Origin of the sequence: Microbacterium testaceum StLB037 (assembly GCF_008763945.1) — a bacterium.
Taxonomy (GTDB): Bacteria; Actinomycetota; Actinomycetes; order Actinomycetales; family Microbacteriaceae; genus Microbacterium; species Microbacterium testaceum_G.
This window is the reverse complement of the sequence record NZ_VTQH01000003.1, coordinates 445,207-558,296: the sequence shown is the minus strand read 5'-3', so window position 1 is coordinate 558,296 and position 113,090 is coordinate 445,207. Positions and strand designations below refer to the sequence as shown.

The following is a 113,090-nucleotide window of genomic DNA, read 5'->3' as shown; positions in this document are numbered from 1 at the left end:
CTCGGCCCCGCCCTCGGCGGCGCGCGCCTGTGGACCTACCCCTCCTGGACCGATGCCCTCGGCGACGCCCTCCGCCTCTCGGCGGCGATGACGCTGAAGAACGCCGCCGCCGGCCTCGACGCGGGAGGCGGGAAGTCGGTGATCGGCCTCCCCGAGGGCACCGTGCTCGACGCCGACCGCCGCCGCGCGGCCTTCCTCGACCTCGGCGACGCCGTCGAGAGCCTCGGCGGCCTGTACCGCACCGCCGAAGACGTGGGCTCGACGACCGAGGACATGCTCGTCGTCAGCGAGCGCACCGCCCACGTGGTGGGTCTGCCCGACACCGTCGGCGGCTCCGGCGAGCCCGCGGGCCCCACGAGCCTCGGTGTCTACGCCTCCCTCGTCGCCACCCTCGAGCGCGCGGTCGGCACCGGCGACGTCGCCGGTCGTCGCATCACGATCGCGGGCCTCGGGCAGGTCGGCAGCCGACTGGCCGAACGGCTCGCCGCCGAGCAGGCGGTGCTCACCGTGACCGACGTGAATCCCGCCAAGCGCGCCCTCGCGGCCGAGCTCGGCGCCGCCTGGGTCGAGCCCAGCGAGGCGCACCTGATCCCGGCCGACGTCTTCGTGCCCGCGGGGATCGGCGGTGTGCTCACCGACGACGTGATCGACTCCCTCGACGCCCGCGCCGTCTGCGGCCCCGCCAACAACCCGCTGGCCGACCGATCCGGCGCCGACCGCCTCGCGAGCCGCGGCATCCTCTACGCCCCCGACTTCGTCGTCAACGCGGGCGGGGTGATCTACCTCGATCTGGTGGCCAAGGAGCGCGGCAGTCTCGACGACATCATGGGTCGGGTCGCCGACATCGGCGACACCGTGCGCCGCGTCTTCGATGAGGCCGCGAGCCGAGGGGTGACGCCGCTGGCCGCCGCAGAGGGCCTGGCCGCCGAGCGCCTCGCCGCGGGCGCCGGTCGCAGCGCCCTCGTCTGATCGCTGGGGAGATGAAAAAGAACCGGATGCCGCCTTCTCGGGGCATCCGGTTCTTTCATGTCGATAATGCTCAATGCGCGGCGTCGTACGCCGCGAGAATGGTGCCGGAGATGCGGCCCCGGTCATTGATCGCGAATCCGTTGTTCTGCGCCCAGGAGCGCACGTCGACGAGATCCCGGGTGGGAATGGCGCGACCGCGCGGAGTGCGTCGGGGAATACCCGACGGCGAGCCGATCGAACGCCCCGCCGCGATATAGGGCTGAAATGCCTCACGCAGCTTGTCGGCATTACGGGGTGACAGGTCGATTTCATACGACCGACCTTCGAGAGAGAAGGTCAGGGTCGTTCCGTCGTCAATGATCGATCCGTCGAGATCGTCGATCGTCTGCGTGATGTGCTTTTTCGCCATACCGCGACAGTAGGGTGACCCACCCGCGCATTCTGCGACTCGCTTTCGGATTTCACCCGTCGGCTAGCCCGCTTTCACCGGGTCCACTCCCGGCGACCAGAGCCGCGATTCTGCGCGGTTCCGCGTCGGTGCAGAGGGAACGCCCCACACAACAGCAACCCCTCGACCGCGGCTTTTGCGCGCGGTCGAGGGGAAAGCCGAGGGAGTTCAGGAATTCGCTTCGGCGTACGCGTCGAGAATCGTGGCGGGAACACGGCCGCGGTCGCTCACGGTGTGTCCGTTGGCGCGCGCCCATTCCCGAACGGCGCCCAGATCGACATCGCTCGAGCGTCGAGCTCCGCGCGGCCGACGCGACGCCGCACCGCCCCCGCGCGACACCGAACGAGCGGCATCCACGAAAGGCGCGATCGCCGAATAGAACTTGTCGGCATTGCGATCGGAGAGGTCGATCTCGTAAGCGCGACCTTCGACGGAGAAGGTGATCTGCTTTCCCTGCCCGTCTTCGAGAACGGAGCCGTCGAGATCGTCGACGAGGTGCGTGATGTGCTTCATGGCCATAATACGGAAAACCTTACACCTGCATTCGATGAATTTCCCGCATAACTTTCTTCTGCTATTAGCGCGTTGTCCAGCCCGACCCCGGGATAGGCAGGGGGGCCACGGGGGGACTATCCTCCGTGGGTGGTGTTCGCTCCCGGAACATCACTCGAGACAGAGGAAGCGTCGCGTGAGCCTTTTCCGTACCAAGTCGGTGGAACAATCCATCGCCGACACCGATGAGCCGGAGTTCCGTCTCAAGAAGTCCCTCAGCGCCGTCGATCTGACCGTCTTCGGTGTCGGCGTCGTGATCGGCGCGGGCATCTTCACCCTGACCGGTCGCGCCGCCCACGACGTCGCGGGTCCCGCCGTCGTGATCAGCTTCATCATCGCCGCCATCGCGTGCGGGCTCGCGGCCATGTGCTACGCGGAATTCGCCTCGACCGTCCCCGTCTCGGGCTCCGCGTACACCTTCTCTTATGCCTCGCTCGGCGAGCTGTTCGCGTGGATCATCGGGTGGGACCTCATTCTCGAGATGTTCCTCGGCGCCAGCGTCGTGGCCCAGGGGTGGAGCGCGTACCTCGGCACCTTCCTGCAGCAGCTCGGCGTCACCCTCCCCGCAGAGATCTCGTACGGCGGCGTCGTCGACCTCCCCGCGATCCTCCTCGTCCTAGTGCTCGGCGGTCTGATGACCCTCGGCATCAAGGAGTCGCTGCGGGTGAACCTCGTGCTCGTGGCGGTGAAGCTCTTCATCGTGCTGTTCGTGATCATCGCGGGCATCATGTTCATCAACCCGGCCAACTACAGCCCCTTCGTCCCCGAGTCGGTGCCCACCGAGTCGGCGTCGGGCCTCACCCAGCCGCTCCTGCAGTTCCTCTCGGGCCTGCAACCGGCGACCTTCGGCGTCGGCGGGATCCTGGCCGGTGCGGCGCTGGTGTTCTTCGCCTACATCGGCTTCGACGTCGTGGCGACGACGGCGGAAGAGACCAAGCGCCCGCAGCGCGACCTGCCCATCGGCATCATCGCCTCGCTCGTCATCTGCACGATCCTCTACTGCGCCGTCGCCATCGTCGTCACCGGGATGGTGCCCTACTCGGAGCTCAACCCCTCGGCGGCCCTCGCGAACGCCTTCGCCTTCCACGGCCAGACGTGGATGGCCACGGTCATCGCCGCCGGCGCCGTGGCCGGTCTCACCACCGTGGTGCTGACGCTCATGATCGGTGCGACGCGTATCATCTTCGCGATGTCGCGCGACCGCCTGCTTCCCGGCGCCCTCGCGAAGGTGCACCCGCGCTTCCGCACGCCCTGGGTCATCTCGATCATGGTGACCCTCATCGTCGCCGTCGTCGCGGGCCTCACCCCGATCGGCGTGCTCGAAGAGATGGTGAACATCGGAACGCTGTCCGCCTTCGTGCTCGTCTCGATCGGCGTGATCGTGCTCCGTCGCAAGCGCCCCGACCTCAAGCGCGGCTTCCGCGTGCCCCTGAGCCCGGTGCTGCCGGTCCTCTCGGCGCTCATCTGCACCTACCTCATGCTCAACCTCTCGGTCGAGACGTGGCTGCGGTTCCTCATCTGGCTCGCCCTCGGCTTCGCGATCTACTTCGCGTACTCGCGCAGCCACGCGCGACTCGAAACGGGAGCCCCGCTCGACCCGACGAAGCCCCGCGTGGTCTCCCCACCCAAGGAGTAACCCGAGCAGACACCGGATGCCACGCCCCCGTCGTTCTCAGAACGCTCGGGGTCGTGGCATCCGTCGTCCGTCCCAGGGGCCGACGCGCCGTCCATGCGGGTGAAATCGCGCGCGGTTCGATCCGGCCCATACATCGGCGATACCTCCCTCCCCCTAAGGTGAGGACGTTCGACGACGGTTCTGTCCCGGGGGGTTTTCATGGGGATCGCACGTACGTGGGTCTTTCCGATTCTGCGTCTTCTTCTGGTCGCCCTGGTGGCGGCGGCGCTGATCAAACTGGCGTTCTTCCCGGATCGGCCGGCCGACGCCGCCCCCGCGCAACCCACCGGGGCGATCGTCGAGCCGCGCACGGTCGCGGCCCTGGGCACGATCACGAACGACGTCGTCATCAAGGCGACGGTCACGGCCGACCCGGCGGTGACGATGAAGTCGACCGCCGCGGGAACCGTGAACAAGATCTTCATCGCCGAGGGGGCGAGCGTCGCCGAGGGCGACATCGTCTTCAACGTCAAGGTGCCGATCGAAAGGGATCCCGCCGACAGCGTGGATGCCGAGGGCAAGGCCAAGCCGGCCGTCTTCCGGTACGTCGACGTCACCGCTCCCGCCGCGGGCACCCTGAGCTCGCTCGCCGTGATCGCGGGGCAGGACGTCACGATCGGCGCGGCCGCCGGAACGGTCGCCCCGCCGACGTTCTCCGTGAGCGGCACCCTCGAGCCGTCTCAGCAGTATCGTCTTCTGAACCGTCCCACCGAGGCCTCGGTCACCATCACGGGCGGACCCGCGGCGTTCACCTGCGGCGATCTCCGCATCACGACGCCCCTCGCGGGAAGCACCGGCAGTGAGTCAGCGGCATCCGGTGGCACCTCGACGGGCGGCACGGGTTCGGCGGGCTCCGGCACGACCGCGACCTGCACGGTTCCCGGCGATGTCACCGTATTCTCGGGTCTCGCGGCCGAGATGACCCTCGCGGGCGGTCGAGCGGAGGGCGTGCTCCTGGTTCCGACCACCTCCGTGCGGGGTGCCGCGCAGAGCGGGACGGTCTGGGTGTCGAGCCCCGACGGCACCACCGCCGAGCGCGCCGTCGCCCTCGGCCTCACCGACGGCACACAGGTGCAGATCACCGAGGGTCTCGCCGAGGGAGAAGAGATCCTCGAGTTCGCGCCCGGGGCCATGGCACCGGTCGACGACGGGTGCACCGTCTATCCCGACGGCTCGATGTACTGCCAATCGGTCGCCGCCTCGTGAGCCTGCTCGCCCTTCGCGACGTCACCCGGACGGTGATCCCCCAGGATCAGCCCGCGCTGACGATCCTCAACGGCGTGGACCTCGTGATCGAGCCCGGCGACCACGTCTCGATCGTCGGTCGGTCGGGTTCGGGCAAGTCGACGCTGCTGAACATGCTCGGCCTCCTCGATACGCCCACGAGCGGCGAAATCACCTTCGACGACCGCCCGGTGAAGCAGTACTCCGCGGCGCAGCGCGACCGCCTGCGCGGGGCGGCGATCGGTTTCGTCTTCCAGCAGTTCAACCTGCTGCCCGGTCGCACCGCGCTCGAGAACGTCACGATGCCCCTGCTGTACTCCACCGGCCGCACGTTCTGGCGTCGGAAGAAGATGGCCGCCGACATGCTCGCCCTCGTCGGACTCGAGCACCGGTTGAACAGCATGCCCGACCGCCTCTCCGGCGGCGAGCAGCAGCGCGTGGCGATCGCCCGCTCCCTGGTCCGCGGCCCGCGTCTGATCCTCGCCGACGAGCCCACCGGCGCGCTCGACCTCGACACCGGCCAGAGCGTCATGGAGCTCATCGACGAGGTCGCCGAGCGCACGGGCGCCGCCCAGGTGATCATCACGCACGACCCGACGATCGCCCGCCGCGCGCGCCGGCACTTCCGTCTCGATCGCGGGGTGCTGACGGCCGTCGACGATCCGACGCTCGAACCGCTCACGCGCCGCGACCGCCGCGAGGCGGCTGCGCCGGACGAGCAACCGGCTGACGCGCTGGTCGCGCTGGGGCTCGCCGACACCGAACGGGGTGACGCCTGATGCGCGCGCTCACGGCGCTCGTCGGCGCACTGCTCGAGGCCTGGCAAGAGGTCCGCGTCCATCGCACCCGCGTGCTGCTCTCGCTCGTGGGCGTCGCGGTGGCGGTGTGCTCGCTGACCACGGTGGTCGCCCTCGGCGCCATCGTGCAGCAGGCGAACCAGGAACTCAGCGAGCGCTCGTCGGGGCGCCCCGCGACGCTGCTCGTCTCGGCCTTCCGCACCGACGGGGTCGCCCTCGACGCGAAGAAGATGGATGCCGCCTGGGCCGAGGTCATCGACCGGTACGACGTGTCGTACGCCACGCGCGTGCAGAACGTGTCGCAGCGGGTGCCGTTCCCCGACGGAGCGGTCGAGGTCGTCACACAGGCGGTGGATCAGCCGTACGGCGAGATGCACCGGGTGCAGATGGCCGAGGGCGAGTGGTTCACGCCCCTCGACGCCCAGCAGCTCGCTCCGCAGCTCATCGTGAACAGCGTCTTCTGGGACCGGATGGGCAACCCGCCTCTCTCCAGCCACCCGGTGGTGGCGCTGGCCGGGCAGGGCGTGCCGAACGCGGCATCCGGAATCCCGGCGGGCGGCACGACGGCCGTCGTGGTCGGGGTGGTTCGCGCGGCGGCGTGGGAGACCCAGCCGACGATGATCATGCTCGCCGATCACCTCGCCGCGATGCAGGAAGCCGCCACCGGCGAGCGCGGCGCGGGAGCCGCGGCCACCGATCCCTACGGTCAGGGTGCTCCCCAGAGCCAGTACGAGATGTGGGTGCCGCCCGAGATCTCCGAGCAGCTGACGACGGTCATCAAGCGCGATCTGGCTGGAGCCCTCGGTGAGAACGTCTCGGTCGACGCCTCGCGCAACGACTGGGCGACCTACGGCGACGACCCGTTCCTGGTGACCAAGCTCGTCGTGATCGGCATCGCGGTGCTCGTTCTGCTCCTGGGGGCCCTGGGTCTGGTGAACATCGCGCTGGTCACCGTGAAGCAGCGCGTGCGCGAGATCGGCATCCGTCGCAGCTTCGGTGCCACCGCCGGCCGCGTGTTCTTCGCCGTGATGATGGAGAGCGTCGTCGCCACCGTCGTGGCGGGAGCGGTGGGGGTGATCGTGTCGATCCTCGTCGTGCAGTCCCCGGCGATGCGCGACCTCATCGGACAGGGCATGGTGAGCGACTTCCCGCCCTTCCCCGTCGACGCCGCGATCACCGGGCTCGTCGCCGCGACCGTGGTCGGCGCGATCGCGGGGCTTCTCCCCGCCCTCGTCGCCGTGCGGGTGAAGGTCATCGACGCCATTCGATACTGAGAACGCAGAGTTGCGCGGCGGGGCTGGGAATGCCCCGCCGCGCGCCGATAGGTTCGAGGCGTGACCGACATTCCCCGTGACGTCCCGCCGCCGTCCGCCCTGCCCGAGGCGGTCGCACCGCCCACCTCGAGCGACTCGCTCCCGGCGATGCAGCTGGCGGGCCTGGCGAAGCACTTCGGCCAGAAGGTCGCGGTCGAAGGCCTCGACCTCGTCGTCCCCTCCGGCTCCTTCTACGGCCTCGTCGGGCCGAACGGCGCGGGGAAGACGACGACGCTGTCGATGGCGACCGGACTCCTGAGACCGGATGCCGGCACCGCGCGCATCCACGGAGTGGACGTCTGGACGCAACCGGTCGAGGCGAAGAGACTCATCGGCAACCTCGCCGACGGCGTGCGCCTCTTCGATCGGCTAACCGGCGAACAGCTCGTGACGTACACGGGCATGATGTTCGGGCTCTCCCGCGACGAGGTGAGCGCGCGCGCCGCTGATCTGCTGCGCATCATGGACCTCACCGACGCGGCCGGCACCCCCGTCGTGGATTACTCCGCGGGCATGACCAAGAAGGTCGCGCTCGCGTGCGCTCTCGTGCACGCCCCGCGCCTTCTCGTGCTCGACGAGCCCTTCGAGTCCGTCGACCCGGTGTCGGCGGCCAACATCGAGGACATCCTGCGCGGCTACACCGCCACGGGCGGCACGGTGATCGTCTCGAGCCACTCGATGGACCTCGTGCAGCGCATGTGCGACCACGTCGCCGTCATCGCGCAGGGCCGCCTGCTGGCATCCGGGACGGTGGACGAGGTGCGCGGCGCGCAGACGCTGCAGGACCGCTTCGTCGAGCTGGTCGGCGGGCGCCACCACGCGGAGGGGCCGCAGTGGTTGCGACAGTCCTGAAGATCCGGTTCCGCGTGCTGGGGAACACCCTGTCGCGGAGCCCCCTGCAGTTGGTCGGCTTCATCTTCGGGGTCATCGGTGCGCTGTGGATGCTGCTGCTCGTCGGCGTCGGACTCTTCTTCGTCGGCACGCACGACCTCGCCCTCGCGCGGTCCGTCGTCACGGTCGCCGGCGCGGTCCTGACCCTCGGGTGGGTGGTGGGTCCGATCTTCGCCGCGGGCCTCGACACCACCCTCGATCCCGCGAAGCTCGCGCCGTTCCCGATGACGACCCGCCAGATGATGGTCGCGATCACCGCCGGCGGCCTCACAGGGGTTCCGGGGATCGCCACGGCGATCGGTTCACTGGCCGTGTTCCTGGTCTGGGTTCGCTACCCGGTCGCCGCCGTCGCCGCGGTGGTGTGCGTGCCGCTCGGCGTGGTGACCTGCGTGGTGGCCTCGCGCGCGGTGGCCGCCCTCGCGGCGGGGATCGGCGGGGGTCGCCGCACCCGCGAGATCATCGGACTGGTCGGTTTCGCCCTCCTCATCTTCGCAAGCCCGATCTTCATCGGCATCGCCGACGGCCTCGTCGCGGCGAGCGAGCGGGGCGTGCAGCTGCAGGCGATCGTCTCGGCGTTGTCGTGGACGCCGATCGCGGCCGCCTGGGCCGTGCCCGGAGACGTCGCCGCGGGAGCGTGGATCACCGGAATCCTCAAGCTCGCGATCGCCGTCGCCACCCTCACGGTGCTGTGGCTGCTCTGGCGGCGGAGCCTGTCGGCATCCGTCGTCGCTCCCCCCGCGCGCACGGCCTCGCGCCGTCGCTCCGGGTCTCTCGGGTGGTTCGGCGTCATGCCCTCGAACCCGGTCGGCGCCACGTGGGCGCGCTCGCTCACGTCGTGGACGCGTGACTTCCGGTACCTGCGGCAGCTGCTGCTGATCCCGTTCGCCCCCATCCTGGTGCTGGTCTACTCGTTCGGCGACCTCCACGGACCGTTCTTCGCGGCGTCCGGTCTGCTGGTCGGGTTCTTCGCGGGAATCCTGGCGTACACCGACGTCTCGTACGACGGCACCGCCTTCGCGACCGTGATGCAGACCGGGATCCGCGGGCGCGACGATCGCCTGGGCCGCATGCTCGGCGCGGCGACCGTGAGCATCCCCCTCGTGCTGCTCGCCGACGTCGTGACGCTGGCGATCGCCGGCAGATGGGAGCTGCTCCCCGCGATCATCGGCGGCTCGCTGGGGCTCACGCTGGTCGGGCTCGGCGTGAGTGCCGTCAGCTCGGCGCTGCTCGTCGTGCCCACTCCCGCGCCCGGCGATTCCCCCTTCAAGCGCGTGCCCGGCTCGACGTTCACGATGTTCTTGGCGTTCTTCCTCTGCTGGGCTCTCGTCGCCGTGCTCGCCCTGCCCGCCGTGATCCCCGCCGCGATGGCCGTCTTCTTCGACGTGACGGGCGCCGGATGGGTCTCGCTCGCGATCGGACTGGTCTGGGGCGCGATCGTCTTCGCGGGCGGCGTGCTCATCGGCGGTGCGCGCTTCGACGCGAGCGCGCCGAGGCTGCTCGCCCAGTTGCGGACGTTCAAGGGCGCCTGACACGACCCGAACACAGCGCTGACGCAACGGCCACGAGCGCGAGGGAGAGTGCCCTCATGAGAACCTCTTCGCTCCTCACCCCGCTCGCCGTCGCCGCTCTCACCGTGGGTGCGGTGGTCGCCGCTCCCCTGGCCGCGTCCGCGGCGACACCCGCACCGTCGGCCTCGGCGCACGCACCCGCCAGTCTCAGCGACGTCCAGGCGCGAGCCACTGCGGCCGCGGGAAAGCAGATCGACGCCCTCACCGCGCAGATCACCCGCCTCACCGCGAACACCGGCCTGACCGACGATGACCGCACGAAGGCGCTGGCGATCCTGAACGACGACCTCGACGGCATCCACGCTTTGCAATCCGACATCGCCGCGGCGACGACGGTGAAGAAGGTGCGCACCGAGGTGCGGACCGCCGCGACGACGTATGCCGTGCGCAAGCTCGCTCTGCCCGAGACCCGATGGGCTGCTCGCGTCGACGATGTGACCGCACGGGCACTCCCGCGGCTGCAAGCCGAACAGCAGAAGCTGAGCGCCGCTCTCGCTGCCCACCCCGACAAGAGCACGAGTGCCCTCACCGACGCCCTCTCCGACCTGTCGACCCAGATCTCGACCGCCCAGACCGACGCGAACGGCCTGTCGGCGAGCGCCCTGGCCCTCTCTCCCGCCACCGTCGCCGGCGATGCCGGCTCTCTCTCGCACGTCCGCGACCAGGTGAAGGCCCTCGACACCGCCGTGCACACCGCGAACCAGGATGCCAAGACCGTCCGCACCGGCGTGAAGTGAGGTGAACGCGCTCACAGCCCGTTCTTGCGAGCCGGACCTACCGTGTGCCCATGACGGATGGTGCCCGTGACCGTTGAACGTGGGCTCGTCGTGGTCGTCGAGGACGAACACGCGATCGCCGACGTGGCCCGCCTCTACCTCGCGGAGGCGGGCTTCGGCGTGCACCTGGCACGCGACGGTGACTCCGGCCTCGCCGATATCCGCCGCCTGCGCCCGGTCGCTGCGGTCGTCGACATCGGCCTGCCGGGTATCGATGGCATCGAGCTGGTGAGCCGTCTGCGGAGGGAGAACGACTGGACGCCCGTGATCTTCTCCACCGCGCGCGACGCGGAGGTGGATCGCCTTCTCGGCCTCGAGCTCGGCGCCGACGATTACCTCGCCAAACCGGCTTCTCCGCGCGAACTCGTGGCCCGGGTCAAGGCTCTCGTGCGTCGTTCGCAGGTGAGCGCTGCGACCGAGGTCCTGCGCGTCGGAGAGTGGGAGGTGGATGCCGCGCGCCGCACAGTCCGCGTCGAGGGGCGCCCCGTCGAGCTCACGGCGACGGAGTTCGACCTCCTCGTGCAGCTCATGCGGCGCCCCGGCCAGGTGTTCTCGCGATCCCAACTGCTGGCTGAGGTGTGGGGCATCGCCGACTACTCGGGCACGCGGACCGTCGACACCCACATCGCGCAGGTGCGGGCGAAGATGGGCTCCCCCGATCGCATCCGCACGATCCGCAGCGTCGGGTACGCGGTGCAGGCGTGAGCAGGTCGCTGCAGCGGACGGTCACCTGGGCGACCGTGATGGTGGCGGCCGTCGCGGTCGGGGTGACGGCTCTCGCTGCTCTCCCCCTCTTGCGCGCCGTCGACGAGGCTTCGGCCCGGGCTGCCCTCGTCACTCAGGTCGACCGCCTCGCCGCGGCGACCCCCGCCGAGCGGGAAGCCGCGCTCTCGGACTCGTCCTCCCTGAGCGACCCCGACGCGTTGATCGCCGTCATCGACGCCGACGGCACGGTGACAGGACCCGCCGCCGATGTGGTCGGCTCGCGCATCGCTCACGACCTCGCCACATCTGCGGCGGTGTCGACGACCGCACGGCACGACCGTGCCACCTTCGCGGTCGAGGCACGCCCCCTCGCCGGTGGTGGGGGTGTCGTGGCCGCTCAAGACCTCAGCCGCGTCCGCGCGCTGGGCGCCGACGTCTTCGCCCGGATCGCCCTCGCGCTCGGCATCGGCTTCGTCGCCGCTCTCGCCGTCGCGATCCTCGTGAGCCGCAGACTGACCCGCCCTCTCGCGGGTCTCGCGGGCGCGGCGCGGCGCATCGCCGCGGGAGACCGCTCCGTCGACCTCGCGCCCAGCGCGATCGACGAGGTGCGCGACGTCGAAGCCGCCTTAGGCTCCATCCGTTCGGCCCTCGCCCACTCGGAGGGGCGTCAGCGAGACTTCCTGCTCTCCGTCTCGCACGAGCTGCGCACTCCCCTCGCCGCCATCCGCGGGTACTCCTCGGCGCTGCGCGACGGCTTGGTGCCGCCGGACAACCTCGGTCAGATCGGAGAGACTCTGGATGCCGAGGCCGCCCGCCTCGCGACCTTCACCGACGACCTGCTGGCCCTGGCCCGCCTCGAAGCCGACGATTTCCCGATCCGACTCGCCCCGACGCCCGTCGCACCGCTCATTCAGCAGACCGTGTCCGCCTGGGGCGGTGCCGCGGCCACTGCGGGCGTGGATCTGATCGCCGAGGTGGTCGTGGCATCCGGAAGCTTCGTCCTCACCGACCCCCTGCGCCTGCGCCAGGTCCTCGACGGGCTGATCGAGAACGCTCTGCGCGTCAGCGCCGCCTCGACCGCGATCACCGTGCGGGCGGCGGCGGGGCCCGACGGGGCACCGCTGTTCGAGGTGGCCGACACCGGTCCCGGGATCTCGGACGACGATGCGGCGCACGCCTTCGAACGCGGAGTGCTCCGCGACCGCTATCAAGACGTGCGCCGGGTGGGCTCTGGCCTCGGTCTGTCGATCGCGGCGCGCCTGGTCGAACGCCTCGGTGGGCGGATCTCAGCTCACCGCCGCGCGGGAGGAGGGACGGTGTTCCGCATCGAGCTCGAGGCGACCCCCGTCCCCGACTGACTCACTGGTCGTAGGGATAGTCGAAGATGAACCCCGGAACCGCCGCGGGATCCAGCACGAGCACCTGGCCGGGCTGGATGGCCGTGCTACCCGGCATGCCGTTGAGCGTGGTGATCGAGAGACCGTTGTAGATGCAGAACCGGTCACCGATCGCGGCGGGAGCGTCGCCCGGGGCGACGGTGTAGGTGGCGATGCGCCCGTCATCGGTGGAAGCGGGGGTTCCCGCCGCGAACTCGCGAACGCCCGTGTCGACGAGCGTCCCGAAAAGGCTCGCGGTGGGGGCCTGTCCGTCCTGACTGCCCATGTGTATGTAGGCGGGTGCCGTGCAGTCGCCGAACCCTTCCCCGGGGATCCACGTGCCGTTGCCGACGTCGATGTAGCCCGCGGGGAGCCCGTTCGGATCGGCGGGAGCGACGGATGCCGAGGGAGTCGCCGCCACGTCGTCGGTCCCCGCGAGCGAGGACGTGAGACCGCCCGCCACCGAAGCCACGGCCCCGAGGGGCGCGAAGGCCGGCACGGTCATTGCGGCCAGCCCCACGACCACCGCGCCGCACACGACGCCGGCGATGATCTTGGCGGACGGCTTCATGGTGTCGAGCATGGCAGGTGGCGGCGTGGGGCGCTATCGCTTCGGGGCACGGTTCGTTCAGCGTGGGCACGGACGGCGTTGAACCCGCCACGGTTTCGCAGAAGACTCTCGACGTGATGGGAAATGGAGCGGCGGGGAATTCTGGTCTGACGCTCGAAGAGGTGTCGGGCCACCGTGTCGGCGGCTTCTCGATAGCCGACTGCCCCGACGAGGGTCTGACGTCTAGGGTGAGGGCCACCACCCGCGTCGGAAGGATGCCTCATGGCCACCTCGCTCGTCGTCTACATCTCGTTCGCCGGAGCCGCCCGCGAGGCGATGACCTTCTACGAATCGGTCTTCGGCGGTGAACTCGCCATCCACACGTTCGCCGACTTCGGCATGGCCGACGCTCCCGCGGACGGCGTGATGCACTCCGAACTGCGCGCGGACGGCTTCACCGTGATGGGCGCCGACGCCTTCGGCGAGCCCGAAGGCGGCTGGGGCGCGAACCGCGTGCACGCGGCCTTCATGAGCGACGAGCTCGATCGCGTGCGCGGCTTCTACGATCGCTTCGTCGAGCGCGGCTCCGGGGTCGTGCAGCCGCTCGAAAAGCAGGTGTGGGGCGACCTCTATGGCGAGGTGACCGACCCCTGGGGTGTGGCGTGGATGTTCAACATCGCCGCCCCCGGCGGATGGGCGGAGAGCAACTGACGCGATTACCACGCGAGCCACGCGTCCGTCCTCGAAGACCGATGTTCCCCCGCGACGACGTTCACCTCTTCGGGCACTCGAGGGTGATCGACTTCGACGCATCGCGTTCGGAGAAATGAAGAAGGCCCCCGCGTCGCGGGAGCCTTCTTCGTGGTGTTCTGGTGGACCTGAGGGGATTCGAACCCCTGACCTCCTCGATGCGAACGAGGCGCGCTACCAACTGCGCCACAGGCCCGGAAACCTCGTAAACACTATCACGTCATTCGTGCCCACCTCGACGCGAGCGGGCCGCGTCGGGCACGCGCCACACGGCGTATGCCGCTGACAGCATCGATCAAGGAAAGCTTCGACGGGCGAGTCCATCGGGCGCGGTCGAAGCCGGCGTCACTCCCCCGACGCGCGACGCCCTAGGAGCCGCTGTACGTGGCTTTCGATCTCGGAGTCATCCACGTACCCCATCGCGGCATACGGCGACACAGCGGGTGCGACAGCGGCCGGACGCGCGATCTCGATGGGGGTGGGCGCCTGTTCGGCGGCGAGCTCTCGCGCGGCCTCCTCCCGGGCGGCCGCACGCAGGGCCTCACGGGCGATCTGCTCGTCGACCACAGCGGCGGCGCGCGACCCGGCCGAGGCCACGAGCGGGCGCGGCAGCTCGCGGGGCGTCCACGTGGGGCGCGGCTCGGGCACGAGGGCGACGTCTTGCACCTCGGCGACGGCCGTGCGCTTCACCGCGGTCGCGACAGCAGTCGGCGACGCCGTGCGCGCCGCGACGACGGAGATACGACGCAGAACGAGGAGGGAAGCCAGAACCACGGCCACTCCGGCGAGGAGCAGCACGGGTGCTCCCCCGGCGATGACCGGTCCGAGGCCGACCACGACGGAAGCCAGGCCGGCCAACGCCACCGTGGTGACGCCGAGACGGAAGCGGCGACGGGCACGGGCACGACGCGCCTCGGGGCGGGCGACCGCGGCGGCGCGCTCGGCGTGCGCGCGCTCGACGGCGGCGGCCCGCTCGGCGCGGGTCTTCTCGAGGGCCGCAGCGCGCTCGGCGCGGGCGACCTCGACGGCGGCGGCGCGCTCAGCCCGAGCGAGGTCGACCGCGGCGGCACGCTGTTCTTTCACCACGTCACGGTCACGGGCGCTCTCGAGACGAGCGACCTCGAGCCGGGCCTTCGCCGCGGCCAGTTCGGTCTGCGCCTTCTCGGCCTGGATCTGACGCGCGAGCTTCTGCTGCTGGTGGGCGGTGCGAGCCGTCAGTTCGAGCCGCACCTCGCGAGGCGTCTCAGCCGTCTCGGCCAGCACCCGGAGTGCCTGGTTGAGGCGGACGGCGTTGCGCTCGGCCGAGGTGAACCGGTGACGGCTCTGCCACGACGGCAGCAGGTACACGAGCCAGAGCGCGACCGCGACGAAGACGATCACGCCGCCGCTGAGAACCTGCCCACCCATGCCATAAAGGTAGGTCACCGAGAGATCACACCTCGGCATCCCCCGGCGTGTCGCAACGAGACTTTCAGATCCGATCGGACGGCGGCACCCGCGCCGCGTCGGGCGGCACCTGACCGCGCACCCACCGGTCGAGAACCCCGTGCGGCACGTCCTCCCGCACGAGGGCGAACGAGTAGTGGTCGCGCCAGTCGCCGTCGATGTGGATGTACTTACGCCGCAACCCCTCGTACCGGAAGCCCAGCTTCTCGACGACACGCAGGCTCGCGTGATTCTCGGGGCGGATACAGATTTCGATGCGGTGCATGTTGAGCTCGCGCAGGCACAGGTCGGTCGCCATCGCCACACCGATGGTGGTGATGTTGCGCCCGGCGTACTCCTCGGCCACCCAATAGCCGATGGTCGCCGAGGCCAGAGATCCGCGCGAGACCCCCCACACGTTCAGCTGGCCCGCCACCTCGTCGTCCCAGAGCATGACGAGGGGCAGGCCGGAGCCGTCACGGAACTGCTGCAGCAGGCGACGGATGCCCAACCGCATGTCGAAGGAGACCGGCCCGTCGGGGCTGGTGGCCTCCCACCGCTTCAGCCACGCACGGTTGTCGATCAGCTGCTGCTGGAGGACTCGCGCATCGCGGTTGCGGATGAGACGTACCGACACGTCGCCGTGCCGCCGGGGGACGGACAGATCCATGACACCCTGCGGGGTCAGAGACCCTGCGCGAACTCCTTGAACCAGGGACGCAGCGCCGGGCCGAGGTCGTCGCGGTCGGCCGCGAGCTGCACGATGGCCTTGATGTAGTCGACACGGTCGCCGGTGTCGTACCGGCGTCCGCGGAAGACCACGCCGTAGACGCCGCCGCCGTCGCCGCCGCCGGTCGCGAGCTCTTCGAGGGCGTCGGTCAGCTGGATCTCGCCGCCCTTGCCGGGCTCGGTGCGCTCGAGGATGTCGAACACGTCGGGGCCGAGGACGTAGCGTCCGATGATCGCGAGGTTCGAGGGGGCGTCTTCGGCCTTCGGCTTTTCGACGAGCTGGGTGACCTTGACCACGTCGTCTTCGTCGGTGGCCTCGACGGCGGCCACTCCGTAGAGGTGGATGTGCGCGGGGTCGACCTCCATGAGCGCGATCACGGTGGCCCCGCCGCGCTTGTCGTACTCCTCCATCATCTTGGTGAGAAGCGCATCGCGCTCGTCGATGAGGTCGTCACCCAGGAGGACGGCGAAGGGGTGGTCGCCGACGTGGCTGCGCGCGCGGAGCACGGCGTGGCCGAGACCCTTGGGCTCGCCCTGACGGACCATGTGGATGTCGGCCAGGTCGGAGGAGTGCTCGACCTTGGCGAGCTTGTCGTCGTCGCCCTTCTCGCGCAGCTTCGCCTCGAGCTCGGGCATGGAGTCGAAGTGGTTGGCGATGTTGTTCTTGTTGCGGCCGATGATGATCAGCACGTCTTCGATGCCCGCAGCCGTCGCCTCTTCGACGACGTACTGGATGGCGGGCTTGTCGACGACGGGAAGCATCTCTTTCGGCATCGCCTTCGTGGCGGGCAGGAAGCGCGTACCGAGACCGGCGGCCGGGATGACGGCCTTGAAGGGCTTATGAGGCATGGGCATACCTTAGCGGGGTCCTGCGACACCGCCGGTAACGCGCCCGCCCGTAGACTTACCGCATGCCGGATCGCATCGAGCAGGCCAAGCGCGCACTGCGCGCCGATCTGCGCGAACGCCGCCAGACCGTCTCCGCCCACGCGCGCGAGGTGGCCGAGGCCGGCGTCACCGAACAACTCGACGCTCTCGTGTCCCGCCTGGGCGCGCGCAGCATCTCGTGCTTCCTGTCGACACCGACCGAGCCGGGCACCCACGCCTTCGTGCGCGCGGCGGTGGAGCGTGGCATCCGGGTGCTCCTTCCCGTCACCCGCGAAGACGGGCTGCTGGACTGGAGCGTCGCGACGCCCGAGACCGAGATCACCGAGGGCCTGTTCGGGCTGCCCGAGCCGGTCGGAGACGTGCTGGGGCCGATCGCGGTCAACGACGTCGACCTCTTGATCATCCCCGCGGCCGCCGTGGATCACCGGGGCATGCGCCTCGGGTGGGGGCGCGGCTACTTCGACAAGACCCTCGGCTCGATGGAGAAGTGCCCGCCGGTGTATGCGGTCATCTTCGACTCCGAACTCATCGACGACGTGCCGCGCGACGTACACGACCAGCCCGTCACGGGCGTAGTGACGCCGACCCGCACGCTGTCGCTGACCCCCTCCTCCTGACCCACCCGAAGGATCCGTCAATGCCCACCTACTCCTATGCCTGCAAGCAGTGCGGCCACCGCTTCGACGCCGTGCAGTCGTTCTCGGACGCCGCCCTCACCGAATGCCCCGAGTGCGGTGGCGAGGTGCGCAAGCAGTACGGATCGATCGGCGTGACCTTCAACGGCTCGGGGTTCTACCGCACGGACTCGCGTGGTTCGAGCTCGGGCGCGTCCTCTGGCGGCACGGCCGGTTCTTCGACATCATCGAAGTCGGAATCGACGTCGTCCGCCCCGTCCTCGGCTTCCTGAGCCCGGGTCGGCGCGGCCTGAGAGGAGCCAGCGCATGATCAAGGGATTCAAGGAGTTCATCCTCCGCGGGAACGTCATCGACCTCGCTGTCGCGGTGGTCATCGGCGCCGCTTTCACAGCCGTCGTCAACGCCATCGTCAACGCGGTCATCACCCCGTTGATCGAGGTGTTCTACAAGCCCGCCGAGAACGGCGAGGTCGGCCCGTCGATCACCGGCATCTACGGCCAGGAGGTGGTGTTCCCCCTTCCGACCCTGCTGTCGGCGATCATCAGCTTCTTCGCGGTCGCCCTGGTGGTCTACCTCGTGTTCGTCTACCCGATGAACCGGTGGAAGGCCATCGCCGCCGCCCGCGCCGGTGTGAATGAGCCCGCCTCCGACGAGCCCAAGCTGCCCACCGAGCAGGAGCTCCTCGTGCAGATCCGCGACCTGCTGGAGCGCCAGAACAAGCTCTGAACCGGCCATAGGCCCTCGGAACGGCGTCCGCGCCGGGACCACGCGTCCCGGATCGGGCGCCGTTTCGCGTACGCCGTGCGGGTCAGTAGTGCGGGGGGACGTCGCGCATCATGCGCTCGTCATTGGGGCCGGATGCCGCGGGCTTCGCGCCCGTGCCGCGCGAGGGGTCGTCCGCGGGCGCGGGCTCGGCCGTGGTGCCCGGGGCCGCGAGCAGGCGCGCGCGTCTCGACCCGCGCACGCGCACCACGGGCTGGCGCTCCGCGGGTGCGTCGGCGCTCGGCGCGGCATCCGGAGTCTCGCTCACCGCTCGCTCAGTCGGGCAAGTCGAGCGACTCGGTCGTCGCATCGGGTGCGGCCGCGTCGTCGGGTGCGATACCGAGGAGCTCCCCGATTCGGGAGGCCACGCCGGCGGGATCGCTGTACAGGTCGAAGGCGTGGACGCGCACGTAGTGCCACCCCAGGCGCCGCAGAATCTGCGGGCGCAGGCGCAGCGTCTCGCGCAGCGATTCGCCGATCGTCTCGGGATCGCTCTCGGCGACCACGGCCTTGCCCTTGTACCGCGCGACGATCGGCAGCAGTCCGCGGTAGTCGACGTCGACCTCGACGCCGAGGCGGCGCAGCTCGCGCGCCAGAGCGCGGGTCAGCGGATCGGCGAGGTCTTCGAGACGACTCTCGCGGCTGCGCGAGGCGACGTTGCCGAGGATTCCCATGAGGGTCGCGGCACCGTGCTCGAGACGGCCGTCGTCGAACGCCGAGGGGCGGATGGACGACACGATGACCATCGAGCGGCGCGCGCGCGTCATGCCGACCGTGAGCAGCCGCTCGCCGTCGGGCGTGGACAGGTCGCCGAAGTCGCTCAGCACGCGACCGTGGCGGGTGAGACCGAAACCGAGGGAGAACACCACGCGGTCGCGACTCTCGGCCACCGACTCCTCGAGGGTGAGCACGGCGAAGGGCTCGGCGGCATCCCTCGAGATGAACTCGGCGACATCGGACCGGCCGGCCAGCGCCGCCACCACCGAGGCCCGCACGCGTTCGGCGTGCTTGCGGCTGGCGGTGACGACCATGAGCGACTCGGAGGCGCGGTTGACGGCGTGCTCGACGACGAGGGTGACCACGCGGGCGACCTCGGCGTCGGGGCTCTCGACGGCGCCGCTGACGGGGTCGGGGGCGCCGACACCGCCCTCGACGTAGTCGACGCTCAGGCTGCCGCGGCCGAGGTACGAGCCGGCCCACGGCAGCGAGACGATCTCACCCCCGTAGAAGGCGTCGTTCACCAGCTGCGACAGGTCTTCGCCCCCGGCACGGTAACTGCGCGTCAGGGTCTCGACGGGCAGCAGCTCGGCGATGCGCTCGAACACGGACACCTCGTCGAACGGCACCTCGTCGGCCTCGTCGGGGGTCGCGGTGATCGACGCGCTGACGCGGAAGGGCGTCGGCTTCTGCACCACGGGGTCGCCGAACAGCACGACCTGGCGTGCGCGGCGGAGGGCCGGGGTCGCCTCCGCGAGGCACAGGGCCGCCGCGTCGGCGATGATCACGACATCGAACGCAAGGTCGGTGGGGACGTCGGGCACCTCGTACGGCGACGCCAGCCACACGGGCGCGAGCGTGCGCAGCAGGGTGGGCGCGGCATCCGACATCTCCTGCGCGGTGTGCAGGCCGTCCTTCAGCACGCGCTTGAGGGCGGCCGCTTCGTCGGAATGGTCGACGATGCCGATGCGCCATTGCGTCGCGAGCTGCGCGGCCAGCAGAGGACCCGCCGCGGCGGCGTGGGCCTCGTCGACGAGGCGGAAGTCGCGCTCGAGGCGGTCGACGACGCTCGTGTTGGCTCCGAGCAGGGCCCGGTCGGTGCGCAGCAGGTGCTCGAGAGCCGACTGCCACCACGCGAACTCGAGCTCGGCGCCGACCCGCTCTTCGGGCACGTGACGCACCGAGAGCTCGACCAGGAGCTGCTCGAGGCCCAGACGGGCGAGCTCGGAGCGGAGCTGCGCGCGCTCGACGAGATTGTCGAAGAACGTCGACTCGGCGGCGAGACCCGCGAGGGTGCGGATCAGACGCTGAACGGGGAGGGTGGCCAGGCGCTCGGAGCCCTGGCGGCCCAGGATCTGGTCGAGCTCCCCGAGGAGAGCGTCGGTGCGCTGCCACGCGACGTTCACATCGGCGAGGCCGAGGGGCACCTCGGGGGTGACGCCCGCCTCTACGACCCGCTGCCACTCCGTGCGCTGCTGCTGGATGCGCACGAGCGCCTCGTACATGTCGGGGACGTGCACGCCCGGGCGCACGTACTCCTTCGACAGGCGCTTGAGTCGGCGACGGTTGGGACCGCTCATCGCGGAGGCGTCGCGGCGCGGCGAGTGCGCGTCGATGAGCTCACCGAGCGGGCGCTCGAAGACGCTCGGGCTGAAGCGGTCGAGCGACTCGCGGATGCCCTGCAGCAGTTTCAGGTACGACCCGAGTTCCGACACCGTCTGGAACGGCCGCATACGCGTCTGCGCGATGAGCTCGTAGCCGCGCTCGAGCAGGCGCGGGACGTCGCTGGTGTGCAGCTTGCCGGCGAGGTCGTGCGCCGCACGGGCGTCCTCGGTGCGCGAGAAGCTCACGCCGTACCAGGGCGAGTCGTCCGGACCGAAACGGAACTCACCGAGGCGCGCGGCCATCGCGAGGGCCCGGGCCGCGGCATCCCGTCGTCCGGCCAGACGCTCGAGGGTCGCCAGATCGAACCGGGCCTCGGTCGAGGGAGCGGGAGAGGTGGATGCCAGGGACGTCAGCGCGCGGAGGATGTCGAGCGCCGAGACGCCCAGGGCCAGGTGCGGTTCGGTCACGGCCGAGCGGTAGTCGCGCAGGACCGTGCGCAGGCGCACGAGGGCGTCGTCGATCTCGGCGACCTTCGGCTGCTCGGCCTTCTCGTTCCGGCCGATAGCGCGGATGAGATCGCGCCGCACGTGGTTCGGCGAGACGGCGAGACCGGTGAGACCGACGCCGGCGAGGCGATGCCGGATGCCGTCGAGCGTCGAACGACGAGCGCTCACGACCAGCACGCGCTTGTTGTCGTGGACGAGCTGACCGATCGCGTTGATGACCGTCTGCGTGCCGCCCGTGCCGGGAAGGGTGTGCACGGCGAGCGAGTGCCCGGCCGCGATGCGGGCGAGGACGCGCTCCTGCTCGGCATCCGCGTCGAGGAGCAGGGTGTCGGCGGCGGGGGTGCGCTCGTCAGGGCTGACCACCTGCGGATCGTCGCGGCGGACGGTGATGCGGGCGCGGTCGTCGGGGTGTCCGGCGAGCGCGTTCAGCAGCGTGTGGTCGAGGTCGTGAGTGTCGCGCGCCATCCCCGAGCCGACGTCGGCGAACGACGAGATCACCAGACGCGGGTGCACGACGAAGGTCGGCACGTGCGAGGTGAGACGGCGGATGTGGTCGATGACGGGCTGCGGCTTGAACACGCCCTGGTCGTACGCGAGACCCGCGAGGGCCGCGGAGTCGATCTGGATGCCGAGATGCGTACGGAACGCGCGGGCGAGTTCGGGGTTCATCACGAACGCGCCGTGCAGCTTGAGCTCGAAGTCGCCGTGATGACGGCGGATCGCCAGCGGGCGGAGGAGGACCGGGGCGGACCACTCCACTCCCCCGATCTTCCAAGCCGACAGGCCCACCGCGAGATGCACCGGCTCGAGACCGCGGGCGGTGCGGAGTTCGACGTTCTTGGCCGTGATGCGCTCGGCGGCCATGCGCGCGGTGCGCAGAGCCACCTCGTCGCGGAAGAGGTTGGACAGCATGGTCGCGCGGCCCGTGATGAATTGCGGGAGCGACCCGGGGTGGGCCTTGGTGATGTCGATGCCGGCGTCGCGCGCGTCGTCGAAACGCAGCAGGGTCGAGCGCCCGCCGAGCGCCGCCGCTTCGGCGCGGATGCGGTCTCGTTCAGGGTCGGCTACGTGGCGAACCACGATGCCGGGTTCCGACAATCGCAGCTCGCCGGGATCGACGGACGACACCGTCTCGTCTCCGTCAGTGCCCATCACGGCACCGTCCTCAGCTCGCCACACACCTGTCAGACTAAGCCGGGCAGTGCTCGATCGCGCGCAGCGGGCGCGAGTTTCGCGGGAATAGGCGACACGCCGCACCATCGGCTGTTCCTCCCCAGGAGGGAAGTTCGCCGCACCCTCCCCATTCTCGTCCGCTCCCCCCACGCGGGCGCTGCACGATCACGAGGATGGGCGCATGAACAGAGTCACCAGCACCGAATACGACAGCCCCGTCGGGCCGATCCTGCTGACCTTCGTCGACGACGCCCTCGTCCGACTGCACGTGGCCCATGACGGTCTCGACGTCGCGCGGGCGGAGATCGCTCGGCGTCTGGGGGTCGTTCCCGAGCCGGTCGCCTCGGCCGGCCGGGGGCTCGTCGCTCAGCTCGACGAGTACTTCGACGGCGCGCGGCGGGAGTTCGACGTCCCCCTCGATTGGCGCTTCGTCCGCGGCTTCACCCGCCTGGCGCTCGAAGCCACCCTGCAGATCCCCTACGGGGAGGTGGCCTCGTACGGCGAGGTGTCGCTGATGGCCGGCGTCTCGCGGGCGGCGCGGGCGGTGGGGACGGCGTGCGCGTCGTCGCCGTTCTCGATCGTCGTGCCGGTGCACCGCGTCGTGCGGGCCGACGGGTCGATCGGCGAGTACGGCGGGCATCCCGAGGTGAAGGAGTACCTGCTCTCGCTCGAAAGCGACGTGGTGCTCGGCGAGGCTCTGCGCGCGTCGGCCTGAGCGGGCCCGGGCGCCGGGCACGACGATGCCCGGCCCCGACGGAGCGGGACCGGGCATCTGTCGGTCAGTGGTTCGACGCCTTCTCGGCGCCGTACCCGGTGAGGGAGCGGACGTCCATCTCCGCGGCCTTGCGCGGGTCTTCCGGTGTCCGCGAGGTGACGGACCCGAGCCAGCCGAGGAAGAACCCGAGCGGGATCGACACGATCCCGGGGTTGTTCAGCGGCCAGATCGCCACGCCCGTGTCGACGAACACGCTCGTGGGAGTCCCCCAGAACACCGGCGAGAGGAAGATCAGCACGAGAGCCGAGCCGAGACCGCCGTACATGCTCCAGACGGCGCCGCGGGTGGTGAAACGGCGCCAGAACAGCGAGAAGAGGATCGTCGGGAGGTTCGCCGAGGCCGCCACCGCGAAGGCGAGGGCGACGAGGAAGGCGACGTTCTGCCCCTGCACGCCGATGCCGCCGAGGATCGCGAGCACACCGATCACGATGACCGTGCGCCGCGCGACCTTGACCTCGCCGTCGGGCGGGACGTCGCCCTTCTTCACCACGTTCGCGTAGATGTCGTGAGCGAACGAGGCGGCTGCCGTGATCGTCAGACCCGCCACCACCGCGAGAATCGTCGCGAACGCCACCGCCGAGATGAAGCCGAGAAGGAGCGGTCCGCCGAGGGCGAGCGCGAGCAGCGGAGCTGCGGCGTTCACGCCGCCCGGGGCGCCCAGGATCGCCTCGGCCCCGACCATGGCGCCGGCACCGTAGCCCAGCACGAGGGTGAGGATGTAGAAGAGGCCGATCAGCCAGATGGCCCACACGACCGAGCGACGGGCTTCCTTCGCCGTCGGCACGGTGTAGAAGCGCATGAGCACGTGCGGCAGACCCGCGGTGCCGAGCACCAGGGCGAGGGCGAGGGAGATGAAGTCCCAGGGGTTCTTGCCGTACTGCAGGCCCGGCGCCAGCACGGCATCACCCTTGGGCGACGCCGCGACCGCGCTCTCGAGCAGCGTGTTGAGGTTGAACCCGTTGATCGCGAGCACCCACACCGTCATCACGATCGCACCGCCGATGAGCAGGAACGCCTTGACGATCTGCACCCAGGTGGTGCCCTTCATGCCGCCGATGAGCACGTAGACGATCATCAGGATGCCGACGACGGCGACCACGATCGACTGACCGACGCGCTCGGTGATGCCCAGAAGCAGCGAGACGAGACCACCGGCCCCGGCCATCTGCGCGAGGAGGTAGAAGAAGCAGACCGCGAGCGTGGTGATGGCCGCCGCCATGCGCACCGGGCGCTCCTTGAGGCGGAACGACAGCACGTCGGCCATCGTGAACTTACCGGTGTTGCGCATGAGCTCGGCGACCAGCAGCAGGGCCACGAGCCACGCCACGAGGAACCCGATGGAGTAGAGGAAGCCGTCGTAACCGTTGATGGCGATCGCACCGACGATGCCGAGGAACGACGCCGCCGATAGGTAGTCGCCGGCGATGGCGAAGCCGTTCTGCGGACCGGTGAACGAGCGTCCTGCGGCGTAGTAGTCCGCCGCGGTCTTGCTGTTGCGGCTGGCCCGGATGACGATGAACAGCGTCACGGCGACGAACGCGCCGAAGATCGAGATGTTCAGGACGGGGTTGTTCTCGACCGTCTGCACGGCCGCCTCGACGGATGCGAAGATCTCGTTCACGACCGGCCTCCGTCCGCGCGCTCGAGCTCGGCGCGCAGCGCTTCAGCGCCCGGGTCGAGACGCCGGTTGGCGTAGGCGACGTAGCCCATGGTGATGGCGAACGTCGTGACGAACTGCCCGAGGCCCAGTAGGAGCCCCACGGTGATGGCGCCCGAGACCGGCTGCGCCATGAACTCCGGTGCGAACGACGACAGCAGAACGTAGACGAAGTACCAGACGAGGAACGCCACCGCGAGCGGGAAGACGAAGCTGCGCTGGCGCTTCTTCAACTCCCGGAACGGGGCGGACTCCTCGACCGCGATGTAGTCGACGCCGCCCTTATGGGCTTCGTCGATTCGACGGTCCGTCATGTGGCCTCCTTGCCTCATGAGTTCGGCGCAACGCTGCGCCGCACGGCGGAAAAGTCCGGGTCGGCTGCTGCTTCCCCGGTGATAGGGTCGACGCTACGAAACGCGGCGACGAAGCCGTCACCCCCGGAAGTAGGTAGTGCATGGGCGCACCCTCCAGACTTCGAGACGATGCGACCCTCGTGTCGCACGCCGTGGCCGAGCTCGCCCGCCGCACCCATTTCCCCGTCGCGTTCGGCGGCCTCGAGCACGACGGCGCCGTCCACGTCACCACGATCGTCGGCGCCCGCACCCGCAGCATCGAGGGGCTCGTCGTGCACGCGTCGCGCGGCCTCGGCGGGCGCGCTCTGGTCGAGCGGCGCCCGCGCATGACCCTCGACTACCGCACCTCCCGCTCGATCACGCACGACTACGACCGCGCCATCCTCGGCGAGGGGATCGCGACCCTGTTCGCGGTTCCCGTGCTCGTCAGCGGGGCGGCTCGAGGGGTGCTCTACTGCGGTTCCTGGGCGCAGTCGCCCGTCGGCGACGTCGAGGCGCGCCCCGCGTTCGATGTGGCCGGCGAGCTCGGAACAGAACTGCGCGTGCGCGCCGAGGTCGACCGCCGCCTCGCGGCGGCCCCTCCCACCGAGGGCGGGCTCGGGGCAGGGGCGCGCGAAGAGATCCGCGAGAGCTACGCGCAGCTGCGCAGCATCGCGGCGACCATCTCCGACGACACGGTGCGGCGCCGCCTCGAGGAAGTCGAGGCCCGACTGGCCGCCCTGACCGGAGACGCCGGGGACACGGCATCCGATCCCGATATCCACCTCTCGCGACGCGAGATCGACGTGCTCGCCTGCGCCGCGGTGGGGTCGACGAACGGTGAGATCGCTGCCTCGCTGCACCTGCGTGAAACCACCGTCAAGTCGTACCTCGCCTCGGCGATGTCGAAGCTCGACGCCTCGACCCGGCACGCCGCGGTGACCCGGGCACGACGCGCGGGCCTGCTTCCCTGAGCCGGGGCGCGGCGCCGGTGGGAAAACCCTGGCAATGCCCGCGTGAGCTTGAGAGCGGGTCGGATTCTCGGCATCGTGGCTGACTCCTGTCGTCGATCAGAGAAGGAGAGTCACCATGCTGACGCTCACCGAAGAGGCCACGACCGCCGTGAAGACCATCACCGCCCAGTTCCCGGATGCCGCCCAGGGCGGCGTCCGCATCGAGGGAGCGGGCTCCCCCGAGTCGCAGTTCGCGCTGTCGGTCGTCGACGGCCCCCAGCCGAACGACGCCGTCGTCGAGAACGCCGGAGCGCGCGTCTTCCTCGACAGCGACGCCGCCGCCGTCCTTGACGACCGCGTGCTCGACGCGCAGATCGACCCGCAGGGGTCGGTGCAGTTCGCGGTGACCAGCGCCGCGTAACGCGCTTTCGTCGCGTGAACGATGCCCCGGCCGCGTGCCGGGGCATCGTCGTGCGCGGCGCGGGGGCCGCACGCGTGGCGCGCGTCTCACGCACGGCGCCCGGTCGCTCCAGCGCGCGGTCTCTACGGCGCGCGGTCGCTCCGGCGCGAGGTCACGGCGGCGCGCGGTCGTCGGGGGCTCGCGGTCGCTCGAGGTGCGCGAGACTGCATCTCGCTGACAACCTCGCGTCAGACTGAGTTCGATCAAGCGCCGGAGGGCTTCGGGGTCGTCGGCGATGTCGCCGCCCGGCGCATACGCCCGGCGGCGGAGGGCGGACAGCTCGTCATCATCGTCGATGCGGCGCATCTCCCGATTCAATCAAGGTCTGCCCCGAGGCCGCGGTTCACCGTCCCGTGAACTCCGGACGGCGCTTGGCCTGGAAGGCGGCGAAGCCCTCCCGGTAGTCGTCGGTGGCCGCCAGGGCCGCCTGCGCGCGGTTCTCGAGCGCCATGGCCTCCCACAGCCCCAGGCGCTCGTCGCGGATCGCGCCGACGATGCGCTTGCTGGCTCGGAAGGCCTGCGTGGGACCGGCGGCTGCCGTGCGGGCCGCCGAGGTCGCGGCATCCTGGACCTCTTCCGCCGGGAACGCACGCGAAAAAAGCCCGGCGCGGACGGCTTCGGCCCCCGACATCAGTCGGCCCGTGTAGATGAGGTCCAGCGTGGCGTGGGCGCCCAGGCGCTCGACGAACAGCGCGTGACCGCCCGAGTCGAGGGTGGCTCCCAGGGCGGCGAAGGGCGAGCCGATCTTCGCGGTGTCGGCCACGTAGACCACGTCGGTGGCGATCAACAGGCCGAGCCCGACACCGAGGCACGCCCCGTGGGCGACGGCGAGGGTGGGAGCGGGAAAGGACGCCATGCGGCGCAGCAACGGCGCGAGGGTGTCGTCGAGGTATCCCGCGACGTCGTCGGTGGCGGGATCGACGCCCGAGATGTCGCGGCCCGCGCAGAACGAGGGCCCCTCGCCGCGCAGCAGCACCGCGCGAGCCCCGTCGACCTCGGCCCGGTCGAACGCTTCGCCCAGCACGCGCAGGTCGTCGAGACCGAGGGCGTTGCGCCGGGCGGGGGCGTTCAGGACGATCTCGGCGACTCCCTCGTCGAGGCGGTAGTCGATCATCGCGCTCACCCGTCGTAGTCGACGCGGACGGCGTCGGTGCTCGGGTGCGACTGGCAGGTGAGGACGTATCCGCGCTCGATCTCGTCGGGTTCGAGGGCGTAGTTCTCGGTCATCGTCACGGAGCCCTCGATCACGCGCGCGCGGCAGGTTCCGCACACGCCTCCCGCGCACGCGAACGGCACGTCGGGGCGCACGCGGAGGGCTGCGGCGAGGATCGTCTCGTTCGCGGCGACCGGGCTCTCGACCGACGCGGACTGTCCATCGAGCGTGAAGTCGATGCGGCGGACCGGTTCGTCCGGGCGCACGCGCATCGGACGCGCTCCCCCGGTCTGCGCGGGGGCGTCGCCCTCGCCCGCGGTGAACAGCTCGAAGCGCACGCGCTCGCGCGGCACGCCGACCTCGGCCAGCGTCTCCCGGCAGAGCTCGACGAGCGCGAACGGTCCGCACAGGAACCACTCGTCGACGGATGCCGGATCGATGAGCCGCGAGAGGATCAGCCGCAGCCGCTCCTCGTCGATGCGCCCCGAGAACACCGGCGCCGCGCGCTGCTCGCGCGAGAGCACGTGGTGCAGGGTGAGGCGGGAGGGATAGCGGTCCTTCAGGTCGGCGAGCTCGTCGACGAACATGACGTCGGTCGAGGACCGGTTGGCGTAGACGATCGTCATCCGACTGTCGGCGGAGCGCTCCAGCACGTCGGTGGCGAGCGCCATGATCGGGGTGATTCCCGACCCCGCCGCGATCGCGACGACGTGGCCCGTCGCGGTCGAGGCCTTCGACACGAAGGTTCCCGCCGGGCTCATGACGTCGATCTCGTCGCCGGGGCGCAGGCCCTCGTGCGCCCAGGTCGAGAAGCGACCGTCGGGATCGCGCTTGATACCGACGCTGATCGAGCCGCGCGCGGGCGGGCGGCACAGCGAGTACGAGCGGCGCAGGTCCTCGCCGTCGACGCTTGCGCGAAGGGCCACGTACTGCCCCGGCGCGTAGTCGAAGGCATCGGCGAGCTCGTCGGGCACCGCGAATGTCACCTCGATCGCGGTCGGGGTGAGCGGGCGCACGTCGGCGACGCGCAGGGTGTGGAATCGGGCGCGGGCGCGGGGGCTCCCGGTCGCGTCGGCCGGGGTCGTGGCGTCCGTCGGCTCGGGGGCAGCGGCCCGCACGGCACCAGTCGAGGTGGCGTCGGCCGGGGTCCCGGCATCCGTCATCGTCATCAGAGGGCCTTGAAGTGGTCGAAGGGTTCGAGGCAGGCGCGGCACTCCCACAGCGACTTGCACGAGGTGGAGCCGAACCGCGAGACCTCGCGGGTGTCGAGGGAGCCGCAGCGCGGGCAGGCGACGCTGAGCTTGAGCCGGATGGGGCCGGCCGGCGCGCGCCCGGTGGGCGGGGCGATGCCGTACTCGCTGAGCTTGCGCTTGCCGTCGTCGCTCATCCAGTCGGTCGTCCACGCGGGGGTGAGTGTCGTCTGAACGACCGCGTGGTCGAATCCGGCCGAGGTGAGGGCGAGCACGATGTCGTCGCGGATCGCGTCGACCGCGGGGCACCCCGAGTAGGTCGGGGTGATCGTGACGGTGACGGTGTCGCCGTCGAGGCGCACGTCGCGGAGCACCCCGAGGTCGTCGATCGTGAGCACGGGCACCTCGGGGTCGACGACGGCCGCGACCACCTCGCGGGCGTGCTCGAGTGTCGCGGTCACCATGTCGCTCCCGGGTGGCGGCGGGCCAGCACCTGCATCTCGGCGAGCAGCGGCCCGAACGCGGGGTGGTGGGCGCTGCGGCGTCCGCCCGCCGAGGAGCCGGGCATCGAAGGGACGGGAACGTCTTCTTCGGCGAGGACGGCGGTGAGCACGTCGTCGACGCGACCGCGCAGCGTCGAGGGGCGCACGGCGATCCCCTCGAGCCGGTCGTGCAGGGGCTCGTCGCGGAACAGCTCGTCGAGGTACGGCCACGTGTCGTCGAGTCCGACGAGGAGGCGGCGACGCGACTCCTCTGTGCCGCCGGCCAGACGCAGCGTCCACTGCACGGCGTGATCGCGGTGGTAATCGACCTCTTTCTCGGCTTTGGCCGCGACGGCCGAAAGGACGGGATCGGTGGATGCCGTGAGCTCGCGGTACAGCTCGAGCAGATACGTGGATGCCAGCAGCTGACGGGCGATCGTGTGGGCGAAGTCGCCGTTGGGAAGCTCGAACAGCCACGCGCTGCGGAAGTCCTGCTCATCGCGCCAGTAGGCGAGGTCGTCTTCGCTGCGGTCGTCGTACGAACCCGCGTAGCGCAGGAGCGAGCGGGCGTGACCGAGCAGATCGAGGGCGATGTTGCCGAGGGCGACGTCTTCTTCGAGCTCGGGGGCGCGGGCGATCCACCCGCAGAGGTTCTGCGAGAGGATCAGGGCGTCGTCGCCCAGGCGCAGCGCGTACGCGGCCACGTCGGGGTCGGTGGCGCGGCCCTCTCCCCCGGCCAGCTCGGCGGAGAGTTCGCGCGCGTCGAGCGAGACGTCGCCGTGCGGGTCGTCGCCGTGCGGGTCGACGCCGTGCGGGTCGACGCCGTGCGGGTCGACGCCGTGCGGGTCGACGCTCTCGGCGGCGACGTGTTCAGTCGAGATGCTCACAGGTGCGGCACCCCCTCCGAAGCGGTGTAGTACACCGCGTGCCGGTAGTTCTTGCCGGCGGGCGACTCGAAGAACGCGCCCTTGGCTCCGGGGTCGCTCGTGGTCACGGCATCCGACGGCACGACCCACACCGACACGCCCTCGCCGCGACGCGTGTAGAGGTCACGGGCGTTGCGCACGGCGAGCTCGGCGTCGGGGGCGTGGAGCGAGCCGACGTGCACGTGGCTGAGGCCACGGTTCGCGCGCACGAACACCTCCCACAGGGGCCAGATCTCGGCGGGGCTGCCGCCGGGGGTGGCCATCAGGCGGCCGCCGTCTCGGTGCGGGCGACACTCTTCTTCGCGGCGTAGACCGCCGCGGCCTCGCGCACCCAGGCGCCCTCGTCGTGCGCCGCGCGGCGGTTCTGCAGGCGCTGGCGGTTGAGCGGCCCCCGGCCCGCGAGCACCTCGTGGAACTCGGTCCAATCGATCTCGCCCATGTCGTACTGTCCCGTTTCGTCGTTGAAACGCAGCTCGGGGTCGGGCAGGGTCACCCCCAGCACCGCGGCCTGCGGCACGAGCATCGAGACGAAGCGCTGACGCAGGACGTCGTTGCTGAACCGCTTGATGTTCCACGCCATCGACTGCGCCGAGTTGGGCGAGTCGTCATCGGGGGGTCCGAACATCATCAAGCTCGGCCAGTACCACCGGTCCACGGCATCCTGAGCCATCTGCCGCTGTTCGTCGGTGCCCCGCATGAGGGTGAGGAGGATCTCGAAGCCCTGGCGCTGGTGGAAGGACTCCTCTTTGCAGATGCGCACCATCGCGCGGCCGTAGGGTCCGTACGACGCGCGGCACAGCGGCACCTGGTTGCAGATCGCTGCCCCGTCGACGAGCCAGCCGATCGCGCCCATGTCTGCCCACGTCGGGGTGGGGTAGTTGAAGATCGACGAGTACCGCGCCTTGCCGTCGATGAGTTGCTGCGTCATCTCGTCGCGCGTGATGCCGAGGGTCTGCGCGGCGGAGTACAGGTAAAGACCGTGTCCGGCTTCGTCCTGCACCTTCGCCAGCAGGATCGACTTGCGCTTCAGGCTCGGGGCGCGGGTGATCCACGCCCCCTCGGGCTGCATGCCGATGATCTCGGAGTGTGCGTGCTGCGAAATCTGACGGATGAGCGTGCGCCGGTAGGCGTCGGGCATCCAATCGCGCGGCTCGATGCGACCGTCGGCCTCGATGAGGGCGTCGAACATCGCCTCGCCGTCATCCTGGGCGGGCGCGGCATCCGTGGTGGGGGCGGTTATCGTCATCGTCGACTCCTTTTACAGACCGATCGTTCAGTAAAACTGTACCGGAGGGTGTGCGGCACCGCAACGGGCGTGCCCGCTCGCCTCGGAACGTGTGTCGTGGGGCCATGGCCGACACCGCGATCTTCGACGTCGACGGCACCCTCGTCGACACCAATTACCAGCACGCCCTCGCGTGGTACCGCTCGTTCCTGCGGTTCGACATCGTGCTGCCCGTGTGGCGCATCCATCGGGCGATCGGCATGGGCGGCGATCAGCTCGTCGCATCGCTCACCGACGACGGCACCGAGAACGCCCACGGCGAGGCCCTTCGTGAGGCATGGACCGAGGAGTTCGAGTCCCTCATCGAGGAGGTGCACCCCTTCGACGGCGCGCACGACCTTCTCGTCGCGGTGAAGGAGCGCGGTTTCCAGGTCGTCCTCGCGAGCTCCGGCAAGAGCGATCACGTCGAGCGCTTCATCGACCTGGTCGACGCGCGCGGGATCGCCGACGCCTGGACCACCTCCGACGACGTGAAGGCGAGCAAGCCCGCCCCCGACCTCGTCGAGACGGCGCTCGGCCGCGTACCCGGAGCCGGCGGCATCATGATCGGAGACTCCCCCTGGGACGCCATCGCCGCGGCGAAGGCCGACATCGCCACGATCGCGGTGCGCACGGGTGGCTTCTCCCCGGAAGAGCTGCAGGATGCCGGCGCGGTCACCGTCTTCGACAGTCTCCGCGACCTGATCGTCGGCCTCGACGACACCCCCCTCGCCCGCCCGGGGGCCTGACGCGCCGCGCCCCCGCCGCAGCGCGAGACCGCCCACGCTCGTCGAGCCGCGCCGGGCACCCCGAATCGCGGGCTGGGCTACAACGCAGGAGAACCGGCGGCGCGGCACGCCCAACCCCCCGAATCCCGGGGCGACTCGGGCGCGGGCTCGCCGATCTCCTGCGTTGTGCACGAGAGACGCCGAGAATCCGGCCCGGCCCACCCGACCCGGCTCAGCGCAGGTCGTAGACGCGCTTGTACTTGCCCTCGCTGCGGGGCAGCACGCCCGGCTCTTCGACGCGCACGTCGACGGTCGTGCCGATCAGCACCTTGATGCGCTGCTGCAGCACCACACCGGCGGCCTCGCACACCTCGCGCTCGAGGGCCGGATGCCGCTCGATGCGCACGGTCATGGCATCCATTCGTCCTTCTCGACGAAGCTCGAGCACGAAGTGCGGGGTCAGCTTCTCGATGCCGAGCACGATCTCCTCGATCTGCGTCGGGAAGAGGTTCACGCCGCGCAGGATGATCATGTCGTCGTTGCGGCCGGTGATCTTCTCGATGCGCCGCATCGCCGGGAACGCCGTACCGGGCTGCAGCCGGGTGAGGTCGCGGGTGCGGTAGCGGATGACGGGGAACGCCTCCTTCGTGAGCGAGGTGAACACCAGCTCGCCGAGCTCGCCGTCGGCCACCGGGGCGCCGGTGTCGCCGTCGATCGTCTCGGGGAGGAAGTGGTCCTCCCAGATGTGCGGACCGTCTTTCGTCAGCGCGCTCTCGGATGCCACACCCGGGCCCATCACCTCGCTGAGGCCGTAGATGTCGACCGCGGTCAGGTCGAGGCGGCGCTCGATCTCGTGCCGCATCTCGTTCGTCCACGGCTCGGCTCCGAGCACCGCGACCTTCAACGAGGTCGAGCGCGGGTCGACGCCGGCGGCCTCGAGTGCGTCGGCGATCGTCAGGAGGTAGCTGGGCGTGCAGAGGATGGCATCCGGCTCGAAATCCCGGATGAGCTGCGCCTGCCGCGCGGTCTGCCCGCCCGACATCGGGATGACGGTCGCGCCGAGGCGCTCGATGCCCGCGTGGGCGCCGAGCCCGCCGGTGAACAGCCCGTATCCGTAGGCGTTGTGCACGCGATCGCCCGGGCGGATGCCGGCGGCGCTCAGCGAACGCGCCACGAGATCGGCCCACCGGTCGAGGTCGCCCGCGGTGTAGCCGACGACGGTGGGGCGCCCGGTCGTGCCGGACGACGCGTGGATGCGGCGGACGTCGGACATCGGCACCGCGAACATGCCGAAGGGGTAGGTCTCGCGCAGGTCGGCCTTGGTCGTGAAAGGCAGCAGGCGGATGTCGTCGAGGCTGCGGATGTCATCGGGGTGAACGCCGGCCTCGTCGAATTTGCGTCGGTAGAGCGGGACGTTGTCGTAGGCGTGGCGCACCGTCCACCGCAGGCGCTCGAGCTGCAGCGCGCGCAGGCTCTCGAGAGGAATGCCGGTCGGATCGACGGATGCCAGGAAGTCGGGGCGCGATGCGGCGGTCAGGGTCATCGGGACACCTCCGTGGTCGTGAGCGCGTCGTCGCGCTCGGGGGCGGGGTCGGTTGTGGAGGTCGCTGAGCCTGTCGAAGGGACCGGCGGCCGCCGGTCCGTCGTGATGCTGCGGCCGCGCACCTCGGCGACGAGGTCGCCCGTCTCATCGGTCACGCGGATGTCGTACAGGCCCGTGCGGCCACTGCGCGCCCGGCGGGCAGCGGTCGCGGTGAGCGTCTGCCCCGCGGTGGTCGACTTCAAGAACGTGATGTCGGCACCCCCGGCGACGGTGACTCGCTCATCCTCGTTGCACGCGATCGCGAAGGCCGTGTCGGCGAGGGTGAAGACGAGTCCGCCGTGGGTGATCGCGAAGCCGTTGAGCATGTCCTCGCGCACCGTCATCGACACGCGCGACTCGCCCGGGGCGTCGTGCTCGACGACCATGCCGAGCATCGCCGACGCCTGATCGCGCTGCATCATCGGCCGCAGGCTCATGCCGGCACCGCCACCGGCTGCGCGGCCGGCGCCCACGTCTTCGCCACGAGCGTGAGCACGTCGTACTGAGCGACGACCTCGTCGTCCTGGTTGCGGATCACGGCATCCCACCGCACCTCGCCGTACTCGTCGGTTTCGCGCGGGGTGATCTGCTTCGCCGTCAGGGCGACGCGGATGCGGTCGCCGGGCGACACCGGGGTGACGAAGCGCAGGTTCTCGAGCCCCGAGTTCGCCAGCACCGGGCCGGGCGCGGGGTCGACGAACAGGCCTGCCGCCCACGACACGAGCAGGTACCCGTGTGCGACACGGCCCGGGAAGAAGGGGTTCGCGGCCGCGGACTCCTCGTCCATGTGGGCGTAGAACGTATCGCCGGTGAAGTTCGCGAACACCTCGATGTCGTCGAGGGTGACTTCGCGTTCGGCCGATTCCACGGCATCCCCGATTCGAAGATCCGAGAGGGGCTTGCGGAAGGGGTGCGTCCCGGCGGAATCGGTTTCGGCTCCCGGATGCCATACCCCGGTCAACGCGGTCAGCATGCGGGGCGAGCCCTGGATCGCGGTGCGCTGCATGTAATGGAGCACCGAGCGGATGCCGCCGAGCTCCTCGCCGCCGCCGGCGCGGCCGGGTCCGCCGTGCACGAGGTGCGGCACGGGGGCGCCGTGTCCGGTCGAGGTGCGGGCGTCGTCGCGGTCGAGGAAGAGCACGCGGCCGTTCATCGCCCCCATGCGGGTGAGCAGCTCGGTCGCGACATCGGGGTCGTGGGTGGCGACGCTGGTCACGAGCGACCCTCCGCCGCGGCCCACGATGGTCGCCGCCTCGGCGACGTCGGCGTACTCGACGATGCTCGCGACCGGCCCGAATGCCTCGATGTCGTTGACGGCCGGGGTCGCGGCATCCGCGAAGGCGAGCAGCATCGGCTGCAGGAACGCCCCGTCCGCGGGGGCTGCCTCGGGCGCCTGGGTCGAACCCACGACGAATCGCCCACCGGCGTCCGTGAGGGCGCGAACCTGCCGCAGCACCTCGTCGCGCTGCTCGACCGAGACCACGGGTCCCATCGTCACGCCCTCGGCCCGCGGGTCGCCGATGACCACGCGTTCGGCGATCTTCTCGTTCAACGCCTGGGCCACGGCATCCGTCATGCCCTCCGGCACGATCGCGCGGCGGATCGCGGTGCACTTCTGACCCGCCTTCGTCGTGAGCTCGACAAGCAGCTGCGTGACGTAGGCGTCGAATTCGGGGGTTCCGGGCACCGCGTCGGGGCCGAGGATCGAGGCGTTGATCGAATCGGTCTCGCTCGTGAATCGCACGCCGGGCTTCGCCTGCGCGCGCAGGCGCTCGGCGGTCGAGGCGCTGCCGGTGAATCCGACCGTGTCGCCGAGGTCGAGCAGGTCGAACAGGCCCGGAACGCTCCCGCTCACCAGCTGCAGCGAGCCCTCGGGCAGAAGGCCGGTCTCGACGACCATGCGCACCCACGCCTCGGCGATGTACGCGGTGGGCGTCGCGGGCTTCACGATCGTGGGGAGACCGGCGAGGAAGGCCGGGGCGAACTTCTCGAGCGCGCCCCACATGGGGAAGTTGAAGGCGTTGATCTGCACCGCGACACCCGGGAGGCGCGTGTAGACGTGCCGGCCGAGGAACGAGCCGTCCTTCGACAGGGGTTCGATCGGTCCGTCGAGCACAACCTTCCCGGCGGGCAACTCGCGCCGTGCCTTCGACGAGAAGGTGAACAGCACGCCGATACCGCCGTCGACGTCGCTGAGCGAGTCGCGGCGGGTCGAGCCGGAACGCTCCGATAGGGAGTAGAGCTCTTCGCGGCGCTCGTTCAGCGCGATCGCGAGATTCTTCAGCACCATGGCGCGCTGGTGGAATGTGAGGGCACCGAGGCTCTTCTGTCCGGTCTCGCGCGCGAAGGCGACGGCTCCCGCGAGGTCGAGCCCGCGCGTGCTGACGCGCACGATCTTCTCGCCTGTCGAGGCGTCGCGCACGACCGCGGCGTCGGGGTCGCTCTCGGGCGCCCACCAGGCGCCGTTCACATAGCTGGGGAGAAACGTCATCATTCGCTCCATTCGTAGAATCCGCGGCCGGTCTTGCGGCCCAGGTGCCCCTGGGCGACGAGGTCGCGCAGCAAGGCGGGCGGGGTGAAGCGCGCACCAAACGCGCGCTCGAGTTCTTCCGCGATGCCCAGGCGCACATCCAGTCCGACGATGTCGGTGGTGCGGAGAGGGCCCACGGGATGCCGATAGCCCAGCTCCATCGCCGTGTCGATGTCGTGCGCGGTGGCGACGCCCTCTTCGAGCATGCGGATCGCCTCGAGCCCGAGCGCCACCCCCAGGCGGCTCGACGCGAACCCGGGCGCATCGCGCACGAGCACCGCGGTCTTGCCGATCGCCTCGACCCAGCGCGTCGCCTGATCGACCACCCCCGCGTCGGTCCGCTCGCCGACGACGACCTCGACCAGCGCCGACGCCGGCACGGGGTTGAAGAAGTGCAGACCGAGGAACCGGTCGGGCCGGGCGAGCGAGGCGCCGAGCGCGTCGATCGAGATGGAGGAGGTGTTGGATGCCACGACAGCGTCGCCCTGCACCGCTTCCTCGATCCGCGCGAGGGCGTCGAGCTTGAGGTCGCGATCCTCGGGCACGGCCTCGACCACGAGGCCCGCCTCGGCGAACGCTCCGGTGTCGGTGCCGGTCGCGAGGGTCCCGGCATCCGGGATCTCGATGCCCTTCTGCGCGGAACGCGCGAGGGCCGTCTCGATGCGCTCCCGAGCGGTGGTGGCGGCTTCGGCGTCGCGCTCGACGACGTGCACGCGGGCTCCGGCGAGCAGGAACGCGTGCGCGATTCCCGCTCCCATGCGGCCTCCGCCGAGAACGCCCACGACGGCGGGGACGGATGCCGGGACGCCGGCGTTCGCGGCGGCGGGCTCGGTCGTGGTCTCGGGGACGGTCATCTCGTCTTCCTCTCGAGGAACGCGGTCATGCGGGCGCGCTTGTCGGTGCTGTCGAACAGCTCGGCCTGGAGCTCGCCGTCGATCGCGGGGTGGGCGGCGCGGGGTGCGAGCAGCGCGCGCTTGGTGAGGATCGTGGCGCGCGCGGAGTTGGCGGCGATGCGGTCAGCGGTCGCGTGGGCCGCGGCGAGCAGATCGTCGGGCTCGTGAAGACTCGACACCAGTCCCCAGGCCAGCGCCTCGTCGGCGTCGATCACGCGGGCGGTGAGCAGCAGCTCGCTCGCGCGGGCATGGCCGACGATCTCGGGCAGACGCCAGGTGGCTCCGGCGGCGGCGATGATACCGAGGCCGGGTTCCGGGTTGCCGAAGCGCACGCGCGGGGTGCCGAGGCGGATGTCGGCGGCGTACGCGAGTTCGGCTCCCCCGCCCAGGGCGAAGCCGTCGACGGCGGCGATGACGGGCATCGGCAGGTGACGGATGCGGTCGAAGACGGTGGCGTTGATCCCCCGGCGCGCGTCGTCGCCCGTCCGGTCGCGGAGCTGCGCGATGTCGGCTCCCGCGGCGAAGATGCCGCCCGCACCGGTGAGGATGAGCGTGCGCGGGCGCTCCTCGAGCTCGGCGCACAGGGCGTGCAACTCGTCGACCATCGCCTGATCGATCGCGTTGCGGACCTCGGAACGGTCGAGGGTCGCGACGACCCGGTCGTCGGTGGCGTCGATGCGGATGCGCGGGGCACCCATGACTGCACGTGCCGGGGCGTCGCGGGTACCGGTCTCGTCGACGGGCGCAGGGACCTGCGTCGACTCAGCCATCGATCCGCTCCACGATCATCGCCGTGCCCTGGCCGACGCCGACGCACATCGTCGCCAGACCGTAGCGCGCGCCCTCGCGCTCGAGGCGTCCGAGCAGCGTCACGAGCAGGCGCGACCCGCTCGACCCCAGCGGGTGACCCAGGGCGATCGCCCCGCCGTCGGCGTTGACGATCTCGGGGTCGAGTCCCAGGCGCCGCATGCACGCCAGCGACTGCGAGGCGAACGCCTCGTTGAGTTCGACGGCGCCGAGGTCGGATGCCGAGAGCCCGGCCTTCGCGAGGGCCTTCTCGGTCGCCGGCACCGGGCCGAGCCCCATGATCTCGGGGGCGAGAGCCGCGGAGGCGTGTGCGACGATCCGCGCGCGGGGGCGCAGGCCGTAGCGCTCGACGGCCTCGGCGCTCGCAACCACGATGGCCGAGGCCCCGTCGTTGAGCGAGCTGGAGTTGCCCGCCGTCACGACCTCGCCGCCCTTCACGACGGACCGGAGCCCCGCGAGCGCGTCGATCGAGGTGTCGCGGCGCGGTCCCTCATCGGTGTCGATGAGGCCCCGTGCAGTCTCGACGGCGACGATCTCGTCGCGGAAGTGCCCGGCATCCTGTGCCCGAATCGCCCGCTCGTGGCTGCGGAGCGCGAAGGCATCGGCATCCGCCCTCGAGATCCCGTCGACCCGCGCGACCTCTTCGGCCGTCTCGGGCATGGCATAGGTGGCCTTGTCGCGAGCGGCGAGTCGCGGGTTGGTGAAGCGCCAGCCGATGGAGGTGTCGAACGTCGCACCGGGCTTCGCCCACGCCTTCTCGGGCTTCGCCTGCACCCAGGGCGCGCGGGTCATCGACTCGACGCCGCCGGCGACGATGACGTCGGCATCTCCCGCGCGGATCGCCTGAGCCGCGAGCGCGATCGCGCTCATGCCCGAGGCGCAGAGGCGGTTGACGGTGAGACCGGGGATGGTGTCGGGAAGCCCCGCGAGCAGCACCGCCATGCGCGCGACGTTGCGGTTGTCCTCACCGGCCTGGTTCGCGGCCCCGAGGATGACCTCGTCGATCGCCTCGGCCGGAACGCCCGCGCGTGCCACGGCTTCGCCGACGACCAGCGCCGCCAGATCATCGGGACGAACGGATGCCAGAGCCCCGCCGTACCGACCGACCGGGGTGCGCGCACCGCCAGTGAGAAACGCGTTCGCCATTGTCTTCCTCTCCCCCGCCGACTCTGGCGGGGCTGGTCCACCTCGACTCCGAGGTTTTCCGACCGATCGTTCAGTAATCATGCCACGGGCGGGGCGGCGGAGGCAACGGTCGCGGGGGCGGGGCTTCTGCGGAGACCGGACTGGCGCGCGGGAGCGGCGCGAGCGTGCCCCCGGGGGGCACCCCCGAAATCACACGTCCCGTCCGAGATCATGCGCAATCCGGGCGTGCGGCCACGTCATCTCGTGCGGATCATGTGATCTCGCGCGGCGGCAGCGGGGCGGGCCGCGCGACCGGGCGGGGCCGGGGCGGTATCGCGCGTTGAAACGCGCCGGGGCGCGGCTGCCCAGCGCAGAAGTCGGCACGCGCGCGATGGCGGAGGACACCGGCGGCACGCGGCTCGGCCGCACATCCGGCGATGACGCGAAAGGTGGTGCCCCCGACAGGATTCGAACCTGCGACGCCCGCGTTAGGAGTGCGGCGCTCTATCCCCTGAGCTACGGAGGCGGGATCACCACAGCCTACTGCGGCGCTCCGGTACGGGCGGCCTCGGTCGGAGGCGCGAGAGCGACGCGCTCACGCAGGCCCGCGACGAGGCCGTCATCCCACCGTCCCGGTTCGGCGAGCGTCGCCTCGCGCACGTCCACGCCGTCGGGCCCGATGCTCGCGACGCAGACCAGGAGCGACTCGAGCACGAGCCCATCGTGGGCGTCGCGGCGCAGAACAGACGCCTCGGGCTCGTGCGTCGCCTTCTCGATCACGCCGAGCCATGGCATCCACCAATCGGATCCGGCCGCCAGGCCCGCCTCACGGAACGCCCCGAGCCAGCGCGCGATGCGCGGGGTACCCGGGTCGTCGACCGCGTGATGCGCGACCATGTGGGTACCGGGGGTCAGCGGCGTGCGGCGGGACTCGAGGCCGTCCCACTCCACGAGGTGCGCCCCCGTGGCATCCACCTCCACGAGATTGAAGCCGCGGGTGGCAGGACGATTCGGGATGCCGGCACCCACCGCGTCGAGGGGAACACTGCCCCGGCTGACGACCTCGTCGTCGCGACGGTCGGAGAGGTCTTCGCGATTGAGCAGGACCGCGAGTCGGGGTCCGCTCGGGTCGATGGCGAGCCACGCTCCGCCCGCGCGGTCGTCGCGCACGCCGACGACCCCGTCGCGCTCGGGCCACCAGGGGCCGATGCCGCGCCACGGGCGGTCGCGGTCCTCGTCGCGGACGGCGAGCACCCGCACCGGTTCGCCGGGGGCGGCGGGGACGTCGATCACGACCGTGCACATTCCGACAACGCTACCCGCGCCGGGGACGGGCGGGGCGGGCGTCCGGGCGGGCGGGGGCGAGCGGCGCCCGTCGCGAGAACAGGAGGCGGCACCGAAACAGGCCGCTCGGCGTCATCATCCCCTGTCCTCGACGCGTCCCCCTGTTCTGGTCGCACCGCCCGCCCCGCCGCGGACACCGACCTGGAAGACTGGAGCGATGTTCGTCGTCGTGGGAGTGACCGGGGGCATCGCCGCCTACAAGACCGTGAGCCTCGTGCGCCTGCTGGTGAAGGCGGGGCACGACGTGCACGTCATCCCCACCGAGGACGCGCTGCGTTTCGTCGGCCTGCCGACGTGGGAGGCGCTCAGCCGCAACCCCGTGACGACCTCGGTGCACGACGACGTCGCGCGCGTCCGCCACGTCGCGCTCGGCCAGTCTGCCGACCTCGTCATCGTGGCTCCCGCGACCGCGAACACCCTCGCGTCGATGACGGCGGGGTTGGCATCCGATCTCCTGGGCACCACGCTGCTCGCGACGACCGCCCCGGTTGTCGTCGCCCCCGCGATGCACACCGAGATGTGGCGGCATCCGGCCACCGTTCACAACATGGACGTCCTGCGCGCCCGCGGCGTGCACGTCGTCGGACCGGCCGACGGCGTCCTGACCGGCGGAGACTCAGGGCCCGGGCGCATGTCGGAACCCGAGGAGATCGTCGCCGCCGCCCTCGCCCTGGTCGAACGGCCGCGCGACCTCGAGGGGCTGGCGATCGTCGTGAGCGCTGGCGGCACGCGCGAGCCGATCGACCCCGTGCGCTTCCTCGGCAACCGCTCGAGCGGCAGGCAGGGTGTGGCGATCGCCCGTGCAGCCGCCGATCGCGGCGCCCGCGTGACGCTCGTCGCCGCGCACCTCGACGCCGACGTCCGCCCCGATCCCCGTGTCGACCTCATCGTCGCCGGGACCGCCGACGAACTCGGAGGGGCGATGGATGCCGTCGCCCCCGACGCGGATGTCATCGTCATGGCAGCGGCGGTCGCCGATTACTCCGTGGCCGCGGTGTCGGAGGACAAGCTCCGCAAGCAGGACTCTCCCGGCGGTCTCACCCTCGAGCTCCGCGAGAACCGAGACATCGTCGCGGGGCTGGTGTCCGCCCGCCGCGAGGGGCAGACGATCGTCGCCTTCGCGGCCGAGACGGTCGCTGACGACGCCGAACTGCTCGAGCGCGCCCGCGCCAAAGCGGCCCGCAAGGGTGTCGATCTGCTCGCGGCCAACGCCGTGGGGTGGACCCGCGGTTTCGAGACCGCCGAGAACGCCCTCACGATCGTGGATGCCACGGGCGAGGTCGTCGCGACGACGACGGGGTCGAAGGACGACACCGCTCACGCCCTCCTCGACGCGGTGCGCGCGGTGCGTCGCCGCTGAGCCGGTCCCCGCTGCGCCAGCCCGCCGCCGCGCGCCCCGGGGGTGCCCGCGCGATGCTGAGCCGCCCGTCGCTGTACCGTTCCCCGCGCCGGGTCGTCTCGCGCCGGGCGGCTGGCGGGACGACGCGCGCCGGGGCGCCCTGAAGCTGGGGCGTCCCGGCGCCATCGCTTTTCGCGGCCCGCTCTTGCGCCGAGATTGCACCTCGCTCACAAAACCGCCGCAGCCTGCAACCGAGATGCAGTCTCGCGATTCTCGAGAGGGGGCACGGGCCAGCGGCGCCACCGGGCGCCACCGGGCGCCGCCGGGACGCGAGTCGACGTTGGCGCCGACGCGCGCGGGCGACCTCGGCGCCCGCCCGGTGCTCAGCTCTCGTCGAGGCGGTCGACGGCGGCGATGATATCGTCGACCTCGGTGCGCGAGGTGTAGTCGACGTGGATGTCCGCGAAGCGGATGCGTCCGTCCGGATCGATCACGTAGACCGACGGAAAGGGCACTCGAGCCGTGTCGTCGGCGTTGCTGTCCGAGACCGCGAAACCGAGCTCGGTGTGCGCGTCTTGCGCCTCCCCGCTCGGCTCGGTCACGATGCCGAACCCGTCAGCGAGGACGTTACCGGGATCGGAGAGGACCGTGAAGCCGAGCGCGCCGTTGTCCTGACTCTGCGCGGTGCCGTCGGCGGTCTGAGGGGAGATCGCGACGAGCTGCGCGCCCCGCTCCTCCAGCGCCGGCAGAAGGTCCTGCTGGTAGGTGCGCAGCGTGATGCTGCAGTACGGGCACCACGCGCCGCGGTAGAACACGACCACGGTCACGGCCTCGCCGAGAAGCGACCCGAACGTCAGCGTCCGACCGTCGGCGGTGCGGAGTTCCGCGTCGGGCGCGAGGTCGCCTTCGGCGAGCGCTCCGGTCGGCGTGCCGGCCGCGCGAAGGGTGCTCTGCTCCTCGGAGAACACGGCGGCCAGGCGGTCGCCGATCTGCGATTCGAAGCCGACGTTGAAGTCGTCGACCTGCTGAGCGATGGATGGTGTGGACATGCGTGGCCTCCCCGGCAGAACCGACATCGGGCGTCGGTCCGAGGAGCGTATGCCGGTCCACGGATGCCACGGCCCTCGCTGTCGCGGAACGGAACACGGCGTCACACGACGTCATGGAGAGCAGGAGGGGGCGCCGACGGACGGTCCGACGGCGCCCCCGCCGGGGTCAGTACCCGTACGTGCGGGAGAACTCGCTGACGAGATTCGCGACCTGCGCGATCAGCACCACGGCCCAGACGATCAGTGCGATGACCGCGACGACGTTGACCGCGATCGAGGCCCAGATCGGGGCGAGGCCCGAGCCGGTCCGGCGTCGCAGGATGACGCCGCGACCGATGATGTACACCAGTCCCGACCCGATCGCGAGCACGAAGAAGCTCCAGGCCCAGTGGAACGGACGATCGACGCCCCGTGCGCGCAGCTGACGCCAGTCGAGGAAGGCGAACAGCACCGTCAGGGCCGACACCACCAGCGACACCACGGACGACACCACGGTGATCAGCGTGGTCGCGGAGGTCGTCCCGGCCACCGACGTGTCGCCGGACTCGTAGGAGTACACCCCGGCGTAGAAGGAGTCGCGGATGTACGACGACCAGTCGAACATCACCACGCCGAGCACACTGAGCAGCGGCAGGAAGACCAGCAGCCACACCCAGACCGTGTTGGTCTTGATGTCGCGGCGAGGCTCAGCGTCGTACGAGACAGGAGACGCGCTCGGGTAGCCCGGCGCGGAGCCGTAGGCTGCGCCGGCCGCTGCCGCACCCGCGCCGTAGGCGGGGGCGGAGGGGTACGTCGGGTTGCTCGGGAAGGAAGGGGCCGAACTGTAGGCCGGGGCCGCGGGCGGAGCCGACGGCGCGGAGGGCGGCGTCACGGGCGGAACGGGAGGGATGCTCGCGCCCGCGGCCGTGCCTGCCCCGTCGCCCGGGGCCGGCGTCGCCGCGGAGTCGTGCGCCGCGTGAGCAGCGGGCTCGTGCGCGCCCCGCGAAGCCTCCGAGCCGTGCGCCGCGTGAGCCGCGGGCTCCTGCGCGCCGAGGGACGCCGCGGGCTCGTGCGCCGCGGGCTCCGACGCGGTGAGCGACGAGGCGGGGTCGGCGGAGCCGTCACGGCCGGTCGAGTCGTGGCGATGGGCGTCGCTCACCTCGGGCGACGGCACGACGTGCTCGGTCGACTCGTGGTCACGCCGGGGCTCTGATGCGACCTCGGACGCCGCCGAACCGCCCGCGACGTGAGCCTCCGCCCCGGCGGAAGAATCCTCGGCACCGGAATCCCCGGCATCGTGGTGCGGCACGCTCGGGACGACCGGCTCACCGGACGCTGAGCGCACCTCATCGGTCCAGCCGGTGCCGTTCCATCGGCGCAGACCGCCGCCACCGGCGGGGTCGGGGTACCAGCCGTCGGGCGGGGTGGGAGTGTCGGTCATGTCGTTTCCCCTGTCAGGTGCGAAACCGGGCGAGATGGCCCGAGTCTAGTGAGGGCGTACGACATCACCGGAAGTCCCGCGACGCGTGGGCGACACCCACGCGCAGATCGGTGAACCCGTCGGCGACCACGTTGGTCACTCCCTCGACCGATCGCTCGAGCATCCCCCGCACGATGAGCGCGGGCGATTCGCGGGCGACCCTGCGGTATCTGTTCCACACCCCTACCGAGCAGATGATGTTCATCAGGCCGTGTTCGTCTTCGAGGTTGAGGAACGTGATTCCCGATGCCGTGGCCGGCCGCTGGCGATGCGTGACGAGCCCCGCGACCTCGATGCGCCTGTCGGTCTCGAAGGTGCGGAGCTCTCGCGAGGTCAGCACCCCGCGGGCATCGAGCGCGGAGCGGAAGTGGGTGAGCGGGTGGTCGTCGGCCGAGAGGCCCGTCGCCCACAGGTCGGAGGCGAGGATCTCGTAGCTCGACGGGTCGGTGAACAACGGCGGCTGCACCGCGACGAGGGAGTCGGGGAGGAATTCGGGGCGGTCCAGCGCGGCCGACCCCGACAACCAGATCGCCTCGCGCCGCGTATGCCCGAGACAGTCGAAGGCTCCGGCCGTGGCGAGGGCCTCGAGTTGCGCCGTCACCAGGCCGGTGCGCCGTACGAGGTCGCGCAGATCGCGATAGTCCCCGTTGGCGTCCCGCTCGGCGACGATGCGCTCCGCGACCTTGGCGCCGATGCCGGTGATGCCGGCCAACCCGAGACGCACGGCGAACCCCCCGTCGCGGCGATGAGCCAGGGTCTCATCGGGCTCCGAGGGATCGAACTCCCCCGTCGGCGGCTGCACCGCGTGCGCGCACGCGTCGAGCCCGGTCGGAGAGCACGCGCCTCGTCGCGGCGCCGATCCCGTCGACGCCGCCGGCCCCGCGGCATCCGTCGCCGTCTTCTCCGACGTGCCCGCGCCGTCGTCGACCTCTTCGAGGGTCGCCTCGACCTTCGAGCGCAGCAGATCGGGCCGGCGCACCTGCACCCCGTGCCGACGGGCGTCGGCGGTGAGGGTGGCGGGCGAGTAGAAACCCATGGGCTGCGCGCGAAGGAGACCGGCGAGGAACGCAGCCGGGTAGTGCAGTTTGATCCAGGAGCTGGCGTAGACCAGGAGCGCGAACGACAGCGAGTGCGATTCGGCGAAGCCGAAGTTCGCGAACGCCTGGATCTTGGCGTACAGCTCGTCGGCGACCTGCCCGACGAGGCCGTTCTCGGCCATTCCCGCGTACAGCGTCTCGCGCAACGAGTCGATGCGTTCGAGCCCGCGTTTGGAGCCCATGGCGCGGCGCAGCAGATCGGCGTCCTCGGCGGAGCAGTTGCCGATGGCGACGGCCATCTGCATGAGTTGCTCCTGGAACACGGGCACCCCCATCGTGCGCTCGAGCACCGGTTCGAGCTTGGGATGCACGTAGGTGATCTCTTCCTGCCCGAGTTTGCGGCGCACGAACGGGTGTACGGCACCGCCCTGGATGGGCCCGGGGCGGATGAGGGCGATCTGCACGACCAGGTCGTAGAACTTGCGCGGCTGCAGGCGAGGCAGCAGCCCCATCTGCGCGCGCGACTCCACCTGGAACACCCCGATCGAGTCGGCGCGGCACAGCATGTCGTAGACCGCCTTCTCTTCCTTCGGCAGGGTCGACAGCTCCCACTCCTCGCCCGTGGCATCGCGGATCAGGTCGAAGCAGTACTGCAGCGCCGCGAGCATGCCGAGGCCCAGCAGATCGAACTTGACCAGCCCCATCCAGGCGGCGTCGTCTTTGTCCCACTGGATGACCGTGCGGTTCTCCATGCGCGCGTGCTCGATGGGAACCACCTCGCCCACCGGACGATCGGTGAGCACCATCCCCCCGGAGTGGATGCCGAGGTGTCGCGGCGCCTTCAGCAGCTCCGACGCGAACTCGATGACCTGGTCGGGGATGTCATGGTCCGCGCCCGTCTCGAGCGTCGCGCCCCACCGCTCGACCTGCTTCGACCAGGCGTCCTGCTGGCCCGGGGAGTGCCCGAGCGCGCGGGCCATGTCGCGTACGGCGTTCTTCGGGCGGTACTGGATGACGTTCGCCACCTGCGCCGCCCGCTCGCGCCCGTACTCCTGGTAGACCCACTGGATGATCTCTTCGCGGCGGTCGGAGTCGAAATCGACGTCGATGTCGGGCTCTTCGTCGCGCAGGCTCGAGAGGAACCGCTCGAACGGGAGTTTGTAGAAGATCGAGTCGACGGCGGTGATGTCGAGCAGATAGCAGACCGCGCTGTTCGCCGCCGAACCGCGACCCTGGCACAGGATGCCGCGCCGACGCGCCTCGGCGACGATGCCGTAGACGATGAGGAAGTACCCCGGGAAGTCCTTCATCTCGATGACACCCAGTTCGCGCTCGATGCGCCGCCGGTCGTCGTCGGACAGGTTCGGGTACTTCCGCGGAACGGCCTCCCACACCAGGTGCCGCAGCCATGACATGGGCGTGTGCCCCTCGGGCACCTTCTGCTTCGGCAGGGCGGGCTTCGCCCGACGCAGCGGGAAGGCGATCTCGTCGGCGAGCTCGACCGTCCGCGCCACCGCCCCGGGATACCGCCGGAATCGCGCCGCCATCTCGACCCCCGACCGCAGATGCGCTCCGGCGTGGGCGGGAAGCCAGCCGTCGAGCTCGTCGAGGCCGCGGTTCGCCCGTACCGCGGCGACGGCGGCCGCGAGCAGCTCTTTCTGCGGAGCGGCGTAGTGCACGTTGTTGGTGGCGAGGATCGGCAGGCCCCGCTCGGCGGCGAGACCGGCGAGCACGTCATTGCGGCGGGAATCGAGCGGGTCGCCCTGGTCCATCAGTTCGACGTAGACGGCCTCGGCCCCGAACAGGTCGACCAGGGTGTCGAGCTCCCGCGCGGCTCCGGCCGGGCCCTCGAAGGCGAGGGCCTGACGCACCGCCCCCTTGCGGCATCCGGTGAGCACCGCCCACTGCGAGTCACTCGGGCCTCCGGCGCGCTCGGCGAGGTCTTCGAGGTCGTAGACCGGCCGCCCCTTCTCGGCCCCGGTGAGCTGGGCGTGGGTGATGGCGGCGGCGAGGCGGTGATACCCCTCTTCTTCACGGGCCAGGACCAGCAGGTGCGAACCCACCGGGTCGGCCTCCCCGTTCTGGGGACCGGGGAGGCCGAGAGACAGCTCCGCTCCGAAGACGGTCTTCACGGCCCGCTGCTCGGCTGCCTCCGCGAATCGCACGATGCCGTAGAAACCGTCGTGATCGGTGAGGGCGAGAGCGTGCAGTCCCAGGCGTTCGGCCTCTTCGACGAGCTCTTCGGGAGAAGACGCCCCGTCGAGGAACGAATAGGACGAGTGCGCGTGCAGCTCGGCGTAGGGCACGGTGTCGGCCGGCCGCTCGATCGTTGCCGGGACGTAGGCGCCGCGCTTGTGCGACCACGCCGGGCTGTCGCCGCCGTCGCCGTTCGGCGGGGCGCCGGTCGGGCGCCGGGCGTCGCTGAGCAGGCGCTCAAGCTCCGACCACTTCACGGGAGGGTTGGTCCAGCCCATCAGCGCGCCCCCGCACCGGGAGCGGACTCGGATCGTGTCTCAGTCATAACGCCCCTCCGCTCGCCATTCGCCCTCTTCGACCACGAGAAGCCACGCGCCCCCCTCTGCGTCGACCACCTGGAACCGGTGCGCTCTGCGCGCGCGCAAGGCGTCCCACCCCCGCTCGCTGATCGGCCACGGTCCCGCCCATTCGCTGATGCGCCGCCGCTGCCCCGCGGTCTCGAGCACGGCGGGCGGCGCGCTCAGCACATCGCGCTCGCCCACCGTGACCGGCGCTCCCGCGATGTCGGTCACCCCCACCAGACGTGGTTCGGGGTAGACGGTGGCCGGCAGGGGGTCGGGAAGGCTGCCCGGCCACGGCCGCGTCCGCGCCTTCTCGGTGACCGCGCGATCGCCCCACGGTACGAGGACCTGGCGCTCGGCGAGCCAGCGCCCGCCGCCGATCGTCGGAGTCACGACTCCTCGGTGGCCGAGCATCGCCTGCACGCGCGAGAGGGCGTGGTGCACGCGCTCATCGGGGCCGGCGCCGAACAACCCCTTGGCGTGATGCGCCGCCGCATCGACCGCCTCGGGTTCGATGTGCACGCCCGCGACCCCACTGCCGAAGATCCCCTGCGCGTCTTCGGCGAGCTGCCAGCGCACGCGGTCGACCACCCCCGCGGCGTCGAACGATCCGGGGTGCAGCCACACGCGCTCGCTACGCTCGCCCCGCTCCCCCGTGAGCACGACCCGCAACTCCGTGCAGACGAGGTCGTGTGCACCGAGTCGGGCGATGAACTCCTCGGCGGCCACGCGCATGCCGAACGCGATCTGGTCGGCGAGCTCGAGCGGCGGCTCGAACGCGACGTCGCGGTGCAGCTCGGGCGGGGGCGTGCGCGGCTGGACGGGTTGGGAGTCGAGTCCCCCGGCGAGGGCGTGCAGGCGCACCCCCCTCTCGCCGAACCGCTCGCGCACCCGCTCGACCTGCAATCCCGCCAGCTCACCCAGCGTGTGCACGCCCAACCGCGACAGCAGACTGCCGAACTCGTCGTCGTCGAGGGTCGCGATCGAGAGAGGTGCGAGGAAGTCCGCGGCACCACCGGGCTCGACGACGCGGACAGGATCGTCGGCAGCCGTCGCCCGCGCCGCCCGCTCGGCGGTGAACACCCCGTCGGCGACACTTGCGCGTACGCCCGCGAACCCGTCGTCGTCGAGCTGACGGATCAGCATGCGCGCCGCCTCGAGCTCTCCGCCGTAGTAGCGGGCGGGCCCTCGCGCTCGCAGGGCGCACAGCCCCGGCCGCACGACCTGAACTCCCGGGGCGCGCTCCTCGACCCGGGCGACGACCGGGGCGAACGCCCGCGCGTCGCGCACGGGATCCGCCGGCACCACCTGCAGTCCCGGACACAGCGCCTGCGCGTCCCGGCGCTTCTGCCCGCGGCGCACCCCCTGGGCTCGAGCCGCCCAGGAGCACGCGACGACGATGTTGTGGGCGAACACCGCCACCGCGGCATCCGGTCGAGGAGGATTGACCGCCTCACTGACGAATGCCGTGATCGGCCAGTCGGGGAACCACAGCACGAGGCTGCGTGTCGGAGCCTGCATCAGCCCACCGCCCGCACCGGGAAGTCGCCGCGTTCGCGCGGGGCGAGGCGCTCGGCGGGAGCGCCCAGCAACTCGATCGTGCCGTCGGCGGCGGGCAGCAGCATGCGCGCGCGTCGGGCGCTGGGTGAGCGCCGGCTGGTGACGGACACCGTCAGCTCACGACCGGCGAGATACCCGTGCCCCTGACCGAGCCCCGACCACCGGGGGTCGGCGACGTCGATCACGGCCTCGGCCTGGGGCCAGGTCCCCTGCACGAGCAGCACCGACCCGCGATCACGCAGCCGAGCGGCCAATCGCGTGGTCTCGGCGCCTCCGCGCGCGGTCGTCGACCCGGCGGGAGGACGTACGGCCACCACGGGCAGCACCTCGGTGATCGTCGCCGTCACGGCGAGCCACCGGGGGCCAGGATCGGGGATGAACACGAGACGGTCGAGGTCGAGACCGTACTTCTCGGCGGCCTCGGCGCCCAGCTCGGGCATGCCGATCACCCCGCACCACGCCCCGTCTTGAGAAGGGCGCGCCATGAGCGCCAGCAGGAGCGAGGCCGAGCGGGCCAGCGCGTATGCCGACCCCGGCCGCAGCCCTCCGCCGGGCAGCAGCGGCGAGAACGCCGGATGCGTCGGTAGGACGGGGGCGTCCATGCGTCGCCCCTGCATGCGCTCGAGGCGATCGCGCAGCGCATGGATGTCGGGTACGGCCTGTACCTGGTTTCTCACGATCGCCCTCACTCCCACAGGTTAGAACATGTGTTCTATTCCCTCAATCCCTGTGGGTCGAAGATACGATCGACCTCCGACATCGAGCCGGAGACCGCGTCTCACACCAGGTCGGCCGTCGCCGCGATGCGCGCGAATCCCCCCTGCTGCAACACCACGGCGGTGCTCGCCATGAGCTCGGCGGCCGTGCGGGTCACGCGCCCCAGCCCGGGGATCTCCCCGCTCAGGTCGAAGGTGCGCGTGGCATCCAGCGCCACCGTCACGTCGTAGCCGAGGTTCCCGGCCATGCGCGCGCTCGTCTCGACGCACATGTTCGTCTGGACGCCGCAGATGACCAGTTCCCGGATGCCGCGCTCCCGCAGCCACGCATCCAGATCGGGATCGCCGTAGAACGCCGAATTCACGCTCTTCGACACCACGAGATCCGCGGGAGCCTCGGCGACCACGTCGACGAGCGCGTTGCCCTCGGCATCCGGATGAAGAGGAGATGAGGCGGACGCCGACTCGTGCCGCACGACGACGATCGGCTCACCCGCCCGACGCCACGCGTCGATCAGCGCCGCGACGTTGCGCTCGCAGTCGGGGTTCGCCGTCGGCCCCCAGAAGGCGAGGTCGTCGAAGCCCCGCTGCATGTCGATGACGAGAAGAGCACGTGTCATGCCCCCATCCCATCACCCGGAGCACGCCGTCACCACACCGACGATGGAAAGATCCCGGATGCCGGGCTCACGCCGCCAAGGCCAGGTACGGCTCCCACCGCGGGTCGCTCTTGTCCACACCGCGCACCGTCCAGGACGACCCCCGCGGGGGCGCCGGCGTCAGACGCAGCTCCCACCGCATCTCCTGCGGGGTGCGATCACCCTTGACGTTGTTGCAGAGCAGGCAGCAGGCCACGAGGTTCTCCCACGTGTCCTTCCCCCCGCGCGAGCGGGGAAGCACGTGGTCGATCGTCGACGCGGCCTTGCCGCAGTACCCGCAGCGGTGGGCGTCGCGGCGCAGGACCCCTCGCCGGGTGACCGGCACCTGGCGCGCGTTCGGCACGCGCACATAGCGGGTGAGGATGATCACCGCCGGGCGGTCGTAGGTGCCGCGAGCGGCCCAGACCGGATCTTCGTCGATGCTCTCGATGACGGTGGCCTTGTCGTTCATCACGAGCACCAGGGCTCGTTTGAACGACACGACCGCGAGGGGCTCGTAGCCCGCGTTCAGCACCAGTGTGCGCATTTCTCGTCCTCTCGAATGGCCGAGACGGCTTCTCGGATGTTCGACTCGCGACGACGGCAGGCGCGAAAGGGTATGAAAAAAGGCGCTGTCTAGGCAGACAGCGCCTGAGAGGTCGCGGCGAGGCCGCGGCATCCCATCACACGATGCCGAAGAACGAGCAGCCCGAGCGCATCCATGGTGCGGATGCGCGGGCTGGTGTTCATCGGTATGTCCCTTCGGTTCTTCCGACGTCGCTGACAGGCTAACCCACCGCGACACGCCCGGGGTCGGCCGGGCGGGGAAACACAAAGCGGCGTGTCGGAGAACGATGTCCTCCGGCACGCCGCCTCGAGAGAGAAGTCAGCTGGCGTTCTGCTGCAGCCAGGCGTACGGGTCGACGACCGAACCGTTGATGTGCACCTCGAAGTGGAGGTGGTTGGCCGTCGAGCTGCCGGTCGATCCGACCAGACCGATGAGCTGGCCGGCGGCGACGGTCTGACCCGCCTGCACCTGACGGCTGCCGTACGTCATGTGGCCGTAGGTGGTCGACACCTTCTGGCCGTTGATGACGTGCTCGATCACGATCGCGACGCCGTACCCGCCGTAGCTCTCCTGCGAGACGCTGACCACACCGCCGGCCGCGGCGAAGATCGGCTGGCCCTGCGGAGCGAGCAGGTCGACACCCTGGTGATAGCCCGAGTCCCAGAGACCGCGACCCAGCGTGTAGTTCGTCAAGGGCCAGCGCACCTCGCCCGAGCCGGGGGCCGTCATGTTCAGGTCGATGGAGCTGACGGAGGTCGACGCCTTCGACGCGTTGACGGCCAGCTCGCGCGCGCGTTCCGCGGCGGCGGCAGCGGCGGCCTCCTGATCCTTCTTCTTCTGGATCTCGTCGGCCGTGGTGGCCGAGTAGCTGCTGCGGTCGAGGGTCTCGGCGGTGGCGTCGGAGGCCACGACGAGCGACTGGTTGTCGGGAGCCGACATCTCTTGCAGCGTCACGGTCTCGGCGGCCGGCATGGTCGCCGCGTACGCCGGGATGGCAACGGTGGCGACGAGACCGGCGACCATCGAGAGGATCACGGCGCTGCGCAGGGGCTTGCCGACGCGACGCGGGGCGGAACCGCCACGGGCGGGAGCGGTGCGGGCGACGGGGGCGGTCGCCGGGGCCGTGGTCTGCAGGGCGCGTCCCGCGGGTCGGGTGATCGCGGCGCGCGCGTTCTTGCGGGTGGGTCCCGTCGCGGCACCTTCGGGCAGGTCCGCTGCGGGCTCGTTGTGTTCAGCCAAAGTTCCTCCGGCGCCTCTGCGTCTTCGGGGACGCTGGCTCGTCAGCACTCGAATGTGGGGCACGATGTGCGGGCTTGACCCTGCGCGGACGACGAGCCGATGAGGCAAACCGCGAGGGGTCCGACGGCGGGCTTCTCGCCTGTGGACTTTCCGAGGCTACCCGAAGATAACGAACAAGTCACGCTTCGGTAACCGCTCCCAGCCGATGCTCGGCTGGCATCGCGGAAAGCGGCTCCGCTCAGCTCTCGGCGACGAGGAAGATGTGCGAGGCCACCTCGACGGGCAGCTCGAGCCCCTCGTCGACACCCTCCATCTGGACGAGGACGTAACCCTCGTTGAATCGGTAGTCGCCGCGGGCACCCGGCAGCACCCCGGCGGCCTTGAGCTGCTGCAGCAGCTCGGGGTCGACCTGCGCGGGCTCGGCGAGACGCCGCACGGTCCCCGTGATGGGGCCGCCCGCATCGGTCAGCCGACGCACCAGACCGATCACGCCGTCATCGAACGTCGAGCTCGCGGCGTCGCCCAGCTGGTCGAGACCGGGAATCGGGTTGCCGTACGGCGATTCGGTGGGGTGACCGAGCAGTTCGACGAGACGTCGCTCCACCTGCTCGCTCATGACGTGCTCCCAGCGGCAGGCCTCGTCGTGGACGTACGCCCAGTCGAGTCCGATCACATCGCTGAGCAGCCGCTCCGCGAGGCGGTGCTTGCGCATGACGTCGACGGCCTTCTGGCGTCCGTCGTCGGTGAGCTCGAGCCGGCGGTCCTCCGACACGACGACGAGACCGTCGCGCTCCATGCGGCCGACCGTCTGCGAGACCGTGGGTCCGGAATGACCGAGGCGCTCGGAGATCCGCGCCCGCAGCGGGACGATCTTCTCTTCCTCGAGCTCCAGAATGGTGCGCAGGTACATCTCGGTGGTGTCGATCAGGTCGGTCATTCGGGTGTCCTCGATGTCGCGCGGCAAGTCCTTCCAGCCTACCGACCCCCTCCGACATGAGCGCGGGCGGCCGTCGACGGTGACCCTAGAATCGGACCCATGTCGCACGTGGAACTGCCCACAGATCTCCTGCCCGCCGACGGTCGCTTCGGGTGCGGTCCTTCGAAGGTGCGCGGCGCGCAGCTCGAAGCCCTCGTCACCCGCGGGGCGTCGATCCTCGGAACCTCGCACCGCCAGGCACCGGTGAAGAACCTCGTCGCCAGCACGCGCGAGCGTCTGTCGCAGCTGTTCCGGCTGCCGGACGGCTACGAGATCATCCTCGGCAACGGCGGGTCCACCGCCTTCTGGGACGCCGCAGCCTTCGGACTCATCGAGAACCGCAGCCAGAACCTCGTCTTCGGCGAGTTCGGCGGCAAGTTCGCCTCGGCCGCCGCCGCCCCGTGGCTGCAGGCGCCCGATGTGCGCAAGGCCGAGCCGGGCACGCGCTCGGTCGCCGAGGCCGTCGAGGGCGTCGACGTCTACGCCTGGCCCCACAACGAGACCTCGACGGGCGTGGCCGCTGCGGTCCAGCGCGTGAGCGCGGATGCCGGAGCGCTCACCGTCATCGACGCGACCAGCGCCGCGGGGGGAATCGACTTCGACGTCGCGCAGGCCGACGTCTACTACTTCGCGCCCCAGAAGAACCTCGGCTCGGACGGCGGCCTCTGGTACGCCGCCGTCTCGCCCGCCGCGATCGAGCGGATCGAGAAGCTCGCGGCATCCGACCGCTACATCCCCGAGTTCCTGAGCCTGAAGAACGCGCTCGACAACTCGCGACTGCAGCAGACGCTGAACACCCCGGCTCTGGCCACGCTCCTGCTGCTCGACGAACAGCTCGGCTGGATCCTCGACAACGGCGGTCTCTCCTGGGCGGGCGCCCGCACCGCCGAGTCGTCGTCGGCCCTGTACGAGTGGGCCGACGCGAGCGAGGTCGCGACGCCTTTCGTCAGCGACCCGGCCGATCGCTCCCCCGTGGTCGTCACCATCGACTTCGACGAGAGCATCGACGCGGCGGCCATCGCGAAGAGCCTGCGGGCGAACGGGATCGTCGACACCGAGCCCTACCGCAAGCTCGGCCGCAATCAGCTCCGCGTGGCGACCTTCGTCTCGATCGAGCCCGACGACGTGCGCCGCCTCATCGGCGCGATCGACTACACGATCGAGCGCCTGCCCGGGGCCTGAGCTCCGACATGACGAAGGCCGTCCCGCACATCGGCGGGACGGCCTTCGTCATGAGAGGCGATCAGTAGCTGCGTTCGCCCTCGTCGTCATCCTCGTCGTCGTCGGAGTCGTCCTCGTCCGAGTCGTCGTCGTCTTGCACGTCGTCGTCGGAATCGTCGTCGGCGTCGTCTGCGGAACCAGCGTCGAGCTCGTCGATGTCGACCCCGTCGAGATCGCCCGCGTGGAATCGCGCCTTCGGCTCGTCGTCATCCTCGTCCTCGTCGTCGGAATCGTCGTCCTCATCCGAATCGTCGTCGTCCGAGTCCTCGTCATCGGAGTCCTCGTCGTCCTCGACGGCCGCGGCAGCCTGCGCCGCCTGGTACTCCGCCAGGCGGGTCGCCCACGGCACCCAGTCGGGCGCGAGCAGGGCGCCGTCACCGGGGAGCAGTTCGACCTCGAGCACGGTCGGCTCGGATCCGTCGACCACGGCGACCGTGACCGTCCAGAACCACCCCGGGTATCCCGCGAGGCGGGTGTGGAAGCGCAGCGAAACCGCCCCGTCGTCTTCTGCGACGTATCCCGCCGCGGGACCGATGGTGTAGGCGGCGGTGATCTCGTGCAGGGCGGCGAGGGCCAGATCGTGGGCGCCGGTCAGGCGCTCATCGACGGTCTGCTCAGGCTTCGAAGTCATCGGCGACCTTGCGCAGCACCGCGGCGATCTTCTGCGCGTGCGGCCCGTTGGGGTAGCGACCGCGTCGCAGGTCGCCGCCGATGCCGTCGAGCAGCTTGACGAGGTCTTCGACGATGATCGCCATGTCGTCGGCGGGCTTGCGCGAACGCTTCGACAAGCTGACGGGAGCGTCGATCACGCGGACCGAGAGAGCCTGGAGGCCGCGCTTGCCGTCGGCGACACCGAATTCGAGGCGCGTCCCGGCCTTGGGTGCGGGAGCTCCGGCGGGCAGGGCGGTCGCGTGCAGGAACACGTCCTGGCCGTCATCGGTCGCGATGAAGCCGAAGCCCTTCTCTTCGTCGTAGAACCTGACCTTGCCGGTGGGCATGGACACCTCGCTGGATGAGTGCGCGAATGCGCGGCGGAACGCAGGACCCGATCGGATCCCGGTCTTCCAGCCTACGGCACCGCCGCCAGGCAGTAGGCTGAGCCCGATGAGCACCCGCACCTCCGGTGGCAGCACACCGGGCGACGACGTCCCCGTCCGCCGCATCGACCGCATCCTCGCGTTCATGTCGCTGGGCCTGGGAGCCGTGTCCATCATCTGCTTCTTCGTGGTGATCCTGGCTCAGCCCGCGGGTGTGACCGATTTCACCCAGGGAGCGTGGCCCGTCATCGTCGTCCTCCCCCTCTTCGCCCTGCCCGTGGCGTTCGTGCTGATGATGGCGGTGCTCATCATGAGCTTCATTCGAAGGGGCAAGGCCAACAAGGCCTGACGACGTGCCCGAGACCTCCGCTCAACGCGCTCTGGCGGTCTCGTTGAGCGCGCGCAGCGACGCCGACCTCGCCCTCCTCTTCGCCGAGCGCCGCATCTCCCCCTCGGGCACCTGGCGCGACATGTTCGACGCCGCCGCAGCGCTCCTCGACCCCGCGTCCGTGGCGCGCGGGTTGCCCTCCCTCGGCCGCGACGACGCCGTCGCCCTCCTGGCCGCCGCCGAGGGGCGAGCGGTGACGGGCGCGGTCCGCGAGCGTCTGGCATCCCGTGCTCTCGTCGCAGACGACGGAGTGCCCTTCCCGACCGTCGTCGAGGTGGCGCGCGAGATCCTGCCCTCGGGGATCCCGGATGCCATGCCCCCGCGCCGCACCGAGGCGACGCCCGAGAGCACCGGCGCCGCCTCGGAGGCGGTGTTCACCAACGCGGCGTCCGTCGCGGACATCCTCCTCCAGACGCTCGAGGCCCCGCTCGGCCGTATCGGCTCCGGTTCGCTGGGCGCGGCGGAGCGACGTCGCCTCGTCGACGCGGGCGCGGTGACCACCGCGGCGGAAGCCGACCTCCTCGTCGGGCTCGCGGCTGAGGTGGGCCTGCTCGGGACGAACGACCGCGCCTGGCTCGTCTCGCCCGCGGGGCGCGACTGGCTGCGCCTTCCGACCCTGGAGCGGTGGCAGCGCACGGCCGAGGCCCTCCGCGACGCCCTCCCCCGGGCCTACCGGTCGGCCGAGGGCGGCTGGATCCCCGCCGAGCAGTGGCCCCATGCGACGCCCTTCGACCCCGAGGGACCCGACCGTGCGGCTCTGTGGACGAAGCGCCTGGTGCGATGGGGCCTCCTCGACGCCGCGGGCCATGTCACGCCGTGGTCGCGTCCGCTGGCCGAGGGCGGAGACGTCGACACGTCGGCGCTGCGGGAACTGCTCCCGCCCGAGGTCGACCGCGTCTACCTTCAGAACGACCTCACGGCGATCGCACCCGGCCCCCTCGCCCCGCATCTCGACGTGCGCCTGCGCTCGATGGCCGCGCGTGAGTCCCGCGCCCAGGCCTCGAGCTACCGCTTCAGCGCCGCGACCATCGGCGCAGCGATCACCGCCGGCGAGACGGCCGACACGTTGCGCGAGTTCCTCGCCTCGATCTCGCTCACCGGCCTCCCCCAGCCGCTGGCCTACGTCATCGAACGCACCGCCGCCGAGCACGGCCGTGTGCGCGTCATGGCCGATTCCGAGTCGCACCTCACGCGCGTGAGGACCGACGACGAAACGCTCCTGCGGTCGATGGAGGTCGACCAGTCGCTGCGCTCCATCGCCCTCACCCGCGACGACGACGAGCTCGTCTCGCACGTCTCGGCCGACGTCGTCTTCTGGGCCCTCACCGACGCGCACTACCCCGCGATCGCCGTCGACGCGCAGGGCCGCCCGCGCGCGCTGGAGCGCGCCAAGCTCTCAGGTCCGCAGGAGCCGGCCGACGACCCCGCCGATGTCTACGCCGGACTCCTCGAGCGTCTGCGCACCGGGGCGGAGGACTCGGATGCCGCGTGGCTCGAGCGCGAGCTCGATCAGGCGGTGCGCGCTCGCTCGGTCATCGACGTCACGGTGCGTCTCCCCGACGGGTCGGCGCGCGTGTTCCGACTCGAGGCCACCGGCCTCGGGGGCGGGCGCCTGCGCGGTCGCGACCGCGGAGCAGACGTCGAACGCACGCTTCCCCTGTCGCACATCGACGGTGTCGCCCCCGTCGAGTGACGGCCGCCGACGCCCCGTCCTCCTCGACCCCGGTAGACTCGAACGCTATGGCTGACGGCCCCCTCATCGTGCAAAGCGACCGCACCGTGCTCCTCGAGGTCGCGCATCCCCAGGCGGAGACGGCGCGGCACGAGCTCGCGGTCTTCGCCGAGCTCGAGCGCGCACCCGAGCACATCCACACCTACCGCATCACCCGCCTGGGTCTGTGGAACGCCCGCGCGGCCGGTCACGACGCCGAGGCGATGCTCGACACGCTCGACCGGTGGTCGCGCTTCCCGGTTCCGGCCTCGGTCAGCACCGACATCCGCGAGTCCGTCAACCGCTACGGGCGCCTGATCATCGAGCGCAACGACGACGGAGAGCTCGTCCTGCGCTCGACCGACGCCGCGGTGCTCAGCGAGGTCTCACGCAACAAGCGGATCGCCCCCCTGCTGATCGGTCGCCCGAGCCCCGACAGCTATCTCATCGACGCCTGGGCACGCGGGCACATCAAGCAGGAGCTGTTGAAGATCGGGTGGCCCGCCGAAGACCTCGCGGGGTACACCCCCGGCACACCGCACCCGATCGATCTCGCCGAAGACGGGTGGAGTCTCCGCCCGTATCAGCGCCAAGCCGTCGAGTCCTTCTCCGAGGGCGGTTCCGGTGTCGTCGTCCTGCCCTGTGGAGCCGGCAAGACCCTCGTGGGCGCGGGAGCCATGGCCGACACGCGCACGACCACCCTCATCCTCGTCACCAACACCGTCAGCGCCCGTCAGTGGCGCGACGAGCTGCTGCGTCGCACGAGCCTGACGCCCGACGAGATCGGCGAGTACTCCGGACAGGTCAAAGAGATCAAGCCGGTCACGATCGCCACGTATCAGATCCTGACCGCCAAGCGGAAAGGCCAGTACGCCCACCTCGCCCTGCTCGACGCCCTCGACTGGGGTCTGGTCCTGTACGACGAGGTGCACCTGCTCCCGGCCCCGGTGTTCAAGCTGACGGCCGATCTGCAGGCGCGACGCCGTCTCGGGCTGACCGCGACCCTCGTGCGCGAAGACGGCCGCGAGGGGGACGTCTTCAGCCTCATCGGCCCGAAACGCTTCGATGCGCCGTGGAAAGAGATCGAGGCGCAGGGCTTCATCTCCCCCGCCGCCTGCTACGAGGTGCGCATCGACCTGCCCGCCGACGAGCGGCTCGAGTACGCCGCCGCCGCCGACGAGGACCGGTATCGGCTGGCCGCCACCGCCCCCGCGAAGATCGACGTGGCTCGGCGCCTGGTCGAGCGGCATCCGGGTGAGCGTGTGCTCATCATCGGACAGTACCTCGATCAGATCGACGAGCTCGCCGAGGCCCTGAACGCCCCGCAGATCACCGGATCCACGCCGATCCCCGAGCGCGAGGAGCTCTTCCAGGGGTTCCGCGACGGAAGCATCCCCCTGCTGGTGGTGTCGAAGGTCGCCAACTTCTCCGTCGACCTCCCCGAGGCCTCCGTCGCCATCCAGGTGTCGGGGTCGTTCGGCTCGCGACAAGAAGAGGCGCAGCGTCTCGGCCGCCTTCTGCGCCCGAAGCAGTCGAACCACACCGCGAGCTTCTACACGCTCATCGCCCGCGACACCGTCGACCAGGATTTCGCCCAGAATCGGCAGCGGTTCCTGGCCGAACAGGGGTACGCCTACACGATCCTGGATGCCGACGGAATCGACGCCGAGGCCGCGTAACGCATATCAGCACGCGGCTTTCCGTTCCATATCCAGCACATTGCGGGGTCGGATCACGATAATGAGGGCATGACAGCTCCTCGCATCCTCGTCGTGGACGACGAACCGAACATCCGCGACCTGCTCATCACGAGTCTGCGTTTCGCCGGGTTCCAGGTGCGAGCCGTGGCCAACGGCGCGCAGACGATCTCGGCGGTGCTCGAGGAAGAACCCGATCTCATCGTGCTCGATGTGATGCTCCCCGACATGAACGGGTTCAGCGTCACCAAGCGCCTGCGCGGCGCCGGCTACACCGCGCCGATCCTCTTCCTCACCGCCAAGGACGAGACCGAAGACAAGATCATGGGGCTCAATGCCGGCGGCGACGACTACGTCACCAAGCCGTTCAGCCTCGACGAGATCGTCGCCCGCATCCAGGCCATCCTCCGCCGCACCATGCAGGCCGACGAGGAGTCGATCATCCGCACGGGCGAGCTGACCATGGATCAGGACACGCACGACGTCAGCGTCGGCGATGTCTCCATCGACCTGAGCCCGACCGAGTTCAAACTGCTGCGGTACCTCATGCTCAACCCCAACCGCGTGCTGTCGAAGGCGCAGATCCTCGACCACGTGTGGGAGTACGACTTCAACGGCGATGCGGGCATCGTCGAGAGCTACATCTCGTACCTGCGTCGCAAGATCGATCCGCACTCCTCCGAGCCGCTCATCCAGACCAAGCGCGGCTTCGGCTACATGCTGAAGTCGGGCAAGACCGCCTGAGCGGAGGCTCCTCCTGTCGCACTCCGACGACTCGCTCACGCGCTGGTGGCGCGGACTGAGCCTGCGCACCAAGGTCACCGGCGTGACCGTGGCGTTGCTCGCGATCGGACTCTTCACCGCGGGCATCGGCACGATGGTGTTCCTGCGGACCACCCTGGTGAACAACCTCGACGAGCAACTCGCCCAGCAGGCCGCGGGGAGCATCGCGAACAGCATCTTCACCACGACGCCCGTCGACGGTCGCGTCGTCTTCTCGCAGGTCGACAACGCGCCCCAGATCGGATCGATGGTGGTCGTCTACGGTCCCGACGGTCAACGCGAGGCGTTCTACAACGGCACCTCGACGACGGCGCTGCCCGACATTCCGCCCACCTTCACCGTCGAGCAGACCTACAGTCAGATCGACCGGCGCATCGAGCTCGAATCGCCCGAGTCGGGCCAGCATTTCCTCGCCCGCGTGGGCGTCCTGCAGGTGCCCGGCAATCCGGGCGTCTACACCCAGATGGTGATCCAGCCGCTCGCCCCGACCGACCGGATCGTCGCCGCGTACATCGGCATCTACGCCTTCGTGGCTCTGCTCATCCTCATCGCCACGGCTCTGCTCACGCGATGGCTCGTCACCCTCGCCTTCCGCAACCTGCGCCAGGTCGAGACGACGGCGATGGACATCGCGGCCGGCGACTTCAGCCAGCGCCTGACCGACATCGTCCCCGACACCGAGGTGGGCCGACTCAAGACCGCCATCAACGCGATGCTCGCCCGCATCGATGGAGCTCTCGGGCAGCGGGATGCCACCGTGCGGCAGATGCGCCGATTCATCGGCGACGCGAGCCACGAACTCCGCACGCCCCTCGTGACCATGCGCGGCTACGCCGAGCTGTACCGCATGGGGGCGATCCGCTCGGATGAGGACGTCGCCCAGTCCATGGAGCGCATCGAGAAGGAGGCGATCCGAATGGGGGCCCTGGTCGAAGACCTGCTCGCGCTCGCCCGTCTCGACGAGCGCCGCGACGTGACGATCATCGCGCTCGATCTGCGACCGATCGCGCGCGACGCCGCCCTCGATCTGCGGGTGACCTCGCCCCAACGCGAGGTGACGGTCGATGACACCACCTCCCGCGACGAGCTGATCCTGCCCTCGATCACCCTCGATCCGCTCCTGGACGCGGGTGGAAAACCCGCCGGCGGGAACGGCCGCCGCCGTGCCGCCCCGACGACCTCGGCGATGGCGATCGCGGGAGCCACGCTCTCCCGGCTCCGACGCCGCCCGAAAGAGGGTGTCGAGCCCTCGGCATCCACTCCCTCCGAGGGGACCACGGCACCGCCCACGACGCCCCTCGGTGTGGTCCGTGCGGCGCCGCGCCTGGCCCCGGTGGTCATGGGCGACGAGAACAAGGTGCGTCAGGTCGTCGCGAACCTGCTCGGCAACGCCCGACGCTTCACCGCCGAAGACTCCCCCATCGGCCTGCGCGTCGGCGTCGACGCCGAGACCGACATGGGCTGGATCGAGATCATCGACCACGGCGAGGGCGTCCCCGAGCAGATCCGCGAGCAGATCTTCCAGCGTTTCTGGCGCGCCGACACCTCGCGAACACGCGAGACCGGCGGCTCGGGTCTGGGCCTGTCGATCGTGGCATCCATCGTCGATCTTCTGCACGGCACGGTCGACGTGCGCGACACCCCGGGCGGCGGAGCGACCTTCCGCGTTTCCCTTCCGCTCGCTGATCGTCGGGACGCGCAGGAGCACGCGCTCATCGAGACGCAGCCCCTCGAGCGCCTCCCCGAGAACTACCGACCCGAGAACGGCTGATCAAGCGGGGTTTCGCCACGAACAGGATCGGTAGCCCGCTATCGTCTCGCGGACCTCGCTGCTTTCTCGCAGATCGCCGATAGTGGCGCTCCACGTGCCATTCGCGCGAGGAATAAGTGTGACGAATGCAGAAGTTCGTACTCCAGACCGAGAGAGCGTCAGCAAATAGGGACTCGTGGTTGCGTCAATGTCGGGTAATTTCTCAATCTCCGCCACCGCTTCGAGAAAGTCGCGGGTGACGCGGATTTTCCAGTGTCCTCCGAGGGTGACAGTGGGGAAATGCGCGTGATTTTTTCTCCCGGAATCAGCACCTTCGACGCAGGCCTCGGCTTCACGAGAAGAGAAGAGGTCTGTCACTCGGGTGATCGTAGTCCCCGACCCCATGACCTGAATCAGAGATGAGAGATCTCACCCTCCGTCGCATGTCACCCCATCCCCCACAACGAAGAACGCCCCCTCCCGAAGGAGGGGGCGTTCTCAGGCGTCAGCGTGGATCAGAAGTCCATGCCACCGGTCGGGTCACCCGCGGGCGCGGGGGTCTTCTCCGGCTTGTCGGCGACGACGGCCTCGGTCGTGAGGAAGAGGCCGGCGATGGACGCGGCGTTCTGCAGCGCCGAGCGGGTCACCTTGGCGGGGTCGATGATGCCCTGCGCGAACAGGTCACCGTACTCGCCGGTCGCGGCGTTGAGGCCGTGGCCCACGGGGAGCTCGGCGACCTTGTTCGCGACGACACCGGGCTCGAGACCGGCGTTGAGCGCGATCTGCTTGAGCGGGGCCTCGATGGCGACGCGCACGATGTTCGCACCCGTCGCCTCGTCGCCCGAGAGCTCGAGGTTCTGGAGAGCGTTCTTGCCGGCCTGGATGAGCGCAACGCCACCACCGGCGACGACACCCTCTTCCACGGCGGCCTTGGCGTTGCGCACGGCGTCTTCGATGCGGTGCTTGCGCTCCTTGAGCTCGACCTCGGTCGCGGCCCCGGCCTTGATGACGGCGACGCCACCGGCGAGCTTCGCGAGGCGCTCCTGGAGCTTCTCACGGTCGTAGTCGCTGTCGGTGTTCTCGATCTCGCGGCGGATCTGGGTCACGCGACCCTCGATCAGCTCCGACTCGCCCGCACCCTCGACGATGGTGGTCTCATCCTTGGTGATGATGACCTTGCGCGCACGGCCGAGCAGGTCGACGGTCGCGTTCTCGAGCTTGAGGCCCACCTCTTCGGTGATGACCTGGCCGCCGGTGAGGATCGCGATGTCCTGCAGCTGCGCCTTGCGACGGTCACCGAAGCCGGGAGCCTTGACGGCGACCGACTTGAAGATGCCGCGGATCTTGTTCAGCACGAGGGTCGCAAGAGCTTCGCCCTCGACGTCCTCGGCGATGATGAGGAGCTCCTTGCCCTCCTGGATCACCTTGTCGACGATGGGCAGAAGGTCCTTGATGTTCGAGATCTTCTGGTTCGCGATCAGGATGTACGGGTCTTCGAAGACCGCTTCCTGACGCTCGGGGTCGGTGACGAAGTAGGGGTTGATGTAGCCCTTGTCGAAGCGCATGCCCTCGGTGAGCTCGAGCTCGGTGCCGAAGGTGTTGGACTCCTCGACGGTGACGACGCCTTCCTTGCCCACCTTGTCGATGGCCTCGGCGATGAGCTCGCCGATCGCGGGGTCGGCGGCGGAGATCGACGCGGTGGCGGCGATCTGCTCCTTGGACTCGACCTCCTTGGCGGAGGAGAGCAGTTCGTCGGTCACGGCCTTGACGGCCTTCTCGATGCCCTTCTTGAGCGAGATGGGGTCGGCGCCGGCGGCGACGTTGCGCAGGCCCTCGCGCACGAGCGCCTGGGCGAGAACGGTGGCGGTGGTGGTGCCGTCACCCGCGACGTCGTCGGTCTTCTTGGCGACCTCCTTGACCAGCTCGGCGCCGATCTTCTCGTACGGGTCGTCGAGCTCGATCTCCTTGGCGATCGAGACGCCGTCGTTCGTGATCGTGGGGGCGCCCCACTTCTTCTCGAGCACGACGTTGCGACCGCGGGGGCCCAGGGTCACCTTGACGGCGTCGGCGAGAGTGTTGAGGCCGCGCTCGAGACCGCGCCGGGCCTCTTCGTCGAAAGCGATGATCTTTGCCATAAGTGTGTCGTCCCTCCCGGACGGGTGACTTGCAGATTTTGGCACTCGACGAAAGCGAGTGCTAACTCATTCTGGCACTCGCCCCTGGGGAGTGCAAGCCACGTCCCGCCCTCGAAACGTCGAACGCCGCGGCATCCGGAACTCGGATGCCGCGGCGTTCCATCAGCGCTCAGGCCAGTCGCACGGACTCCGCCTGCGGGCCCTTCTGGCCGGTGCCGACCGTGAATTCGACGGCCTGCCCCTCCTCGAGGACGCGGAAGCCCGACATCTCGATGCTCGAGTAGTGGACGAACACGTCCTGCCCGTCATCGACGGTGATGAAGCCGAAACCCTTCTCGGCGTTGAACCATTTGACAGTGCCCTGCGTCATGCGAATCTCCTGTTGCTGAACGACGAGGTCATCGTAAGCACGGGGGATGCCACCGAATCGGGGTTCGCGAGCATTGTTGACGCGCGTGCACCCAACTTGTTACGCCGCGGAAACACGCGGCCACCGCCGCGTCAGGAGGCGGGCGATGCGGACGCGGCGCCCGACGCGCGGTCGAGACCGATGACCACGATCAGTCGCTTGACGTCGCTCTCGTCGTCGGGGGTGTTGGGGTCGTCCGTCGGCTGCAGGAAGTCGCTCTGAGCGATCTGCGCCCCGCCGATGGTCTGCGCCAGCCCCTCTGCCGCCGCTTCGTCGCCGGCGAGGCGGTAGTAGATCGTCGTGTCGGCGAAATCGGTGCTGTCGGAGTTGCCGGTCTCGACGGATTCGCCGCTCCACCCCGCCGCCACGATCTGATCGCGCACCGAGGCGGCGAGACCGCTGTCGGGCGTGCCGTTCAGCACCACGACGGAGTACGAGGTGTCGACCACGGCCGGGGTGGTCTGCTCCGCCGAGGCGACCGGGGTCGGAGCGTCGTCGGACCCGAGCGAGATGCGCCCCGAGACGACGAGCGTCGCGAAGATGCCGGCGATGATGAGCACGAGCGTGGCGATCGCGGCCCACAGGAACACGATCCACCCGCGCAGTCGTGGAGCGACGGCCCGGTGGGCGCCGACGCGGCCGGATTCGGCCGGCAGGTCGTCGAAGCGATCCCGAGGGAAGGTCGATCTGGCCATTGGACGATGCTATCGGTCGCGCCGGGGCGAGCCTGTCAGCGTGCCGCCGTGCGACCCAGGCGCGCGCGGTGCTGAGCGGCCGCCTCGTCGCGTCGACGTCGCAGACGTCGCACCAGCATCGGGTCGTATGCGAGCGCCTCGGGGGTGTCGATCAGGCGTCCGAGCAGCTGGTAGTACCGAGCGGGCGTGAGCGAGAACTCGGCGCGGATGGCCTCCTCCTTGGCGCCCGCGTGACGGCGCCATTCCCCCTCGAAGGCGAGGAAGGCGAGGTCACGGTCCGACAGAGGCACGACGTCACGCTACTGCGCCGAGAACCCCGATCCCGGATGCCACGCCACCCACGCCCCGAGAGGGTCCACCTCCGCGACCGCATCGCCGTCCACCGCCAGGGCGAACCCGCCCCGCGAGAGCTGGGGGCGCCGCGCCCACCCGTCGTGTAGGCCGGGCGCGTCGAGGGTGATCCATCGACCCGCCGATCGTGCCGCATCGATCACCGCCGCCCGGTGCACCCGCGGCACGTGTGCCAGCACACCCGGCGTCGTCACGACCAGGGTAGCCCCGGCGGGCGCCTCAGCGGCGAGCGCGGGGAGGGCCTCGGCGCCGTCTCCGGCGACCAGCACGGGGGGATCCGATGCCGCGATGTCGAGGGCCCCCTCGATGCGTTCCCGCCGCCCCTCCTCCCCCGGCCACACGAGGGTGGTGAGCCACGCGCGGTCCCCGGGTGATCGCGCGTCGAGCGGGGACAGATCGATGCCCGCCCGCCAAACGACCTCGGGGAGGCGGAGGTCGGGGCGACCGTCGAGCGCGCTGTCGAGGACGACGTCGCTCGGCCCGTCGACGGGGTCGAGCGCGACGACCTCGTCGCCGCGGCGGTACCGGTACGAGTACCGGTCGGGGTAGAGGCAGAGTCCGGCGCTCGCTCCCACCTCGAGCAGGGCGATGGGTCCCTCGATCAGCGACAGTGCCGGCAGCAGGGCCGCGCAGCGGAGGGGTTCGTTGGTCTGCACGCTCCGGCGAGCGCACTCGTCGACGATCGCGTCGGCGTGCGCGAGAACCCACGAGGCCCATGTATCGACGTCGTCGAGCGGCGCACCCTGCAGACGCAGGACGGCGAACACCAGCGGCGGCTGTCTCCGCGTCTCCGGGATGCGCGCGAGCACGGCCCCCACCGCGGGATCGTCCGCGACGCGATGGCCCCATGCCTCGTAGACGGCCGAGCGTCCGGGCGCCTCGTCTCGGGCGAAGCGTCGGTAGCGGTCGGCGACGGCGGTCACGGCATCCTGAGTCACCCGGGAGATTATGCCGTCACGACCTGACCGCCGTCGGGCACGAGAGAATGGAGGCGAAGAAGGAGAGTGAACATGACCTACGCCGTCGACAAGTCCGACGATCAGTGGCGCGCCGAGCTCAGCCCGGAGCAGTACGCCGTGCTCCGCCAGGCGGGAACCGAACGCGCCTGGACCGGGGAGCTGCTCGACGAGAGCCGCGCCGGTCTGTACGCCTGCGCCGCGTGCGGAGCGGAGCTGTTCCAGAGCGGCACGAAGTTCGACTCGCACTGCGGGTGGCCGAGCTTCTACGAGTCCGTGCGCCCCGAGGCGGTCGAGCTCATCGAAGACAACAGCCACGGCATGCAGCGCACCGAGGTGCGGTGCGCGAACTGCGGCTCGCACCTGGGTCACGTCTTCCCCGACGGTTTCGGCACCCCCACCGGCGACCGCTACTGCATGAACTCGCTGTCGCTCAGCTTCACCCCCGAAGACAAGGCGTGAGCGCACTCGAGGCGATGCGCGATCGCCGGTCGTGGTCGAAGGTCACCGACCTGGCCCCCACCGGCCCCGAGCTCGAGGCGTTCGTCGCCGCGGCCGGTCGCGTGGCCGATCACAAGAGTCTGAAGCCCTGGCGGCTCATCGAGATCCGCGGCGCCGACCGCGACATCCTCGCCCGCGCACTCAACAAGGCGGACGGCAAGAAGGGCCACTCCTCCAAGCCGCGCCGTGCGCCGCTCATCATCGCCGTCGTGGCGAATCTCCGCTCGAAGAAGATCCCCGCGTGGGAGCAGGAGGCCGTGGCATCCGGAGTCGCCCACATGCTTAGCCTCGTGCTCGACGAGGCGGGCTTCGGCGTGTTCTGGCGCACCGACGACAACACCCGCAGCAAGGTGCTCGCGAAGGCCCACGGGCTCGAGAAGGGCGAAGTCCTGCTCGGTTGGCTGTACGTCGGCGGCAAGCCCCCGCGCACCCGCCCCGCGCGTCGCAAGACGGTGGATGCCGCGAAGCACCTGTCGCGCATGCCCGGAGGCAAGAAGAAGCGCACGGTCGACGAGACGCGTCTCTGACCTGCATCCGATGGACGCCGCCGCGGGACTCCGGTCCTCGGCGGCGTCGTCGTCTTGGCCGGCCCCTCGTCCGCGGCTCAGCGGGAGCGACGCCGGACGGGCACCGCGGCGACGACGACCCCCGCGATCGCCACGGCCGCGGCCAGCAGAGCCACCACGGTCGACGGTGCCGCCGGTGCCGGCCACAGCGCGTCGAGCAGCACCGAGGTGGACAGGAGCCCCACGACCGAGCCGAGGCCGAGCAGCAGCACCCCCGTGCGGCGCACGACGACAGACGACAAGAAGATGTAGATCACGCCGACGGCTCCACCGAGGTACAACCAGGGCTCGGACGGCACGGTGCGCGGCGCTCCCACGAAGGCGACGTGCACACCGGCGGCCACCAGCAGCACCACGGTGCCCCCGATGAAGTTCACGAGGGTGGCGGTCAGCGGACTCTCGACGCGAACGCGCAGCCGCCCATTCGTCCCCTGTTGCCACGCCACGCCGGCACCGGCGACGGCCGGCACGACGAGCATCCAGAGGGGGACGCCGCCCAGGGAGTCCCCGGAGAGGCACACGACCACGCCGGCGATGGCCAGGAGCGCGCCGATCAGTCGGCGGACGGTCACCGGGACGACCCCGGCCGGTCCGTACCCGATGCGGTCGAGCACGAGCCCTCCGGTGGTCTGTCCGGCGACGAAGCCGACGGTGAACAGCGCCACCCCGATCGTCGCGACGGTCAAGCCCTGACTGGCGACCGTGAACGCCCCGACCAGGCCGCCGAGCAGCATCCACGGCGGGATGGATCGAGACCGGATGCCGGCCACCAGGCGCCCGAACCCGCGTCGCCCCTCGGGAATCAAGGTCGACAGGGCGACGAGGATGACCAGGCCCGAGCTGAAGGAGATCGCGGCGGCGACGAAACCGTCCCCGAGCTCGGCACCGAGACTGCCGTTGATGCGCGCCTGCAGCGCGGTGAGGGCGCCGATGAGCACCGCTCCCCCGACGGCCAGACCGACCGACCCCCGCTCCGACACGGCGCTCCTCTCGCGAACCCCCGGGCGGGAGCCACCGTCGATCGTACGACGCGGCGCGAGGCCTCAGCGGCGAACCTCACGAGGAACGCGCGTCGTCCCCCAGCAAGCGGAGGACATCGACGAGGGTCTCGATCTCGACGCCGTCGGCCGAGGCCGCTTCGATGATCGCGCGCAGCTGGCGGGCCATTCCCGCCGACACGACCGCCACTCCCGGGGCGACTCTCGTGCCGGAGCCGACACGGCTGACGATGAGGCCCTCGGCTTCAAGGGCGCGGTACGCCTTCTGGACGGTGCCCGGCGCGACGCCGAAATCCTCGGCGGCCTGGCGCACCGTCGGAAGCCGTTCGCCGCTTCCCAGCCGTCCCGTTCCGATCAATCCGCGGAACAGCCGCTGCACGTCGGTCGGCGTGCTCGTCGTCTCGACGGGGGGTGCGTCTTTCACGCGACGACCTCGACCCGGTCGGAGGAACGGCGGATCGCGGTCACGCCGAGCCCGAGAGCGCGCAGGACCAGCAGGGCGAGAAGGGCGCATCCGCCGATTTCCAGCAGGGGCGCGAGGAATCCGCCGATCGTGAGCAGGTCCGCGTGAGGGATGTCGACGGTCACCGCCGATTCGGCCCCGGAGTCGGTCATCCTCACCATCGACGAGGCCACTCCCCGACGCGCCATCCGCAGCAGACCCGCCAGCGCGATCGAGACGACACCGATCGCGATCGCCGTCACGTTCCGGGCCGCGCCCGATCGGTGCGCACGTTCCGAACCGGTCGAAAGATGGGCGGAGAACGGCCGGCGCGCGTTGCGGTGCAGCCCCAGAACAGTCGCCGCGGCCAGCAGCAGCACGGAGACGATGAGCGGAATGCCGTACGCCCAGCCGGGGAAGACCGTGACGACGGGCGCTTCGCCGGTATTCGGAACCTGCAGCGCGACGTGCGCCGCCAGGCCCGGATCGAACGCGAACGACATGCGTCCGAAGACGACGGTGACGACGATGGTCACCACCGTCAAGGCGGCGAGGCTCACCACGCCGTAGCGCGGGCCGAAGGTCGTCCACGTCCGGCGGGAGACCGACCCGGCGTCGACGGGACGCCTCGGATGGGGCGTCCTCCGCGTGGCTGCGAAGAGGAGAAGGCCCGCCGCGGCGATGACGGGCGGTACGGCGAACCGCCACCACGAGACCGTCGCCGACATGTCGAAGACGTACCCGCGCAGGACGACGTCTGCGATCCACCCCAATACGACGGTGCCCGCGATCATCCCCAGGGCGATGCTCTCGCCGCGGGGCACACCGGATCCCCCGGTGCGACGTCGGGACAATGCCACGACGACGGCAAGTGCGACAGCCACGACGAAGCAGATCACCGGGGACGACAGAAGCCCCGTCACCACCTCGAGCGCGGAAGCGTGCAGCAGACGGTTTCCCAGGGACAAGTCGTTCATGCGACCACCTTTCGTGTCACATGTTTAGCACAATTTGTCTCACATTCATGACACAATCTCGCGGCGCGGCACACCGATCCGCCCGAGACGGCCGCGAACCGCCGCTCCGACGAAGATCGCGACGAGGCCGATCACGGACATCGTGCTGACGATGAAAAGCACGTCACCACCGGGTGCGAAGTCTCCCCCGCTGATCCCGTACGTATCGGCGAGCCCCATCCCCGGACCGAACGACGCGACGAAATACCCCGGCAGTCCCGCGACGAGAAGGCCGAGGTAGCCCGCGACGGTGTTCCAGACGCTCGAGCCGGTGACGGTGTACACGACGAGAAGGACGACCGCGAGCAGCGGCCCCATCGCGATGACGCCGACCACGAACGCGTTCGGCGGCCCCTGATTCGCCTCCCCCACCGCACGCCAGACGTCCGCGGCGGCGGAACCCGGCACGGCGGCCTCGGGATTCCACACGAGGATCTGCAGGAGCGCGACGCTCGCGTAGGCCACGGTCGCGACAACGCCCGCGAGGGCGGCGACGAGGGTCGACGGGCGTGTTTCCGATTCCGGAGTCACGGGCCCATGATGACTCACCCCCGCCCCTCCCACCACCGCCGCGGCACGTCGATGTCGACCCGGACCGCCCGGATGCGTCAGGCTGTGACCCGTGACCCAGCTCCGACCCGGCCCCGACGACGTCTCGCGCCTGATCGACGACCTCCGCACGGCCGACGCCGATCGCGAGTTCCTCGCACACGCCGAGCAGCACCTCCCGCGCCTGCACGACCTCTTCACCCGGCTCTACGGTGAACGGCCCGATGGCCTCGAGCGCTTGGCATCCGTCGTCGAACTCGCCCGCACCTCGTGGACCGCGCGCCCGAGGACGTTGAAAGCCCTCGACCGCGAGCGCGAGAGCGCTCCGGACTGGTTCGCGAGCGAGCGCATGCTCGGCGGCGTCTGCTACGTCGACCGGTACGCGGGCGGGCTCCGCGGCATCCGGGAATCCATCCCGTACTTCCGCGAGCTGGGCCTGACCTACCTGCACCTCATGCCGCTGTTCGAAAGCCCCGAGGGAAACAGCGACGGCGGATACGCGGTGTCGAGCTACCGCCGGGTGAATCCCGCGCTCGGGACGATGGACGAGCTCGCGGCGCTGGCGACCGAGCTGCGGCGGGCGGGGATCTCGCTCGTGGTCGACTTCATCTTCAATCACACCAGCAACGAGCACGAGTGGGCGAAGAAGGCCGTCGCGGGCGAGGCGGGGTTCGAGGACTTCTACCTCATCTATCCCGACCGCGAGCTGCCCGACGCGTACGAGCGGACGACCCGCGAGATCTTCCCCGACGACCACCCCGGCTCGTTCGTCCAGCTCGACGACGGACGGTGGATCTGGGCGACGTTCTACCACTTCCAGTGGGATCTGAACTACGCCAACCCCGCGGTGTTCGAGGCGATGGCCGGCGAGATGCTCTTCCTCGCCAACCAGGGCGTCGAAATCCTCCGCATGGATGCCGTGGCCTTCATCTGGAAGCGGCTCGGCACGACCTGCGAATCGCTGCCCGAAGCGCACCTGCTGCTGCAGGCGTTCAACGCGGTGCTGCGGATGGCGGCTCCCGGTCTGCTGTTCAAGTCCGAAGCCATCGTGCACCCCGACGAGGTGATTTCCTACATCTCTCCGGATGAATGTCAGATCTCGTACAACCCCCTGCAGATGGCTCTCACGTGGGAGGCGCTCGCCACCCGCGACGGCCGCCTGCTGCAGCAGGCGCTCGAGAGGCGCCACGCCCTGCCCGCCGGAACGGCCTGGGTGAACTACGTGCGCAGCCACGACGACATCGGCTGGACCTTCGCCGACGAGGATGCCGCCGAGCTCGGCATCGACGGCTACGCGCACCGCCGATTCCTCAACGACTTCTACGTGGGCCGCGCCGAGGGCTCGTTCGCCCGCGGCGTCCCGTTCCAGGAGAACCCGCGCACGGGCGATGCCCGCGTGACCGGGACCACGGCCTCTCTCGCCGGCATCGAGGCGGGTGACGCCGGGGGTGAAGACCGCGTCGTGCTCGCCCACGCTCTCGCCCTCTCGACCGGCGGCATCCCCCTGCTCTACCTCGGCGACGAGGTCGCCCAGCTCAACGACTACTCCTACACCGAGCGGCCGGAAGAGGCCGGCGACAGTCGGTGGGTCAACCGCCCCTTCCGTCCCGAGCGGAATCTCGAGGAGCGGACGGATGCCGGCACCCCGGCCGGTCGCGTCTTCTCGCGACTCTCGCGGCTCACCGAGGTGCGCCGGTCGACGCCGGAGTTCGCGGGCAACGAGCTGATCGCCTTCGGCGCGAACGTGGCATCCGTCGTCTCGTTCCTGCGCCCCGGTAAGGACTTCTCCGTGCTCGTGCTCGCCAACGTGAGCGACTCGGCCGTCGAGATCGACGCCCTGACCCTGTCGGGGATGGCACCGGAGGCCCTCGATCTCGTGTCGTCCCTGCCCGTCTGGATGGGTGCGGGACTCACCCTCGCGCCGCACGGGGTGCGGTGGCTGCGCGTGCGGATGCGCTGAGCCGTGCCGGACGCCCCCTCCCGACCGGGAAACCAAGCGTGGCATCTCGGCGCGTCGGCGGCGGGGGTGGTCGCGATCGCGACGTCGGTGTGGGCGCCTCCGGGGCTCGTCGGAGACCTGCTCGTGCTGGTCGTGGCGGTCTGCTCCCTGCTGTTCGCGCTGGACGCGGGCCGGCGGAGAGGGCCGCTGCGGTGGGCCGCTGTCGCGGGTGCGCTGCTGGCGGGGCTCGCGATGATCGTCGCCGCGGCGGTGTTCCTCGTCGCTCTCGCGCGGGCGTTGCCGTGAGCGAGTAGCACGAATCGACCCGGAACGGCAGGGCCGCTCGGGGCGGCCGGAGACGCCTAGCGTGAGGACATGAACGACGCCGAGTTGTCCGCCCTGACCGTATCCCGCGCGAGGGAGAACGTGCAGGCCGGCGGAAAGCCCTTCGCCTGCCTCATCGTCAAAGACGGCGAGATCGTGGTCGAGGCGGTGAACCACGTCGCCCAGGAGGGTGACCCCACCGCGCACGCGGAGATCCGCGCCATTCGTGCCGCCGCCGAGAAGGGAATCGGCGATCTCTCGGGCTACGACATGTTCGTGACCGCCTACCCCTGCCCGATGTGCCTCGGCGCCGTGTACTACGCGCAGCCGGACCGCCTCGTCTACGCCGTGACGCGCGAAGAGGAGGGCAAGCACTACGAGGACGGCAACCGCCTCATGAGCCTCGCGACCTTCTACGACGAGTACGTCAAGCCGGTCGAGAAACGTGCGCTGCCGTCGAAGCGGGTGGACGTCGAAGACTCCTCACTGCCGTTCCGCGAGTGGACCGCGAACCACAGCGGCTGAGCCGGGCAGACCTCGATGGGCGGTCAGCGTCCCTCGCCTGAGGCGAGCTCGCGTTGACCGCTCTCGCGGTCCCACTCCAGGGATTTCCATTGCAGGAACGTGCAGAGGTTGCTCGCCACGACGAGCTCGGCGGCGAGGCTGGCGATCCCGTGCACGGACAATCCGAGCTCTCGGGGCTGCGGTGTGATGGTCATCTCCCAAAGAGGATCGTCGAAACCGCGCGGCTTCATGTAGACGAACGACGAGGCGTATCGGAGGCGGAGGATCACCAGTCCGGTGTCCTCAACGCTGTCGTCCTCCTGCGGTGCGACCGAGATGCTGCCCGCGATGCAGTGCTCCATCTCCTCGAACTCGTCGACCCAGCCCTGCAGCTGCTCGCGGGATCGCCGAGGTGGGGAATTCTCGAGTTCGTCGTCGCTCACGAGGCGAGCCTAGGCGTCCGGCGGACGTCGCGGGAGAACCGTCCGCGGGGTTGACTCCTGGAAGGATTCGACTGAGGTGCCGGCTACAGGACTTGAACCTGCAACCCCCGTATTACAAGTACGGTGCGCTACCAATTGCGCCAAGCCGGCGTGAGACGCGGGGCGTCTCGATCGACGAGTCTAGAACGGCCCGCGAGCCGCTCTCGACGCGTCAGTCCGTGTGCGTGCCGCTCTCGCGGTCCCACTCGAGCGACTTCCACTGCAGGAACGAGCAGAGGTTGCCAGCCACCACGAGCTCGGCGGCGAGGCTCGCCATCTCGTGCGGCGAAAGGGTCAGATCGTCGGGCCGCGCCGTGAGGGTCGCCTCCCACAGCGGCTCGTCGTAGCCCGTCGGCTGCATGTAGATCGAGGCGCGCGCGTTCATGAGGTTCATCACCACGAGGCCGGTGTCCTGGCTGTCCGCGTCTTCTTGCTCGACGACCTTCAGTTGGCCCGCGATGAGGTGACCCTGATCACGGAATTCCTGCACCCATTCCTTCAGCTGCGAGAGGGACCGCCGCGGCGGGGAATCCTCGAGCTCGTTGTCCATGTCACCAGAATCTCATAAGACCGCGAGGACGTGCTGCCCGCTCACCCCGCGGGAGTGGCCGACGCGGTGGGCGACGGCGTCGGGGTGGCGGTCGAATAATATGCGTTGCTGTCGACGGTGAGCACGAACTGGGCGAACTCTTTCGCATCGTCCATGTTGCCGACGTACTCGGTGCCGTTGACCAGGACGGTGGGAGTGGCCGTCAGCGCCTGCCCCTTCGTGCCCGGCAGACCCTTGATCGCTCGATCGGTCGCGGCCTTGGCCCACGCCGTGTAGGTCTCGCTCTCGATGCAGTCGCGCACGGTCCCGATGTCGCTCACGCCGGCACCCTGCGCCATGTCGGCGAGCTGCTGGTCGCTGTACCCGTCGGAGTCGACCGCCGGCTGATTGGTGAGCAGCTCGTGGTTGAAGGCGAAGAAGCGGTCCGACGAGTGCGTGGCGACGCACGCGGCCGCGCCGGCCGCCCGCAGGCTGTACTTCGTGCCGTTCGACTTCGAGGTCAGCATCGCCACCGGGTAGTAGGTGAGGGTGGCTGCCTTGTCCCCCACCCACTTCGACAGCTGGCCGGCGTTGGCGGTCTGGAACTCGCGGGCCTCGGCCGACATGTAGTCGACGTACACGCGGATGTCGACGGGCGCCGTCGTGCTGGTCGGCTCGGGCGTGGCCGCCGCGTCGGGGGCTGTGTCGGTACCGGGGGCCGTGGCCTGAGCCGACATCGTCGCGGCACTGCCGTCGACGGTCTGCGCCGCGAGGGGATCGGCGACCTGAGACGCACTCGTGATCACGAAGCCGTCATCGGTCGCTGCATCGGGGAGAGCCTGCGAACGCGCCTCGCGCGAGTTGAGCGCGAACGACACACCCACCGCGCCAACGCCGATCACCGCGACGGCACCGATGGCCACCATCGAGCGCCGCGCGATGCGCCAGCGCGTCTGCTTCGCCTTGACCTGCTGCGCCTTCTCGCGCACCGCCTCGCGGCGGTCGCGTTCTGCGGGCACATTCGGTGACTGGTCGTGGGACATGAAACCTTCCGGGCACGGACGATGCCGCATGAAATCAGGGGGGACGCTCGGGTGGGGCGACCGAGCATCGATGGTAGCCAGGCTGGCTGAGAAATGACCAGACACGTGCGATACTGACGATTGCGTCCAATGTCGGGCGCACGGGGTCGCCCCCGTTCATTCCATTCACTACGGATCGTCCGGCACGTACCTGCCGGTGAAGGAGAAGAAAACATGGCGTCCGTCACCTTCGACAACGCAACCCGTCTGTACCCGGGCGGAACCCGCCCCGCGGTCGACAAGCTGAACCTCGACGTCGCCGATGGCGAGTTCCTCGTTCTCGTCGGCCCCTCCGGCTGTGGCAAGTCCACGTCGCTGCGCATGCTCGCCGGCCTCGAAGAGGTCAACTCGGGCCGAATCCTCATCGGCGACCGCGACGTCACCGACGTCCCCCCGAAGGACCGCGACATCGCGATGGTGTTCCAGAACTACGCGCTGTACCCCCACATGACCGTCGCCGAGAACATGGGCTTCGCGCTGAAGATCGCCGGTGTCGGCAAAGAGGAGCGCGCCTCTCGCGTCCTCGAGGCGGCCAAGCTGCTCGACCTCGAGCAGTACCTGACCCGCAAGCCCAAGGCGCTCTCGGGTGGTCAGCGTCAGCGCGTCGCCATGGGTCGCGCGATCGTGCGTCAGCCCCAGGTGTTCCTCATGGACGAGCCGCTGTCGAACCTCGACGCCAAGCTCCGCGTCCAGACCCGTACCCAGATCGCGTCGCTGCAGCGTCGCCTCGGCGTCACCACGGTCTACGTCACGCACGACCAGACCGAGGCCCTCACCATGGGCGACCGCATCGCCGTGCTCAAGGACGGCCTCCTCCAGCAGGTCGGCACCCCGCGCGACCTGTACGAGACCCCGAAGAACGTCTTCGTGGCCGGCTTCATCGGCTCGCCCGCCATGAACCTCTTCACGGCCGACCTGGCCGAGGGTGGCGTGCAGTTCGGCAACCTGGTGGTCCCCGTCGAGGCCGACACCATCGGCAAGGCCCACGGCTCCGAGGTCACCATCGGTGTGCGTCCCGAAGACATCCAGGTCGCCCCGGCCGACGGCCGCGGCCTCTCGGTCGTCGTCGACCTCGTCGAGGAGCTCGGCGCCGACGGCTACCTCTACGGTCACACCGACATCAACGGCAAGCGCACCGACCTGGTCGCACGCGTCGACGGCCGCCGCCACCCCAACGCGGGCGAGACGGTCGTGCTGGCCCCGGTCCCCGGACACGTCCACGTGTTCGACCTCGAGTCGGGCGAGCGCCTGACCGACCGGGCCATCGCCTCGGCCTGACCCTCGCACCGACGCGGCGCGTCCCCGGTCCCGATCCGTCGGGCCGGGGGCGCGCCGCACCGTTTCCCGGAGGTACCCCGTGTCCGAATCCCTCAGCATCACCGCGAGCACCGTCGACCCGGGGCTTCTGCAACTGCCCTGGTCGACCGGCCTCGCCGACTGGCCGAGCAGCCACATCGTGGCTCTGCCGAAGGGTATCTCGCGTCACCTCGTGCGCTTCGCCAACCTCTCCGGCCGCGTCGTCGCCATCAAGGAGACGACCGAGGAGATGGCCCGCCGCGAGTACGACATGCTGGGCAACCTCGACCGCCTCGATGCCCCGTGCGTCGACCGCGTCGCCGTCATCGCCGGCCGCACCGACGCCTCCGGCCGCCCTCTGCCCGCGGCTCTCGTCACGGCCCACCTGCGCTTCTCGCTCCCCTACCGCGCCCTGTTCACGCAGGTGCTGCGTCCCCACACCGCGACGCGTCTGGTCGACGCCCTCGCGGTGCTGCTCGTGCGTCTGCACAACGTCGGCTTCTATTGGGGCGACGTCTCGCTCTCGAACACGCTGTTCCGCCGCGACGCCGGCGAGTTCGCGGCCTACCTCGTCGACGCCGAGACCGGCGAACTGCACGGCAACCGCCTGAGCCCCGGCCAGCGCGCCCACGATCTCGACATCGCGCGCACCAACATCGCCGGCGAGATCATGGACCTCGAAGCCGGAGGCCGCCTCGAAGGCGGAGTGGATGCCGTGGCCATCGCCGACGGGCTGGTGTCCTCGTACCACTCGCTCTGGGGCGCCCTCACCGACAAGGAGTCCTTCGCGGTCGACGAGTCGTGGCGCATCACCGAGCGGGTCCACCGCCTGAACGCCCTGGGCTTCGACATCGGCGAGATGTCGATCCGCACCGCCAGCGACGGCACGAAGGTGTCCATCCAGCCCAAGGTCGTCGATGCCGGCCACCACCAGCGCCGGCTGCTGCGGCTGACCGGGCTCGACGTCGAAGAGAACCAGGCCCGGCGCCTCCTCAACGACCTCGACGAGTTCCGCGCCCGCGTCTCGCGCCTCGGCGCCGACGAGGAGATGGTCGCACACGAGTGGCTCACCCGGGTCTTCGAGCCGATCGTCATGGCGATCCCGTGGGACCTGCGGGCCAAGCTCGAGCCCGCCGAGGTGTTCCACCAGGTGCTCGAGCACCGCTGGTACATGTCGCAGGCGCGCGGGCGTTCCGTCCCGCTCGCCGAGGTGGTCAGTTCCTACATCGACGACGTCCTCCGCCACCGCCGCGATGAGGCCACGGTCATGGGCCCGCCCACCGACACGATGTCGCTCGCGACGGTCTCCGACTCCGACGCCCCCGCCACGGGCGAGGTCCCCACGACCGACACCGACTCCGTCGACTGGCGCGACCTGGTCTGACCGCCCGTTCGCGCGGGCCCGACCGCCCGCGAGATCACGCGTTCCGGCACGTCATCGCGACGAGGTCACGTGATCTGGGCGACACCACGCGCTACGACGTGCGATCTCGGCCAGATCACGTGTGCTCGGCGGCGCCGACCCCGGGAGGGTCGCACACCGGACCGCGCGCCACCGACGCGGGCGCCGCGCCGGCGGAACGACGGAGGCCGCGGCATCCGGAATCAGATCCAGGATGCCGCGGCCTCGGTGTCGCGCGGGCTCAGTAGCCCACCGTGAAGCGCTCGCGCGTGTGCTTCGGGTTCTCGATCTCGTCGAGGATGGCGACCGCGAAGTCGGCGCCGCCGATGAACGAGTTGCCCTCGCCGTCGACGACGAGCACGTCGCCCCCGTCGCGGTACGAACCGGTGCGCTCACCCGGCGTCCACGAGCCGAAGCCGCCGGCCGGGTGCACGTAGAACCAGTCGCGACCGGTGTCGTCGGCCTGCAGGTCCTCGAGGATGCCGATCGCTTCGCGCGCCTCGGGCTTGTACTCCTCGGCGAACCCGTCGGTGTCGATCAGGCGCGGGCCTCCCTCGGCGACGAGCGAACCGCCCGCTCCGCCGACGACGCCCACGCGGACGTTCTCGGGGAGCGCCGTGACGAGCTCGGCGATCGCGGGACGGAGCTGGCCCTCCATGTCGCCGCGCGGAGCGACGGCCGAGACGACGACGTCGACGCCCTCGAGCTGAGCGACGAGACCGGGAACGTCGAGGACGGTGCCTTCGAGGTAGGTCGCCCCCTCGACGCGCTCGGTGGGCACCGAGCGGGCGATCGAGACGACGGTGTGTCCGCGGCGGACGGCCTCGGTGACGATGTGGCTTCCGGCGTAACCGGTGCCTCCGATGACGGCGATACGGGGCATGAGCGTTCCTTCCGGTGGATCAGACGGTGCCGCGGAGCGTCGACACCTGGTACAGGGCGACGGATGCCGCGATACCGGCGTTGAGCGACTCGGTCGCGGCGGAGATGGGGATCGACACGACCTGGTCGCAGGTCTCGGTGACGAGGCGCGAGAGGCCCTTGCCCTCGGAGCCGACGACGATCACGACGGGGCGGTCGGCGAGCTCGAGGTCGGGCAGCGACACATCGCCGTCGCCGTCGAGACCGAGCACGAAGACGCCCTGCTTCTTGAACTCTTTCAGCGTGGCCGTGAGGTTCGCCGCGAGGGCGACGGGGATGCGAGCGGCGGCGCCCGCGCTGGTCTTCCACGCCGCGGAGTTGACGCTCGCCGAGCGGCGCTGCGGGATGATCAGGCCCTGGCCGCCGAAAGCACCGGTGGAGCGGATGATCGCGCCGAGGTTGCGGGGGTCGGTGACGCCGTCGAGCGCGACGAGCAGCGGCAGCTGCCCCCGGTCGATGATCTGCTCGAGGAGATCCTGCGGGTGGGCGTAGGCGTAGGGCGGCACCTTGAGCGCGACGCCCTGGTGCACGCCGTCGAAACCGGCCATGCGGTCGAGCTCGGGGCGCGTGACCTCGAGCACCGGGATGCCGCGGTTGGTCGCGATCGACAGCATCTCTTTGACGCGGTCGTCCATCTCGACGCGCTGCGCGATGTACATCGCGGTCGCGGGGATCTTGGCGCGCAGGGCTTCGAGCACCGAGTTACGGCCGGTGACCGTCTCGGTGTCGTCCGCCGCCTTGGGGCTCTTGCGGTTGGGGTTGCCGACGGCGCGGACGCCCGGCCGACCCTTACCGCCCGCTGCGGCGTACCGTTCCTCGGCCGCCTTGCGCTTGCCCGCGGGGTGCCACGCGCGGTCCTCGGCCTTGGGGGTGGGGCCCCGGCCCTCGAGCGCCTTGCGGGAGTGCCCGCCGGTGCCCTTGAGCGGGCCCTTCTTCTTGCCGGGGTTGCGTGCTCCGGGGCGTCCAGGCTTAGCCATCGATACTCCAATGTGTTCCGGCTGGAGTGTCTTCCAGCGTGATTCCTGCGGCGGCGATCGCGTCTCGAATGCGATCCGCGGCCGCCCAATCCTTGTCCGCGCGCGCTTGCGCGCGCTGCGCGATCATCGTCTGGACCAGGGTGTCCAGAGCGGCGGTCTCCGCGCCCCCATCGGCGCCACCCCACTGAGAAGAGTGAGGGTTGAGACCCAGGACGAGCGTCATCTGCGTGACGTCCATGACGTGCTGCTTCGCCTCATCGTACCGGCCGGCGTCGAGCAGCGCATTCCCCGACCGGATGCTGGTGTGGATCGCCGCGAGAGCCCGGGGAACCGAGAGGTCGTCGTCCATCGCCTCGACGAACTCCGTCGGGAGTCCTTCTTTCGCCTCGGGCCATCCCGCCTGCACGTGGCGCCGCGCCCGGTCGAGGAAGGTGCGAATGCGTCCGAGCGCGGTCTCGGCCTCGGCCCACGACGCCTCGCTCAGGTCGAGGTTCGAGCGGTAGTGCGCCGCGGCGAGGGCGTAGCGCACCACGAGCGGGTCGTGGGCGTCGAGCACGTCCGAGGCGAGGGTGAAGTTGCCGAGCGACTTCGACATCTTCTGGCCGTCCACGGTGACCAGGCCGTTGTGCACCCAGTACCGGGCGAAGGCGTCGCCGGCCGCGGTCGACTGCGCGATCTCGTTCTCGTGGTGGGGGAAGCGCAGATCGAGTCCCCCGCCGTGGATGTCGAACTCGCCGCCGAGGTATCGCCGCGACATCGCCGAGCACTCGATGTGCCAACCGGGCCGTCCCGCACCCCACGGCGAAGCCCAGGTCGCCGAGGTGGGCTCACCGGGCTTCGCGCCCTTCCACAGCGCGAAGTCGCGGGGGTCGCGCTTTCCTCGAGGGTCGGCGTCGGCGGCCGGCTCCATGGCATCCAGGCTCTGGCGCGTCAGCTCGCCGTAGGCGGGCCACGAGCGCACGTCGAAGTACACGTCGCCGGCCGCGGCATAGGCGTGGCCGCGCTCGATGAGCTCGGCGATGAGCTCCTGCATCTGCGTCACCGACGCCGTCGCGCGGGGTTCGTAGGTGGGGGGAAGGATGCCGACGGCGTCGTATGCACGCGAGAAGTCGAGCTCCATCCGGTAGGCCAGTGCCCACCACGGCTCGGTCTCGGTGGCGTTCGCGAGCACCTTGTCGTCGATGTCGGTGACGTTGCGCACGAAGGTGACCCGGCCGTAGCGATGCGCGAGCCAGCGTCGCAGCAGATCGAAGGCGAGGGCGGCCCGCACGTGACCGATGTGCGGGCCCGACTGCACGGTCGGACCGCAGACGTAGACCGTGACGTTCGAGGGGTCGAGGGGGACGAAGTCGCGGAGTCCCTGCGTCTTCGTGTCGTACAGCCGAACAGTCACCGGCCCAGCCTACCGGCCGACCCTCGGCGCGACCCGTGCCCGAAACATGCGGTCGTTAGGGTGCGGGAGTGCCTCTCGTCATTCGCCCCGATGATCTGTCCGCCGACGCCACGCGTGCTCTCGTCGCCGCCCATCTCGCGGGCATGCTCGAGAACACGCCCGCCGAGAGCGTGCACGCCCTCGATGTGGACCGGCTCACCGCCGACGGCGTCACGGTGTGGTCGGCGTGGGTCGACGACGAACTCGCCGGCATCGGCGCGTGCAAGGACCTCGGCGGCGACAGCGCCGAGTTGAAGTCGATGCGCGTCGTGGACAGCTTCCTCGGCCAGGGCATCGGCCGCGCGATCCTGCGGCACATCATGGACGATGCGCGCGAGCGCGGCATCCGCAGTCTCTGGCTCGAGACGGGCAGCACCGGCGACTTCATCCCGGCGCGACGGCTCTACGCGAGTGAGGGGTTCGCGGAGTGCCCGGCCTTCGCCCCGTACGCGCCGGATCCGCTGTCGACCTTCATGACCCGCGAACTCTAGGCGGGCAGCACGAGGGCCGTCGCGAAGGCGGCGACCCCCTCGGTGCGTCCGGTGAAGCCGAGCCCGTCGGTCGTGGTGGCGCTCACCGACACCGGTGCGCCGCCGAGGGCGGCGGACAGGGCCCGCTCGGCCTCGAGGCGGCGGGCGGCGAAGCGCGGGCGGTTCGCCTGCACCTGCACCGACACGTTGCCGATGCGCCACCCGGCGGCCGACAGCAGCCCGACCGTGTGCGCGAGGAACGCCTCGGCGTGGGCACCGGCGAACTCGGGCCGGTCGGTTCCGAAGTGCGTGCCGATATCGCCGAGCCCGGCGGCGGCCAGCAGCGCGTCGACGATCGCGTGAGCCACGGCATCCCCGTCGGAGTGCCCCGACAACGCCTCTTCGCCCGGCCACTCGAGGCCGGCGAGCCACAGCGTGCCCTCTCCCCCGAAGCCGTGCACGTCGGTGCCGATGCCCACGCGCGGAGCATCGTGCACCGGAGGACGGACGACGGATGCCGAAGACCCGGTCGCCAGGAGTGCGCGCGCCCGGTCGAGGTCGGGGCCGGTCGTGATCTTGAAGGCCACGGCATCGCCCTCCACCGTCGCCACGTCGTGACCGGCGGCGGCCACCGCGGCGGCATCGTCGGTGTAATCGGTGTCCACCGAGGCCAGGGCGGCCTCGAGTACCGAGCGGCGGAAGCCCTGCGGGGTCTGGGCGGCGGCGAGCTCCGACCGGTCGACGGGACCGACGACCCTCCCGTCCGCGTCGACGCGCTTGATGGTGTCGACGACGGGGAGCACCGGGATGACCGCTGCCGCGCCCGCGTCGACCGCGGCGATCACGCGGTCGAACACCGCGGCCGGGGTGAGCGCGCGGGCGGCATCGTGGACGAGCACGGTGTCGACATCGGCCCAGAGCGCGCCGAGGCCCGCGGCGACCGACTCCTGTCGGGTCGCACCACCGACGACGACGGTGAGCAGATCGGCGCGATCGCCCGCGGCATCCCGAGCATCGGTGAGCGCCTCGCCCTCGTACCCCGACGGCACCACGACGACCACCTGGGCCGTCGTCGCGGCGACCACCCCGCGCAACGCGTGGTGCAGGATCGATCGGTCGTCTATACCGACGAACGCCTTCGGCGCGCCGCCCTTCAGGCGGGTGCCGGATCCGGCGGCGACGACGATGACCGCGAGACGCGGGACAGGGCTGAGAGTCACCCGTTCACGCTAGCGCGCCGCCGCGAACGGGCGACGCGCCGAGCGGGGTCAGGACGCGAGGACCTCGTCGAGCACGACGCTCGCGCGGTCTTCGTCGGTCTTCTCGGCCAGAGCGAGCTCCGACACGAGGATCTGACGGGCCTTCGCAAGCATGCGCTTCTCACCGGCAGACAGGCCGCGGTCCTGGTCACGGCGCCACAGGTCGCGGACGACCTCGCTGACCTTGATCACATCGCCCGAGGCGAGCTTCTCGAGGTTCGCCTTGTAGCGGCGCGACCAGTTGGTGGGCTCTTCGGTGAACGGTGCGCGCAGCACGTCGAAGACGCGGTCGAGACCCTCTTTGCCGATGACGTCGCGAACGCCGACGAGGTCGACGTTGTCAGCCGGGACCTCGATCACGAGGTCGCCTTGCGTGACGTTCAACTTCAGGTATTTCTTCGTCTCGCCCTTGATGACGCGTTCTTTGACCTCGATGATCGTGGCCGCGCCATGGTGCGGGTAAACGACGGTCTCGCCAACCTCAAAAAGCATGGAGTTATGTCCTTTCGGCAACATCCAGGATACCACAGGCCCGCATGCGCTAAGGTTCCGCCCTCCCCCCACCCATCCCCTCTCGCACGCGCGGGCGAGCGGGGCCGCTCCGCGGACCCCGTAGGATGTTCAGGATGCCGTCTGTCGATCTTGGAGGATCCGTGAAAACGCGCCTGATCGCGTCCATCGCCGTGGGTGCAGCTGTCGTGCTCGGTACGACGGGATGCAACATCCTCGCCCCGCAGGCGACCACCATCGATTACTCCGCCTCGGACGGCGTCAACGTGCCGGCCGACTCCGGCCCCCTGCACGTGCGCAACGCGCTGATCGTCGCGAACGAGGACGGCACCACCGGCAACCTCGTCGCCGCCATCGTCAACGACACCACCGGTTCGCTGACCCTGCGCCTCGAGGTCGGCGAGGGCTCCACGGCCGTCCGCTCCTCGGTGAACGTGCCGGCCAACCGCACGCTCAGCCTCGGCGACCTGGCCAACGGTGTCGAGCCGCTCCGCCTCGACGACATCGACGCCGTGCCCGGCTCGACGGTCCCCGTCTACTTCCAGTCCGGCGACGGACAGGGTGCGCTCATCCAGGTGCCCGTCCTCGACGGCGCCCTGGAGTACCTGGCTCCCCTCGCTCCGACCCCCGAGGCGACGGTCTCGATCCCGGCCACGCCCTCGGCGACGCCGACCCCGACGGCCAGCGCGACCCCCGCGTCCTGATCTCACGACGAAGGCGCCGACGATCCTCGTCGGCGCCTTCGTCGTTCGCGCGGTGCGTCAGGCTTCGAAGCGGTAGCCCAGACCCCGCACGGTGACGAGCATGCTCGGCTCGCTCGGGTTCTGCTCGATGCGCGAGCGGATGCGCTTGATGTGCACGTCGAGGGTCTTGGTGTCGCCGAAGTAGTCGGTCCCCCACACGCGGTCGATCAGCTGCCCGCGGGTGAGGACCCGGCCGGCGTTGCGCATGAGCACCTCGAGGAGCTCGAACTCCTTGAGGGGGATGTTGATCTCCCCGCCGTCCACCGACACCGTGTGACGGTCGATGTCGAGCACGACGCGGCCGCCGGAGAGGATGCGGTCGTCGAGGTCCGCCTCCTCGGGTGCGCGACGCCGCAGCACCGCGCGCATCCGCGCGAGCAGCTCCCGCGTCGAGTAGGGCTTGGTGACGTAGTCATCGGCGCCCAGCTCGAGGCCGACGACGATATCGACCTCGGAGTCCTTGGCCGTCAGCATGATGATCGGCACCTGCGAGCTCAGCCGCACCTGGCGGCACACCTCGGTTCCCGGCATCCCGGGCAGCATCAGATCCAGCAGCACGATGTCGGCGCCGCGCTCGCGGAAGGCGACCAGCGCGAGTGCGCCGTCCTCGGCGATCTCGACCTCGTAGCCCTCCCGACGCAGCAGGTAGGCCAGCGGGTCGGCCAGATCGGGCTCGTCCTCGACGATCAGAACGCGGGTCATGCGGTGTCTCCCTTCGCGGGTACGGGTGTCGTCGCGGAGCTCTTGCGGCCCTTGCGACGGGGTTTGGGGCGGGCGATGTCGAGGTCGGGAGCATCCGACATCGGCAGGCGGATGGTGAACGTCGAGCCGCGGTCGGGCCGAGACCACAACCGCACCTCCCCTCCGTGCCGCTGCACGGCGTGCTTCACGATCGACAAGCCCAAGCCCGTGCCGCCGGTCCGCCGCGAGCGGGCCTGGTCGGCGCGGTAGAAGCGCTCGAAGACCCGGTGCTGGTCGCTCTCGGGGATGCCGATGCCGCGATCGGTCACGGCGATCTCGACCACCGTGTCGTCGAGCTTGACCCCGATGCCGACCTTCGACCCCTCCGGGGAGTAGGCGATCGCGTTGGCGACGAGATTGCCCACGGCCTCGGTCAGGATCTGCGGTTCGCCGCGAACCCACAGCCCTTTCGTGCCGCCGCGCACCACGGTGACCTGGGCGGCGTCGGCCTGGACGGCGTACCCCTCGACGGCGGATGCCACGACCTCGTCGATCGAGACGTCGCGCACGTCGCGCAACTCGTCGGAGGCCTGGAGCCGGGAGAGGCTCAGGATGCGATTGACCAGGGCGGCGAGGCGCGTGACCTCGGCCTGCAGCCGGGTCGAGAAGTGGCGCACCTGGGCGGGATCGTCGGCGGCGGACTCGATGGCCTCGGCGAGCAGGCTCACCGCCCCGACCGGCGTCTTCAGCTCATGGCTCGTGTTGGCGACGAAATCGCGGCGCATCTCTTCCACGCGCTCGCGCTCGGTGATGTCGCGGAGCACCAGGAGCGTCAGGCGGGGCGAGATGGGGGTCGCACGCACCGCCACCAGGCGCGGCTCGGCGGGAGCGGCGCCGCGGCGCAACCGCAGGTTCTCGGCGATGCCCGAGCCGGTGTCGCGGGCGACGCGGGCGACGCGCTTGAGCTCCTCGCTCGCGATCACCTCTCCGGCCTGTACACCGAACACCTCGGCGGCGGGCGAGAGCGCCAGCACCGTCGACGAGGTGTCGCACACGAAGGCGGGGTCGTCCATCGCCCCCAGCATGGCCTCCACGCCCTCCGGCACCTCTGCGGAGGTCTGCGCCAGGGAGCGGTCACGGGCGCGGAGTGCGGCGACTACGAGACCGACCGCCGCCGCTCCGACCAGGAGTCCTGCGAGGAGCGCGAGCAGCACGAGCTGCGGTTGTTCCATGCCTCCAGCGTAGGGGCGCTCCTGGAGCGTCACCGGCCGTTCACCCCCGCGAGAGCGCGAGCAGAGGCTACTATTCACTGTCACAGCACCACTCGTTAACCTTCGCTGGGAAGAATCCCCGAGGGTTGCGGGACGCCTCTGTGCCGTGCCCACGACGAGGAAGGTACCCGCCATGCGCGAAGTATTCCACCAGTCCCTCGAGGACGTTCAGAGCCGGCTGGTCGAGATCGCCGACCTCGTGACCATCGCCATCGACCGCGCGACGCGCGCGTTCGGAACGAGCGACGTCTCCCTCGCCGAAGAGGTCATCGAGGCCGACGCGGTCATCGACGAGAAGGCCGTCGAGCTCGACGAGCTCGCCATCGAGATCCTGGCGCGCCAGCAGCCCGTGGCCCGCGACCTGCGTATCGTCGTCACCGCTCTCCGGGTGAGCGCCTCGCTCGAGCGCATGGGCGACATGGCCGAGCACATCGCTCAGCTCGCACGGTCGCGCTTCCCCGAGCGCGCGATCCCCAAGGGCCTGAAGAGCACCTTCACCCGGATGGGCGAGCTCGACGTCGAGGTCGCGCGCAAGCTCGCCGAACTGCTGCGCACGCAAGACCTTCGCATCGCCGAGGCCATCCGCGATGCCGACGACGACATCGACGAACTGCACGTCAGCGTCTTCGAGAAGGTGCTCGGCGACTCCTGGAAGGGTGAGGCGACCGCCACCGTCGACGCCACCCTGGCCAGCCGGTACCACGAGCGTTTCGCCGACCACGCGGTCTCGGTCGCCAAGAAGGTCATCTACCTGGCGACGGGCGATTGGGCCGGCGCCGACGACGACGCAGCGCACGAGCCCAGCCCGGTCATCTGACCGCCGCACACGCGAGAAGAGGGGGTGGATGCCGACCGGCATCCACCCCCTCTTCTCGTGCTTTCAGTGCTTGTTGCCCTGCGCGGCGACGGCAGCGGCGCCGGCGGCCGCGGCCTCGGGGTCGAGGTACTCGCCCGGGCCGAGGGGCTGGAGGTCGTCGTCGAGCTGGTAGACGAGCGGGATGCCCGTGGGGATGTTCAGCTCCGCGATGTCGGCGTCGCTGATGCCCTCGAGGTGCTTGACGAGGCCACGCAGCGAGTTGCCGTGCGCCGTCACGAGCACCGTCTTGCCTGCCTGCAGGTCGGGGACGATGTCGCTGTGCCAGTAGGGCAGCATGCGATCGATGACGATCTTCAGCGACTCGGTGTCGGGCACCTCGCCGTCGATGCCGACGTAGCGGGGGTCGCCGACCTGGCTGTACTGTTCGTCGGCGGGCAGGGGCGGCGGCGGAACGTCGAACGAACGACGCCACAGCATGAACTGCTCGCTGCCGAACTCCTCGAGGGTCTGCGCCTTGTCCTTGCCCTGCAGGGCGCCGTAGTGACGCTCGTTCAGGCGCCACGACCGCTTGACCGGGATCCAGAGACGGTCGGCCGCGTCGAGCGCGATGTTCGCCGTCTGGATCGCGCGGCTGAGCACCGAGGTGTGCAGCACGTCGGGAAGGACGCCGGACTCGGCGAGCAGCTCGCCGCCGCGCTGGGCCTCGGCCTTGCCCTGGTCGGTGAGTCGCACGTCGACCCAGCCGGTGAACTGGTTGGTCTTGTTCCACTCGCTCTGCCCGTGGCGGAGGAGGATCAGCGTGTGAGGCATGGGTCCATGCTATCGAGGCCGAGGCCGCTGACCGGGGCCGGGGCGCCTGGCAAGATGATCGAGTGACCCCCTCCCCCGTCGGCCGCCCCACGCGCGGCACGACCGGGGTGAACCGCTTGCGCCGCATCGATCGCTGGATCGCCCGGCATCCGGTGCTCCGGCGCACCGACGAACCTCTCGTCGTCGACCTCGGCTTCGGGGCGAGCGCGGTGACGCCGCTCGAACTGCTCGCGCGCCTTCGGAGCCAGCGACCGGATGCCGAGGTCCTCGGCCTCGAGATCGACCCCGACCGGGTGGCCCGCGCACGCGAGCAGGCGGCGGGTGTCGCGGGCGTGACCTTCGCGCGCGGCGGTTTCGAAGTCCCGCTCCCGGGCTCTCGCCGCCCCGCGGTCATCCGCGCGATGAACGTCCTGCGTCAATACGACGAGGCCGACGTCGCCGACGCGTGGGGGCGCATGTGCGCACGACTGCAGCCCGACGGCATCCTGGTCGAGGGCACCTGCGACGAGATCGGACGCGTCGCCACCTGGGCGGAGGTGGGGACGGATGCCGTGCCCCGCAGCCTCACGATCTCGCTGCGTCTCGCCGAGCTCGACTCTCCCGCGATCGCCGCGGAACGCCTGCCGAAGGCCCTGATCCATCGCAACGTCGACGGGGAGCGCGTGCACGAGTTCGTGGCATCCCTCGATCGGGAATGGACCCGCGCCGCGGTGGTGGCGCCCTTCGGCCCCGTCCACCGGTGGCGAACGGCGATGCTCGCCCTCGCGGAGGCGGGATGGCCGCTGCTGCGGCGGGAGAGATGGCGCCTGGGCGAAGTGGGCGTGGCCTGGGAGGCGGTCGCTCCGCGCTGAGCCTCAGACGCGCGGAAGGATCGCGCGCGCCTCGGCCGAGGGCATGCCCGCCGCGACGAGCAGGTCGACCGCGAGTGGGCGCAGGGCCGCGATGAGGTTGAGCTCGCCGACGCGCCCCTCGGGCAGCAGGACCGCGGGATCCAGGCGCCGAGCGACCGCACCGACCGCCTCTCGGGCGACGGGCTCGAGGGAGATGTCGTCGAGGCTGTCGCGCACCAGCCCCGCGCCCCGCGCCAGTTCGGCCAGGAGGTCGGCCGGAATAGGGCGACTCTCGCCGTCGGCGCAGAGATAGGCCGCCCTCCGGGCGACCACGCGCAGGTTGCGGGTGGTGAGATCGAGCGCCTCGCGCACCCGCTCGTGACGGTCCAGTTCGGTGCGCTGGCGGCGCAGGAACGGCGAGATGCGCGCGACCTCGCGACCGGACTCGAGCGAACCGCTCCACGCGTCGACGTACGTCTGCAGCGAGCGAGCGCGCTCGAGACCACGCTCGGCTCGCGCGCGGTCGCCCTTGCGCAGCGCCCGCACGATCGTGTCCATGGCGGCATCCAGCGCGTCGAACAGCTCGTCGGCGTCGCGCAGCTCGGTGCGGCGGAGGGTGCGCGGGATGAGAGCCGTGACGATGAGGGCGGCGACGCCCCCGATCGCGCCGTCCACCAGGCGCAGGAACGGCACGCCCGACACCAGCACGAGCGCGATGAGCGACTGCACCACCGCCGCCAGGGCGAAACCCGGCTGAGGGGACAAAAAGCGCGCGACGACGAGGGTCACGGCCATCGCGAGCGCGATCTGCCACCATCCGGCTCCCGCGAGCACCAGCACGATCTCGGCGATGAGGATGCCGACGAGCATCCCCATGACCGTCTCGGCGACCCGCCACGGGCGGGCATCGCGCACGAGCCCGAGACTCGACACCGTGACGGTCGCCGCGAGCAACGGAACAGTGTGACCGAGCACGAAATGGGCGAAGGCGTACGCGGCGGTCGCCGCGACGACGATCTGCGCGATCGCCGGCAGCGACTCCCGCACGCGGTCGACGCGCCGCCCCAGGGTGGAGCGCCAGTGCGAACGCGCGACGACGACCCCGACGGTCGTCGAGGAGTCGTCGGCGGTCATTCCGCGGCGCGGCGGCGCCCGAGGCGCGGCAAGCGGGGAACAGCCGCGGTGGCGCCGGCGTCGGCGGGCACGACGGTCTCGGCCGCGGCGGCCAGGGGTCCGTCGGCGGTGTCGACGACCAGCGGCTCCCCCTCGGGGGCGGTGCGCTTGACCAGGGCCAGGGCGATGGGCCCCTCTTCGTGGTGGATCGCGACCGAGGTGACGGCGCCGATCACGGTGTCGCCCGCACGCACGACATCACCGCGTGCCGGCAGGACGTTGTCGCTGCCGTCGAGCTGAAGGGCCACGACGCGGCGCGGCGGGTGGCCGAGGTTGTGCACCTTCGCGACCGTCTCCTGGCCGCGGTAGCAGCCCTTCGACAGGTGCACCGCCGTGCGCAGCCAGTCCATCTCGTGCGGTAACAACCGCTCGTCGGCGTCGACGCCCACGCGAGGGCGCCACGCGGCGACGCGCAGGGCTTCGACGGCGTCGAGACCGGCCAACGCCGTCTCCCCGTCGACGGCGGACGCGATCACGCGCTCGTACTCGGCGGTGTCGACGATCGCCTCGGCCCAGTCGCGGTCCGCGCCGGGGTGCGGTTCGACGCGCGCGTAGGCCCAGCCACCCGGTGAGACCTCGGGCCAGGGGTCCACCCACACCGGCGCGACAGTCGAGAGCGCCCCCACGGCGGCGCGCGTGCCGCCGAAGACGGACAGATCGCCCGAGCGGTCGGCCACCGCGACGCGCAGACGGAAGCGCATGCGCGTGAGCCAGGCGGAGAGGGCTTCGGCGTCGGAGGCGTCGACGAGGAGCCAGGTGGTCTCGCCATCGTCGATGACCGAGGCGGCGTGCTCGACACGGCCCTGCGGGTCGAGGATGAGCATCTCGGTCGAGACGCCGGGTGCGAGGTGCGTGAGCGCCTGCGACGACAGGGAGTCGAGCCAGCTCAGCCGGTCTTCCCCCGAGACCGTGATGACGCGACGGTCGCCGAGGGGCGCGAGAGCGGACCCGGATGCCAGGCGGCGCTGCTCCGCGACGGGAGAGCCGACGTGGCGCAGACCACGGTCGTCGATCACCGCGCCGGGGACGGCGGAGAGGGATGCCACGGTCACTCCGCCCGGGCGAGACGCGCCGACGCGTGCGAACCGAGTTCGCGGCCGAGGGCTGCGATGTCCCACGCCCAGAGGAGATGGTTGTCGACGAGACCGTACAGGCGGGTCGCCGCGGTGTACGTCTTCGCTCCGGCCGTGCGGACGACGGCGTCGGTCGCGAGATCGATGCGCGGCCCCTTCACCTGCCCCACGTAGAGCTCCAGGATGCCGTCGGCGTGCGCCAGACTCACCTCGATGTCGAAGCCGCCGTCGGCGTTGCGCAGGGCTTCGACGTCGTCGGCCGTTCGGGCGACGGGCGCGGCCGTCGCGGGAAGGAGCCCGGGTCCGGCGTCGGCGTCACCGGCCGGCCGGGCGAGACGCCAGTAGCCGATCTCGGAGACGAGGGGGCGACGGTCCTCGCCCTCGAGCAGCCACGCGTCCGCCGAGTAGTTGAGGAACGCACCGCCGTCGTGACTGAAGCTCACCCGGTGGGCGAACTCACCCGAGAAGGATCGGCCGTCGACCCCGTAGTCGATGACGCCGGTGCCCTCCCAAACGCCGACCAGCCACGAGAGCGGGACGAGGTCGGCCGGGAGATCGGTCGGGATCTCGATCACGACGCGCTCAGCGCTGGCCGCGGTAGAGGTTCCAGACGACCGTCCCGGACACGAAGGCGATCGCCAGCGAGGCGAGGCCGAGAAGTCCCACGAAGAACGCTTCGAGCGCGAAAAGGTCCATGGCGCAATCCTAGCCCGACACGAGCGCGGCGAGCCCGAAACCGGCCGTGATGACTCCGAGGACGACCAATGCGCCGACGGCGCTGAGCGCCATGCGCTGGATGAAGGCCTGGGACCGCCCGTACCAGAGCTGCACAGCGAAGGCCACGATCACGCAGCCCCCCAGCGCGACGGTGATCCACTGCGCGCGCCACTGTTCGGGAGCGAACAGGCCGATGAGCACGCCGGCCACCGCGGCCAGCACCCAGACGGCGACGACGCCACCGAAGGTGCGCCGCGGAGCGAGGTCGGGGGTGGACATGCCCCCATCATGAACCACGAGCCCCTCGGCGCGCACGCGCAGCGCCGGTGTCGAGCGGCTCCGTGCCTCACCCTAAGATGATCGGGTGCGCGGCACGCCGCACGGGAGGTCCTCTTGGCTCAGCTTCTTGTCCTCAGCTCCGCCCCGGGCGGCGGGGCTGCTCTGCCTGCGCTCGAACTGTTGAGCCACCGCGTGCGGCAGATCCCGGCCGAGGCCGCGCAGCTGGTGAACGCCCCCAGCGCCGACGTCATCTTCGTCGACGCCCGTTTCGATCTGGTCGGCGCGAAGTCCCTCAGCAAGATCCTCTCCACCACCGGAGTCGAGGCGCCTCTCGTGCTCATCGTGACCGAGGGCGGACTCACCGCCGTCTCCACCGACTGGGGCATCGACGACGTCGTGCTGGTCGGGGCCGGTCCCGCCGAGATCGACGCGCGCATCCGCCTCGCCATGGGGCGCCGAGCCGCCGACCAGGTGTCGACGCGCATCCAGACCTCGGGCATCACGATCGACGAGTCCTCCTACTCGGCCAAGGTGCACGGCAAGCCGCTCGACCTCACGTACAAGGAGTTCCAGCTCCTGCACTTCTTCGCCACGCACCCCTCCCGCGTCTTCACGCGCGAGCAGCTGCTCAGCGAGGTCTGGGGCTACGACTACTTCGGCGGAACCCGCACCGTCGACGTGCACGTGCGGCGCCTGCGGGCCAAACTCGGCGACCTCGAGCAGCTCATCGGCACGGTGCGCAACGTCGGCTACCGGTTCAACGTGTACGAAGACGACGCTCCCGCCGCGGCATCCCCCACCTCATAAAGCCACACGCACCGCGTGTTCACTCCCGTGTCACCGACCCCTGCAATGATGTGGGAATGATGGAACACGACTCGCTGGATGCCGGTCTCGGCGACGCCGACGACGACGACTTCGACGAAGCCGTCGAGGCCGAGGACGACCAGCTGCCCGACCACCGCTACCTCGATCGCGAGTTGAGCTGGCTGGCGTTCAATCAGCGCGTGCTCGAGCTCGCCGAAGACCCCACGGTCCCGGTGCTCGAGCGGGCGAACTTCCTCGCCATCTTCGCCAGCAACCTCGACGAGTTCTTCATGGTGCGCGTGGCCGGACTCAAGCGCCGCATCGTCACCGGGCTGGCCGTTCCCACCAACGTCGGACGCGCCCCGCTCGACGTCCTCGCCGACATCTCGGCCGAAGCGCACCGCCTGCAGCTGCGCCACGCCGCCGCCTGGACCGAGAAGGTACGTCCCGCCCTCGCCGAGGCCGGCATCGAGGTCGTGTCGTGGGATTCCCTCGACGAGACCACCGCGGCCCGTCTGACCGAGTACTTCCAGCGGAACGTATTCCCGGTCCTCATGCCCCTCGCGGTCGACCCGGCACACCCGTTCCCCTACATCTCGGGCCTGTCGCTGAACCTCGCGATCCGCATCCGCAACGCGCGCACCGGGCGTCAGGAGTTCGCGCGTCTGAAAGTCCCCCCGATGCTCCCCCGCTTCGTCGAGATCGACGGCGACGGCCCCGGCGTGCGCTACCTCCCCCTGGAGGAGCTGATCTCCAACCACCTCGGCGACCTGTTCCCCGGGATGGAGGTCCTCGACCACCACGCCTTCCGCCTCACCCGCAACGAGGACATGACGATCGAGGAGGACGAGACCGAGAACCTCATCCAGGCGCTCGAGGCCGAACTCCTGCGTCGCCGTTTCGGTCCCCCCATCCGCCTCGAGATCACCGAGGACATGGACGACGTCACCCGCTCGCTGCTGCTGAGCGAACTCGACATCACCGAGCAGGAGGTCTACCGCCTGCCGGGCGCGCTCGACCTGCGCGGCCTGTTCGACCTCTCGCGCATCGACCGCCCCGACCTGCACTACCCCCCGCACGTGCCCAAGACCGCGGTGGCGTTCCAGCCGCCGGAGCAGAACGGCCGCGCCGATCTGTTCGGCGCGATCCGCAAGGCCGACGTCCTCGTGCACCACCCGTACGAGTCGTTCGCGACCAGCGTGCAGGCCTTCCTCGAGCAGGCCGCCCGCGACCCGCACGTGCTCGCCATCAAGCAGACGCTGTACCGCACCTCGGGCGACAGCCCCATCGTGCAGGCGCTCATCGACGCGGCCGAAGCCGGCAAGCAGGTGCTCGCACTGGTCGAGGTGAAGGCCCGTTTCGACGAAGCCAACAACATCGTCTGGGCGCGCAAGCTCGAGAAGGCGGGCGTGCACGTCGTTTACGGTCTCGTCGGCCTGAAGACCCACTGCAAGCTCGCCCTCGTCATCCGCGAGGAAGAGGGGCGCCTGCGCCACTACAGCCACGTCGGGACGGGAAACTACAACCCCAAGACGAGCCGCATCTACGAGGACTTCGGTCTGTTCACCGTCGACGATCAGGTGGGTCGCGACCTCACGCGTCTGTTCAACGAACTGAGCGGGTACGCGATCGAGAAGAAGTTCAAGCGTCTGCTCGTCGCTCCCCTGCACCTGCGCAAGGGACTGCTCCGTCACATCGACAAGGAGCGCCGCCACGCTCTCGAGGGCAAGCCCGCCGGCGTGCGGATCAAGGTCAACTCGATGGTCGACGAAGAGATCATCGACGCGCTGTACCGCGCCAGCCAGGCCGGTGTGCCGGTCGAGGTGTGGGTGCGCGGCATCTGCTCGATCAAGCCCGGGGTCCCCGGCATGAGCGAGAACATCACGGTGCGCTCGATCCTCGGTCGCTACCTCGAGCACTCGCGCATCTTCACCTTCGAGAACGACGGCGACCCGCAGGTGTTCATCGGCAGCGCCGACATGATGCACCGCAACCTGGATCGTCGCGTCGAAGCGCTCGTCCGCGTGGTCGACCCGGCGCAGGTGCAGGAACTCTCCACGCTCTTCACCCTCGCCATGGACGACGGCACGAGCTCGTGGCACCTCGGCTCCGAGGGAGAGTGGACGCGCCACAGCGTGGACGAGTCCGGCGCCCCCCTCATCGACCTGCAGGAGCACACCATGGCGCTCGTGCAGCGCAAGCGGCGCGCCCGGACGGCGCGGTGACGAAGGCCGAGACCGAGACGGCCGTCTACGCGGCCGGCGGCGTCGTGTGGCGGCACGTGGAGGGAAAGCTCCGCGTGCTGCTCATTCACCGCACCAAGTACCGCGACCTCACCCTTCCCAAGGGCAAGGTCGACCCGGGAGAGACGCTCGCCGAGACCGCGGTCCGCGAGATCCGTGAAGAGACCGGCATCCGCGTCTCTCTCGGGGTGCCCGTGGGCGTCTCGAGATACCGGATGCCGAGCTCGCGCACGAAGATCGTGCACTACTGGGCGGCCGAGGCGACCGATGCCGCCGTACGCAGCTCGACGTTCGTTCCCAACAAAGAGGTCGCCGCGATCGAGTGGGTGAGCCTGAAGAAGGCCCGCAAGCACCTCAGCTATCCCGTCGACATCGAGATCCTCGACGAGTTCACGCGGATCGTCGACGAGGGCGCCCTGCCGACCTTCCCGATCGTCGTCCTGCGCCACGGCAAGGCACGTGCGCGCGAGGAATGGGACGGCCCCGACAGCGCACGCCCGCTGACGCCGCGGGGTCGTCGGCAGGCCGAGGCCATCGTCGGTCCCCTGCTCGCGTTCGGCGTGCGGCGGGTGTACTCCAGCCCGGCGGAGCGGTGCGTGCGCACCGCCACACCGATCGCCCAGGCCCTCGGTCAGCGCATCCACCTGACCGACACGATCAGCCAGGACGCGTGGGAGGAGGGGCGCGCCGACACTCGCTCCCTCATCGGCGAGCGGGTGCGCGCCCGCAAGCCGGTGGTCGTGTCGAGCCATCGACCGGTGCTCCCCGACATCCTCCACGAACTCGCGCTCGCGACCGGGACCATGGGCGGCTCCTACCTGGGCAGCGCCTCGGCGCTCGAACCCGCGGCCTTCTCGGTCGTGCACATCCCGGTCGAGCACCCCGGGGCGGGCATCGTGTCCATCGAGACGCACGAGCCGAAGGTGTGACGCTTCCCGCCGGCATCCGCGTCGCGTGGCGCGAGATCCCCGCGGGTGCGGTGCGCCGCGACGTCTCGCGCGCGCTGCTGCGCGAGCTGCTGCCGGACGCACGCTTTCTGTCGCGGTGCGGCGCCTGCGGAGGCGATCACGGCCGCGTGCACGTCGAGGGGGCGGATGCCGCGGTCTCGGTGTCGTACGCGGACGGATGGGCGGTGGTCGCGGTGGCGTGGGGCCACGGGAGCATCGGCGTCGACGCCGTGTCCGCCGACGCGGTGGGTATCGAGCGGGTGCTTCCGAGCGAGGCGGATCTGCGACCCGCCGGGGCCGCCGCGAGTGCGCAGGCGCGGATGTGGGCGCGAGTGGAGGCCGTCCTTAAGGCGGACGGACGGGGGCTCGCCGTGGACCCGCGCGACGTGGAGGTGACCCTCGACGGCGCGGAGTGGTCGGCTCGGGTGCGTTCGTCCCTGTCGGGCGGGGCGTCGGCGAGGGAAGGCGGCGGGGCGGAGGGGCGGGACCGCATGTGGCGCGGGTGGGACCTCCACGGGCCGGACGGGGTCGTTCTCGCGGTCGCGGCTGGCGCGCGTGCCCGACGAGGTGGCTGAGCCCGTCGTCGCCACCGGTCACGGCCACCCCACCCCATCGCGCCTCCGCGCCCGGGTCGGTTCCGTTGAACCCCGTTCCTCCACAGACCCGCACCGCGAGAGGGCCATCCCCACCTAGGGCCGCGCCGGCACCTCCACGTCGTCGATCCACCGCGAGAGGATCGCCGCGGCATCCGCTCCCCCGGCGCGTTCGACCGCGGCACGGAAGTCATCCGTGGTGACGAGGGAGTGACGGTGGTCCGCCGTCCACGAACGCAGCAGATCGAAGAACGCCCCGTCGCCGAGAGTGCGCCGCAACGCGTGCAGCGTCAGGGCCCCGCGCTTGTAGACCCGGTCGTCGAACATGTCATCGGGGCCGGGGTCGACGAGGAGGAGATCGCGAGGTTTGGCGGCGAGACGGGCGTAGTGGTCCGCGACGCACGACTCGACGGGGGCCCCACCCGAGGTCTCCGACCACAGCCACTCGGCGTAACAGGCGAAGCCTTCGTTGAGCCAGATATCACTCCACCGGGCGATGCCGACGCTGTTGCCGAACCACTGGTGCGCCAGCTCGTGGGCGACGAGGCGCTGGGCCGCGGGCACCAGGTGGTTCATCCCGAAGACGGCCAGACCCTGCGCCTCGAGCGGGATCTCCAGCTCGTCGGCGGTGACCACCAGCGAGCACGCCTCCTGGGGGTACGGCCCGAAGAACCGGTCGAACGCCCGGAGCATGTCGGGCACCGCCGCGAAAGCGCGATCGACGGCGGCGGCGAGCCCCGGGGGTGCGGTGACCGTGACCGCGGGGATCAAAGAGTCGCCGGTCCCCTCGAGCGGCCGCGTGCGATAGCGACCGACGTGCACGGCCGCGAGATAGGTCGCCGTGGGCACGTCCGAGACGAAGGTCGTCGTCACCCGACCGCCCCGGCGTACGCGAGGGCCGGCGACACCGGTCGCCGCGGCGACGTACCCCTCGTCGACCGTGATCTCGAGCCGCATGCGCGCACGATCGTCGGGGCGGTCGTTGCACGGGAACCACGTGGGCGCACCGATGGGCTGCCCCGCGACGAGAGCGCCGTCGGTCAGCTCCTCCCAGCCCACGGTTCCCCACCGGGACCGGCGGGGAGCGGGCGCACCCGCGTAGGTCACCTCGACCTCGAAGCGGTCACCGGCGGCGAGAGCCCGCGGGGGCGTCACGCGCAGGATCCGCGGTCCCGCTGAGAACCGTGCGTTCACCCCGTCGACACGCACGCGCGACGTGCGGAGACCGACGAGGTCCACCGCGAACGACGAGAGCGGCTCCCGGGCGACGGCGACGATCGTGGCGACGCCGTCGAGGCGATTGGTACGTACGCGATAGCCGATCGCCAGATCGTACGACTCCACGTCGTACGAGGTGTCGCCGCTCTGCGGGGCGTAGGGGTCGGCCACGCTCACGTCGTCGACTGGTACGCGCGCACCTTCACCGCGCGCCAGGGACCGATGGGGTTGCCGCTCCAGCGCGACCCGACCGGCACCGTCTCGCCGCGCATCACGAGCGAGGCGGGCCCCACGGTCGCGTGCGCGCCGAGCGTGGACGCGGGAAGGACGACGCTGTGCGGGCCGAGGGTCGACCCCGGCTCCAGCTCGACGGTATCCATACTCATGATTCGATCATGGAACAGGTGCGTCTGAACCACGCATCCGCGATTGACCGTTGACGCATCGCCCAGGGTCACGAGGTCGGGCTCGGGCAGCCAGTAGCTGTCGCACCAGACGCCGCGACCGATCTTCGCCCCGAGACTGCGCAGCCACACGGCGAGCGCGGGCGTGCCCGCCGCGGCGCGAGCGAACCACGGGGCGGCGACCATCTCGGTGAAGGTGTCCGACACCTCCGTGCGCCATACGAAGCTCGACCACAGGGGCTGCTCCCCCGCCCTGATCACGCCGACGATCGCCCACTTCGCCCCGGTCGAGACGCCCGCGGCCACCGCACCCGCCCCGAGCAGCACGACGCCCGAGAGAAGCAGGGTCCAGAGCGGACCGACGCCGTCCCAGAGGGCGGCGAGCGCGACGAGCACGCCGAGACCGATCGCGCACGTGACCACCACCGGCACGAAGCGGCCGAGCTCCCACAGCGCGCGAGCGAGCCGCAGCGCCGCCGTCGGTCGATAGGTGCGGGACTCGTCGCCCTCCGCCGAGAGCCGACGCAGCCGCACCGCGGGCGACCCGAGCCACGACGAGCCGGCCTTCGCCTTCGCGGGTGCCGCCGACAGCACCGCCACTAGTCCGTCGCGCGGAACGCGGTGTCCGGGCGCGGCCATACCGGAATTGCCGAGGAACGCGCGCTTGCCGATGCGCACCGGTCCGAGCCGCAGCCACCCGGCGCGCAGTTCGTACGACGCGACCATGGTGTCGTCGGCGAGGAAGGCTCCGTCCTCGATCCGCGTCATCGACGGGATGAGCAGCACCGTCGACGCCTCGACGTCGCGCCCGACACGCGTCCCGAGCAGGCGCAGCCACACGGGGGTGAACAGGGACGAGTAGAGGGGGAAGAGCACCGTGCGGGCGGCATCCAGGAGTCTCTCGATCGTCCACGCCTGCCACGCGACACGGCTGCGCACGGGGTGCGTCCCCTCGACGAGCCCGATCGACATCACCCGCACGAGAAGGACCACGGATGCCGCGAACACCAGCCCCGTGACGGCGACACCCGGCACGAGCCAGGCGAAGGCGCCCGCGGCCGCCTCGGCGAGATCGTCGGCGCCGCGAATCCCCTCGGCGATGACCAGTCCGCCGACCGCGAAGGAGGCGAGCGGCAGCAGAGCGAGGACGACCGCCGACGCGGCATAGGCCCACAGCCAGCGGGTGGGTGCGGCGGGTCGTGCCGCCGGCCACCCCTTCGCGGTCCCTCCCACGCGCACGGCCGGGGATCCCGCCCAGGACTGGTCGGCCTTGACACGACCGAATACGGCGGATCCGGGCGCGATCTCGGCGCGGCGACCGATGCGCGTCCCGGGGGCGAGCGTCGAACGCGCCCCCACGGTGGCCTCCGCGCCGATGCGCACCTCGCCGATGCGCACCAGGTCGCCGTCGATCCAGTACCCGGTCAGATCCACCTCGGGCTCGATCGAGGCCCCGTCTCCGACGACGAGCATCCCCGTGACCGGCGGCAGGGTGTGCAGGTCGACGTCGCGTCCGATCCGCGCTCCCAGCGCGCGGGCGTAGTACGTCACCCAGGGGGCTCCCGCCAGCCCGACGGCATCCACCTGATCGGCGATCTGCTCGGCGAGCCAGAGGCGGATGTGTACCCCCCCGCCGCGCGGATAATCGCCCGGGCGTACGCCCGAGAGAAGGAGCCGAGCGGATGCCACGGCGATGGCCATGCGCCCGAACGGTGTCGCGAAGACGACGAGGCCGACCACGAGAGCCGGCCAGGGCACTGTCGGCAGCACCTCGAACCCGGGGACGAGGTGCAGGATCGCCGAGGCCGTCAGCAGGTACAGCACCCACCGGACCCCCGACAGGATGAACAGCGGAGCCCCCAGCAGCGTCTGCGCCCACTGCGTGGTGCGCGGCGTCGGCTCGGCGCGGTGGAACTGCGTGGGGGTCTCCTCGGCGAGCTGCGGGCCGAGCGCCTTCGCCATCGCGCCCAGACGCGGCACGTCGTAGATGTCGGCGACCGAGAACTCCGGCACGCGCGCACGGATGCGCGAGACGAGCTGAGCGGCCGCGAGCGACCCGCCACCGAGGTCGAAGAAGTTGGCCTTGCGCTCGGTGACCGCCAGGCCCAGCACGGCCTGCCACTGTTCGGCCAGCCAGCTCTCGTCGGCCGAGAAGTCGGTGGCGGCCGGGGCTTCGGCCCCCGGCAACGGCCACGGAAGCGCCGCGCGGTCGACCTTGCCCGAGGTGCGCACCGGGAGCGCCTCGACCACCCCCAGCAGGGGGATGGTCGCCGCGGGCAGACGTTCGGCCAGGGCCGCGCGGGCCGCGGCGCGGTCGAGCTCCGTCCCCGCTTCCATCACGAGATAGCCCACGAGCACCGGAACCCCGGCCTCGGTGGTGCGCACGGCGACCGTGGCCGCGCTGACGTCGCGCAGGTCCTGCAGAGCGGACTCCACCTCGCCGAGCTCGATGCGGCGACCGCCGACCTTCACCTGGTCGTCGGAGCGACCCTGGAACACCAGGCCCGCGGGGTCGAAGCGCACGAGGTCTCCGGAGCGGTAGGCCCGCTCCCACCCGAGGGTCGGCATCGGTGCGTATTTCTCGGCGTCCTTCGCCGGGTCGAGGTAACGCGCCAGACCGACACCGCCGATGATGAGCTCGCCCACCTCCCCTTCCGCGACGGGGAGGCCCTCGGCGTCCACCACCGCGAGAGCCCACCCGTCGAGGGGGAGACCGATGCGCACGGGCAGCGAGCCGTCGAGGGGGGCGGCGCACGCGACGACCGTCGCCTCGGTGGGACCGTAGGTGTTCCAGACCTCGCGCCCCTCGGCGACCAGGCGGGCGGCGAGCTCGGGCGGGCAGGCCTCACCGCCGAAGATGAGCAGGCGGACGTTCTCGATCGAGTCGGCCGGCCACATCGCCGCGAGCGTGGGCACCGTCGACACGACCGTGATGCCCTGCCTCAGCAACCACGGGGCGAGATCCTCCCCCGACCGCACGAGCGAGCGGGGCGCCGGCACCAGGCACGCACCGTGACCCCAGGCCAACCACATCTCCTCGCACGACGCGTCGAACGCCACCGACAGCCCCGCGAGCACGCGGTCGCCCGGACCGAGCGGCTCGCCCTGCAAGAAGAGGCGCCCCTCCGCCTCGACGAACGCCGCCGCTGAGCGGTGCGACACGGCGACCCCCTTGGGAACCCCCGTCGACCCCGAGGTGAAGATGATCCACGCGTCGTCGTCCACGGTGGGCGGGGCGACGATCGGAACGGCACTGGTGCTGGGGTGCGGCGCCACCCCGTCGTACAGACGCACGAGATCACCCTCCGCCGCGACGAATTCCCCCGTGCCCGCGACGATGCCGCGCACCCCGGCCTCGCCGAACACCAGGCGGGCGCGCTCGTCGGGGTCGTCGGCGTCCACCGGAACGTAGGCGGCACCCGCGGCCATGACGGCGAGGATCGAAACGTACAGCTCCTTCGAACCCGACGGCATCCGCACCCCCACGCGGTCGCCGCGCCGCACGCCGGCGTCGTGCAGGGCGGCCGCCGTCCGCCACACCCGCGCGAGGAGCTCGCGGTAACTGAGAGCGCCCGACCCGTCGTCGATCGCGGAGGCCTCGGGATGCCGTGCGGCGACGTCGGTGAGGATGTCGATGAGGGTGCGCGCGGGAGCCACGGCCCCGGTGCGATCCAGCGGGGCCTGAGCTGCGGAAGCGGAGGTCGTCACGGGGGTGAACAGTACAACCCTCGGGAAAACACCCCGGAACGGTCGCCCCGGTTCACCTTCCGTTCACCCGTGCAACGCAGTCTGTTCTCTGTCGCTGTTTACCGTTCACGACGAACCCTGCACCGGGTTCCTGTTCCCGACATGCGAAGGATTCACATCGTGAAGCTCTCCCGACTCGCCCAGCTGGGCACCGTGGCCGCCGTGGCCTCCCTGACCCTCGCCGGCTGCGCCGGCCCCTCGGGCTCCGGCGACGCCGCGGGCTCGACCCCCTCGTCGACCTCGTCCGACGTCGCCTTCACCATCGACCCCAACCTCTCGGGCACGATCACCGCGGGCGGTTCGAGCGCCCAGGCGAACGCGCAGGCCGCCTGGACCAGCGCCTACAACGCCCAGGCCAAGGGCGTCACGATCAACTACGACAAGTCGCAGGGCTCCGGCGGTGGCGTCACCAACTTCCTCAGCGGCGCATACGACTTCGCCGGCTCCGACTCGCCCCTGAACGCCGACCAGACCGCTCAGTCCGCGGCCCTCTGCACCGAGGGTGGCGTGAACATCCCCGTCTACCTCGACGGCGTCGCGATCATCTTCAACATCCCCGGCGTCACCAGCCTGAAGCTCTCGGGCGAGACGATCGCCAAGATCTTCGCGCTGCAGATCACCGACTGGTCCGACCCGGCCATCACCAAGGACAACGGCACGGCCCTCGCCGCCGGCGCCATCACCACCGTCGCGCGTTCGGACGGCTCGGGCACTACCACCAACTTCACGAACTACCTCGCCGCGACGCAGTCGTCGGTGTGGACCTACCCGGCGGGCAAGGACTGGCCGGTCGAGGGCAACGTGTCGAAGCAGAAGGGCGGCTCGGGTGTCGTCGAGGCCGTCAAGGCCGGCACCGGCACCATCGGCTACGCCGACCACTCCGCCATCGGCACGCTGAACTCCGCCGCGGTCATCCAGGACGGCACGGCCCTCCCCTACAGCGCCGAGGCCGTCTCGAAGACGTTCGACGTCGCCGCCGTCGATGCCAGCAACGGTGTCGCGGGCGACCTGTCGAAGAAGTTCGACTACTCGAAGCTGACCGCCGAGACCTACCCGATCCCGCTGGTGTCGTACGCGATCACCTGCACCACGTTCAAGGACGCCAAGCAGTCCGAGCTCGTGAAGTCGTACCTCGGCTTCGTCACCAGCTCGCTCGGCCAGCAGGTCGCGGCCAAGAACGCCGGCTCCGCGCCGCTGCCCGACTCGGTGCTCTCGGCTGCCGCCGAGACGCTCGCGTCGATCAAGTAAACATCTCTTCGGACTCGGCCCGGCCCGCACCTCGTGTGCGGGTCGGGCCGGGCTGATCGGAACGTTCGACTCGTGCGAACGCTTCGCTGAGCCAGCATCCTCAGAGAACACCCGACCGAGGAGAACCCATGACCCGTGCCGAGCGTGAGATCCCCCGTGACTGACACCGTCGCTGACACAGAGACCGCCCCGTCCTCTCCGCCGCCATCGCCGCGGACGTCGATCGTCGGCAAGCGCCGCGTCGGCGACTCCGTCTTCCTGGGACTGTCGACCACGGCCGCCGTGTCGATCATGATCATCCTCGCCGGCGTGGCGATCTTCCTGATCATCCGCGGCATCCCGGCGATCACCGGGAACTGGACCCAGGGTGATCTCGCCGGTTACCAGAACGGGACGCGGACGAACTTCTGGGAGTACGTCGGACCGCTGCTGTTCGGCAGCATCTGGGCGGCCCTCATCGCGATGGTGATCGGAACCCCGGTCGCCATCGGCATCGCCCTGTTCATCTCGCACTACGCTCCGCGACGCATCGCCGGGTTCCTCGGCTACATCGTCGACCTGCTGGCCGCGGTCCCCTCGATCGTCTTCGGCCTGTGGGGCATCATCGTCATGCGCCCCCTGCTCGTGCCCGTCGGCGAGTTCCTGAACCAGTACCTCGGGTGGATCCCGCTCTTCCAGGGCCCCGTGTCGACCACCGGTTCGACGATGTTCACCGGTGGCGTCGTCCTCGCCGTGATGATCCTCCCGATCGTCACCTCGATCACCCGCGAAATCTTCCTGCAGACCCCGCGCCTGCACGAAGAGGCCGCCCTCGCCCTCGGCGCCACGCGCTGGGAAATGATCCGCCTCGCGGTCTTCCCCTACGCCCGCAGCGGTATGGTCTCGGCCACCCTGCTGGGCCTCGGCCGCGCGCTCGGAGAGACCATGGCCATCGCCCTCATCGTGTCGCCCAGCCTCATCTACTCGGTGCTCCTGCTCACCGACGGCTACAACTCGCAGACGATCGCGGCCAACATCGCGTTGAACTTCCCGATCGCCACCGACCTGCAGCGTTCGGCGCTCATCGGAACCGGCCTCATGCTGTTCGTCGTCTCGCTCGCGGTGAACATGCTCGCCCGCTACATCATCGGGGCGACGGGCCCCGGTGCGAAGGGTCGCAAGAAGGGCAAGCGCTCATGACCGTCACGGCCCCCTCCTCCTCGTCCTCCCTCGCTCTCACCAGCGGACAGCTGCCCCGCTTCATCGAACCCGCTCTGCTCGCGGGGGTCGCGATCGTGGTCGCCGGGTTCCAGTTCCTGCTCGGCGGGTTCAATCTCGCGGCGTGGCTGATCCTCTCGGCGCTGCTGTACCTGATCGCCATCGGGGTCGGATCCTCGATCGTCGAGAACCGCCGCAAGGCCGTCGATCGGGTCGTCCGCGGCCTCGTGACCGTCGCGTTCCTGCTGGCGGTGGCGCCGCTCATCTCGACCCTGTGGACCGTCGTGTCCAAGGGCCTCGCCGTCGTCAACTGGGCCTTCATCACCCAGACCGGCGGCACCGCGTTCAACCCCGAGACCCTCGAGGTCGTCGCGACCGCCGGCGCCTGGCAGGCCATCACCGGCACGCTCATCATCACGGGGATCGCCGCCCTCATCTCGGTGCCGATCGGCGTCCTCGCGGCGGTCTACCTCGTCGAGTACGCGCAACCGAACAACCCCCTGCGCCGCGCGATCACCTTCCTGGTCGACGTGATGACCGGCATCCCCTCGATCGTCGCGGGCCTGTTCGCGTTCTCGCTGTTCAGCCTGATCGTCGGGCCGAAGGCGTTCAGCGGGTTCTCGGCATCCATCGCCCTCTGCGTGCTGATGATCCCCATCGTCATCCGTTCCACCGAGGAGATGCTGCGCCTCGTTCCGGCCGACCTGCGCGAGGCCTCGCTCGCCCTCGGTGTGCCGCGCTCGGCCACGATCATCAAGGTCGTGCTGCGCACGGCCGCCTCGGGCATCATCACGGGTGTCGTGCTCGCCGTCGCCCGCGTCGTGGGTGAGACCGCGCCGATCTTCATCGCGGCGAGCTTCACCGACAACTTCAACGCCAACCCGTTCGAAGGCCCCATGCAGACCCTCCCGGTCATGGCGTACACCGCGTACAGCTTCCCCGGGCAGGACATCGACGCGTCGCAGGCGAACGCCTGGGGTGCGGCCTTCCTGCTCGTCGTCCTCGTCGTCATCTTCAACCTGATCGCCCGTATCGTGGCGGCGGTGTTCGCGCCCAAGGCGCGCTGAGCCCAGAAAGGCACAACTCGTGTCCAAGAGCATCGAGGTCCAGGACCTCAACGTCTACTACAGCGACTTCCTCGCGGTCGAGGGCGTCTCGATCGACATCGAGCCCCGCTCGGTCACCGCCTTCATCGGCCCCTCGGGCTGCGGCAAGTCCACGTTCCTGCGCACGCTCAACCGCATGCACGAGGTCATCCCGGGCGGTCACGTCAAGGGCCGCGTGCTCATCGACGGCGACGACCTCTACGGCCCGGGTGTCGACCCGGTGCTCGTGCGTCGCCACGTCGGCATGGTCTTCCAGCGCCCGAACCCGTTCCCCACGATGTCGATCCGCGAGAACGTGCTGGCCGGCGCGAAGCTCAACGACAAGCGCATGTCGAAGAGCGACGCCGACGGCCTCGTCGAGAAGTCGCTGCGGGGCGCGAACCTCTGGAACGAGGTCAAGGACCGCCTCGACAAGCCCGGCGGCGGCCTTTCGGGCGGTCAGCAGCAGCGTCTGTGCATCGCCCGGGCCATCGCCGTCTCGCCCGACGTGCTGCTGATGGACGAGCCCTGCTCGGCCCTCGACCCGATCTCGACCTTCGCGATCGAAGAGCTGATCGGCGAGCTGAAGAGCGAGTACACGATCGTCATCGTGACGCACAACATGCAGCAAGCCTCGCGCGTGAGCGACAAGACGGCGTTCTTCAACATCGCCGGCACCGGCAAGCCCGGAAAGCTCATCGAGTACAACGACACCGCGTCGATCTTCACCGCGCCCAGCGTCCAGGCCACCGAGGACTACGTCTCCGGCCGCTTCGGATAACCAGGCGTCACGCGAAGGCCCCGCTCCGGCGGGGCCTTCGTCGTTCCCGCGGCGCTCAGTCCCGCGGGCTGAGCAGGTAGGCGTTCAGCTCATCGGTGAAGGCGCGGTCCACCGGCACCTCGGCTCCGTCGACGGCGCGGATCGGGGCGGCGAGGCGGACGCTCGACAGGAGCCACGCGGCATCCGCCCTCGTGAGATCCCCGGCCGGCACGGTCTCGTACGCGGTGTCGAAACCTCGACCCTCGAGATGGGCGAACAAGCTGAGCTGCGTCGTCCCGTGCAGGATGCCGGCCTGAGGCTCGGGGGTGACGAATCGGTCGCCGAAGCGCAGGACGACGGATGCCGTGGGGGCTTCGAGCAGGTAGCCGTCGCTCGTGACGAACACGGCGTCGTCGGCCCCACGCCTCTTGGCCTCGCGGATCGCGGCCATGTTCACCGCGTACGACAGGGTCTTCGCGCCGAGGAGCAGCCAGGGAGCGCGCGCGGGAACGTCGAGGGCATAGCCGCGATCAAGGGTCGCCACGCTCACCCCGGCCGTGCGCCCGTGGGTGTTGTCGGGGGCGTCCGCCAGGGTGATCCACGCCGTGGGGGCGGGTCCGTGCTCGACACCGCGGCTCAGCAGGAGTTTCATGACGTTCTCACCGCGGCCGGCCTCTCGGGCGACACGCTCGACCGCGGCGCGCCACTGCGCGAGGTTCGGCGCGGGCAGATCGCAGAGCTCGGCCGAGTGGGCGAGGCGCGCGAGGTGCGGGCCGATCTCTTGGGCATGACCGTCGACGACACCGAGGCTCTCGAAGATCCCGTCGCCGCGCTGCGCGCTGAGCTCGCCCACCGCGAGTGCGGGGCCGTGCGGGTCGATCTCCCGCAGGGTGTCGGAGTAGTCGGTGCGTTCCTCATCGGATGCCACGGGGTCGATCACGAGAGCGAAACGCCAAGCCATGGACCGAGCCTACGCCGCGAGGCCGACACGCCCGGGGCTTGTCAACGGGGGCGCGCGAGGGAATGTGCGGCGGCGGGTCTTGTTACACTTTTCTAGCCGGGCCGCAGTAACCCCGGGCTCCATCTTCTGCCGCTATGAGCGGCCATGCGCCGAGAGGCGTTCTGCGGTCCGGCACCTTCTTCCTCCCCCAAGCCCCGTTCAGGTCAGCGCGTCACGGCGCCAGAGAGCGGCGGATGCCGACAGGTCCTCGGCGTAGGTGGCCAAGCGCAGCGCGCGCGTCGTCAACGCCGACGCCCGCTCCGACTCGGTGTTCTCGTAGTCGTCGGCCAGGTGCGTGGATCCCGCCGCCTGCACGCGGCAGAACGCCGCCGCGCGATCAAGGGCGACGGCGAAGTCCCCCTCGAACAGGCCGCGCAGGATCGTGTCGATGAGCTGCACGAGCTCTTCAGGTCCGGCGGGAGCGGGTGCGCCCGCGACGACGGCATCCACCGTCGCCATCTCGACCCGTCCGCGCTCGTACAGCAACGCCGCCGTGGCCGAATCGTCGTGGATCATGAGCTGCAACAGGTACAGACGCCACAGCGCCCCGGGCAGGGAGCGGGCGGGAGATCGAGACCACAGCTCGGCGATGTCGTCGATACCGTGATCGTCGGTGAACGCCACCAACCGCTCGACCACGTCGATGCTCGGATCGGCGCGCACGCGCGAGAGCAGGGCGTGCGCCGTGCTGTGCGCGACGCGGGAGACCTCGGCCGGATCCTCCGCCGAGAACAGGCGGTCGAAGAGCTCTGCGGGGCGCCGTACCGGCTTGTGGAACTCGCGGGGGGAATCGCTCATCCGTCCAGGCTAGAGCGTCGTCCCACTCCCCCGGGCCGCCCGCACACTCGTGCGAGCGGCCGGGGAGAAACGCGCGGTCAGGCCGTCGCCACCGCGACGACGGGGGCCGTGCTGGGCTTTCCGTCGGGAGAGCCGCCGGCGGGTTCGACGGTCACCGCGATGATGTCTCCGGCGTGCATCTCCCCCTGGAGGACGGCCGTCGCCTTTCCCGCCTCATCGGGCTCGAACGTGCCCGCCGCGATCGGGGTCTCGCCCCGGACGAACCAGAGCTCGTAGGTCTTGTCGGCGGCGAGCTCCGGCATCCCGTCGGTGACGAGGACGCTCTGTCCGGTCGAGGGCGACCAGTGCGCGGTCGCCACCGTTCCGTCGGGCAGCGTCGTCGACGCCGACTGCGCGTCGGGAGCCTGCTCGATCGAGCGCAGAGCGACCACGGACGCGGGCGGAGAGACGAGTTGGCTCACCGTCACCGCCCCGAAGCCGAGCACCAGAACCGCCGCCAGAGAAGCGGCGAGCGTGAACCAGCGACGCGGACCCCAGCCGGATGCCGGGGAGGCACCGACCGAGACGGCCTCGCGCTCGGGCTCGACGGGGGCGGCGCCCGCCGCGGCGAAATCTTCTTCATCGGAGGAGGCGGATGTCGACGCCGGGGTCTCCGCGGATTCCTGCGGCATCTCGGAGATGCGCGCGAACAGAGCGGCGCGGACCGAGGGCGGGGGCGCGACGGGCTCGACGGAGGCGCTGATGGCGGCGACGGCGTCGGCGGCGCCGCTGACGTGATGGTCCCAATGCGGATTGCCCGCCAAAGCCTCCTGGTACGCGCGTTCATCAGCCTCGGATAGCGCATTCAACGCATGTCCGACGGCGAGGTCGGCGAAATCCCTCTCGTTCACTTGTCCACCCCCATCTCCATTCTCAAGCGCGACAATCCGTCGCGCATCCGTGTCTTGACCGTACCGAGCGGCGCCCCGACGAGGGTCGCGATCTCACTTTGGCTGTACCCGCCGAAGTAAGCGAGCGTGAGAGCTTCCTTCTGGGCTTCGGGAAGCGCCGCCAGTGCATCGACGACGCGCCGCCCCTCCATTTTCAGTTCTACTTTCTCGGACACGGCGTCGTATGCGACGTCCATATCCCGGAATCCCGCGCGCACGTCACGATCGGCACTCGACTGCGATGACCGCACGCGGTCCACCGCTCGACGGTGCGCGATCGTGAGAACCCACGATCTCCCCTGACCTCTGTTCGGAGTGAACCGCCCAGCGGATTGCCAGATCTCGAGGAAGACCTCCTGGAGCACCTCCTCGCTCTGCGAGCGGTCCACGAGCACGCGGAGGATGAGACCGAAGGCGCGCGCGGAGAGCGAGTCGTACAGCTCGGCGAACGCGACCCGATCCCCGCCGGCGACCCGCTGGAGCAGGGCGCCAACGTGATCGGCGTTCTCGCCCCCGTCGTCGGGCAGGTCGAAACCGTCGATCACCATGGCATCCATCATTGCCTACCTCTTGCGCGCGCCCGCGTGGGTGCATGCGCGTGGCGAATCGGGGAGAGCAAACCGTTATCTGGCCGATATGGACTGTCGCCGCGTCATCTCGCGCGCATGAAAAATATTCTGAAGAATATTTACCCCCGTCTCATCTGGACTTTTCCAGCCACCGGATGCCACGCCACTCTCGAATCGGGAACATTTCGCAATCCGATCCCGAGGGGGTCCCGAAGACCCCGTGTAAGCCGCTCCACGGCGAACCGCCCCCCGCACCGGGGTGTCCCTGACGGGTCGCAGACGCGATCCGGACGATTTCGGAGGAATGTCATGCTCACCAACAAGAAGCCCGTTGTCGCTGGTCTCGCCCTCGTTCTGGGCTCGGCCTTCGCTCTCACCGCCTGCTCGGGTGGCACCACCTCGGGCGGCACCACCGCCGAGGACAACTCGACCCCCTCGATGTCGGCTTCGCCGTCGATGTCGTCCAGCACCATGGACCCGGCCGCCAACCTCGTCGGCCCCGGCTGCGCCGACTACGCTGCCGCCGTCCCCTCGGGCGCCGGTTCGGTCGAGGGCATGGCCGCTGACCCGGTCGCCACCGCCGCCTCGAACAACCCGCTGCTCAAGACGCTCACCGCTGCCGTCAGCGGGCAGCTGAACCCCGACGTCAACCTCGTCAACACCCTGAACGGCGCCGAGTTCACCGTCTTCGCTCCCACCGACGACGCGTTCGCCAAGATCCCCGCCGCCACCATCGACGGCCTCAAGACCGACTCGGCCACGCTGACCAAGATTCTCACGTACCACGTGGTCTCGGGCCAGCTCTCGCCCAGCGAGATCGACGGCACTCACGCCACGGTCGAGGGCCAGGACCTCACCGTCTCGGGCTCGGGCGACTCGCTCAAGGTCAACGACGCGAACGTCATCTGCGGTGGCGTTCAGACCGCCAACGCCACCGTGTACCTCATCGACACGGTGCTGATGCCCCCCACCATGTAATTCTCGGTTGCGCCTCATCCGCGCATCCGATCGGTCGATGATCGACCGATCCTGACGGCGAGCGCCGGACCCCAGGCGAGGGGGTTCGGCGCTCGCTTTCGTTCGTCAGGAACCGACGGTGCGGATGATCTCGTCCTGCACGAGCCGAGCGGCGACGGGGCCGGCATTCATGAACCACGGGTCGAAGTCGACGGTCGTCGTTCTCTGTCCGGTGACGGCGGAGAGGGTCTGCCACAGTGGCGCCTGCTCGATGAACGAGACGCCCTGCCCCGTCCCGCCGTAGAACACGTGATCGGCGTCGGCCAGATCGATCTGCTCGGCGCTGATCTCCTGCGATGTCTCGTCGAACCGCTGCGACTCGGGGCGTCCGAGACCGAGATCCTCCGCGATACCTCCCGCGAAGGACGGCACTCCCATGATGCGCGTGCGGTCGCCCGTCGACTGCAGGAACGACACCGTCGGCTCCCCCGCCGGGTGGGTCTGCGAGAAAGCGGCGCTCTGCGCCTGAAGATCGTCAAGGATGCCGCGGGCACCGCCCTCGTCACCCAGGGCGTCGGCGATGAGGAGGAAATCGCTCTTCCAGTTCACCCCGTTGCCCTTCGTCACCACGGTGGGCGCGATGGCCGAGAGGGCGTCGTAGAGCTGGGCACCCCGGGTCGAGTTGATCAGGATCAGATCGGGCGCGGCCTGCGCGATCGCCTCGAGGTCGGGCTCAGTCCGCTGGCCGATGTCCGACATGGCGTCCAGCGCCGGAACGCGATCGGGGAACGCGTCGAGCAGATATCGGGGTACCAGCCCGCTGTTCTCAGCGCGGGTCGCCGCCGCCGGCACTTGTCCCAGAGCGAGGAGCGCGTCGACTTGCCCCGTGGAGACGACCGCGATGCGCTTCGGCTCGGACGGGATCTCCGTCGTACCGGCGAAGTGCGTCACCTCTCGGGGAAAGACGCCGTCCGCTTGCTCGGAGCCCATACCGGGCTCAAGGTCGCGCGAGACGGTCCACTGCCCGGTCGAGCCGGCCTCGGCATCCACCGTCGAAGGCCCCGCAGCGGGTCCGGCGCACCCGGCGAGGACGAGCACGGCTGCGGCGAGGCCGACACCGACGAGACGTCGAGGACGGAATCGGGCACGGGAGGACGGGAAACGAAAGTCGATCACCCGGTTAGGTTATCCTTACCTGTGTGATCGTCGTCCACGCTCCCACCGTCCCGGGCGTGGCGGCACGGGGGTCGAGACGACGGTCGTCGCGACGACGCGCGGTCGTGTTCTTCCTGGTCGTGAGCGGCATCCTCGTCGGTCTCGTCCTCGCGAGTCTCGCCGTGGGGTCTCGAGCCCTCAGCCCCGCGGACGTCGTGTCGGCCCTCTTCTCCGATCGACAGGATGCCGCCAGCGTCATCGTCCACCAGCTCCGCCTACCGCGCACCCTCACCGCGATCTTCGCCGGCGCCTGTCTCGGCGTGGCCGGCGTCGTCATGCGCGCCGCGACGCGGAACCCACTCGCCGACCCGGGCCTGCTCGGGGTGAACGCGGGCGCGGCCCTCGGCGTCGTCGTCGCGATCGGGTTCTTCGGAGTTGCGACGGCGAGCGGATACGTCTGGTTCGCCTTCGTGGGCGCGGCGGCGGCGTCTCTGCTGGTGCACACCGCCGCCCGCGGCGAGCGGCGCGACGACACCATCGGTCTCGTGCTGGCCGGGGTGGCGCTCAGTGCGTGTCTCAGCGCCGTCGTCCGCATCATCACGCTGGCCGATGACGACACCTTCGAATCGTTCCGGTTCTGGGCGGTCGGTTCGTTCGAGCGCCGCGACCCGGACGTCGCGCTTCAGCTCCTGCCGTTCGCCGTCGTAGGCCTCCTGCTCGCCGTCGTCGTGTCGCGGGGCCTCGATCAGCTGCAGCTCGGTGCCGACCTGGCGCGGGCGCTCGGGGTCTCTCCCCCGCTGGTCATGATCGGCTCCGGCGTGGCGATCACTCTGCTCTGCGCCGCCGCGACCTCCGCAGCGGGACCCCTGGCCTTTATCGGTCTGCTCGTGGCTCACGCCGTTCGAGGCGCGGTGGGCGGGTCCGTTCGGACGTCGCTTCCCCTGGCCGCCGTGACCGGGGCGGCTCTGACGCTCGCGAGCGACGTCCTCGGTCGGGTCATCGCCCCTCCCGGCGAGGTGGAGGCGGGGATCGTCGCCGCTTTCCTGGGGGCCCCGTTGCTACTGTGGCTCATCCTCCGGAAGAAGCGGATGCCGTGAGCGCCGGAACCGGCCTTCGCTCTCCCGCGCGCTCGCGGCGACGCCGCCGATACGCGCTGGTCCTGGTCGGCACGCTCGTCGTGGCAACGCTCGCTGCGGTGGTCGGGCTCACGACGGGTTCTTTCCAGGCGTCCCTCGGGCAGGTGGCGTACGCGCTGACCGGAGAAGGCGACGGCCGGACGACCGTCGTGGTCGTGGGTCTGCGCGTCCCGCGCGTTCTGGCCGCTCTGGCCATCGGCGCCGCCCTCGGCCTGGCC

General features: G+C 70.4%; 113 protein-coding genes and 3 tRNA genes (2 of these 116 only partly in view). 47 read left to right on the top strand and 69 right to left on the bottom strand.

What is annotated here, in order from left to right; genetic code table 11:
• A protein-coding gene (locus tag F9B98_RS15040; RefSeq protein ID WP_150958859.1) for a Glu/Leu/Phe/Val dehydrogenase family protein crosses the window boundary here: on the top strand, positions 1–969 show its 3' portion. Its footprint begins 105 nt before the window's first position; the window shows 969 of its 1,074 coding nt (coding positions 106–1,074); its start codon lies beyond the left edge, outside the window; it ends in the stop codon at positions 967–969.
• A 70-nt stretch (positions 970–1,039) separates the two neighbouring features.
• On the opposite strand, the gene F9B98_RS15035 is transcribed toward F9B98_RS15040, so the two are convergent.
• Both F9B98_RS15035 and F9B98_RS15030 read right to left on the bottom strand, forming a co-directional pair.
• Positions 1,040–1,378, bottom strand: a complete 339-nt coding sequence (locus F9B98_RS15035) for a histone-like nucleoid-structuring protein Lsr2 (protein ID WP_150958857.1) — start codon at positions 1,376–1,378, stop codon at positions 1,040–1,042.
• 207 nt (positions 1,379–1,585) lie between these two features.
• Positions 1,586–1,930, bottom strand: coding sequence for a histone-like nucleoid-structuring protein Lsr2 (locus F9B98_RS15030; RefSeq protein ID WP_412177047.1), 345 nt, complete (start codon positions 1,928–1,930; stop codon positions 1,586–1,588).
• 175 nt (positions 1,931–2,105) lie between these two features.
• On the opposite strand from F9B98_RS15030, the gene F9B98_RS15025 reads away from it, so the two are divergent.
• The 9 genes from F9B98_RS15025 (at position 2,106) to F9B98_RS14985 (ending at position 12,276) form a co-directional block, all read left to right on the top strand.
• Complete coding sequence (locus tag F9B98_RS15025; protein WP_150958853.1) at positions 2,106–3,605, top strand: amino acid permease; 1,500 nt, start codon at positions 2,106–2,108, stop codon at positions 3,603–3,605.
• A gap of 198 nt (positions 3,606–3,803) precedes the next feature.
• Entirely contained in the window at positions 3,804–4,850 is a 1,047-nt protein-coding gene (locus F9B98_RS15020) for a hypothetical protein (protein WP_150958851.1), read from the top strand.
• Positions 4,847–5,647, top strand: coding sequence for an ABC transporter ATP-binding protein (locus F9B98_RS15015; RefSeq protein WP_150958849.1), 801 nt, complete (start codon positions 4,847–4,849; stop codon positions 5,645–5,647). Before F9B98_RS15020 ends, F9B98_RS15015 begins: the two co-directional genes overlap by 4 nt.
• On the top strand, positions 5,647–6,939 hold the full coding sequence (locus tag F9B98_RS15010; RefSeq protein WP_150958847.1) for an ABC transporter permease: 1,293 nt from the start codon (positions 5,647–5,649) through the stop codon (positions 6,937–6,939). The genes F9B98_RS15015 and F9B98_RS15010 overlap by 1 nt, the downstream gene beginning before the upstream one ends.
• A gap of 147 nt (positions 6,940–7,086) precedes the next feature.
• Complete coding sequence (locus F9B98_RS15005; RefSeq protein ID WP_150959124.1) at positions 7,087–7,830, top strand: ABC transporter ATP-binding protein; 744 nt, start codon at positions 7,087–7,089, stop codon at positions 7,828–7,830.
• Entirely contained in the window at positions 7,812–9,398 is a 1,587-nt protein-coding gene (locus F9B98_RS15000; RefSeq protein WP_150958845.1) for a hypothetical protein, read from the top strand. The genes F9B98_RS15005 and F9B98_RS15000 overlap by 19 nt, the downstream gene beginning before the upstream one ends.
• A gap of 56 nt (positions 9,399–9,454) precedes the next feature.
• Positions 9,455–10,174, top strand: coding sequence for a hypothetical protein (locus F9B98_RS14995; RefSeq protein ID WP_150958843.1), 720 nt, complete (start codon positions 9,455–9,457; stop codon positions 10,172–10,174).
• Positions 10,175–10,240: 66 nt separating this feature from the next.
• On the top strand, positions 10,241–10,918 hold the full coding sequence (locus F9B98_RS14990; protein WP_225310372.1) for a response regulator transcription factor: 678 nt from the start codon (positions 10,241–10,243) through the stop codon (positions 10,916–10,918).
• Positions 10,915–12,276, top strand: coding sequence for a sensor histidine kinase (locus F9B98_RS14985; protein ID WP_150958838.1), 1,362 nt, complete (start codon positions 10,915–10,917; stop codon positions 12,274–12,276). The genes F9B98_RS14990 and F9B98_RS14985 overlap by 4 nt, the downstream gene beginning before the upstream one ends.
• Before the next feature lies 1 nt (position 12,277).
• Here F9B98_RS14985 and F9B98_RS14980 read toward each other — a convergent pair whose 3' ends face one another.
• Positions 12,278–12,877 carry a LysM peptidoglycan-binding domain-containing protein gene (locus tag F9B98_RS14980; RefSeq protein WP_150958836.1) on the bottom strand — a complete coding sequence of 200 codons (600 nt, stop codon included), beginning with the start codon at positions 12,875–12,877 and terminating at the stop codon, positions 12,278–12,280.
• A 249-nt stretch (positions 12,878–13,126) separates the two neighbouring features.
• On the opposite strand from F9B98_RS14980, the gene F9B98_RS14975 reads away from it, so the two are divergent.
• Positions 13,127–13,555: a VOC family protein gene (locus tag F9B98_RS14975; protein ID WP_150958834.1), complete on the top strand. Its 429-nt coding sequence runs from the start codon at positions 13,127–13,129 to the stop codon at positions 13,553–13,555.
• A 159-nt stretch (positions 13,556–13,714) separates the two neighbouring features.
• On the opposite strand, the gene F9B98_RS14970 is transcribed toward F9B98_RS14975, so the two are convergent.
• The 4 genes from F9B98_RS14970 to galU form a co-directional block, all read right to left on the bottom strand.
• Positions 13,715–13,790, bottom strand: a tRNA-Ala gene (locus F9B98_RS14970).
• Between the two features lie 149 nt (positions 13,791–13,939).
• Positions 13,940–15,019 (bottom strand): large exoprotein, encoded by a 1,080-nt coding sequence (locus tag F9B98_RS14965; RefSeq protein ID WP_225310371.1) that lies wholly within the window; start codon positions 15,017–15,019, stop codon positions 13,940–13,942.
• A 46-nt stretch (positions 15,020–15,065) separates the two neighbouring features.
• Positions 15,066–15,689, bottom strand: coding sequence for a GNAT family N-acetyltransferase (locus F9B98_RS14960; protein WP_150958832.1), 624 nt, complete (start codon positions 15,687–15,689; stop codon positions 15,066–15,068).
• Between the two features lie 14 nt (positions 15,690–15,703).
• Complete coding sequence (gene galU / locus F9B98_RS14955; protein WP_150958830.1) at positions 15,704–16,597, bottom strand: UTP--glucose-1-phosphate uridylyltransferase GalU; 894 nt, start codon at positions 16,595–16,597, stop codon at positions 15,704–15,706.
• A gap of 62 nt (positions 16,598–16,659) precedes the next feature.
• Here galU and F9B98_RS14950 point away from each other — a divergent pair, with 62 nt between their 5' ends.
• Genes F9B98_RS14950 through mscL form a run of 3 tightly spaced genes read left to right on the top strand, consistent with a single transcriptional unit; the run spans position 16,660 to position 17,997 of the window.
• Positions 16,660–17,253 (top strand): 5-formyltetrahydrofolate cyclo-ligase, encoded by a 594-nt coding sequence (locus F9B98_RS14950; protein ID WP_150958829.1) that lies wholly within the window; start codon positions 16,660–16,662, stop codon positions 17,251–17,253.
• Between the two features lie 20 nt (positions 17,254–17,273).
• The gene (locus tag F9B98_RS14945; RefSeq protein WP_150958828.1) at positions 17,274–17,543 is read left to right on the top strand and encodes an FmdB family zinc ribbon protein; all 270 of its coding nucleotides are present in this window, start codon (positions 17,274–17,276) and stop codon (positions 17,541–17,543) included.
• A gap of 34 nt (positions 17,544–17,577) precedes the next feature.
• Positions 17,578–17,997: a large conductance mechanosensitive channel protein MscL gene (mscL, locus tag F9B98_RS14940; protein WP_150958826.1), complete on the top strand. Its 420-nt coding sequence runs from the start codon at positions 17,578–17,580 to the stop codon at positions 17,995–17,997.
• An 82-nt stretch (positions 17,998–18,079) separates the two neighbouring features.
• Here mscL and F9B98_RS14935 read toward each other — a convergent pair whose 3' ends face one another.
• Positions 18,080–18,301: a hypothetical protein gene (locus F9B98_RS14935; protein WP_150958824.1), complete on the bottom strand. Its 222-nt coding sequence runs from the start codon at positions 18,299–18,301 to the stop codon at positions 18,080–18,082.
• A gap of 7 nt (positions 18,302–18,308) precedes the next feature.
• Positions 18,309–22,013, bottom strand: a complete 3,705-nt coding sequence (locus tag F9B98_RS14930) for an AAA family ATPase (RefSeq protein ID WP_150959122.1) — start codon at positions 22,011–22,013, stop codon at positions 18,309–18,311.
• Positions 22,014–22,215: 202 nt separating this feature from the next.
• Here F9B98_RS14930 and F9B98_RS14925 point away from each other — a divergent pair, with 202 nt between their 5' ends.
• A complete protein-coding gene (locus F9B98_RS14925) occupies positions 22,216–22,749 on the top strand; it encodes a methylated-DNA--[protein]-cysteine S-methyltransferase (protein ID WP_150958822.1) in 534 nt (177 codons plus the stop codon).
• Between the two features lie 64 nt (positions 22,750–22,813).
• On the opposite strand, the gene F9B98_RS14920 is transcribed toward F9B98_RS14925, so the two are convergent.
• The gene (locus F9B98_RS14920; protein ID WP_191966876.1) at positions 22,814–24,430 is read right to left on the bottom strand and encodes a cation acetate symporter; all 1,617 of its coding nucleotides are present in this window, start codon (positions 24,428–24,430) and stop codon (positions 22,814–22,816) included.
• Complete coding sequence (locus F9B98_RS14915) at positions 24,427–24,780, bottom strand: DUF485 domain-containing protein (RefSeq protein ID WP_150958820.1); 354 nt, start codon at positions 24,778–24,780, stop codon at positions 24,427–24,429. Before F9B98_RS14915 ends, F9B98_RS14920 begins: the two co-directional genes overlap by 4 nt.
• Positions 24,781–24,920: 140 nt before the next feature.
• Here F9B98_RS14915 and F9B98_RS14910 point away from each other — a divergent pair, with 140 nt between their 5' ends.
• Both F9B98_RS14910 and F9B98_RS14905 read left to right on the top strand, forming a co-directional pair.
• Positions 24,921–25,772 carry a helix-turn-helix transcriptional regulator gene (locus F9B98_RS14910; RefSeq protein ID WP_150958818.1) on the top strand — a complete coding sequence of 284 codons (852 nt, stop codon included), beginning with the start codon at positions 24,921–24,923 and terminating at the stop codon, positions 25,770–25,772.
• 115 nt (positions 25,773–25,887) lie between these two features.
• Entirely contained in the window at positions 25,888–26,172 is a 285-nt protein-coding gene (locus F9B98_RS14905) for a Fe-S cluster assembly protein HesB (RefSeq protein WP_150958816.1), read from the top strand.
• 382 nt (positions 26,173–26,554) lie between these two features.
• On the opposite strand, the gene F9B98_RS14900 is transcribed toward F9B98_RS14905, so the two are convergent.
• Genes F9B98_RS14900 through paaA form a run of 6 tightly spaced genes read right to left on the bottom strand, consistent with a single transcriptional unit; the run spans position 26,555 to position 31,208 of the window.
• Entirely contained in the window at positions 26,555–27,325 is a 771-nt protein-coding gene (locus F9B98_RS14900; RefSeq protein WP_150959120.1) for an enoyl-CoA hydratase/isomerase family protein, read from the bottom strand.
• Between the two features lie 5 nt (positions 27,326–27,330).
• Positions 27,331–28,527 (bottom strand): 1,2-phenylacetyl-CoA epoxidase subunit PaaE, encoded by a 1,197-nt coding sequence (paaE, locus tag F9B98_RS14895; RefSeq protein ID WP_412177052.1) that lies wholly within the window; start codon positions 28,525–28,527, stop codon positions 27,331–27,333.
• 5 nt (positions 28,528–28,532) lie between these two features.
• Positions 28,533–29,018 (bottom strand): 1,2-phenylacetyl-CoA epoxidase subunit PaaD, encoded by a 486-nt coding sequence (gene paaD, locus F9B98_RS14890; RefSeq protein WP_150958814.1) that lies wholly within the window; start codon positions 29,016–29,018, stop codon positions 28,533–28,535.
• The gene (gene paaC / locus F9B98_RS14885) at positions 29,012–29,917 is read right to left on the bottom strand and encodes a 1,2-phenylacetyl-CoA epoxidase subunit PaaC (RefSeq protein ID WP_412177051.1); all 906 of its coding nucleotides are present in this window, start codon (positions 29,915–29,917) and stop codon (positions 29,012–29,014) included. Before paaC ends, paaD begins: the two co-directional genes overlap by 7 nt.
• 2 nt (positions 29,918–29,919) lie before the next feature.
• Positions 29,920–30,225, bottom strand: a complete 306-nt coding sequence (gene paaB, locus F9B98_RS14880) for a 1,2-phenylacetyl-CoA epoxidase subunit PaaB (protein WP_150958812.1) — start codon at positions 30,223–30,225, stop codon at positions 29,920–29,922.
• Positions 30,225–31,208 (bottom strand): 1,2-phenylacetyl-CoA epoxidase subunit PaaA, encoded by a 984-nt coding sequence (gene paaA / locus F9B98_RS14875; protein WP_150958811.1) that lies wholly within the window; start codon positions 31,206–31,208, stop codon positions 30,225–30,227. Before paaA ends, paaB begins: the two co-directional genes overlap by 1 nt.
• A gap of 104 nt (positions 31,209–31,312) precedes the next feature.
• Here paaA and F9B98_RS14870 point away from each other — a divergent pair, with 104 nt between their 5' ends.
• Positions 31,313–31,975: an HAD family hydrolase gene (locus F9B98_RS14870; protein WP_150958808.1), complete on the top strand. Its 663-nt coding sequence runs from the start codon at positions 31,313–31,315 to the stop codon at positions 31,973–31,975.
• A gap of 211 nt (positions 31,976–32,186) precedes the next feature.
• On the opposite strand, the gene paaK is transcribed toward F9B98_RS14870, so the two are convergent.
• From paaK to F9B98_RS14830, 8 genes are all read right to left on the bottom strand, one after another.
• Positions 32,187–33,497 carry a phenylacetate--CoA ligase PaaK gene (gene paaK / locus F9B98_RS14865; RefSeq protein WP_150958806.1) on the bottom strand — a complete coding sequence of 437 codons (1,311 nt, stop codon included), beginning with the start codon at positions 33,495–33,497 and terminating at the stop codon, positions 32,187–32,189.
• The gene (gene paaI / locus F9B98_RS14860; protein WP_318527713.1) at positions 33,494–33,958 is read right to left on the bottom strand and encodes a hydroxyphenylacetyl-CoA thioesterase PaaI; all 465 of its coding nucleotides are present in this window, start codon (positions 33,956–33,958) and stop codon (positions 33,494–33,496) included. The genes paaK and paaI overlap by 4 nt, the downstream gene beginning before the upstream one ends.
• Before the next feature lie 11 nt (positions 33,959–33,969).
• On the bottom strand, positions 33,970–36,030 hold the full coding sequence (gene paaZ / locus F9B98_RS14855; RefSeq protein WP_191966874.1) for a phenylacetic acid degradation bifunctional protein PaaZ: 2,061 nt from the start codon (positions 36,028–36,030) through the stop codon (positions 33,970–33,972).
• Positions 36,027–36,920, bottom strand: a complete 894-nt coding sequence (locus F9B98_RS14850) for a 3-hydroxyacyl-CoA dehydrogenase family protein (RefSeq protein WP_150958800.1) — start codon at positions 36,918–36,920, stop codon at positions 36,027–36,029. The genes paaZ and F9B98_RS14850 overlap by 4 nt, the downstream gene beginning before the upstream one ends.
• The gene (locus F9B98_RS14845) at positions 36,917–37,657 is read right to left on the bottom strand and encodes an enoyl-CoA hydratase/isomerase family protein (RefSeq protein ID WP_150959118.1); all 741 of its coding nucleotides are present in this window, start codon (positions 37,655–37,657) and stop codon (positions 36,917–36,919) included. The genes F9B98_RS14850 and F9B98_RS14845 overlap by 4 nt, the downstream gene beginning before the upstream one ends.
• Positions 37,658–37,721: 64 nt before the next feature.
• On the bottom strand, positions 37,722–38,912 hold the full coding sequence (locus F9B98_RS14840) for a thiolase family protein (protein WP_150958798.1): 1,191 nt from the start codon (positions 38,910–38,912) through the stop codon (positions 37,722–37,724).
• A gap of 429 nt (positions 38,913–39,341) precedes the next feature.
• Positions 39,342–39,417: transfer RNA gene (locus tag F9B98_RS14835), tRNA-Arg, on the bottom strand.
• Between the two features lie 14 nt (positions 39,418–39,431).
• Positions 39,432–40,196 (bottom strand): NRDE family protein, encoded by a 765-nt coding sequence (locus F9B98_RS14830; protein ID WP_150958796.1) that lies wholly within the window; start codon positions 40,194–40,196, stop codon positions 39,432–39,434.
• Positions 40,197–40,392: 196 nt separating this feature from the next.
• On the opposite strand from F9B98_RS14830, the gene coaBC reads away from it, so the two are divergent.
• Entirely contained in the window at positions 40,393–41,595 is a 1,203-nt protein-coding gene (coaBC, locus tag F9B98_RS14825) for a bifunctional phosphopantothenoylcysteine decarboxylase/phosphopantothenate--cysteine ligase CoaBC (protein ID WP_150958794.1), read from the top strand.
• 362 nt (positions 41,596–41,957) lie between these two features.
• On the opposite strand, the gene F9B98_RS14820 is transcribed toward coaBC, so the two are convergent.
• From F9B98_RS14820 to F9B98_RS14780, 9 genes are all read right to left on the bottom strand, one after another.
• Entirely contained in the window at positions 41,958–42,623 is a 666-nt protein-coding gene (locus F9B98_RS14820) for a peroxiredoxin-like family protein (protein WP_150958792.1), read from the bottom strand.
• A 166-nt stretch (positions 42,624–42,789) separates the two neighbouring features.
• Positions 42,790–44,043: a DUF2510 domain-containing protein gene (locus F9B98_RS16210; RefSeq protein WP_225310368.1), complete on the bottom strand. Its 1,254-nt coding sequence runs from the start codon at positions 44,041–44,043 to the stop codon at positions 42,790–42,792.
• 64 nt (positions 44,044–44,107) lie between these two features.
• A complete protein-coding gene (locus F9B98_RS14810; RefSeq protein ID WP_150958790.1) occupies positions 44,108–47,593 on the bottom strand; it encodes an error-prone DNA polymerase in 3,486 nt (1,161 codons plus the stop codon).
• A 39-nt stretch (positions 47,594–47,632) separates the two neighbouring features.
• On the bottom strand, positions 47,633–49,177 hold the full coding sequence (locus F9B98_RS14805; RefSeq protein WP_150958788.1) for a DNA polymerase Y family protein: 1,545 nt from the start codon (positions 49,175–49,177) through the stop codon (positions 47,633–47,635).
• Positions 49,177–49,905 (bottom strand): hypothetical protein, encoded by a 729-nt coding sequence (locus F9B98_RS14800; RefSeq protein WP_412177046.1) that lies wholly within the window; start codon positions 49,903–49,905, stop codon positions 49,177–49,179. Before F9B98_RS14800 ends, F9B98_RS14805 begins: the two co-directional genes overlap by 1 nt.
• An 89-nt stretch (positions 49,906–49,994) precedes the next feature.
• Positions 49,995–50,552: a cysteine hydrolase family protein gene (locus F9B98_RS14795; RefSeq protein ID WP_150958784.1), complete on the bottom strand. Its 558-nt coding sequence runs from the start codon at positions 50,550–50,552 to the stop codon at positions 49,995–49,997.
• 67 nt (positions 50,553–50,619) lie between these two features.
• Entirely contained in the window at positions 50,620–51,117 is a 498-nt protein-coding gene (locus F9B98_RS14790) for an HNH endonuclease (RefSeq protein WP_150958782.1), read from the bottom strand.
• Positions 51,118–51,456: 339 nt separating this feature from the next.
• Complete coding sequence (locus tag F9B98_RS14785) at positions 51,457–52,377, bottom strand: M23 family metallopeptidase (RefSeq protein WP_225310367.1); 921 nt, start codon at positions 52,375–52,377, stop codon at positions 51,457–51,459.
• A 238-nt stretch (positions 52,378–52,615) separates the two neighbouring features.
• Positions 52,616–53,314 carry a metal-dependent transcriptional regulator gene (locus F9B98_RS14780; protein ID WP_150958780.1) on the bottom strand — a complete coding sequence of 233 codons (699 nt, stop codon included), beginning with the start codon at positions 53,312–53,314 and terminating at the stop codon, positions 52,616–52,618.
• Between the two features lie 99 nt (positions 53,315–53,413).
• Between F9B98_RS14780 and serC the strand changes: the two genes are divergently transcribed.
• Complete coding sequence (serC, locus tag F9B98_RS14775) at positions 53,414–54,535, top strand: phosphoserine transaminase (RefSeq protein ID WP_150958777.1); 1,122 nt, start codon at positions 53,414–53,416, stop codon at positions 54,533–54,535.
• Positions 54,536–54,596: 61 nt separating this feature from the next.
• Here the strand turns inward: serC and F9B98_RS14770 are convergent, their stop codons facing one another.
• Positions 54,597–55,205, bottom strand: coding sequence for a DUF3027 domain-containing protein (locus F9B98_RS14770; protein ID WP_150958775.1), 609 nt, complete (start codon positions 55,203–55,205; stop codon positions 54,597–54,599).
• Positions 55,189–55,572, bottom strand: a complete 384-nt coding sequence (locus tag F9B98_RS14765; RefSeq protein WP_150958773.1) for a cold-shock protein — start codon at positions 55,570–55,572, stop codon at positions 55,189–55,191. Before F9B98_RS14765 ends, F9B98_RS14770 begins: the two co-directional genes overlap by 17 nt.
• Before the next feature lie 106 nt (positions 55,573–55,678).
• On the opposite strand from F9B98_RS14765, the gene F9B98_RS14760 reads away from it, so the two are divergent.
• The 5 genes from F9B98_RS14760 to F9B98_RS14740 all read left to right on the top strand — a co-directional run bounded on the left by F9B98_RS14760 (position 55,679) and on the right by F9B98_RS14740 (position 61,961).
• Positions 55,679–55,960, top strand: coding sequence for a multidrug ABC transporter ATPase (locus F9B98_RS14760; protein ID WP_150958771.1), 282 nt, complete (start codon positions 55,679–55,681; stop codon positions 55,958–55,960).
• 4 nt (positions 55,961–55,964) lie between these two features.
• On the top strand, positions 55,965–57,692 hold the full coding sequence (locus F9B98_RS14755) for a helicase-associated domain-containing protein (RefSeq protein ID WP_191966872.1): 1,728 nt from the start codon (positions 55,965–55,967) through the stop codon (positions 57,690–57,692).
• 47 nt (positions 57,693–57,739) lie between these two features.
• A complete protein-coding gene (locus F9B98_RS14750) occupies positions 57,740–59,389 on the top strand; it encodes a DNA repair helicase XPB (protein ID WP_150958769.1) in 1,650 nt (549 codons plus the stop codon).
• A 69-nt stretch (positions 59,390–59,458) separates the two neighbouring features.
• Entirely contained in the window at positions 59,459–60,151 is a 693-nt protein-coding gene (locus F9B98_RS14745; protein ID WP_055838218.1) for a response regulator transcription factor, read from the top strand.
• Between the two features lie 133 nt (positions 60,152–60,284).
• Positions 60,285–61,961 carry a sensor histidine kinase gene (locus F9B98_RS14740; protein WP_191966892.1) on the top strand — a complete coding sequence of 559 codons (1,677 nt, stop codon included), beginning with the start codon at positions 60,285–60,287 and terminating at the stop codon, positions 61,959–61,961.
• Here F9B98_RS14740 and F9B98_RS14735 read toward each other — a convergent pair whose 3' ends face one another.
• The 6 genes from F9B98_RS14735 to F9B98_RS14710 all read right to left on the bottom strand — a co-directional run bounded on the left by F9B98_RS14735 (position 61,962) and on the right by F9B98_RS14710 (position 66,468).
• Positions 61,962–62,318: a hypothetical protein gene (locus F9B98_RS14735; protein WP_150958765.1), complete on the bottom strand. Its 357-nt coding sequence runs from the start codon at positions 62,316–62,318 to the stop codon at positions 61,962–61,964.
• A gap of 137 nt (positions 62,319–62,455) precedes the next feature.
• The gene (groL, locus tag F9B98_RS14730) at positions 62,456–64,075 is read right to left on the bottom strand and encodes a chaperonin GroEL (RefSeq protein WP_150958763.1); all 1,620 of its coding nucleotides are present in this window, start codon (positions 64,073–64,075) and stop codon (positions 62,456–62,458) included.
• 169 nt (positions 64,076–64,244) lie between these two features.
• Positions 64,245–64,445 carry a cold-shock protein gene (locus F9B98_RS14725; protein WP_056229192.1) on the bottom strand — a complete coding sequence of 67 codons (201 nt, stop codon included), beginning with the start codon at positions 64,443–64,445 and terminating at the stop codon, positions 64,245–64,247.
• Positions 64,446–64,576: 131 nt separating this feature from the next.
• Positions 64,577–65,179: a LytR C-terminal domain-containing protein gene (locus F9B98_RS14720; RefSeq protein WP_150958761.1), complete on the bottom strand. Its 603-nt coding sequence runs from the start codon at positions 65,177–65,179 to the stop codon at positions 64,577–64,579.
• A 35-nt stretch (positions 65,180–65,214) separates the two neighbouring features.
• Positions 65,215–65,469, bottom strand: a complete 255-nt coding sequence (locus F9B98_RS14715; RefSeq protein WP_150958759.1) for a DUF3263 domain-containing protein — start codon at positions 65,467–65,469, stop codon at positions 65,215–65,217.
• Positions 65,470–65,478: 9 nt separating this feature from the next.
• The gene (locus F9B98_RS14710) at positions 65,479–66,468 is read right to left on the bottom strand and encodes a DUF2332 domain-containing protein (RefSeq protein WP_150958757.1); all 990 of its coding nucleotides are present in this window, start codon (positions 66,466–66,468) and stop codon (positions 65,479–65,481) included.
• 72 nt (positions 66,469–66,540) lie between these two features.
• On the opposite strand from F9B98_RS14710, the gene msrB reads away from it, so the two are divergent.
• Both msrB and F9B98_RS14700 read left to right on the top strand, forming a co-directional pair.
• Entirely contained in the window at positions 66,541–66,948 is a 408-nt protein-coding gene (msrB, locus tag F9B98_RS14705) for a peptide-methionine (R)-S-oxide reductase MsrB (protein ID WP_150958755.1), read from the top strand.
• A gap of 14 nt (positions 66,949–66,962) precedes the next feature.
• On the top strand, positions 66,963–67,514 hold the full coding sequence (locus F9B98_RS14700) for a nitroreductase family protein (RefSeq protein WP_150959115.1): 552 nt from the start codon (positions 66,963–66,965) through the stop codon (positions 67,512–67,514).
• 77 nt (positions 67,515–67,591) lie between these two features.
• Here the strand turns inward: F9B98_RS14700 and F9B98_RS14695 are convergent, their stop codons facing one another.
• The 4 genes from F9B98_RS14695 to F9B98_RS14680 form a co-directional block, all read right to left on the bottom strand.
• Positions 67,592–68,533: a DMT family transporter gene (locus F9B98_RS14695; RefSeq protein ID WP_191966870.1), complete on the bottom strand. Its 942-nt coding sequence runs from the start codon at positions 68,531–68,533 to the stop codon at positions 67,592–67,594.
• A gap of 76 nt (positions 68,534–68,609) precedes the next feature.
• On the bottom strand, positions 68,610–68,975 hold the full coding sequence (locus tag F9B98_RS14690; protein ID WP_225310366.1) for a GntR family transcriptional regulator: 366 nt from the start codon (positions 68,973–68,975) through the stop codon (positions 68,610–68,612).
• Positions 68,972–69,970 carry a hypothetical protein gene (locus F9B98_RS14685; RefSeq protein WP_150958751.1) on the bottom strand — a complete coding sequence of 333 codons (999 nt, stop codon included), beginning with the start codon at positions 69,968–69,970 and terminating at the stop codon, positions 68,972–68,974. The genes F9B98_RS14690 and F9B98_RS14685 overlap by 4 nt, the downstream gene beginning before the upstream one ends.
• 45 nt (positions 69,971–70,015) lie before the next feature.
• Positions 70,016–70,540, bottom strand: a complete 525-nt coding sequence (locus F9B98_RS14680; RefSeq protein ID WP_150958749.1) for a hypothetical protein — start codon at positions 70,538–70,540, stop codon at positions 70,016–70,018.
• 133 nt (positions 70,541–70,673) lie between these two features.
• On the opposite strand from F9B98_RS14680, the gene F9B98_RS14675 reads away from it, so the two are divergent.
• The 3 genes from F9B98_RS14675 to F9B98_RS14665 all read left to right on the top strand — a co-directional run bounded on the left by F9B98_RS14675 (position 70,674) and on the right by F9B98_RS14665 (position 73,346).
• A complete protein-coding gene (locus F9B98_RS14675; protein ID WP_412177050.1) occupies positions 70,674–72,518 on the top strand; it encodes an amylosucrase in 1,845 nt (614 codons plus the stop codon).
• A gap of 3 nt (positions 72,519–72,521) precedes the next feature.
• Positions 72,522–72,803 carry a hypothetical protein gene (locus tag F9B98_RS14670; protein WP_150958745.1) on the top strand — a complete coding sequence of 94 codons (282 nt, stop codon included), beginning with the start codon at positions 72,522–72,524 and terminating at the stop codon, positions 72,801–72,803.
• A gap of 69 nt (positions 72,804–72,872) precedes the next feature.
• Positions 72,873–73,346 carry a nucleoside deaminase gene (locus F9B98_RS14665; protein ID WP_150958743.1) on the top strand — a complete coding sequence of 158 codons (474 nt, stop codon included), beginning with the start codon at positions 72,873–72,875 and terminating at the stop codon, positions 73,344–73,346.
• A gap of 23 nt (positions 73,347–73,369) precedes the next feature.
• On the opposite strand, the gene F9B98_RS14660 is transcribed toward F9B98_RS14665, so the two are convergent.
• From F9B98_RS14660 to F9B98_RS14645, 4 genes are all read right to left on the bottom strand, one after another.
• Positions 73,370–73,768 carry a hypothetical protein gene (locus F9B98_RS14660; RefSeq protein WP_150958741.1) on the bottom strand — a complete coding sequence of 133 codons (399 nt, stop codon included), beginning with the start codon at positions 73,766–73,768 and terminating at the stop codon, positions 73,370–73,372.
• A gap of 77 nt (positions 73,769–73,845) precedes the next feature.
• A tRNA-Thr gene (locus tag F9B98_RS14655) sits at positions 73,846–73,918 on the bottom strand.
• Between the two features lie 61 nt (positions 73,919–73,979).
• The gene (locus tag F9B98_RS14650) at positions 73,980–74,357 is read right to left on the bottom strand and encodes a hypothetical protein (protein WP_150958739.1); all 378 of its coding nucleotides are present in this window, start codon (positions 74,355–74,357) and stop codon (positions 73,980–73,982) included.
• A gap of 41 nt (positions 74,358–74,398) precedes the next feature.
• Complete coding sequence (locus F9B98_RS14645) at positions 74,399–75,355, bottom strand: DsbA family protein (RefSeq protein WP_318527711.1); 957 nt, start codon at positions 75,353–75,355, stop codon at positions 74,399–74,401.
• Positions 75,356–75,592: 237 nt separating this feature from the next.
• Between F9B98_RS14645 and F9B98_RS14640 the strand changes: the two genes are divergently transcribed.
• Positions 75,593–76,696, top strand: a complete 1,104-nt coding sequence (locus F9B98_RS14640; RefSeq protein WP_150958736.1) for an ABC transporter ATP-binding protein — start codon at positions 75,593–75,595, stop codon at positions 76,694–76,696.
• Between the two features lie 79 nt (positions 76,697–76,775).
• Complete coding sequence (locus tag F9B98_RS14635; protein ID WP_150958734.1) at positions 76,776–78,098, top strand: DUF4032 domain-containing protein; 1,323 nt, start codon at positions 76,776–76,778, stop codon at positions 78,096–78,098.
• Positions 78,099–78,357: 259 nt separating this feature from the next.
• Here F9B98_RS14635 and F9B98_RS14630 read toward each other — a convergent pair whose 3' ends face one another.
• The 3 genes from F9B98_RS14630 to cysS are packed head-to-tail and all read right to left on the bottom strand — an operon-like array spanning position 78,358 to position 81,407.
• The gene (locus F9B98_RS14630) at positions 78,358–78,999 is read right to left on the bottom strand and encodes an NAD(P)-dependent oxidoreductase (protein WP_150958732.1); all 642 of its coding nucleotides are present in this window, start codon (positions 78,997–78,999) and stop codon (positions 78,358–78,360) included.
• A 19-nt stretch (positions 79,000–79,018) separates the two neighbouring features.
• The gene (gene rlmB / locus F9B98_RS14625) at positions 79,019–80,014 is read right to left on the bottom strand and encodes a 23S rRNA (guanosine(2251)-2'-O)-methyltransferase RlmB (RefSeq protein WP_150958730.1); all 996 of its coding nucleotides are present in this window, start codon (positions 80,012–80,014) and stop codon (positions 79,019–79,021) included.
• Positions 80,007–81,407, bottom strand: a complete 1,401-nt coding sequence (gene cysS, locus F9B98_RS14620) for a cysteine--tRNA ligase (protein WP_150958728.1) — start codon at positions 81,405–81,407, stop codon at positions 80,007–80,009. Before cysS ends, rlmB begins: the two co-directional genes overlap by 8 nt.
• A gap of 68 nt (positions 81,408–81,475) precedes the next feature.
• Here cysS and F9B98_RS14615 point away from each other — a divergent pair, with 68 nt between their 5' ends.
• Positions 81,476–81,937 carry a GNAT family N-acetyltransferase gene (locus F9B98_RS14615; protein ID WP_225310365.1) on the top strand — a complete coding sequence of 154 codons (462 nt, stop codon included), beginning with the start codon at positions 81,476–81,478 and terminating at the stop codon, positions 81,935–81,937.
• Here F9B98_RS14615 and ispD read toward each other — a convergent pair.
• Both ispD and F9B98_RS14605 read right to left on the bottom strand, forming a co-directional pair.
• On the bottom strand, positions 81,934–83,136 hold the full coding sequence (gene ispD / locus F9B98_RS14610) for a 2-C-methyl-D-erythritol 4-phosphate cytidylyltransferase (protein WP_150958726.1): 1,203 nt from the start codon (positions 83,134–83,136) through the stop codon (positions 81,934–81,936). The two genes, F9B98_RS14615 and ispD, sit on opposite strands and share 4 nt — an antisense overlap.
• Positions 83,137–83,184: 48 nt before the next feature.
• Complete coding sequence (locus F9B98_RS14605) at positions 83,185–83,667, bottom strand: CarD family transcriptional regulator (protein ID WP_013585821.1); 483 nt, start codon at positions 83,665–83,667, stop codon at positions 83,185–83,187.
• Positions 83,668–83,828: 161 nt separating this feature from the next.
• On the opposite strand from F9B98_RS14605, the gene F9B98_RS14600 reads away from it, so the two are divergent.
• Positions 83,829–84,389 (top strand): DNA modification methylase, encoded by a 561-nt coding sequence (locus tag F9B98_RS14600; RefSeq protein ID WP_150958724.1) that lies wholly within the window; start codon positions 83,829–83,831, stop codon positions 84,387–84,389.
• Positions 84,390–84,446: 57 nt separating this feature from the next.
• On the opposite strand, the gene F9B98_RS14595 is transcribed toward F9B98_RS14600, so the two are convergent.
• Together F9B98_RS14595 and F9B98_RS14590 are read right to left on the bottom strand one after the other, a co-directional pair.
• Positions 84,447–85,130, bottom strand: coding sequence for a response regulator transcription factor (locus tag F9B98_RS14595; protein WP_150958711.1), 684 nt, complete (start codon positions 85,128–85,130; stop codon positions 84,447–84,449).
• Positions 85,127–86,341 carry a sensor histidine kinase gene (locus F9B98_RS14590; protein ID WP_150958709.1) on the bottom strand — a complete coding sequence of 405 codons (1,215 nt, stop codon included), beginning with the start codon at positions 86,339–86,341 and terminating at the stop codon, positions 85,127–85,129. Before F9B98_RS14590 ends, F9B98_RS14595 begins: the two co-directional genes overlap by 4 nt.
• 172 nt (positions 86,342–86,513) lie before the next feature.
• On the opposite strand from F9B98_RS14590, the gene phoU reads away from it, so the two are divergent.
• The gene (phoU, locus tag F9B98_RS14585) at positions 86,514–87,197 is read left to right on the top strand and encodes a phosphate signaling complex protein PhoU (RefSeq protein WP_150958707.1); all 684 of its coding nucleotides are present in this window, start codon (positions 86,514–86,516) and stop codon (positions 87,195–87,197) included.
• Between the two features lie 63 nt (positions 87,198–87,260).
• Here the strand turns inward: phoU and F9B98_RS14580 are convergent, their stop codons facing one another.
• Positions 87,261–88,007 carry a phosphoglyceromutase gene (locus F9B98_RS14580; RefSeq protein ID WP_150958705.1) on the bottom strand — a complete coding sequence of 249 codons (747 nt, stop codon included), beginning with the start codon at positions 88,005–88,007 and terminating at the stop codon, positions 87,261–87,263.
• Positions 88,008–88,069: 62 nt separating this feature from the next.
• Here F9B98_RS14580 and F9B98_RS14575 point away from each other — a divergent pair, with 62 nt between their 5' ends.
• Positions 88,070–88,858, top strand: a complete 789-nt coding sequence (locus tag F9B98_RS14575; RefSeq protein WP_150958703.1) for a class I SAM-dependent methyltransferase — start codon at positions 88,070–88,072, stop codon at positions 88,856–88,858.
• Between the two features lie 3 nt (positions 88,859–88,861).
• On the opposite strand, the gene F9B98_RS14570 is transcribed toward F9B98_RS14575, so the two are convergent.
• The 4 genes from F9B98_RS14570 to F9B98_RS14555 form a co-directional block, all read right to left on the bottom strand.
• Positions 88,862–89,971 carry an FUSC family protein gene (locus F9B98_RS14570; RefSeq protein WP_191966868.1) on the bottom strand — a complete coding sequence of 370 codons (1,110 nt, stop codon included), beginning with the start codon at positions 89,969–89,971 and terminating at the stop codon, positions 88,862–88,864.
• The gene (locus F9B98_RS14565; RefSeq protein ID WP_150958700.1) at positions 89,968–91,056 is read right to left on the bottom strand and encodes a YgfZ/GcvT domain-containing protein; all 1,089 of its coding nucleotides are present in this window, start codon (positions 91,054–91,056) and stop codon (positions 89,968–89,970) included. The genes F9B98_RS14570 and F9B98_RS14565 overlap by 4 nt, the downstream gene beginning before the upstream one ends.
• A 2-nt stretch (positions 91,057–91,058) precedes the next feature.
• Positions 91,059–91,658, bottom strand: a complete 600-nt coding sequence (locus tag F9B98_RS14560; RefSeq protein WP_150958698.1) for an FABP family protein — start codon at positions 91,656–91,658, stop codon at positions 91,059–91,061.
• A 130-nt stretch (positions 91,659–91,788) separates the two neighbouring features.
• Positions 91,789–92,079 carry a hypothetical protein gene (locus F9B98_RS14555; protein ID WP_150958696.1) on the bottom strand — a complete coding sequence of 97 codons (291 nt, stop codon included), beginning with the start codon at positions 92,077–92,079 and terminating at the stop codon, positions 91,789–91,791.
• A 114-nt stretch (positions 92,080–92,193) separates the two neighbouring features.
• On the opposite strand from F9B98_RS14555, the gene F9B98_RS14550 reads away from it, so the two are divergent.
• Genes F9B98_RS14550 through F9B98_RS14535 form a run of 4 tightly spaced genes read left to right on the top strand, consistent with a single transcriptional unit; the run spans position 92,194 to position 96,651 of the window.
• A complete protein-coding gene (locus tag F9B98_RS14550) occupies positions 92,194–92,886 on the top strand; it encodes a DNA-binding response regulator (protein ID WP_150958694.1) in 693 nt (230 codons plus the stop codon).
• A 56-nt stretch (positions 92,887–92,942) separates the two neighbouring features.
• Positions 92,943–95,111, top strand: coding sequence for an RNA degradosome polyphosphate kinase (locus tag F9B98_RS14545; RefSeq protein WP_150958692.1), 2,169 nt, complete (start codon positions 92,943–92,945; stop codon positions 95,109–95,111).
• On the top strand, positions 95,108–96,058 hold the full coding sequence (locus F9B98_RS14540) for an NUDIX hydrolase (protein WP_150958690.1): 951 nt from the start codon (positions 95,108–95,110) through the stop codon (positions 96,056–96,058). Before F9B98_RS14545 ends, F9B98_RS14540 begins: the two co-directional genes overlap by 4 nt.
• Complete coding sequence (locus F9B98_RS14535; RefSeq protein WP_150958688.1) at positions 96,055–96,651, top strand: 4'-phosphopantetheinyl transferase family protein; 597 nt, start codon at positions 96,055–96,057, stop codon at positions 96,649–96,651. Before F9B98_RS14540 ends, F9B98_RS14535 begins: the two co-directional genes overlap by 4 nt.
• Before the next feature lie 114 nt (positions 96,652–96,765).
• On the opposite strand, the gene F9B98_RS14530 is transcribed toward F9B98_RS14535, so the two are convergent.
• Both F9B98_RS14530 and F9B98_RS14525 read right to left on the bottom strand, forming a co-directional pair.
• The gene (locus F9B98_RS14530; protein WP_150958686.1) at positions 96,766–98,064 is read right to left on the bottom strand and encodes a M1 family metallopeptidase; all 1,299 of its coding nucleotides are present in this window, start codon (positions 98,062–98,064) and stop codon (positions 96,766–96,768) included.
• Positions 98,061–101,999 (bottom strand): Pls/PosA family non-ribosomal peptide synthetase, encoded by a 3,939-nt coding sequence (locus tag F9B98_RS14525; RefSeq protein ID WP_191966866.1) that lies wholly within the window; start codon positions 101,997–101,999, stop codon positions 98,061–98,063. Before F9B98_RS14525 ends, F9B98_RS14530 begins: the two co-directional genes overlap by 4 nt.
• A gap of 159 nt (positions 102,000–102,158) precedes the next feature.
• Here F9B98_RS14525 and F9B98_RS14520 point away from each other — a divergent pair, with 159 nt between their 5' ends.
• From F9B98_RS14520 to pstB, 4 genes are all read left to right on the top strand, one after another.
• Positions 102,159–103,286 (top strand): phosphate ABC transporter substrate-binding protein PstS, encoded by a 1,128-nt coding sequence (locus F9B98_RS14520; RefSeq protein WP_150958684.1) that lies wholly within the window; start codon positions 102,159–102,161, stop codon positions 103,284–103,286.
• A 156-nt stretch (positions 103,287–103,442) separates the two neighbouring features.
• Positions 103,443–104,465: a phosphate ABC transporter permease subunit PstC gene (gene pstC, locus F9B98_RS14515; RefSeq protein ID WP_150958682.1), complete on the top strand. Its 1,023-nt coding sequence runs from the start codon at positions 103,443–103,445 to the stop codon at positions 104,463–104,465.
• Positions 104,462–105,550: a phosphate ABC transporter permease PstA gene (gene pstA / locus F9B98_RS14510; RefSeq protein WP_150958680.1), complete on the top strand. Its 1,089-nt coding sequence runs from the start codon at positions 104,462–104,464 to the stop codon at positions 105,548–105,550. The genes pstC and pstA overlap by 4 nt, the downstream gene beginning before the upstream one ends.
• 19 nt (positions 105,551–105,569) lie before the next feature.
• The gene (gene pstB, locus F9B98_RS14505; RefSeq protein WP_150958679.1) at positions 105,570–106,349 is read left to right on the top strand and encodes a phosphate ABC transporter ATP-binding protein PstB; all 780 of its coding nucleotides are present in this window, start codon (positions 105,570–105,572) and stop codon (positions 106,347–106,349) included.
• A gap of 55 nt (positions 106,350–106,404) precedes the next feature.
• Here pstB and F9B98_RS14500 read toward each other — a convergent pair whose 3' ends face one another.
• The 4 genes from F9B98_RS14500 to sigK all read right to left on the bottom strand — a co-directional run bounded on the left by F9B98_RS14500 (position 106,405) and on the right by sigK (position 109,615).
• Positions 106,405–107,289 (bottom strand): aminodeoxychorismate lyase, encoded by an 885-nt coding sequence (locus F9B98_RS14500; protein ID WP_150958677.1) that lies wholly within the window; start codon positions 107,287–107,289, stop codon positions 106,405–106,407.
• Between the two features lie 198 nt (positions 107,290–107,487).
• Entirely contained in the window at positions 107,488–108,126 is a 639-nt protein-coding gene (locus tag F9B98_RS14495) for a DNA-directed RNA polymerase subunit beta (protein ID WP_150958675.1), read from the bottom strand.
• Positions 108,127–108,203: 77 nt separating this feature from the next.
• A complete protein-coding gene (locus tag F9B98_RS14490) occupies positions 108,204–108,929 on the bottom strand; it encodes an anti-sigma factor domain-containing protein (RefSeq protein ID WP_225310364.1) in 726 nt (241 codons plus the stop codon).
• An 83-nt stretch (positions 108,930–109,012) separates the two neighbouring features.
• A complete protein-coding gene (gene sigK / locus F9B98_RS14485; protein ID WP_191966863.1) occupies positions 109,013–109,615 on the bottom strand; it encodes an ECF RNA polymerase sigma factor SigK in 603 nt (200 codons plus the stop codon).
• Between the two features lie 318 nt (positions 109,616–109,933).
• Here sigK and F9B98_RS14480 point away from each other — a divergent pair, with 318 nt between their 5' ends.
• A complete protein-coding gene (locus F9B98_RS14480; protein ID WP_150958671.1) occupies positions 109,934–110,602 on the top strand; it encodes a fasciclin domain-containing protein in 669 nt (222 codons plus the stop codon).
• A 105-nt stretch (positions 110,603–110,707) separates the two neighbouring features.
• On the opposite strand, the gene F9B98_RS14475 is transcribed toward F9B98_RS14480, so the two are convergent.
• Positions 110,708–111,757 (bottom strand): iron-siderophore ABC transporter substrate-binding protein, encoded by a 1,050-nt coding sequence (locus F9B98_RS14475; RefSeq protein WP_225310363.1) that lies wholly within the window; start codon positions 111,755–111,757, stop codon positions 110,708–110,710.
• 23 nt (positions 111,758–111,780) lie between these two features.
• Here F9B98_RS14475 and F9B98_RS14470 point away from each other — a divergent pair, with 23 nt between their 5' ends.
• On the top strand, positions 111,781–112,833 hold the full coding sequence (locus F9B98_RS14470; RefSeq protein WP_191966862.1) for a FecCD family ABC transporter permease: 1,053 nt from the start codon (positions 111,781–111,783) through the stop codon (positions 112,831–112,833).
• Positions 112,830–113,090 carry the beginning of a FecCD family ABC transporter permease gene (locus F9B98_RS14465; RefSeq protein WP_191966861.1) on the top strand. Its footprint extends 756 nt past the window's final position, so the window shows 261 of its 1,017 coding nt (coding positions 1–261); the start codon lies at positions 112,830–112,832; its stop codon lies off the right edge, out of view. Before F9B98_RS14470 ends, F9B98_RS14465 begins: the two co-directional genes overlap by 4 nt.

Coding starts and splice junctions, on each gene's coding strand:
- F9B98_RS14700 (WP_150959115.1), top strand. CDS start 66,963: ATGCGCGATCGCCGGTCGTGGTCGAAGGTCACCGACCTGGCCCCCACC.
- paaB (WP_150958812.1), bottom strand. CDS start 30,225: ATGGCCACCCCCGGCGGCAGCCCCGCCGAGATCTGGCCCCTGTGGGAG.
- F9B98_RS14980 (WP_150958836.1), bottom strand. CDS start 12,877: ATGCTCGACACCATGAAGCCGTCCGCCAAGATCATCGCCGGCGTCGTG.
- phoU (WP_150958707.1), top strand. CDS start 86,514: ATGCGCGAAGTATTCCACCAGTCCCTCGAGGACGTTCAGAGCCGGCTG.
- F9B98_RS16210 (WP_225310368.1), bottom strand. CDS start 44,043: ATGACCGACACTCCCACCCCGCCCGACGGCTGGTACCCCGACCCCGCC.
- mscL (WP_150958826.1), top strand. CDS start 17,578: ATGATCAAGGGATTCAAGGAGTTCATCCTCCGCGGGAACGTCATCGAC.
- F9B98_RS14795 (WP_150958784.1), bottom strand. CDS start 50,552: ATGACACGTGCTCTTCTCGTCATCGACATGCAGCGGGGCTTCGACGAC.
- F9B98_RS15030 (WP_412177047.1), bottom strand. CDS start 1,930: ATGAAGCACATCACGCACCTCGTCGACGATCTCGACGGCTCCGTTCTC.
- F9B98_RS14840 (WP_150958798.1), bottom strand. CDS start 38,912: ATGGCGAACGCGTTTCTCACTGGCGGTGCGCGCACCCCGGTCGGTCGG.
- F9B98_RS14480 (WP_150958671.1), top strand. CDS start 109,934: ATGCTCACCAACAAGAAGCCCGTTGTCGCTGGTCTCGCCCTCGTTCTG.
- F9B98_RS14995 (WP_150958843.1), top strand. CDS start 9,455: ATGAGAACCTCTTCGCTCCTCACCCCGCTCGCCGTCGCCGCTCTCACC.
- F9B98_RS14640 (WP_150958736.1), top strand. CDS start 75,593: ATGGCGTCCGTCACCTTCGACAACGCAACCCGTCTGTACCCGGGCGGA.
- groL (WP_150958763.1), bottom strand. CDS start 64,075: ATGGCAAAGATCATCGCTTTCGACGAAGAGGCCCGGCGCGGTCTCGAG.
- F9B98_RS14975 (WP_150958834.1), top strand. CDS start 13,127: ATGGCCACCTCGCTCGTCGTCTACATCTCGTTCGCCGGAGCCGCCCGC.
- F9B98_RS14580 (WP_150958705.1), bottom strand. CDS start 88,007: ATGCCTCACACGCTGATCCTCCTCCGCCACGGGCAGAGCGAGTGGAAC.
- F9B98_RS14820 (WP_150958792.1), bottom strand. CDS start 42,623: ATGTCCACACCATCCATCGCTCAGCAGGTCGACGACTTCAACGTCGGC.
- F9B98_RS14720 (WP_150958761.1), bottom strand. CDS start 65,179: ATGGCCAGATCGACCTTCCCTCGGGATCGCTTCGACGACCTGCCGGCC.
- paaD (WP_150958814.1), bottom strand. CDS start 29,018: ATGGTGACCGCGACACTCGAGCACGCCCGCGAGGTGGTCGCGGCCGTC.
- F9B98_RS14750 (WP_150958769.1), top strand. CDS start 57,740: ATGGCTGACGGCCCCCTCATCGTGCAAAGCGACCGCACCGTGCTCCTC.
- F9B98_RS14545 (WP_150958692.1), top strand. CDS start 92,943: ATGATGGAACACGACTCGCTGGATGCCGGTCTCGGCGACGCCGACGAC.
- F9B98_RS14850 (WP_150958800.1), bottom strand. CDS start 36,920: ATGACCGTCCCCGAGACCACGACCGAGCCCGCCGCCGCGAACGCCGGC.
- F9B98_RS14960 (WP_150958832.1), bottom strand. CDS start 15,689: ATGGATCTGTCCGTCCCCCGGCGGCACGGCGACGTGTCGGTACGTCTC.
- F9B98_RS14605 (WP_013585821.1), bottom strand. CDS start 83,667: ATGCTTTTTGAGGTTGGCGAGACCGTCGTTTACCCGCACCATGGCGCG.
- F9B98_RS14905 (WP_150958816.1), top strand. CDS start 25,888: ATGCTGACGCTCACCGAAGAGGCCACGACCGCCGTGAAGACCATCACC.
- paaI (WP_318527713.1), bottom strand. CDS start 33,958: ATGATGCAGCGCGATCAGGCGTCGGCGATGCTCGGCATGGTCGTCGAG.
- paaK (WP_150958806.1), bottom strand. CDS start 33,497: ATGACCCTGACCGCCGCATCGCGCCCCGACTTCCTGGCATCCGTCGAT.
- F9B98_RS14685 (WP_150958751.1), bottom strand. CDS start 69,970: ATGAACGACTTGTCCCTGGGAAACCGTCTGCTGCACGCTTCCGCGCTC.
- F9B98_RS14630 (WP_150958732.1), bottom strand. CDS start 78,999: ATGCCCCGTATCGCCGTCATCGGAGGCACCGGTTACGCCGGAAGCCAC.
- F9B98_RS14500 (WP_150958677.1), bottom strand. CDS start 107,289: ATGGCTTGGCGTTTCGCTCTCGTGATCGACCCCGTGGCATCCGATGAG.
- F9B98_RS15005 (WP_150959124.1), top strand. CDS start 7,087: ATGCAGCTGGCGGGCCTGGCGAAGCACTTCGGCCAGAAGGTCGCGGTC.
- galU (WP_150958830.1), bottom strand. CDS start 16,597: ATGCCTCATAAGCCCTTCAAGGCCGTCATCCCGGCCGCCGGTCTCGGT.
- F9B98_RS14805 (WP_150958788.1), bottom strand. CDS start 49,177: ATGCAGGCTCCGACACGCAGCCTCGTGCTGTGGTTCCCCGACTGGCCG.
- F9B98_RS14810 (WP_150958790.1), bottom strand. CDS start 47,593: ATGGGCTGGACCAACCCTCCCGTGAAGTGGTCGGAGCTTGAGCGCCTG.
- F9B98_RS14745 (WP_055838218.1), top strand. CDS start 59,459: ATGACAGCTCCTCGCATCCTCGTCGTGGACGACGAACCGAACATCCGC.
- F9B98_RS14830 (WP_150958796.1), bottom strand. CDS start 40,196: ATGTGCACGGTCGTGATCGACGTCCCCGCCGCCCCCGGCGAACCGGTG.
- F9B98_RS14845 (WP_150959118.1), bottom strand. CDS start 37,657: ATGGGTGCCCCGCGCATCCGCATCGACGCCACCGACGACCGGGTCGTC.
- F9B98_RS14740 (WP_191966892.1), top strand. CDS start 60,285: ATGGTGTTCCTGCGGACCACCCTGGTGAACAACCTCGACGAGCAACTC.
- F9B98_RS14765 (WP_150958773.1), bottom strand. CDS start 55,572: ATGCCCACCGGCAAGGTCAGGTTCTACGACGAAGAGAAGGGCTTCGGC.
- F9B98_RS14555 (WP_150958696.1), bottom strand. CDS start 92,079: ATGTCCACCCCCGACCTCGCTCCGCGGCGCACCTTCGGTGGCGTCGTC.
- F9B98_RS14590 (WP_150958709.1), bottom strand. CDS start 86,341: ATGGAACAACCGCAGCTCGTGCTGCTCGCGCTCCTCGCAGGACTCCTG.
- F9B98_RS14790 (WP_150958782.1), bottom strand. CDS start 51,117: ATGCGCACACTGGTGCTGAACGCGGGCTACGAGCCCCTCGCGGTCGTG.
- coaBC (WP_150958794.1), top strand. CDS start 40,393: ATGTTCGTCGTCGTGGGAGTGACCGGGGGCATCGCCGCCTACAAGACC.
- F9B98_RS15020 (WP_150958851.1), top strand. CDS start 3,804: ATGGGGATCGCACGTACGTGGGTCTTTCCGATTCTGCGTCTTCTTCTG.
- paaZ (WP_191966874.1), bottom strand. CDS start 36,030: ATGATGACGTTTCTCCCCAGCTATGTGAACGGCGCCTGGTGGGCGCCC.
- F9B98_RS14900 (WP_150959120.1), bottom strand. CDS start 27,325: ATGATCGACTACCGCCTCGACGAGGGAGTCGCCGAGATCGTCCTGAAC.
- F9B98_RS14780 (WP_150958780.1), bottom strand. CDS start 53,314: ATGACCGACCTGATCGACACCACCGAGATGTACCTGCGCACCATTCTG.
- msrB (WP_150958755.1), top strand. CDS start 66,541: ATGACCTACGCCGTCGACAAGTCCGACGATCAGTGGCGCGCCGAGCTC.
- F9B98_RS14925 (WP_150958822.1), top strand. CDS start 22,216: ATGAACAGAGTCACCAGCACCGAATACGACAGCCCCGTCGGGCCGATC.
- F9B98_RS14495 (WP_150958675.1), bottom strand. CDS start 108,126: ATGAGCGATTCCCCCCGCGAGTTCCACAAGCCGGTACGGCGCCCCGCA.
- F9B98_RS14910 (WP_150958818.1), top strand. CDS start 24,921: ATGGGCGCACCCTCCAGACTTCGAGACGATGCGACCCTCGTGTCGCAC.
- paaE (WP_412177052.1), bottom strand. CDS start 28,527: ATGACGGATGCCGGGACCCCGGCCGACGCCACCTCGACTGGTGCCGTG.
- F9B98_RS15035 (WP_150958857.1), bottom strand. CDS start 1,378: ATGGCGAAAAAGCACATCACGCAGACGATCGACGATCTCGACGGATCG.
- F9B98_RS14930 (WP_150959122.1), bottom strand. CDS start 22,013: ATGGGCACTGACGGAGACGAGACGGTGTCGTCCGTCGATCCCGGCGAG.
- F9B98_RS14665 (WP_150958743.1), top strand. CDS start 72,873: ATGAACGACGCCGAGTTGTCCGCCCTGACCGTATCCCGCGCGAGGGAG.
- F9B98_RS14760 (WP_150958771.1), top strand. CDS start 55,679: ATGAGCACCCGCACCTCCGGTGGCAGCACACCGGGCGACGACGTCCCC.
- F9B98_RS14870 (WP_150958808.1), top strand. CDS start 31,313: ATGGCCGACACCGCGATCTTCGACGTCGACGGCACCCTCGTCGACACC.
- serC (WP_150958777.1), top strand. CDS start 53,414: ATGTCGCACGTGGAACTGCCCACAGATCTCCTGCCCGCCGACGGTCGC.
- F9B98_RS14915 (WP_150958820.1), bottom strand. CDS start 24,780: ATGACGGACCGTCGAATCGACGAAGCCCATAAGGGCGGCGTCGACTAC.
- F9B98_RS14770 (WP_150958775.1), bottom strand. CDS start 55,205: ATGACTTCGAAGCCTGAGCAGACCGTCGATGAGCGCCTGACCGGCGCC.
- F9B98_RS15010 (WP_150958847.1), top strand. CDS start 5,647: ATGCGCGCGCTCACGGCGCTCGTCGGCGCACTGCTCGAGGCCTGGCAA.
- pstA (WP_150958680.1), top strand. CDS start 104,462: ATGACCGTCACGGCCCCCTCCTCCTCGTCCTCCCTCGCTCTCACCAGC.
- F9B98_RS14650 (WP_150958739.1), bottom strand. CDS start 74,357: ATGGACAACGAGCTCGAGGATTCCCCGCCGCGGCGGTCCCTCTCGCAG.
- F9B98_RS14570 (WP_191966868.1), bottom strand. CDS start 89,971: ATGACCGCCGACGACTCCTCGACGACCGTCGGGGTCGTCGTCGCGCGT.
- rlmB (WP_150958730.1), bottom strand. CDS start 80,014: ATGGCTAAGCCTGGACGCCCCGGAGCACGCAACCCCGGCAAGAAGAAG.
- paaA (WP_150958811.1), bottom strand. CDS start 31,208: ATGACGATAACCGCCCCCACCACGGATGCCGCGCCCGCCCAGGATGAC.
- sigK (WP_191966863.1), bottom strand. CDS start 109,615: ATGATGGATGCCATGGTGATCGACGGTTTCGACCTGCCCGACGACGGG.
- F9B98_RS14725 (WP_056229192.1), bottom strand. CDS start 64,445: ATGACGCAGGGCACTGTCAAATGGTTCAACGCCGAGAAGGGTTTCGGC.
- F9B98_RS14950 (WP_150958829.1), top strand. CDS start 16,660: ATGCCGGATCGCATCGAGCAGGCCAAGCGCGCACTGCGCGCCGATCTG.
- F9B98_RS14945 (WP_150958828.1), top strand. CDS start 17,274: ATGCCCACCTACTCCTATGCCTGCAAGCAGTGCGGCCACCGCTTCGAC.
- F9B98_RS14595 (WP_150958711.1), bottom strand. CDS start 85,130: ATGACCCGCGTTCTGATCGTCGAGGACGAGCCCGATCTGGCCGACCCG.